This window comes from Pseudomonas sp. YuFO8 (assembly GCF_035065025.1).
Taxonomy (GTDB): Bacteria; Pseudomonadota; Gammaproteobacteria; order Pseudomonadales; family Pseudomonadaceae; genus Aquipseudomonas; species Aquipseudomonas putida_AE.
In genome coordinates this window covers 115,343-228,654 of the sequence record NZ_JAXDEQ010000001.1, presented here as the reverse complement: position 1 = coordinate 228,654, position 113,312 = coordinate 115,343, and the positions used below count along the sequence as shown (strand labels likewise).

Genomic DNA, 113,312 nt, shown 5'->3' with positions numbered 1-113,312 from the left:
CAGCCGCATCCATACCCTGCGGGAAACCGGCGAGTTGTCCCTGGCCGGCCAGGCGAGCATCGCGTTCGACTGGTCCCGCGATCTGCTGCTGCTCGACGAGAGCCTGCCCTACCATCCCAACGCCATGTCCCTGACCGCGTTTGGCGAGACTGGCGAACTGTTCGAGCAAACGTACTACTCGATCGGCGGCGGTTTCATCATCGAGGCGGCGGAAGCCGAATCCGGTGTGGCGCCTGCCAACGATGTGGTGTTGCCGTACGATTTCTCCAGCGCTGCCGAACTGCTAAAGCTTTGCAACCAGCACGGTCTGCGGGTTGGTGAGCTGATGATGGCCAACGAACGGGCCTGGCGCAGTGACGAAGAAATACGTCAGGGCTTGCTGCACATCTGGTCGGTGATGCGCGAATGTGTCGAGCAGGGGCTGGAGCACGAAGGCATCCTCCCTGGAGGCCTGAATGTGCCGCGACGCGCGGCGAAGTTGCACCGCAGCCTGTTGGAAATCGGCAAGCCGAACGTCATTACTTCGACCCTGTCGGCCATGGAATGGGTGAACCTGTTCGCCCTCGCCGTCAACGAAGAAAACGCCGCCGGCGGGCGCATGGTGACCGCGCCGACCAACGGCGCAGCGGGGATCATTCCGGCGGTGCTGCACTACTACATGAAGTTCAACCCTGATGCGTCGGACGATGACGTCGTGGCGTTCTTCCTGGGCGCGGCCGCCGTCGGCATTCTCTGCAAGAAAAACGCCTCGATCTCCGGCGCCGAAGTCGGCTGCCAGGGCGAGGTCGGCTCAGCCTGCGCCATGGCCGCCGCCGGTCTCGCAGAAGTGCTCGGCGCCACGCCGGAGCAATTGGAAAACGCCGCCGAGATCGGCCTGGAACACAACCTCGGCCTGACCTGCGACCCGGTCGGCGGGTTGGTGCAAGTGCCGTGCATCGAGCGCAATGCGATTGCTGCGGTCAAGGCCATCAACGCCACGCAGATGGCCCTGCGCGGCGACGGCAAACACTTCATTTCCCTGGATCGGGTGATCCGCACCATGCGCGACACCGGTGCCGACATGCACGACAAGTATAAAGAGACATCCCGTGGCGGCCTGGCGGTGAACTGGGTGGAATGCTGACCGGTTTGGTGGCATGCGGGCAGTCAGTGCCCTGAAAAGGGTAGGCGAAAACAAGGCGGACCACAGTGTCCGCCGTGTTTTTGCCCCCGTTTGTTGTCCGACAATCTTTCCGGCATGCCCCTTGCTACATCCCGCTTGGAACAATGATGGCGATTTGACGAGAAATGGCCGATGGTCCGGGTTTGCGAACCAACCCGATCATGGCCGGTCAACAACTGCACGTTCAATCAAGCGGTGACGCATCATGGACAACCCTTTTCAGCTCATTACCGATGCTTTTGCAGCGGATTATCAGATCAACCTGAGCATTCAGGGTCTGGACGGCAGCATCATGCTGACCCTCTCCAACAGTGGCCGCGTAGTAGCCAAACGCATGATCAGTGCCGAGCAACGCAACGATCCCCAACGCCTCAAACGCCTGGTACAAAGCATTCAGTTCGGCATTGCGATCGAACAGGGCCACAGCGCGGTGGCCATCCTCGAAGCCATGACCGATGACGGCACGCGCAGCCTGCCGCCACCCTCTGTGAAAAACCGTCCGCGCCCGTCCATCAGGCTCTAAAGTTCGCCCTTCTCCACTTCCGGATGTTCACCCGAGCCCGCACCCGTCTTACGGTGCGGATGCTCGATCTTCACCGACGGAAATTGCGAGGAGGCATAGCGCACCACCAGGATCGCAAACGCCAGCAGCAGAATCCCGCCGCACAGGTAAATGATCCCCAGATCCGGTGGACTGTGATGGGACACGTTGGAAATCAGCAGTCGCGTAAGCGCCGTGATCGCCACGTAGATCAGGAAACGCACTGGCATGTGGTTGGTCTTGAAGTAAATCCCGACCATCGCCCCCAGTTCCAGGTAGATGAACAGGAGCAGGATGTCATCGATCTTGATATCCCCCTTCTCGAGCATCCCGAGAAACTCCATCACCGCGGCCCACGCGGTCACCGCACCAATGGCGAACAGCGCCAGGTAGTGGAAGGTTTCGACGAACAGGTTGCCCAGCGACTCGGCCAGTTCATGCACGTTCTGCCGCAGCTTTTCGGCCCAGTTGATTTTCACGATGATGCTTCCTTAGGTCGACTCGACCGGATAATGCAGGTTGGACGTGACGGTTGTTCTGCATGCAGAAACAAGGCCACGACCATGATGGCGAGTCGCTGTTAACTGCGCTCCGTGGCGTTTGGTCGCAGCTACCCATACCTGAGGCCTGACAAATCCCGAAACCGGCCTACATTGAAAAGCCACTACCCAAACCCAAAGGATTCGCTTATCCTTAGCTGTATATAGATACAGTAGTCGAATCAGACTGACAAATGTGAAGGCATGTGAGGTGGTGAATGGCCGTCGAAGTGGTATACCGCAGCAGCCGAGATCTGGAGCGCTTGTTCATGGATAAAGCCGAAGCTGACCGTCATGACAAAATGCTCGAGCTGGCCGAATTGCTGGCTGAAGTGTTGCAAAAAGCCGTACCGTCCCTGACCGAACAGCAAGTGGAAGAAGCCGGGATCTACATGGCGAAGAACCGCGATGTGTTCGCCAAGGCATTCAAGAGCCAGCCGGACGCCTTGTCCGAACTGCTCACGGCGCCAGCGGAAGCTGCGCCGCAGGTTGAAGTGCCTGAAGTACCTGAAGTGGTTGAAGCTGCCGAACAAACGGCACCGGCCAAGCCTGCCAAGGCTGCAAAAGCAGCGAAGTCAACGTCGTAAAAATCAAAAGATCGCAGCCTTTGTAGGAGCTGCCGCAGGCTGCGATCTTTTTGGTCTTCTTATCGATACAACACTTTCTCCGCCAGCTCATCCGCCACTCGAGCCGGCGAACGTTTTTCCGCCTGGGCATGAGCGAAGACTTCAGTGAGTCGCGAGCTTATTTTCGACAAATGCGCGGTGATGGTCCCCAACTCTTCGCCACGATGCTTGAGCGAAACATAAATCAATCCACCGGCGTTGATCACGTAATCCGGCGCATACAGGATGCCTCGCCGTTCCAGCTGATCGGCGACGTCCAGATGGGTCAGTTGGTTGTTCGCCGAACCGGCCACCGCCGAGCAGCGTAGTTGCGTCACGCTGTGGCTGTTTAGCACCCCACCCAGGCCGCACGGCGCCAGAATGTCGCAAGGCGTGCTAAGCAATGCATCGTTGGCTATCGGGTGCGCACCGAGCTGCTCCATCGCCAGTTGGACCTTGCCGTGGTCGATGTCGCTGACCAGCAGCTCGGCACCGGCGGCGTGCAACTGTTCGGCCAGGGCAAAACCGACGTTGCCCAGGCCCTGGATGGCGACGCGCAGGCCTTCGAGATTATCGCTGCCCAGCCGGGCCATCGCCGTCGCGCGAATGCCGGTAAACACGCCCATCGCCGCGTGAGGGGCGGGGTCGCCGGCAGACGTGGTGCTGGTGACGTGTTGGGTCTGTTGGGCGATGCAATCCATGTCCGCCACCGAGGTGCCACTGTCGATGGCGGTGATGTAGCGCCCATCGAGCTGATTGATACAACGTCCGAAGGCTTCAAAGAGCGCAGCGCGATTGGCCACATGGACGGGGCGAATAATCACCGCCACGCCGCCGCCCTGGGCCAGCCCGGCCAGCGCCGCCTTATAGCTCATGCCTTGGGCAAGGCGCACCGCATCCTCGACCGCGGACTCGTCGCTGGGATAGGCAAGGTATCGACAGCCACCCAGGGCAGGCCCGAGACGGCTGTTATGAATGGCAATGACCGCCTTCAACCCGGTGGCCGGGTCGACGCTCAGATGCAGCGATTCAAGGCGAGTGCTTTGCATGAGAGCGAACATCGTAGGGCTCCCGAATCACTTCTTGTAGACGCCAGTATAGGCTTGCGCCCAAAAATTGCAGAAGCGCACCGGAATAAGCGAGGGCGCCAGACAAGCTTTAGGAAATAACCGCAATTGCGCCTGTGCGGTACTGGACGAAAGGCATAGACCGGTCTAAAACGAGGCATAGCCCGGAGATTGTGATGACGCCGCGCCAATCGTTTTTCGCCTGCTTGCAACGATCACCGCCTGCGCTGTTCGAGGCGGCGCTGTGGATTGCCGTCGAACATGACAACCAGGTGAACCCCGAGTCGGTATTGGCGCACTTCAAGGAGCTGCAACAGCGAATCAGTGGCGGCTTGCCAATGCTGCCGGTGAGCGAGTTGGCGCAACCCCTGCTCAGGCGCATGGTCGAGCTGGGGTTCGCCCAGGATGACTTCGCGCCCTTGCGACCGCAAGTGGCTTTACTCGACAAGGTCCTGGAGCGTCGCCGCGGGCAACCGCTGGCCCTGGGGCTGATCGCCCTGGAACTGGCCCGAGGCCTGGAGATTCCCCTGGTCGGCGTCAACTTCCCCGGGCATTTCCTGCTGCGGGTGCCAGGCGCCGATCATCTGCTCGACCCCTGCGGCGGCCGGCGCCTGTACCCCAACGATTGCCGGGAACTGCTGCACCGCCAGTACGGCCCGAACCTGAAACTCAACGCTGAGCACCTGCTCACCGCCGACCCCGCGCAAATGCTCCAGCGCCTGTCACGTAATTTGCGCCAGCTGCACCTTTCCCACGACGATTACATTGGCGCGCTGGTCGACGCCGAACGCGTGCTGGAACTGGGCAACGCCAGCGCATCCGACTACCTGGCCCGGGCCAGCCTCTACCAACGGCTGGACTGCCCGAATGCCGAACGCTTCGACCTGGAACATGCGCTGTTGCTCAGCGACGACCCGATCCAGCGGATTCGCCTGACTGAGCGGCTGGGGCACCTGCCGCCCAATTCCATCGTTCATTGAACATGCGGGTGTACCCGGCGCTGCGGTGTACCTGTCATACCGCGTCATCGTTCTTCGCCGGCAAGCCGGGCTCCTACAGGTACATGCGAGGCTTTATGGGGTGTCTGGCTGGTTAGCCGGATGCGCCTTGATGAACGCCGGATGCGCCGCCGCCAACCCCGCCACTCGACGAATCCGTGGATACGCCTCAAGGGCGATGTTGAAGCGCTCAGCCGCGTACAGCTGCGGGATCAGGTAGACATCCGCCAGACCTGGCTCAGGCCCGAAGCAGTAACCCTCCTCCCCAATCAATTGTTCCACGGTCGCGAGGCCTTGAGTGATCCAGTGCCCGATCCACTCCACCACCTGCGGTTCTTCGTGACCCAATTGGCGCAGCCGGTTGAGCACGCTGACGTTGTGCAGCGGATGCACATCGCAGCCAATCACCGCCGCCACGCCACGCTCACGGGCGCGGGCCGCGAGGTCCGTGGACAGCAGCGGCACCTGTGGATAACGTTCCTCCAGATACTCGATGATCGCCGGTGACTGGATCAGCAGGTCGCCTTCATCGGTGCGCAAGGCCGGCACTCGGCCTTGGGGATTGATGGCCAGATACGGCGGCTGCCGATGTTCGCCACCTGGCGGCGCGATCAGGTTGACCGGAAGGGCCTGGTAATCCAGGCCCTTCAACGCCAACGCAATCCGCACCCGATAGGACGAAGTCGAGCGGTAGTAGGTAAAGAGCTCCATGACCCGATCCTCTTAACGCGCCGACACGACTGTGCCACGACATTCGCCGAAACCGATGGAGGCAAAACCTTCGCGGCTGCAACGGCCACGCAAGATGATTTCGTCGCCGTCTTCAAGGAATTTGCGCACCTCGCCCGAGGCCAGTTCGATCGGTTTTTTACCGCCCTCGGTGATCTCCAGCAAGCTGCCGAACTGACCGTTTTCCGGCCCGGACAAGGTGCCCGAACCGAACAGGTCACCGGCCTGCAACTGGCAGCCGTTGACGCTGTGGTGCGCGACCATTTGCGCCACGGTCCAGTACATGTGTTTGGAGTTGCTCAGGGTCAGGCGATGGGCAGGCAGGTTCTGTTCGCGCATGGCTTCGGTCAGCAGCAGCACTTCCAGCTCGATGTCAAAAGCGCCGGCGGCTTGGTCGCGCTGGTCGAACAAGTACGGCAGCGGCTGCGGATCGCCTTCCGGGCGTGCAGGCTGGGCGCGGCGGAACGGCTCCAGCGCTTCGGCGGTGACGACCCAGGGTGAAATGCTGGTGATGAAGCTCTTCGACAGGAACGGCCCCAGCGGCTGGTATTCCCAGGCCTGGATGTCGCGCGCCGACCAGTCGTTGAGCAGGCAGAAACCGGCGATGTGATCGGCGGCGTCACCAATGGCGATGGAGTCGCCCATGTCGTTGCCCTGGCCGATCCAGATGCCCAGCTCCAGTTCATAGTCCAGGCGCACGCACGGGCCGAAGGTCGGCTCGGTCTGGCCGGCCGGCAGCGTCTGGCCTTTCGGACGGCGAACGTCGGTGCCCGACGGGCGAATGGTCGAGGCGCGGCCGTGGTAGCCGATGGGCACGTACTTGTAGTTCGGCAGCAACGGGTTGTCCGGGCGGAACAGTTTGCCGACGTTCTGCGCGTGCTCGATGCCGACGTAGAAGTCGGTGTAGTCGTTGATTTTCGCCGGCAGGTGCATGTCGCAATCCGCGGCCAGAGGCAGCAGTTTTGCGCCCTGGGCTTCGATCTTGCCGTGCAGGGTGCTGCCGTCCTTGAGCAGTTCGATCAAGCGTTCACGCAAGGCCACGCGAGCCTCGCGGCCCAGCTCGAAGAACGCATTCAACTGGCCGCCACGGGTGGCTTCGACCGCAACTTTTGCAGCGCCTTCGAACAGGCCGGCCTCGAGTGCCGCTTGCAGATCGAAGATATGGTCGCCGATGGCCACGCCACTGCGCGGCGCCGAACCTTTCACGCTGAACACGCCCAGCGGCAGGTTCTGCAGCGGGAAATCCGCATGATCGTTGGCCGAAGCAACCCAGCTGCGAGTGATGGAAGTTTGCGTCATGGGTTATCTCCGGGTCGGGTCGAAAGTGGCGGGCAGCGTGGCCCAGCAAGCATCGTAGTTGGTTTGCAGTTGCGGGCAATCGAGGGCATGGCGGCTCGGGCGCAACACCTGGCTGGTCTCGAACATGAAGGCCATGGTGTTGTCGATTTTCGCCGGTTTGAGGTCGGCGTTGACCGCCTTGGTGCAGGTCTCGCCGTCAGGCCCGTGGGCGCTCATGCAGCTGTGCAGCGACGCGCCGCCGGGCACGAAACCTTCGGCCTTGGCATCGTACTCGCCCTGGATCAGCCCCATGAACTCGTTCATCAGGTTGCGGTGGAACCACGGTGGACGGAAGGTGTTCTCGGCCACCATCCAGCGCGGCGGAAAAATCACGAAGTCGAGGTTGGCCAGGCCGTGGACGCTGGTCGGCGAGGTCAGCACCGTGAAGATCGACGGGTCCGGGTGATCGAAGCTGACCGTGCCGATGGTGTTGAAACGGCGCAGGTCATATTTGTACGGCACGTTGTTACCGTGCCAGGCAACCACGTTCAACGGCGAGTGATTGAGCTCGCAAGCCCACAACTGACCGAGGAATTTCTGCACCAGGGTCGTGGGTTGTTGCAGGTTTTCGTAGGCCGCCACCGGGGTCAGGAAGTCCCGCGAATTGGCCAGGCCGTTGCTGCCGATCGGCCCCAGGTCCGGCAGGCGCAATGGCGCGCCGTGGTTCTCGGCGATGTAGCCGCGCGCTTGCGGGTCGAGCAGTTCGACACGGAATTTCAACCCGCGAGGCAATACGGCAATTTCCAGCGGCGCCACTTCCAGCACACCCAGTTCGGTGGCGATGCGCAGACGGCCCTGTTGCGGCACCAGCAGCAGCTCGCCGTCGGCGTTGAAGAACACGCGCTCCATGGAGCGGTTGGCGCAGTACTGGTAGATGCTGATCCCCGCCGGTTTATCCGCGCCAGAGTTGGCCGCCATGCTCACCAGGCCGTCGATGAAATCGGTCGGCTCGTCTGGCATATCCAGCGCGTTCCAGCGCAGGCGATTGGGCGTCACTTCGCCCAACGGACCGCCGGCCAGTTGCCGATCGAGCTTGGCGAACGCCGGGTGATTGGCCGAAGGCTGAATGCGGTACATCCAGGTCCGCCGCGCTTCGCTGCGGGCCATGGTGAAGGCGGTGCCGGAGAACAGTTCGGTGTAGAGACCGTACGGCGCTTTTTGCGGGGAGTTCTGGCCGACGGGCAGTGCGCCGGGCAATGCCTCACTGCTGAATTCGTTGCCAAAGCCTGACTGATAGGCCAGCGCCTGGACGTTTGAATCGGAGTTCATGGAGCCTCCTGAACAGGGAGTCGGCAATGGCCCTTCACGCTATGACAGCGATCATGGCACGCCGGGGTTGTTTTTATCGTAATCTGATTACGCATAACGTAATTTGATTGGTATTGACCGTCAAGCTATAAAGACGCCCATTCGTCCCGGGATCCCTCCATGGAAAAGCCTGAAAGCAACGGTAAACAGAAAGTCCGCTCCGCCGAGGTGGGTACCGACATCCTCAAGGCGCTCGCCGAGCTGTCGCCCTCGACTTCGCTGTCGCGCCTGGCCGAGCACGTGCAAATGCCGGCGAGCAAGGTTCATCGCTATCTGCAGGCGCTGATCGCCAGTGGTTTTGCCGAACAGAATGCCGCGACCAACCATTACGGGCTCGGCCGCGAAGCGTTGCGCGTCGGTTTGGCGGCACTCAACAGTATGGACGTGCTGAAAGTCGCTGCCCTGCCATTGGCCGAACTGCGCGACGACTTGAACGAAACCTGTTTTGTCGCGGTGTGGGGCAACCAGGGCGCGACCGTGGTGCATATCGAACCGGCGGTGCGCGCGGTGACGGTGGTGACCCAATTGGGCTCGGTATTGCCGTTGCTCAGTTCATCGACCGGCCTGGTCTTCGGCGCCTACCTGCCCAAGCGCGAAACCGTCGAGTTGCGCGAGCAGGAACTGCAATCCGTCAGCGCCCATCCCCTCGGCGATGATCAGGCCTATGAAACGCTCTGCGGGCAGATCCGCGACCGCGGCTTGCATCATGTGCACGGCTTGTTGATGCCCGGCGTCGATGCCCTGTCCGCGCCAGTGTTCAACGCCGTCGGGCAGGTGGCTGCCGTGATGACCATTGTCGGCCCGGCCTCGTTGTTCCATGCCGACGAAAACGGCCCGGCGGCCCAGCGCTTGCTGGCGGCGACCCGGGCCGTCAGTTGGCGGATGGGGTATGAACCGTCCACCGTCATCGGCTAGCCGGATTACATCAAGATCGTTCGCTCGCTGGAATCAGGCTCGGCGAGCGACTGCTTCATCAGTTCGCTGACAACGGCCAGGTCCACCGTTGTGCCGGTGCACGCAGAGATTGCCCACATGCAGGTATTAACATTCCCGAGCTGTTTGGCAATGGCCTTCTGCGCCACCGAGAACCCCAATTTGCCGATGCGCATGGTGGCCAGTTCCATCATGCAATCGAGGTAACTTGAGAACAACTTCTCGTAGTCCCCTTCCTGATACGCCTTAGCCCCCTCAAACACCGCTTTCGTCATCACGACTGCACTCAATGCGAGTCCGATGGGTGCAAAAGGAATGCTGGCAATGGCGACCGCCGCGACGGCAGTATCGTAGATCAGCTTGCCGACGATCTCCCCAAGGCTGGTAGTCTTGGCATCAACGTCGTCAATGATTTGAGCGATTGCATCGGTGTAGCAACGGAAAAAATCGCGGACTCGACTATCGAACTGCAAATGAGGGATGTCCTCGATGCTGCTGCGCTTCACTTTCTCGAGGTATGCACCGACGACTTTCTGCTGCGTGTACTTGACTCGCTTGCTGTAATAACTGCCAAGGCCCGCCGTTTTTACCGATTTGGCAAACTCGGCCAAGGGTCTGAACGATCTGCAATCCGGTGCATAGGGGGTATACAGCAGATCCTCGGCGACGCCATTGCGCATGAGGCGGAAAATATAAACGCCGTCGACCTGGCGATCTTGCAGATAAAACGTGTAGACACCCTCGCGTTGAGGGGAATCAGGATCTTCAGAATCCGGACTTGCGCCAGGTTCCGCTTCGCGCAGCTGATCAATGAGCCGTTCGAGCTGCTCAAATTGTTGGTGTTCAAGATGACCTCTGAACAATTCTTCCAACGCTGATCGATGCATTTCATGTCGCCGCAGATCCAGGAAGACGTCGCGCTTCAAGGCATAACCCGGGGCGCCCTGATCCAGATAGTCGCGCCTCAACATGGCGATGTACTGCTCACCTGGGCGCAACGTTCTTGACCAGCCCGGCAAATACTCGATCAGCAGGTCGGAAACAGGCGGATGACCGGGAGATAGACGAATGGACGGGTAGATTCCGGGGTTGTGGGCCGGACCACTGGCTTCGGTAATGTGATGTTCCTCGATGATCATCCGGGACAAGGTCATCTCTTTCGAGGCATCAAGCCTTACCACAATCAGGTCAGGATCGATGTCGACTGTTTCGCCGTTTTGCGCCAGGACCTCCTCTGCACACTTCTTGATCAGCCCATGGGCGAATTCCTCGTAACTGATCAGCGCTGCCTCGCGGCTTGCAAGTCGGGTTAAACCTTTGAGCTCGGTGTTCAGCCGGGCATAACATTGGCGCTGGGCTGCGGTAGCCGAGCGATAGCCTGCGGGCACTACCGCGTCCATTTCTCCCCGCAGCCAATCGACATGCTGCATAACTGCCTTGTGCAATGCACCCTCTGCACTATTCGACCATGGGCTGCGCTGGATGCCACGCCACTGAGTCGGCAGGTCTTGTACGAGTCTCATGTACGCGTCGATGCTGGCGCGTTCACTGGCGAGGGTCTGGCGGCTCAGGTAACTGCGCCCTTCGGCTTGAGCGATCCAGTCAGCCAGATGGAAAGTCAACTGCCTGAAGCTCGGGAACTCATACCAGCTCCGGCCACCCGGACCCTGCGGAGCATAAAGTACACAAGGGCCTTCTTCACCCTGTGGCCCGCAATAGACAATCATCCCCTCGAAACCGCTTTTCGAATCAACGATCGAGAGTGCTCCCATGGAATAATGCTCGTCACCCTGCGTGGCAATAGCGACGATCTTCAGGCTATCGTCATTAATTTGTCTCTGCAGCTTCGCACTGAACGAACTCAGGGCTATACGACAACCCAAAAGAAGCTGTAGGGCCTGAAGCACGGCTTCATCCGCGTATTTCTTTTCGAATTTTTCCGCATAGAGCTTGCGCATGCTTGCGTCGAGCATCAGCTCCAGAAGATCTTCCTCATCCATGCCGGACGGCAGCGCCTCCCCTTCCAGTTTGATCTCCAGCGGGATTGCGGTGGATCCGTACAATCCGTTGAGCATGAATTCGGGAAGCGTTACGCGATTGCCCTGCACGACCTTTTGCTTGCCGACAAAGAATGTGTGGCGAGCGTTGACGAAAACATGTTCCGGCTCGAGAACTTCACCGGTGAGAATCCGTACAACTTCCTGCGCATAAAATCGGGCGAACGCCTTGAAGGATTTTGTTTCACCCAGCAGCTTGTCCAGCGCCTGTTCACTTTCTGTCAGGGACTGCTCGGCATCAAAGTAGTATTGGCGATCCTCCTCACTTGCACGCTGCAGCCAATCCGGCAGCTGTTGTGTTTGCCTGGTCGGGCGTAACACTTCTTCTTGAAGCCTGTACTTGGCCTCATTGGTTAATCCATTAATATTCATGCACTGTCCTTTTTGCATCCATCATTATGCAGTTTGTTACTGCGACTCCCAATCCTGTTCAAAACTCAAACTGAATGACTGTCACTACCGGGGCGATTCAAATTTTATAAACACTCCAGCCAGCGAAGTACACCCCGAAACTTGTGTGCATTCATGAACAGACAAAGTACCTGCCAATTCAAACATCAAGTAACAATACCCAATACTTTCGCCCTGGCCACGGCTTGCGTCCGGCGCTCCACACCCAACTTGCCGTTGATGCGTCGCGCGTGGGTCTTGACCGTATGCAAGGAAATGAACAACAGATCGGCAATCTGTTGATTGGAGTTGCCCTGCGCCACTAGCCGCAGAACCTGTATTTCACGTTGGCTCAAGCGGTTCTGGTCCGCACCCGGCGCCTGGGGATCATCGCGCGACTCGGTCAGGCCAATGGCTTGCGGCAGCTGCGCCTGGCGCAACTGCAGATCGCGCAGGGCCTGTTGCAGGTTGCACCGCTCGACCAGTGCCAGTCCTTGCGCCAGTGCTTGCCGGGCAGCGTCCGCATCGCCTGCAAGCCAGGCGACTTCAGCCAGCGCCAGATGCAATTGCCCTTGTAGCGCCGTCATCCCCCGCTGCCTGGCCCGTTGCAGTTGCCCTTCAAGCCGCTCCAGAGGCGTTTGCGCCTGCCCCAGGTAAACCTCGGTCAGGACCAGCAGGAATTCCAGGCCGTCAATCAGCTCCAGCGTGGCCGGAGGGGCCTGGCGTGCACAGGGGCCATGATAGTGACGCAACACCCGGGTCAGGGCCTGGTACGCCAGTTGCGGTCGCCCTTGTTGCAACCAGAAATGGATACTGGTGTGCAGCAAGACTCCGCGATACACGGTCTCGGGAATCCGCCGTTGCTGCATCAGCCGTTCGGCGTCGCGCAGCTGGTCGAATGCCTGGGCGTAATCGAGGCGATTCGCCGCCAGCTGGGCCAGCCCGAGGAAGCCATACAGCGCGCGTTTGTCCTGGCTGCGCAAGCAGATCTGCAGACCGGTCTCGAAGTACATGGCCGCCTGTTGCTCGCGGCCCAGGCTCAGGTTCAAGCGGCCGCGACGCAGGGCGATCCGCCCCAGCAAGGGTCCGGCATTGCCATGCTGGCTGCAGAGCAGGCCGTGCATGTGGGCGAGCAGGTCATCGGCCCTGCCGGACGCTCCGCGCTGCTCGAGCAATTGCGCGTGATCGAGCTCCAGCAAGCCTTCGAATACCAGTGAGCCTTGCGCCCGGGCGAGACACAACGCCTCCCGGCTGAGCGCCTGTGCGACGTCGAGTTCGCCCCGCAGCAAGGCCTGTTGGGTCAACCCGGACAGGCACATCAGCCGGGCAGGCCAACATTCGAGGTCGAGCTCGTCGAGCGCCTCGAGCAAGTGCGCCCGGGACGCATCCATGCGCCCCAACAAATGCAGGAGCCAACCCTGTTGAGCCTGCCAGCGTGCGATCAATTGCCGTTGCAGAAATGCCGACGGCTGGGGGCTGAATCGCGACAATTGTTCGATGCACTCGGCGGCCTGCTCGAAGCGCCCGGCGAACAACAAGGCCGCGGTGATCAAGCCGACCAGTTGCGGCGAGCCAAACAGCAACTCCTCGCCGCGTTGCTCGTGCAAACGCAGGAGCAAAACGACGGTCTGCTCTTCGAACAACTGCTCGAAACCGAAATGCTGCAACAGGCTGACGGCGACCTCGAACTCCTGCGCCAGCAAGGCCTGTTCAAACGCGGCCTTCCAGTCCTGCTCGGCGACGAACCACTGGCAGGCACGACGATGCCAGAAGCGTGCGGCCGGCCATTGTTCATCGCGCATCAAACGGCTCAGGGGAGCGAAGACCTGCAACCAGTCTGTGGAGTCTTGCCAGGGCTCGATGAAACAGCCCCGCTCCTGCAACGCACTCAGGTATTGCGCGCCCTCGCCAGCGCCGAACAGGTGATCGCTGAGCCGAGCGTTGAACCGTGGCAACTGCGCCAGCACCCGCCAGGCCTCGGCAAGCTCCGGCGCCAGATGGGCGAAGAGCTCATGCTCCAGGTAGTCGTGCAGGGTATCCGGTCGACCGTTCGGGGTGTCGTGGCGGGTCCAGTCGCATTTTTGCAGCAGCGCTATCCGCACCCCGGCGCACCAGCCACCACTGTTCCGGAAAATTCTCTCGGCACCTTTTGCGGCCAGGGCCGGCTCCAGGTGATGCAAGAGTTTTTCGATTTCATCCTGATTGAACGCCAGTGCGGCAGGCTCGGCATCGTACAGTTCGTCACCGAGCAGCAGCCGTGGCCAGTTGCATTGCGCACGTCGCCGCCCACTCAACCACCAGGTGATCATCGGGCTGCTGCCGGCCAGCAAGCGATCGAGCAACAGGTCCAGCGCCGGGTGAGGAACACGACAGTAGTCATCGATAAACAGCCAGGTTGCGGTCGGTAATCGAGCCAGGTACTCCAACAATACCGACTCATCCGCCGTTGCCAGTCCCAGCGCCTGCGCCAGGCGCTGGCAAAAGCCATCGACACTGAGCGCCTCCCCCGCCATTGGCAGCCAGCGGACCTGGCAGGTTGCAGGCGCATTGAGCATGCACTCGACGAGCAGCGCACTCTTGCCACTGCCGGCCGGCGCGCAGAGCAATTTCACCCGCGCCGTCGAGGCCAGCAACGGCTCGACCAGGCGCGCGCGATACAAGTGATGTGGAGACAATCGGGGCAGGTGTCCAGGACGGTCCAGACACGTCGTCATGGCAGTCATAGTGGTGCGCCTTTTTATTTTTGTGGCGCCACCCTAGCCCCCTGTCGAGCGCTTATTGAAGAAGTATTCAACACACTTATCGAGCCCTATAAAAAAGGTGACCACGAGGTCACCTTTTTGTGCAAACGCTGTAGGAAATCTACCTCACACCTGTACTCCGCAATGCTGCAGGCGTGTAGTCCCCGGCTTTGGCGGCGATGTTGAATTCGAAGCTGCGCTTCTCCTCGTTCTTCATCCCCAAGGCGATGTAACGACCGGCAATCAGGTCGTACAGCGCTTCAACGGTGTAGGCCGGGACCTGATGATCGTAGTAGAACTGCGCGTGCCCTTCAGCCACCCGCCAGAGCTGGCCACGACCGTCGTAATGATCGGCCAGGGCCACCTGCCAGGTGTCTTCGTCGATGTACATGTGACGCTTGGCATACACATGCCGCTCATTGGGCTTGACCGTGGCAACCACCTCCCAGACCCGATGCAGCTCATAGCGGGTCAAGTCCTGGTTGATGTGCCCGGCCTTGATCACATCGGTGTACTTCAGGTTAGGCGAGTCGAGCTTGTAGCTGTTGTAGGGGATGTACATTTCCTTCTTGCCGATCAGCTTCCAGTCATAGCGATCCGGCGCGCCGGAAAACATGTCGAAGTTGTCCGTGGTGCGCAACCCGTCGGACGAGGTGCCCACGCCGTCATAGGCCACTTGCGGTGCCCGGCGCACACGGCGCTGACCGGCGTTGTAGATCCAGGCCTTGCGGGGTTCCTGGACCTGGTCGAGGGTTTCGTGGACCAGCAGCACGTTGCCCGCCAGGCGCGCCGGCGCGGTGACTTCCTGCTTGAAATAGTTGAGGACGTTTTCATCGCTGCCTGGCTTCAGGTCTCCCAGCAGTGACGGCACCGCCACTTCGTCCTTGAAGCGGATGACCGTGAAATCACCATTGGACTGGGGCGTGGCCTGGGTGATGGTGCGACGCAGGTTGCCGCCGTGATAACGGGTGATGTGGTTCCAGATCACCTCGACCCCGTTCTTCGGAATCGGAAAGGCGTAGTAGCGATTGCCGGTGAAATTGGCCAGGCCGTTGCCGTCATTGGTCGGCGTCACATTCAGTGCGCTGCGCTTGGCCGCCTCGTAAACCTCCGGCGGCAGTGCCGCCGTGCGATGGCTCGGATAGACCGGTATTTTGTAGGTCTCGGGGTAGCGCTTGAACATTGCGACCTGGCCATCGGACAGCTTGTCCTTGTACTGGTCGACGTTCGCGGCGGTGATGATGAACAAGGGTTTTTCATTGGCGAACGGATCGGCCAAAAAGCCCTTGCTGTCCACCGCACCCGCATTCTTGGGAATACCACCGGTCCAGGCTGGAATCGTTCCGGCGGCATTGCCGGCCTTCTCGGCGCCCAGGGGCGTGAGGCTGGTGCCGAGCTTGTTGGCTTCTTCGGCCGATACCGCCGCCATCACGTTGACGGCCAGCAGGCTCAGGGCCAGGGCGGTGCCCAATTGCAGAATCATCTTGCGCATTGAATTCATCCTTTTTCAGCCAGGTCAGAAGTTCACGCCAAAGCTCAACGCGACAAAATCGCGGTCTTCGAGCACGTTGTAGTCACCGCCGAAGAAGTCGGTGTAACTGAGGCTTGCGGTGTAGGTGTTGCGGTAGTCCGCATCGACGCCGAGGCTGACCGCCTTGGCCCCTTCATTGAACAGCCCGTTGGGGCCGTAGCCGGCGACGTCGTGGGACCACGACAGGTTGGGACGGAAATTGATCCCGGCGATGACGTTGTTGTAATCGAGGATGGCGCGGGCGCGATAACCCCAGGAGGTCGACGTGACGAAACCATCGGTATCACCGCCGAAGCCGTATTGGCCGTACACCGAGTCGCGGCCGTAGCGCAACTTGCTGCGCGCCTCCAGGCCACCGACCCGGACCACGGCCGCTTCACCCACCAGGGTCAGGCGATCCGCGCCCGCGACCTGGTCGACGAAGTGCGTCAGGGTGCTCTGGACCTGGGTCACTTCCTTGCGCCGGTAGCCTTTGTTGTCGGCACCCGGTGAAGTCTGGATCGGCGACGCGGCGCCACCGGCAATCGGGTTGAGCATCGCCAGGGTCAGGTCGGTGCTGTTGATCTGCACGGGCAGGTTGGGGCGATAGCTGATCTCGCCGGTCCACGCCGTGCCGGTGGGCAAGGTAGTAGAGAAGCTCGCGCCATACAGGCGAATGTCTTCCGGGTATTCAAGGTAATACTGGCCGCGACCGAGCATTACGCTTTGCGCCAGGCCTGAGCCGCTACCGGGAGCGATACGGTTGGCGGCCGCGACAATTCCGGGAATGCTCGCCAGTGTGGACAGGCCGGCCGTCGTGGTACCGACGTTGGGCGTACGACTGTGGTAGTTCATGAAATACAGACCGTACTCGGTGTCATCCCCCAGCCAGCGCAGCGCAGTACCCCACTGCCCGGAATCCCGGGCATCGCGGTCTTGACCACGAGGAACGACCACGCCTTCGCGGGTGACCTCGAAACCCTGGCCAAACGCAGCGGCAATCGGCTGCAATGGCGCAATGGCCGGGCTGGCCACGGTGTAGCCCTTGTCACACCCATCGGCCACCACGTCGGTGCCGAAGAAGGTGCCGCAGTTATCGACGACGGTCTGGTCCCACTCCAGCTGATAGAAGCCTTCCACCGTCAACTTGTCCGTCAGGCCCTGGGAGGCGAACAGCATGTTGACCGGAATCAGGCCCTCCTTGATCTCTGCACCGGGACGGCGGAAAGCCGAGACGTCGACCGGGTTGATGCTGTTGATCGAGTTGCCGATGAAGGTGCTTTCGCCCCAACTGACCACCTGCTTGCCGGCGCGCACCGTGCCTGGCAGATCGGCGATGGAATAGTTGTGATAGACGAAGGCGTCGAGGATCTGCCCGCCGGACGACTTGGAGCCCTCTTTGCGATTGTGATCGCTGATCGGCTTGAACGGCCGGTCTTCGTCCTTCAATTCGAAGTCGTACCAGTACTTGCCACGGACGAACACGCCGGTGTCGCCGTACTTGAGTTCAAGGTCGTGAATACCCTTGAAGATCTTCGAGAAAGTTTCACCCTTGCTGAAATTCTGCCGCCCGTCATCACCCGTCGACGCCTGCCCGCTGCCACCGTTGACGATGCCGACCAGGGCATCATCGGCATCGCGCATGCCCCAGCTCGCACCGACCGACAGCGAAGAGTCGAACGTGCCCTCGATTTCGCCAATGTTGAATGAAAGCGCCTGCGCCTGGGCACAGCACCCCAAGGCCACCGCAACGGCCAGCGCCTGCGGTGTGAAGATGGCGCGCATTGTTGTTTTTGTCATGCGTCTTCCCCGGTGAGTGACAGAAGGCCACACCCTACTGCCGCACGCCGGGAGCGATAAGCGCACCAAGGAGGTATTCGTGGTGTCGCTCGAAAGGATGAATGGCTGCGTGGCACGGGGGATAACGCGGGGGCATAGACACACTGGATGTGAAGGCATCATTCAGAAACATGGTCTACGCTGCTGGCAGGCAGGACTGTTGCACCAACCGTAACGGTGCATCTCCGCGATCGCTATTTTTCCTTGGCCGGCAAAGACTTATTCTTGCCCTGCGCTTTCGGGAAAGCAGCCGCAAAGCGCCCTCGCGGTTCGCGACAGATTTCAGATGATTTGAACGTATCGAGTCATCACCCCGTGTACATCGACGTTGATTTGTAGCTCCTGGATCCAACGTCTTCTTTGGCCGCTGCGTTTGCAGCGGCCTTTTTTATGGGCGGTGGTTTGTGCGGAATTTCCCAACCACTAAAGTTAAAACGTACGTCCTACAAGAAATTTCCTATAACACTATAAGAAATAGCTTTTCACACAGAAAGATAATCCAGCATATATTCCTGCCGGATCGAAACCTCTCTCAATTTCCTCTGTAAAAGCCTACGCACTTCTCAGACCCCTTACTTGTCATTTAGCTGTAACTTTTTAGTGGCCAGACAAGACGGTTGGTAGCGTAACCGCGCCAACATGTTTGCATTCCAAACACGCGCCTACTAAAAGGATTTTAATATGCAAAGGCCACCAGCGCGCCCCAAGGACAAAAATTCAAGACCCGGCTTTCTTGAAATAGACACGCCGCTGGTAACAATCGGGGTAGCACCCGATCACTTTATTCCCCCTCCCCAATCGGGAACGCGTTTGCAAGCGGGACCTTTTGGACCTGGGGTATCAACTTATAATCAAAATCGTGGAACCGTAATAAACACCACTCGAGCGCTGGAACAGGAGTATCAAACCAGATCGGCTCAGCTACCGGCAACCCTGGAAGCAGAACTTACAGCGACCCGAAATGAAGGCCCCACGGACCCGGTGCCACCATTGCAATCAATCGCACGGGAATTAGGCGTACTGAGTCCCCCGCATGGAACAATGTTCATACTGCCACTTTGGAAGATTTCAAACTGAAAGATGATCCCTCACTGCTGTACACGCCGGAAGCGCTAGCCGCTGCGGAGAAACAAGATGAGCGTGACTATCAACGATTCCTGAAGGAGATATGGAAATGAGCGATATTCAACAAATCGTTAACAATGAATCCTTAGACGATATCGTTACAGTTTTCGCTCTAATTAAAGCTCACCCGCATTTAGACATGATGATATGTCGCTATAAGCCTGAAGCCATCCGGCACGGAGAACTTCGAATCTCCTATGCGCGACTGTTTGAAAAGGGTGTTTTAGTGAAGGGGGAAAAGGGACTATCAAACAAAGGGCCCAACTGGAAAGCCCCCCAGTTCGTCATAGAAAAACGCTACGTCGAGTAAAAAATCACACCCCAAGCCGCACCTTGCGGCTTGGGGTATCTAAACCCTTAAATCGAATACTTCTGCAAATTCCCCATCATTTCCTTCAGCGCCTCAATATTGTCCTTCGGATGCGCCGCGCCTTCGAAATCACAAATCTGCTGCCAGTGCGCCGCGACGTCTTCCGGGGAGAAACCGACCCGCGGATCGAACCCGGCGCCGAGGCTGCGTTCCCAGCGCACCTTGCCCATCCAGCCGCCGCCGACTTCGAACAGCCCGGAGGTTTCCTGGCAGTTCTCGCTGGCCAGGTACACCACCAGCGGGCTGACCAGTTCCGGCTTGAGTTGCTCGAACACTTGCGGCGGGATCAGGCCTTCGGTCATGCGGGTGCCGCCGGTGGGGGCGATGGCATTGACCAGGATGTTGTTCTTGCGGCCTTCGATGGCCAGGGTGCGGGTCAGGCCGTAGAGGCCGAGCTTGGCCATGCCGTAGTTGGACTGGCCGAAGTTGCCGTAAATGCCCGAGGTGGACGCGGTGAAGATGACCCGGCCATAGTTTTGCTCGCGCAGGTGCGGCCACGCGGCGCGGGTGACTTTGTAGGCGCCTTCGACGTGGACGCGATACACCAGGTCCCAGTCGCCATCCTCCATTTTGTGGAAGGTCTTGTCGCGCAGGATGCCGGCGTTATTGACCACCACGTCGACGCGACCGAAGACGTCAAGGGCGTGCTGGACGAGTTTGTCGCCGTCGGTGACCGAGTCGTGGTTGGCGACGGCGGTGCCGCCCGCCTCACGAATTTCGCTGACCACGCGGTCTGCCGCCGAGGCATTGGCGCCTTCGCCCTGGGTCGAGCCGCCGAGGTCGTTGACCAGCACCTTGGCGCCCTGTTTGGCGAACAGCAGTGCGTGCGCCCGTCCCAGGCCGCCACCCGCGCCGGTGATGATCACGACTTTATCTTCGAAACGCACAGACTCATTCATGGGGAACTCCAGCAGGCCAGGGACAATGGATTGGAGTGTCAGGCACGGCGTTGCCGGTCACAATGAATACGGGGGAGGCTGAATGGTGTGCGATAAGGTAGGGGGATGATGAACATGAACCCTGTAGGAGCGAGCTTGCTCGCGAAAAACCTGAGAGCACCGCGGGGTGTCAGGCTCCCCGCGTCATCGTTGACCTCCATCGCTGGCAAGCCAGCTCCTACAGGGGATCGGGTGTGGTCGCGAGGGGCGGTTTCCACAGGGCTACTAGGAGCAGGCCACCTTGAGCGGCATTGCGATCAACCGGTCGCGAAACGCCAGGTAGTGCTTGAGCACCTGGCATGGCGCTTCGATCTGTGGGTAATGACCAATGTCGCTGAGCAGGACCGCGTCCGCGTTGGGGATCAGTTCACGGTAGCGCGCCACCATGTGCGCACCGGAAATCGGATCGACCTCGCCATCGATCACCCGCAGCGGCACGTCGCCGCGCTGCATCGCCCCGACCCAACGCTCGCGTTGGACTCGCCGCTCGGGGATGTAGGCAATCAATTTGTGCATGACTCGTGGCCCGTGATTACTCTCAACGAGGCTCCAGAAATCATCCATCTGGCTCTCGCTGGGACGGGTCTGCGGGCCGAAGATCTGGCGGAAACTCTTCACCAGGCCATCGCGACTGAACGCACGGCCGATCATCCAACCCAGCGGGCTGAGCAGGAGTTTTTGCACCAGCACCGGGCGATGGGTTTCGGGGAATAGCCCGCCATTGAGGAACACGCAACTGGCGAGGTCGATGCCCGCTTCGTAGTGCCGGGCCAGCAGTTCCTGGGCCACGCTGTCGCCGTAGTCGTGGGCCAGCAGGTGCAGCGGTTGCTCGACGCCCAGGTGGGCCAGCAGCGCCTGTTGCAGGTCGGCCTGCTCCAGCAGGCTGTACTCGTGATTCAGCGGTTTGGCCGAATCGCCGAAACCGAGCATGTCACAGGCAATCACCCGATAACGCTGGGCCAAGGGTTGCCAAAGGTAATGCCAGTCCCAACTGGCGCTCGGGAAACCATGGATGAGCAACAGCGGCTCACCCTGCCCCGCCGTCCAGTAACGGATGGCGTGACCACGAAACAGGAAAGTCTGGCCGCGCTTGCGCCAGACACTCAGGGGGATCTCGGCAAGTTGCATTAGAGTTTATATCCCGGGTCGAGTTTATCGAGCTTGCGCAGCAGCGCCGGCCAGGCCAGCGCTCCGCCCATTCCTTGAGCACTTTTGGTGACACCGGCGATCATCGCCTTGGCCCCCGCGAGAATCTGCGGTTCGATGGCAATCAGTTCGGCGCCACCGTTCTGCGCCATGACCTGGATATCGCAGGCGCGCTGAAAGATAAACATCGCCAGGAAGGTGTCGGCGATGGTGCTGCCACAAGTCAGCAGACCGTGGTTGTGCAGCATCAGGAAATTGTTTTCACCGAGGTCGGCTTGCAGTCGCGCCTTTTCCTCGTGGTTGAGGGCAACGCCTTCATAGGCGTGATACGCCAGGCTGGACAGGACAAACAGCGACTGCTGGCTGATCGGGAGAATGCCCTGGCGCTGCGCCGACACCGCCACGCCCGAAGCCGTATGGGTGTGCAGAACGCACACGACATCGTGGCGAACCTCATGCACCGCGCTATGGATGGTGTACCCCGCCGGGTTGATCTCGTAAGGGCTGTCCATCAACTTGTTGCCGGCCTGATCGACCTTGACCAGGCTCGAGGCGGTAATTTCGTGAAACATCAGCCCATAGGGGTTGATCAGGAAGTCTTCGGTGCCGGGCACCTTGGCGGAGATGTGGGTGAAAATCAGATCATCCCAGCCATGCTGGGCGACCAGGCGGTAGCAGGCAGCGAGGTCGACGCGGGCCTGCCACTCGGCAGCGCTGACTTGGTCTTTGACGCTGGAAGCGGATTGGACGGGGGCTACGCTCACGAAAAGGAACCTCGGTTTTTATTATGGAGTGTTTCCAATGACTACCGAGTCTAGTCACCCTCCGAGGTTCGCGTAGTTGCATTGGCAGCCAGCTTGATGGCCGAGCGAGTCAGCGGTGTCGATCAGCCCCGCAGGGCGTCGACCAGTTCCGCCAGCCAAGGCTCGGCGTCCGTTTCCGGGGTCACGCTTTCACTGGCGTCCAGGCGCAGCATCGGCAGGACTTCGACAATGCCCAACTCACCGAATAGCTCGCGCATCAGCTCACCACCGCCGCAAAAGGTATCGCCATAGCTCGCATCGCCCAGGCCGATCACGGCCCCCGGCAAGCCTCGCCAGGCACTGGGCAGCAGGTCGCGAATCATCGAGTACAGGGGCTGCAGGTTGTCCGGCAGCTCGCCCATGCCGGTGGTCGACGTCACCGCCAGCAAGGCTTCGGGCGCGAAGGCCTGAAGATCGGCGAGGCTGGCACGGGGGTTGTGGAAGGTTTCGAAACCGGCGTCTTTCAAAATATTGGCGGCATGGCGGGCAACTTCTTCGGCCGTGCCGTACACCGAGCCGGAAATGATGGCGACTTTCATCAATCTGATCCTGAAGCTGAATAAAAGACCGGGATATTAACAGCACGGTCTGGATTGTTCTTTTAGAATCCCACAGACGACCAACAAGGAAGGGTTTTACCGATGATCAACGCGAAGCTGCTGCAGCTGGCGATCAATGCCTCCAACGACGGAATCGTGATTGCCGAAAAGGAAGGCGATCAGGACAAGATCCTGATCTACGTCAATCCGGCTTTCGAACGCCTGACCGGCTACACCAGCGAAGAAATCCTCTACCAGGATTGCCGCTTCCTGCAGTCAGGCGACCGCGACCAGGACGCCTTGCCGAAGATTCGTGACGCACTGGACAGTGAAGGCTCCTGCCGGGAAATCCTGCGCAACTACCGCAAGGATGGCACGCCGTTCTGGAACGAACTGTCGCTTTCGACGGTGAAAAGTCCGAGTGACGGGCAGGTTTATTTCATTGGCGTACAGAAGGACGTGACCATCCAGGTCAAGGCGCAGCAGCGAGTGGTGCAGCTTGAAGCTCAATTGGCCGAGGTCCAGGCCGAGCTTGATGCGCTCAAAGCGACGAACGGCAAAAACAAAACCGCGAATTAATTGTCATTAACTACAATCACCAGTGCCTCTGTAACTAAATTTTTCGAGCCCATCATGCAACGCGACGCGCTCCTCACCCAGGACGAGCTGGATTTTATCCAGACTATGCAACACAACCCGCAGCTGAATGTGCGGGATACGACGTCGAGCCTGCTGGTAAACGGTGGGTCGCAGATCCGTGACCTGCTCACGCGCTTGGCCGCGCATGAGCAGGTCACCCTGCAAGCCAATTTCGAAAACCAGCAAATGACCTTCCCCCTGCATTTGGTGGAAGACGAATTTCATGCCATGCACCTGCGCCTGGGCGTGCCGAGCATTTATGAAGGCGGGCCATCGGTCCGGCCATGGCGGCTGGTACTCGACGAACCGGTGGCGCTGGAAAACGCCAAGGGCCAACCCGGCACCCTGTGGGTGCACGAAGTATCGTTCAAAGGGGTGTTGCTGGAGATTCGCAACAAGACCAAGGCACCCAAGCATTTCGCCTTGTGGTTCAGCCCATCAGGTTATGAGCGGATCGCCTTGCGTGGCACGCTGGAAAAAGAAACCGAGCGGGGTTTCTTTGCCTACCAACTGAGCCAGAACGACTTGGATGAAACCGAGCGCCTGCGCCAGTTCATTCTGCAACAACATCGCTTGACCCATCCTACCCTGCACCTCTGAGCCCTGCCCTTCTGAACCCTGCCCCTCTGAACATCAGGTATCCAGGTTGCCCGCCAGAAACTGGTTGAGGCGCTGACGCATCACCGTTCCCTCATTTCCCAGGCATCCGATCGATGACCCGGCGAGGTTTTCCTGCGCCAGGTCGCACGCATCACCGGCCAGCAGCAAAGGGCAATCCAGGCTCATCGCCAGACGATTCAGGCGCCGGGGCAAGTCGGGGCTGGGGACGTGGTTGGAAAACAGCACCAGCGCCCGGGGCTTGATCCTTTCGCAGACCAAGGTAAGTTCGTCGAACGGTTGGCCGGTGGTCAGCACCCGCACCCCCATTTGATCGTTTGCGAGGAACAACGCGGCGATCAGCAATTCAAGCTCGCGACACTGGCCTGCCAAGGCGCTCACGATGACGCGCCTGGGGTGCCTGTCACGGATCAACAGCAGGCGCTGCACCACCCGTGAGCGCAGGAAACCATCGAGGAACAACCACTCGCTGGCCCGGCCAAACGTGTCCTGGCGCTGCAGCAATTGCCGCCACAGCGGAAGAAGGATGTCCTGGAAAACAACCGGCTGGGAGTAGCTGGAAAAAATCTGCCCATAGACCTGCTCCAGCCGGGCGTCGTCAAAAGCGCTGACGGCAGCCGCAAGCTGTTGCTGCCATTGTGCGTAATCGGCCTGCACCAGATTGTTGGGAATGATGTGGGCCAGTGCCTGTAACGGCGCTGCCTTGGCCAGGATCTTGCTGATCTTGCTGACCGCTACCCCGCGCTCGATCCAGTTGAGGATGCTGCGCACCCGCTCGATATCGGTCATCGAATACAGGCGGTGCCCGCTTTCGGTGCGAGTGGGCACGATCAGGCCATGCCGTCGCTCCCATGCGCGAAGCGTGACCGGGTTAACACCGGTAAGGCGCGCCACCTCGCGAATCGGAAAAAGCTCTTCCCGTTCCAGGGAGAGCGCCGGTGACACATCCAGGTCAACGTCGGTCAAGACAGGCATTTATCGGCCTACATCCATGTGTGGTTCAAATCCCATTGTACCTCCGCTGCACCTCTATGGTTCAAGGCATAGATTGTTACCGAGCCACTGACGTCGCGGGTAGAATCAGGAATAATTTTTGCTTGTCCCAAGATGCAGCCCACCACCCCGGCGCTGCGCCTGGCGAAACTCCTACCCGGAGCGACGCATTTGTTTACGGAGATACATGATGTCTACCTCCCCCGTCACGCTGATGGTGGCGCGCCGCGTCGCCGATGGGCGTTATCAGGACCTGATGGTCTGGTTGCGCGAAGGCGAACAACTGGCCACCGACTTCCCCGGTTACCTGGGCTCCGGCGTGCTCGCTCCGCCGCCCGACGATAACGAATTCCAGATCATCTTCCGCTTCGCCGACGAACCGACGCTGCACGCCTGGGAGCACTCGGCTTCGCGTACCGCCTGGCTGGCCCGTGGCAGCGATCTGTTCGCTCACCCGAAGGAACATCGGGTCAGTGGCATCGAAGGCTGGTTCGGTGCAGCGGGACAACGCCCGCCGCGCTGGAAACAGGCTGTCGCGATCTGGCTGGCGTTTTTTCCGGTGTCGCTGTTGTTCAATTTTGTACTTGGGCCGTTGCTGAGTGAGATGACGCTGTTGCCTCGCGTGCTGATCAGCACCCTGTGTCTGACGCCGTTGATGGTCTACTTCTTCATTCCGTTGTCGACCCGCTTGTTGGCCAGTTGGTTGAACAGCACATCTGCACGACCGTTGCCTGTTCGACCGTCCACCCAAAACCGCTGAAATAGGTAGACCGCCCGCGTCGCTGGTATAGTTTTGCTCTTACCGCGATGCGAGCCGTTCATGACCTCTACCGCAGCCCCCATTCTCATCACCGGTGCCGGCCAACGTGTCGGCCTGCATTGCGCGCAGCGCTTGCTCGAAGACGGTCATCGGGTGATTTTCAGTTACCGCAGTGAACGTCCCGGCGTGCAAACCTTGCGTGACCTGGGGGCGATCGGGCTGTTCGCGGACTTCTCCAGCGAAGCCGGGATCGTCTCCTTCATCAGTGAACTGAAAACCCATACCGACAGCCTGCGAGCGATAATCCACAACGCCTCCGAATGGCTGGCCGAAACACCGGACACCGATGCCACGGCATTCACCCGCATGTTCAGCGTGCACATGCTGGCGCCTTACCTGATCAACCTGCATTGCGCCGACCTGCTCGAACGCTCGAGCCCCGCCGACATCGTGCACATCAGCGATGACGTGACCCGCAAGGGCAGCAGCAAGCACATCGGCTACTGCGCCAGCAAAGCCGGGCTCGACAGCCTGACCCTGTCCTTCGCCGCCAAATATGCGCCCGGCATCAAGGTCAACGGAATCGCCCCCGCCCTGCTACTGTTCAATCCCGACGATGATGCGGCCTATCGCGCCAAGGCACTGGCCAAATCCGCGCTGGGCATCGAACCTGGCAGCGAAGTGATCTATCAGAGCCTGCGTTATCTGCTCGACAACCCTTATGTCACCGGCACCACCCTGACCGTCAACGGCGGAAGGCACATCAAATAAGTGTCCCTGAGGAACTTCCATGACGCTTTCCCTACCCCAGAACGGCCTGTCACAGAGCTATCGCGAGATCCTCATCGGGCTCGGAGAGAACCCAGATCGCGAAGGCCTGCGTGATACGCCGCTGCGCGCGGCCAAGGCCCTGCAGTACCTGTGTCATGGTTACGAGCAAAGTGTCGAGGAAATCATCAACGGCGCCTTGTTCGCGTCCGACAACGATGAAATGGTGATCGTCGACAACATCGAGCTGTATTCGCTGTGCGAACATCACATGCTGCCCTTCATCGGCAAGGCGCATGTGGCTTATATTCCAACGGGCAAGGTGCTGGGGCTGTCGAAGATTGCGCGGCTGGTGGACATGTTCGCCCGTCGCCTGCAGATCCAGGAAAACCTCACCCGGCAAATCGCCGACGCCGTGCAACAGGTGACCGGCGCGGCCGGCGTCGCCGTGGTCATCGAAGCGCAGCACATGTGCATGATGATGCGCGGCGTCGAAAAACAGAATTCGACCATGAACACCTCGGTGATGCTCGGCGCCTTTCGCGAGTCGAGCAACACCCGCCAGGAGTTCCTGCAATTGATTGGACGGAGCAAGTAGCAATGCCACAACTTCAACCAGGCATGGCGCGCATCCGGGTCAAGGACCTGTGCCTGCGCACCTACATCGGCATCAACGAGGATGAAATCCTCAACAAGCAGGATGTGCTGATCAACCTCACCATTCTGTACGCAGCCCAGGAAGCGGTGCGCGACAACGATATCGATCACGCGCTGAACTACCGCACCATCACCAAGGCGATCATCGCCCACGTGGAAGGCAATCGTTTTGCCCTGCTCGAACGCCTGACCCAGGAGTTGCTGGACCTGGTCATGGCCAACGAGTCGGTGCTGTACGCCGAAGTCGAAGTCGACAAGCCCCACGCCCTGCGATTCGCCGAGTCGGTGTCGATAACGCTTGCAGCGAGCCGCTAGCTTCAAGCTTCAAGCCGCAAGCTGTAAACTGCACCTCACCGCCAACCATCTTGCAGCTTGAAGCTTGCCGCTTGAAGCTGTCTCACAGAGCCCCCCATGACCGATCAAGAACGCCTTGAGCTCGAAGCCGCCGCCTTCCGCCGGCTGGTGGCCCACCTGGACAGCCGCAAGGATGTGCAGAACATCGACCTGATGAACCTTTCCGGTTTCTGCCGCAATTGCCTGTCGAAGTGGTACAAGGCCGCGGCCGACGAGCGCCAGATCGAGGTCAGCCTCGATGACGCCCGCGAAGTGGTCTACGGCATGCCGTACGCCGAGTGGAAAGCCCAATTTCAGCAAGAAGCCAGCGCCGAACAACAAGCGGCGTTCGCCAAAGGAAAACCCAATGAGTGATTTGAACACCCTGCGCGCCAGTCTCAAGAGCGGCGAACACGTCTTCGCCGACACCCTGGCATTCATTGCCGCCGGTTACGACTACCAGCCCCAGGCCTTCAACAATGGCGGCGTGGAAAACGCCGCCGGGCAGAACGAAGGCTCGTGCAAGACCCTGGGCCTGGCATTGCTGGAAGGCCTGAGCGATGACGAAGCACTGCTGGCGTTCGGCGAGCATTACCGTTCGGTGCTGGCGACGCCCGAGGGCAGCGATCATGGCAATATCCGGGCGTTGATGGTGCATGGCCTGGCCGGTGTGAAATTCACCCAGCAGCCCCTGACCCGCCGCTGATCCTTGTAGGAGCCGGCTTGCCGGCGAAGGCGTCCTGAGGGGTGATGCCAAATTCAAGGGCCCCTTCGCTGGCAAGCCAGCTCCTACAGGTTCTGCGTCTGTTTTTGGAATGTTCAACACATCCCGACTTTTAAGATTAACCCGCTCACTTTATTTCGTTTGCCCGCCACCGCTGCACGCGGCTTAGATAAAAGAAGCCTCCCTTCTTCCGAGCCGACTACCCATGCGCAGTGAAACCATCAGCCAGTCGATCAACATCGTTCACCCTGTCACCCTCAGCCACGGCAAAAACGCCGAGGTCTGGGACACCGATGGCAAGCGCTACATCGACTTCGTCGGCGGCATTGGCGTGCTGAACCTCGGCCATTGCCATCCGCGCATCGTCGATGCCATCCGCGAACAGGCCACACGGCTGACCCATTACGCCTTCAACGCCGCGCCCCATACGCCCTATATCGAACTGATGGACCGCCTCAGCGCCTTTATCCCGGTCGATTACCCGGTCAGCGGCATGCTCACCAACAGCGGCGCCGAAGCGGCGGAGAATGCGCTGAAGATCGTCCGTGGCGCGACCGGGCGTACGGCAGTGATAGCCTTCGATGGCGCTTTCCACGGCAGAACGCTGGCCACCCTCAACCTCAACGGCAAGGTGGCGCCCTACAAACAGAAAGTCGGGGTGTTGCCCGGGCCGGTGTATCACCTACCGTTCCCCAGCCGGGACAACGGCGTGACCTGTGCCGATGCCCTGAAAGCCATGGAGCGCCTGTTCAGCGTCGAGATCGATGTTGCGGACGTGGCCTGCTTCATCGTCGAGCCGGTGCAGGGCGAAGCGGGTTTCCTGGCCATGGATGTCGAGTTCGCCCAGGCATTGCGCAAGTTCTGCGACGAAAAAGGCATTGTGCTGATTGCCGATGAAATCCAGTCCGGCTTCGGCCGCACTGGCCAGCGCTTTGCATTCTCGCGACTGGGCATCGAACCGGACCTGATCCTGCTGGGCAAGAGCATCGCCGGCGGTGTGCCGCTGGGTGCGGTGGTCGGGCGCAAGGCGCTGCTGGATAACTTGCCCAAGGGCGGGCTCGGTGGCACCTATTCCGGCAACCCTATCGCTTGCGCTGCTGCGCTGGCGACCCTGGACGAAATGACTGACGCCAATCTGCAGGCCTGGGGTTCGCAACAGGAAGAAGCGATTGTCAGTCGCTACGAAAGCTGGCGCGATCGTAATCTGTCACCGTTCCTTGGCCGCCTGACCGGCGTTGGCGCGATGCGCGGCATTGAACTGGCCAACGCTGACGGCACACCGGCTTCAGCTCAGTTGACGCAACTGCTGGCCCTGGCGCGGGACGCCGGTTTATTGCTGATGCCCAGCGGCAAGTCGCGCCACATCATTCGCTTGCTGGCGCCATTGACCACCGAATCTTCGGTGCTGGAGGAAGGCCTGGACATCCTTGAGGCGTGCCTCACCAAACTGACCTGAACACAAAACCAATGTGGGAGCAGGCTTGCTCGCTCCCACAGGGGATAGCATTCAGGCATGAATTGCAGACAGAAAAAAACCGGCCGAAGCCGGTTTTTTTACCAACGCAGAATCAAGCGTTCTGCAGATTGTCCAGGTAACGCTCGGCATCCAGTGCCGCCATGCAACCGGCGCCAGCGGAGGTGATCGCCTGGCGGTAGACGTGGTCGGCCACGTCGCCGGCGGCGAAGATGCCTTCGAGGTTGGTCGCAGTGGCGTTGCCGTCACGGCCGCCGTGCACCACCAGGTAACCGTCTTTGAGCGTCAGCTGGCCTTCGAACAACGAAGTGTTCGGGGTGTGGCCGATGGCGATGAACACGCCGTCGACTTTGATCTCGTCGAAGCTGCCGTCGTTGTTCTTCAGGCGGGCACCGGTCACGCCCATGTTGTCGCCCAGGACTTCGTCCAGGTTCGCGTTCAACTTCAGGATGATCTTGCCTTCAGCCACGCGGGCATTGAGCTTGTCGATCAGGATCTTCTCGGCGCGGAAGGTTTCGCGACGGTGGATCAGGGTCACGGTGCTGGCGATGTTGGCCAGGTACAGTGCCTCTTCGACAGCGGTGTTGCCGCCACCGACCACGGCCACTGGCTTGTTGCGGTAGAAGAAACCGTCGCAGGTCGCGCAGGCCGAAACGCCTTTGCCCATGAATGCTTCTTCCGATGGCAGGCCCAGGTAACGAGCGCTGGCGCCGGTGGCGATGATCAGGGCGTCGCAGGTGTAGGTCGCGCTGTCGCCGGTCAGGGTGTACGGCTTGGCAGCGAAATCCACGGCATTGATGTGATCGAACACGATCTCGGTTTCAAAGCGCTCGGCGTGCTCGCGCATCCGCTCCATCAGCGCCGGGCCGGTCAGGCCATGGACGTCGCCCGGCCAGTTGTCGACTTCGGTGGTGGTGGTCAATTGACCGCCGGCCTGCATGCCGGTGATCAAGAGTGGCTTGAGGTTGGCACGGGCGGCATAGACGGCGGCGCTGTAACCGGCAGGGCCGGAACCGAGAATAATCACTCGCGAATGACGGACTTCAGACATGACCTGCTCCTGTTGACCGGCCCGGAATACCTGGCGCGGAACGCCGGATGACCGGCGGGAATAAAAAAGGACCATTGAAAGCACTTGGGGAAGGCTTGAACTCGACAGTCCTGTAAAAAGTTGGGTGCAGCGTATCGAGGGGGCGAAGATTAAGGAAATACCGTTTAACAATCCAGCTCATAGGTGGTCTCTATCCCTACTGAGTGATGATCGGGACGCCTTTGTTACAGTTAATGTCGATGTCGCTGTCGCGCTTTCGCCGGTCAGGCAAAGCCGGTAAGGTCGGCGCGTTTTCCTTTGTTCGGAGCACCCTATGCCCGCCCCTGTACTGTCCGGCCCGCAATACCTGCGTGAAGGCCTGAAACTGGTGCTCAGCCCCAGCCTGCGCCTTTTTGTATTACTGCCACTGGTGATCAACCTGGTGCTGTTCGTCGGATTGATCTATCTGGCCGGCCATCAGTTCAGCCTGTGGGTCGATACGCTGATGCCATCCCTGCCCGACTGGCTAAGCTTCCTCAACTATGTGCTGTGGCCGTTGTTCGTGGTGCTGGTGGTGTTGATGGTGTTCTTCACCTTCACCATGCTCGCCAACGTTATCGCCGCGCCGTTCAACGGCTTCCTGGCGGAAAAGGTCGAAGTGGTGGTGCGCGGCACGGACGACTTCCCGGCCTTCAGCTGGGGCGAGCTGATCGCCATGATCCCGCGCACCCTGGCCCGGGAAATGCGCAAGCTCGGTTACTTCCTGCCTCGGGCGCTGGGGCTGTTCATCCTGTCGTTCATCCCGGTGGTGAACATCATTGCGGCGCCGCTGTGGCTGCTGTTCGGGGTGTGGATGATGGCGATCCAGTACATCGACTACCCGGCGGACAACCACAAGCTCGGCTGGAACGAGATGCTCGCCTGGCTGCGCCAGAAGCGCTGGCAAAGCATGAGCTTTGGCGGGATCGTCTACCTGGTGCTGCTGATTCCGGTGGTGAATATCCTGATGATGCCGGCGGCCGTGGCCGGCGCGACCTTGTTCTGGGTGCGTGAGCGTGGGGCGGAGAATCTGGTGACCCAGCGCTGAGTCGGTCACAAATCCATCATCCTGTCGTCACAACGCCGACATGGCCTCAGGCCACACTGAGGTCATGACGACAGCTCTGCATATCACCCTGATCACCGAAACCTTCCCCCCGGAAATCAATGGCGTGGCCAACACCCTTGGGCGCCTGTGCGACGGTTTGCGCGCGCGTGGGCATCAGGTGGAACTGGTGCGACCTCGCCAGGGTTGCGATCAATCGGCGAGCAGCGACGATGAGTTGCTGCTGTGCCGAGGCTGGCCACTTCCGGGCTATCCCGGGCTGCAATGGGGGCAGTCGTCGATGCACAAGCTGCTGCGGCGCTGGAAGCGCCATCGCCCGGATGTGCTGTATATCGCCACCGAAGGACCGCTCGGCCTGTCGGCCTTGCGCGCCGCACGACGCCTGGGCATCTCGGTGGTCAGCGGCTTTCACACCAACTTCCAGCAGTACTCCAGCCAGTACGGCTTCAGCTTGCTGTCTCGCCTGCTGACCCACTATTTGCGCTGGTTCCACAATCGCTCGAACCTGACGCTGGTGCCCAGTGTCAGCCAGCGCATGGAGCTGGAACGTCGACATTTCGAGCGCCTGGCGTTGCTGTCCCGCGGGGTCGACAGCCAGTTGTTTCACCCGGCCAAACGCTTGAATGCGCTGCGAGATCAATGGGGGCTGGGGGAAAAAGACATCGCCGTCATCCATGTAGGACGGTTGGCTGCGGAGAAAAACCTCGGGTTGCTCAAACGCTGTTTCGACACGCTCAAGGCTACTTATCCACAGCGCACCTTGAAGCTGATTGTGGTGGGCGATGGCCCGCAGCGTCTGCAGATGGAAAGCGAATTACCGGAAGCGATTTTCTGTGGGGCACAACGAGGCGAAGCCCTGGCCAGTCATTATGCGTCGGGGGATGTGTTTGTGTTTCCGAGCCTGACCGAAACCTTCGGCAATGTAGTGCTTGAGGCGCTGGCCTCGGGGCTGGGGGTGGTGGCTTACGACCAGGCAGCAGCGGCGCAGCATATTCGCCATGGCTACAACGGTGTGCTGGCGATGCCGGGGGATGAGGAGGCGTTTTGCGATGCCGCGGTGTGGTTGCTGGAGAAGCGCGAAAACTTGCGTTGTCTGCGGCTCAATGCGCGCCAGCATGCGAGTCGCCAGGGTTGGGCGGCGATCATTGAACAGTTTGAGGGGCAGTTGCGAGGGGCTTGTGTTGGGGAGGTGGTGGTGCCGAATGCACCGACCTTGCCCTGAGCCTAGGGTGACATTGGGTCAGTCATCGCCAGCAGGCTGGCTCCCACAGGTTCTGTGTACACCACAGAAACCATGTGGGAGCCAGCCTGCTGGCGATGGGGCCCTTACGGACTCGACTTAAACCAGCGTCATCAACGCTTCACGGCTGAACGGCAGGATGTCTTCCTCACGACCGTCACGCACTTTCTGTGCCCAGTCCGGGTCCACCAACAGCGCACGCCCCACCGCCACCAGATCGAACTCGTCGTTATTCAGACGCTCCAGCAGTTTTTCCAGGCTGGCCGGCTGCGCCACCTTGTCGGTGTTGACCATGAACTGCAGGAACTCGCCATCCAGGCCAACGCTGCCCACGGTGATGGTCGGCTTGCCGGTGAGTTTGCGCGTCCAGCCTGCCAGGTTCAGTTCGGAACCGTCGAACTCCGGCTCCCAGAAACGGCGTGTCGAGCAGTGGAAAATATCCACGCCAGCGTCGGCCAAGGGCTTGAGGAAATCGCCCAAGGCCTCTGGCGTCTGCACCAGGCGCGCGGTGTAGTCCTGCTGCTTCCACTGGGAGAAGCGGAAGATGATCGGGAAGCCTTCGCCAACCGCGGCACGTACCGCCTGGATCAATTCGATGGCGAAACGCGAGCGGTTGGCCAGGCTGCCGCCGTATTCGTCGGAGCGCTGGTTGCTGCCTTCCCAGAAGAACTGGTCGACCAGGTAACCGTGGGCACCGTGGATTTCCACGCCATCCATGCCAATGCTCTGGGCATCCTTCGCCGCTTGGGCGAACGCGGCAATCACGTCCTGAATGTCCTGCTTGGTCATGCCGTGAACCACGACCTGGCCGTCCTTCACTTTTTCCGATGGACCGTAACCTGGCACGCTGGCGTCCGGCTCGGTGCCGATGCGACGCACGCTGCCGACATGCCACAGTTGCGGAACGATCTTGCCGCCCTCGGCGTGAACCGCATCGACGACTTTCTTCCAGCCGGCCAGGGCCGCTTCACCGTAGAAATGCGGAACGTTCGGGTAGCCGTTCGAAGCCTTATGCCCGACTGTGGTGCCTTCGGTGATGATCAAGCCCACGCCGGCGGCGGCGCGACGACGGTAGTACTCGATCACTTTGGAATTGGGTACGCCGCCCGGCGAAAACGAACGGGTCATCGGCGCCATGACCACACGGGTCGGCAGTTCGAGGGTGCCGAGGTGGAACGGTTTGAACAGGGCTTTAACGGGCATTTGGACGCTCCACGGAAGAATGACTTTATGACGGCGATAATATGGAGAGTCCGACGCCTTGAACAGCATTATTGATCAGCGTGATTAAGGGTCAGAAGGAGGGAACACTGTAGGAGCGAGCTTGCTCGCGATGAACCTGAGAACGCTGCGGGGTGTCAGGCTGGCAGCGTTATCGTTAACGACCATCGCGAGCAAGCTCGCTCCTACAGGGGGGGTATCAGGCCAGGGCTTTTTCGATCGCCTGAACCACACTCGGATCATCCGGCGCCGTACGTGGCGAGAACCGCGCCAGCACACGACCGTCTTTACCCAGCAGGAATTTCTCGAAGTTCCAGGTAATGTCGCCGGGGAACTCCGCGCCCTCGCCCGCCAGCAGCTTGTACAGCTGATGACGCTCGTGACCGTTGACTTCCAGCTTGCTGGACAACGGAAAGGTCACGCCATAGTTGAGGTTGCAGAAGTCCTTTATTTCCTGCTCGGTACCTGGTTCCTGCCCGGCAAACTGGTTGCACGGCAGGCCCAGCACGCTGAAACCCTTGCCTTTGTATTGCTGGTAGAGGTTTTCCAGCGCCGCGTACTGCGGGGTCAAGCCGCATTTGGAGGCCACGTTGACCACCAGCACGACGTGCCCCTTGAAAGGGGCCAGAGGGAGCGCCTGACCATCCAGGGCTGTCAAATTAAGTTCGTGAAAAGCACTCATGACGTACTCCAGATTCCCGTGTTCTTCTCGAAACAGCCACTTGGTGGTGTCGCCTGGAACAGCCGCAGACTAAAAAGGCGCCCTCGGGGCGCCTCTCCAGCTATCTGAGCTTAGCGCAGAAATCAGTGGTGATGGCCACCTTCGCCATGGACGTGACCATGGGCGATTTCTTCCTGGCTGGCATCACGGATGTTGATGATCTTGACCTGGAAGTTCAGGCGCTGACCAGCCAACGGGTGGTTGCCGTCTACGGTGACGTCGTCGCCGTCCAGATCGCGGATGGTCACGATCTGCATCTGGCCATCCGGAGCGGAAGCGTGGAACTGCATGCCCACTTCCAGCTCATCAACGCCTTCGAACATGCTGCGGCTCAGGGTGCTGACCAGTTCGGCAGCGTACTCGCCGTAGGCATCTTCCGGTTCAACGGCCACGGTCAGCTCGTCGCCGACTGCTTTGCCTTCCAGGGCTTTTTCCAGGCCCGGGATGATGTTGCCTGCGCCTTGCAGGTAGACCAGCGGCGCGCCGCCGGCTGAGCTGTCGATGACCTCACCAGCGTCGTTGGTCAGGGTATAGTCGATGGAGACAGCCTTATTGGCGGCGATCAGCATGGGGCGAGACCTTTTGCATAAGAATATTGAAAGACCCAGTTTAGCGAAGCAATCGCCCGAAAGCGAACACAACCCGGACAGACGGGATTCGACGATCACGGGCTTTCATCAGGATGAAGACGGCCACTGGGTGGTCGAGCTTTCCTGCGGCCACACCCAGCACCTGCGGCACCAGCCACCCTGGCAATCCCGGGCCTGGGTCCTGGACCCTGCGCAACGCCTTGAAAAAATAGGCCAGCGCTTTGACTGCGGTTGGTGCGCACAGGGCTCGGTTAGCGATAACCTTGGCGACTGAATTTCGGTAGATCGTCAGATATAGATGATCACCACTGCCATGCACCTCTAGAGAATCCGCATGCAAACTTTTTTTATCGCACCCACCGATTTTGGCGTGGGCCTGACCTCCATCAGCCTCGGGCTGGTACGCACCCTCGAGCGGGCCGGCCTCAAGGTCGGCTTTTTCAAGCCGATTGCCCAGCCCCATCCGGGCGACACCGGACCCGAGCGCTCCACCGAACTGGTGGCGCGCACCCACGGCCTGAAGCCGCCGCAACCCTTGGGCCTGGCCCATGTCGAGCGCATGCTTGGCGATGGCCAGCTCGATGAGCTGCTCGAAGAAATCATCACCCTTTATCAGCAGGCCGCCATCGGAAAGGACGTGTTGATCGTCGAGGGCATGGTCCCGACCCGCAGCGCCAGCTATGCCGCGCGGGTCAACCTGCACCTGGCCAAGAGCCTCGATGCCGAAGTGATCCTGGTTTCGGCACCGGAAAACGAAGTACTGACCGAACTGTCCGGTCGCGTCGAACTGCAGGCGCAATTGTTCGGCGGCCCCAAGGACCCGAAAGTCCTCGGCGTGATCCTCAACAAGGTCAAGACCGACGAAAGCATGGAAGCCTTCGCCGCACGCCTGAACGAACACTCGCCGCTGTTGCGCAGTGGCGACTTCCGTCTGCTTGGTTGCATCCCGTACCAGCCGGAGCTGAATGCGCCGCGCACGCGAGACGTGGCGGACCTGATGGGCGCCCAGGTGCTCAACGCCGGCGATTACGAAACCCGGCGCATGACCAAGATCATCATTTGCGCGCGCACCATGCGCAACACCGTGGAGCTGCTCAAGCCCGGCGTACTGGTGGTGACCCCCGGCGATCGTGACGACATCATCCTCGCCGTGAGCCTTGCGGCCATGAATGGCGTGCCCCTGGCCGGCCTGTTGCTGACCAGTGACACCCTGCCCGACCCTCGCATCATGGACTTGTGCCGTGGCGCCCTGCAGGCGGGCTTGCCGGTGTTGTCGGTGAGCACCGGGTCCTACGACACCGCCAACCAGCTCAATGGCCTGAACAAGGAAATCCCGATCGACGACCGCGAGCGCGCGGAGATCATCACCGATTTCGTCGCCAGCCACCTCGACGCCAACTGGCTGCACCAGCGCTGTGGCACGCCACGGGAGATGCGCCTGTCCCCAGCAGTGTTCCGTTACCAGTTGATCCAGCGCGCCCAGTCCGCCAACAAGCGCATCGTCCTGCCGGAAGGCAGCGAACCGCTGACCGTCCAGGCCGCCGCCATCTGCCAGGCCCGTGGCATTGCCCGGTGCGTGCTGCTGGCCAAACCGGCAGATGTGGAAGCCGTGGCCCGCGCCCAAGGCATCGAGCTGCCGCCAGGCCTGGAAATCCTCGACCCGGACCTGATCCGCGAGCGCTACATCGAGCCGATGGTGGCCCTGCGCAAAACCAAAAGCCTCAACGCACCGATGGCCGAGCAGCAGCTGGAAGACACCGTGGTGATCGGCACCATGATGCTGGCGCTCGATGAAGTGGACGGCCTGGTGTCCGGGGTCATTCACTCCACCGCCAATACCATTCGCCCGGCCCTGCAGCTGATCAAGACCGCGCCGGGCTGCACCCTGGTGTCGTCGGTGTTCTTCATGCTGTTTCCCGAAGAAGTGCTGGTCTACGGCGACTGCGTGATGAACCCGCACCCGAGCGCCAGCGAACTGGCCGAGATTGCCCTGCAAAGCGCCGACTCGGCGGCCGCGTTCGGCATCACCCCGCGGGTGGCGATGATCAGCTATTCCAGCGGTGAGTCGGCCAGCGGCGAGGAAGTCGAGAAGGTCCGCGAAGCGACATTGCTCGCCCATGAGCAGCAACACTCGCTGCTGATCGACGGTCCGTTGCAGTATGACGCCGCCGCCAACGAAACCGTGGCCCGGCAACTGGCGCCGAACAGCCAGGTGGCCGGTCGCGCCACGGTGTTCGTGTTCCCCGACCTGAACACCGGCAACACCACGCACAAAGCCGTGCAGCGCAGCGCCGACTGCGTCAGCCTCGGGCCGATGCTGCAAGGCCTGCGCAAACCGGTGAACGATTTGCCGCGCGGCGCGCAGGTCGACGACATCGTCTACACCATCGCCCTGACGGCGATTCAAGCTGCCAACCGACCTATGGATGTGTAAATGCTGGATTTCCTGCCCGCGTTCTTACGCGGAGTAATCGCCGCGCTGCTGTTGGCGTTGAACACGATTTTGCTGTGCTCGTTCCTGTTCTGTGTGGCGCTGTTCAAGGTGTTGCCGTTCGCGCTCACCCAACGCATTGCCCAATGGCTGATGAGCCATACCCATGAGGCCTGGATCAGCGTCAACAAGGGCTGGATGAACCTGGTCCGGCGCACCCGCTGGCACGTCAGCGGCCTGCAGGGCCTCGACTATCAGCACTCGTACCTGGTCACCAGCAACCACCAGAGCTGGGTCGACATCCTGGTGCTGCAATACGTGCTCAATCGGCGTATCCAGCCGCTGAAGTTCTTTCTCAAGCAAGAGCTGATCTGGGTACCGGTGATTGGCCTGGCGTGGTGGGCGCTGGGCTTTCCGTTCATGAAGCGTTACTCCAAGGCCTATCTGGAAAAGCACCCTGAGAAGAAAGGCAAGGACCTGGAAACCACGCGCAAGACCTGCGCGAAATTTCGTGACAACTCGGTGGGCATCTTCAATTTCGTCGAGGGCACGCGCTTCACCGAAGGCAAGCATGCCCAGCAGAAATCGCCGTTCCGTTATTTGCTCAAACCCAAGGCTGGTGGCATTGCGTTCGTGCTGGACGCCATGGGTGAGCAACTGGAATCCATCGTCAACGTGACCATCCACTACCCGGCCGGGCGTCCCGGTTTTTGGGATTTGTTGTGCGGGAATGTGACGGATGTGGTGGTGCACTTTGAGGAGCTGAAGATTCCGCCGCAGTTCATTGGCAAGAACTATGACCAGGATGGTGAGTATCGATTGCAGTTCCAAGGCTGGATCAACCAGTTGTGGGAAGACAAGGATGTGCTGCTGGGGCAGATGCACCACGAATATCCGAACCGACACTGATCTCCTGTGGGAGCTAGCCTGCTGGCGATAGCGGTTTCACATTCAGCAGATCTGTTGACTGATTCACCGTAATCGCCAGCAGGCTAGCTCCCACAGTTGACCGAGTAGGTCTCAATAAAAAACCCGCCGATGATCACTCATCGGCGGGTTTTTCATTTCTGGCTAAGGCTTAGATCGCGCCGCGTTTACGCAGCAGATCCAGCACTTGCTTCACGCCCTCTTCCAGCGACACGGACTGGGTGTCGATCACCAGGTCGGCATCCAGCGGCACGTCGTACGGGAAGGATTCGCCCGGGATGTTATCCCCGGCCGCCGCGTACAGGCCTTGCGGGTCACGCTCGGCGCAGACCGTCGGCGAAGCCTGGACGTAGACCGTCAGCAGACGTTCCTTGCCGATCAGTTCCCGCGCCTGTTCACGACCTTCGGCACTCGGTGCAACGAACGCCGCCAGGGTCAGCAGGCCGGCTTCGTTGAACTGACGCGCCACGTGCGCGGCACGACGCCAGTTCTCGGTGCGCCCGGCACGATCCTGTGGCAGACCTTTGTTCAGGTCGTGACGCAGGTTCTGGCCATCGAGCACGAACACCGCACGACCCAGGTCGAACAGCTTGCGCTCAACCGCATAGGCCAGGGTGCTCTTGCCAGCGCCCGACAAGCCGCTGAACAACACGGTGGCCGGTTGCTGGCCGAAGCGCTGGGCGCGTTCTTCGGTGGCAACGTGGGCCAGTTTGCCGTGGTGGGTGCTGGTGCCATGGGCCAACGGCTGGGCGACGATCATGCCGGCGCCGACGGTGCCGTTGGTCAGGCGGTCGATGATGATGAACGCGCCGGTGGTGCGGTTGCTGTCGTAACCGTCGAGGGCAATCGGCGCGTCGAGCGCGATCTTGACCTTGCCGATTTCGTTCAGCTGTAACGCGCTGGCCGGGCCTTCTTCCAGGGTGTTGACGTCGACCTTGTTGACGATGCTGGCGATGGAGCCCGGCACGTAGCTGGTGGCGCGCTTGATGTCGTATTTCTTGCCCGGCAGCATCGGCTCTTCGGCCATCCATACGAGCATGGCTTCGAAGCTGTCGGTCACCGGCGGCACGTTGTCGGCGTGAACCAACAGGTCGCCACGGGAGATGTCGATTTCGTCTTCCATGGTCAGGGTGACTGCCTGACCTGGACCTGCGTGTTCCAGCTCACCTTCGAAGGTGACGATGGATTTCACGCGGCTGCTCTTGCCCGACGGCAGCACCACGACTTCGTCGCCTTTCTTGACGATGCCGCTGGCCAGGGTGCCGGCGAAACCGCGGAAGTTCAGGTTCGGACGGTTGACGTACTGCACCGGGAAACGCAGGTCGGTGAAGTTGCGGTCGCCCGCCACTTCCACGGTCTCGAGGATTTCCATCAGCGACTGGCCGGTGTACCACGGCGAGCGCTCGGACTTGTTCACCACGTTGTCGCCCTTCAAGGCGGACATCGGCACGAAGTGCATGCTGGTCGGCTTGAGCTTAAGGCCTTCGGCGAACTGCAGGTAGTCGGCCTTGATCGACTCGAACACGCCCTGGTCGAAGTCCTTGAGGTCCATCTTGTTGATGGCGACGACGATGTGCTTGATGCCCAGCAACGAGGCGATGAAGCTGTGGCGGCGGGTCTGGGTCTGCACGCCGTAGCGGGCATCGACCAGGATGATCGCCAGGTCACAGGTGGAGGCACCGGTGGCCATGTTGCGGGTGTACTGCTCATGGCCGGGGGTGTCGGCGATGATGAATTTGCGCTTGGCGGTGGAGAAGTAGCGGTATGCGACATCAATGGTGATGCCTTGCTCGCGCTCGGCCTGCAGGCCATCGACCAGCAGCGCCAGGTCGATGTCTTCACCGGTGGTGCCGACTTTTTTCGAGTCGCGGGTAATCGCTTCCAGGTGATCTTCGTAGATCATCTTGGAGTCGTGCAGCAGGCGCCCGATCAGGGTGCTCTTGCCGTCGTCGACGTTACCGCAGGTCAAAAAGCGCAGCAGCTCTTTACGTTCGTGCTGGCCCAGGTAAGCGAGGATGTCCTCGCTGATCAAATCAGATGCGTGCGACATGACAACCCCTTAGAAATAACCCTGACGTTTTTTGTCTTCCATGGAGCCTGCGCCATCGTGGTCGATGACACGGCCCTGGCGCTCGGAAGTTCGCGTCAGGAGCATTTCCTGAATGATGTCCGTGAGGCTTTCGGCCTCGGACTCCACCGCGCCCGTCAACGGGTAGCAACCTAGGGTACGGAAACGCACTTTCTTTTTGACGATGCGGGCTTTGTCTTCATCGCTCAGGTGTTCGAGGATGCGCTCGTCGTCGATCATGATCAGGGTGCCGTTCTTCTCGATGACTTCACGCTCGGCGGCGAAGTACAGCGGGACGATCGGGATGCCTTCCAGGTAGATGTACTGCCAGATGTCCAGCTCGGTCCAGTTCGACAACGGGAATACGCGGATGGATTCACCCTTGTTAACCTTGCCGTTGTAGACGTTCCAAAGCTCCGGACGCTGGTTCTTCGGGTCCCAGCGGTGCTTGCTGTCGCGGAACGAGTACACGCGCTCCTTGGCACGGGATTTCTCTTCATCGCGACGGGCACCACCGAAGGCGGCGTCGAAACCATGCTTGTCCAGTGCCTGCTTCAGGCCCTCGGTCTTCATGATGTCGGTGTGCTTGGCGCTGCCGTGGGTGAACGGGTTGATGTTCTGCGCCACGCCATCCGGGTTGACGTGGGTGATCAGGTCCAGGCCCAGCTCGGCAACCATCTTGTCGCGGAAAGCGTACATCTCCTGGAATTTCCAGCGAGTGTCGACGTGCATCACCGGGAACGGCAGCTTGCCTGGGAAGAAGGCCTTGCGTGCCAGGTGCAGCATCACGGCGGAGTCTTTACCGATGGAGTACAGCATCACCGGGTTATCGAACTCGGCGGCCACCTCGCGGATGATGTGGATGCTTTCCGCCTCCAGCTGTTTCAGATGCGTCAGTTTGTCGACCATGGCTACTCACGAAATCTTTCTTATGAACGGCCAGCGGGCCGTGTTCGAGCGGGGAATCCTAGCACAGCGCCCCCTTCTAATGAGGACGCCAACTAGATCGAAAGAGCATATGAATATGCCCGCCCGTTTGGGCGCCGCGGACCTTTGTGGGAGCGGGCTTGCTCGCTCCCACATTTAGATCGGGTTGGGGCAATCGATGAAGATGTGCTCCAGGGCGAACCGTCGGGCCAGATAGTCACCCAGCGCCTGCACGCCATACCGCTCGGTGGCATGGTGACCGGCGGCGATGAAGCTGATGTCGTTCTCACGGGCACTGTGGAAGGTCTGCTCGGACGCTTCCCCGCTCAGGTACAGATCGACACCCGCCAGCACCGCCTGATCGATGTAGCCCTGACCGCCACCGGTGCACCAGCCGACCCGGCGTATCATGTTGCCGCCTTCGATCAGCAAAGGTTCGCGGCCCATCACCTCGCGCACGCGGCGGGCGAAGTCCCGGGGCGTCACGGGTTCGTTCAACGAACCGACCAGGCCGACGATCTTCAAATTGTCCGGGTCCAGCGGACCTTCGACAGTGATGTCCAGCTGCCGCGCCAACTGCACGTTGTTGCCAACGTCAGGGTGCAGGTCCAGCGGCAGGTGATAGGACAGCAGGCTGATATCGTGCTTGAGCAGCGTCTTCAGGCGGCGCTGCTTCATGCCGGTGATGCACGGGTTTTCGCCTTTCCAGAAGTAGCCGTGATGCACCAGCACCAGGTCGGCGTTGGCCTCCACCGCAGCATCGAGCAAGGCCTGGCTGGCGGTGACGCCGCTGACGATGCGCATCACCTGCGGCCGGCCCTCGACCTGCAGGCCGTTGGGGCAGTAATCGGCAATTTTCGAACTGCCGAGGTAACGGTCGGCTTCTTCGACCAGGGTGCTCAGGGCGACGGCCATAAAAGACTCCTAAATATCCCGTTCAGAGGCACGCGCGGCCTCGTATAATGCGCGTCATTATGAGCGGTCTCATACCGCCTGCAACTCTCTCAGGACGTGCTTAATGCTCAAGGCGCTGCGTTTTTCCGGCTGGCCGCTGTTGGCCGGCGTGCTTGTCGCTCTGTTAATCATCCAGCGTTACCCGCAGTGGGTCGGGCTTCCAAGCCTCGACGTCAACCTGCAACAAGCCCCGCAAACCACCAGTATGCAGCAAGGCCCAGTGTCCTATGCCGACGCGGTGACCACCGCCGCGCCGTCGGTGGTGAACCTGTACACCACCAAAGTCATCAACAAACCCAATCACCCGCTGTTCGAGGATCCGCAGTTTCGCCGTTTCTTCGGCGACAACTCGCCCAAGCAGAAACGCATGGAGTCGAGCCTCGGTTCCGGCGTGATCATGAGCCCGCAAGGCTACATCCTCACCAACAACCACGTGACCAGCGGTGCCGATCAGATCGTGGTGGCGCTCAAGGACGGTCGTGAAACCCTGGCACGGGTGATCGGCAGCGATCCGGAAACCGACCTGGCGGTCCTCAAGATCGACCTGAAGAACCTGCCGTCGATCACCGTCGGCCGCTCCGACAACATCCGCATCGGCGACGTGACCCTGGCCATCGGCAACCCGTTCGGCGTCGGCCAGACCGTGACCATGGGCATCATCAGCGCCACCGGGCGCAATCAGCTGGGCCTGAACAACTACGAAGATTTCATCCAGACCGACGCCGCGATCAACCCCGGCAACTCCGGCGGTGCGCTGGTGGACGCCAGCGGCAACCTGACCGGCATCAACACGGCGATTTTCTCCAAGTCCGGCGGCTCCCAGGGCATCGGCTTCGCGATTCCAGTGAAACTGGCCATGGAAGTGATGAAGTCGATCATCGAACACGGCCAGGTGATTCGCGGCTGGCTCGGTATCGAAGTGCAACCGTTGTCCCAGGAACTGGCGGAGTCGTTTGGCCTGTCGGGGCGCCCGGGCATCGTGGTCGCGGGGATTTTCCGTGACGGTCCGGCGCAAAAGGCCGGCCTGCAATTGGGCGATGTGATCCTCAGCATCGACGGCGAGCCGGCTGGCGATGGCCGTCGCTCGATGAATCAGGTGGCGCGGATCAAGCCGACCGACAAGGTCGCGATCCAGGTGATGCGCAATGGCAAGGAACTGAAGCTAACGGCTGAGATTGGCTTGCGTCCGCCGCCTGCGCCGGTCAAAGAGAAAGAAGAAAACTAAGCCGTATACAAAAACCAATGTGGGAGCGGGCTTGCTCGCGAAGGTGTGTCAGTCGACACCCATGTCGCTGACACAGCTTCGCGAGCAAGCCCGCTCCCACAGGGTTTATAGGTCGCCGAGGCCGTCGATCAGCGCCTGATTCTGCTCAGGTGTACCGATCGAGATCCGCAGGAACTGGGCAATCCGCTCCTGCTTGAAGTGCCGGACAATCACGCCTTGCTCGCGCAGTTTGGCCGCCAGGCCTGCTGCATCGTGCTGGGGGTGACGGGCGAAAATGAAGTTCGCCGCCGATGGCAGTACTTCAAAGCCCTTCGCTTTCAACTGTGCAACGACCTTCTCGCGACTCTCGATCACCAGGCGGCAAGTCTTGTCGAAGTACTCACGATCCTCGAACGCCGCCGCGGCCCCGACATTCGCCATCCGATCCAGCGGATAGGAGTTGAAGCTGTTCTTGATCCGCTCCAGCGCCTCGATCAGGTCCGGATGCCCCACCGCCAAGCCGACCCGCAGACCGGCCAGCGAGCGCGACTTGGACAGGGTCTGGGTCACCAGCAGGTTCGGATAACGATCCACCAGGCTGATCGCCGTCTCGCCGCCGAAATCGATGTAGGCCTCATCGACCACTACCACCGAATCCGGGCTGGCCTTGAGGATCTGCTCGATGGCATCGAGTGCCAACAGGCAACCGGTCGGTGCGTTCGGGTTGGGGAAGATGATCCCGCCGTTCGGTTTGGCGTAGTCCGCCGGGTTGATCTGGAACTGCTCGTCCAGCGGCACTGCATCGAACTGGATGCCGTACAACCCGCAGTAAACCGGGTAGAAGCTGTAGCTGATGTCCGGGAACAGCAACGGCTGATCGTGCTGCAGCAAGCCGTGGAAGATGTGCGCCAGGACTTCGTCGGAACCGTTGCCGAGAAACACCTGGTTGCTCTGCACGCCGTAGTACTGGGCCACGGCATTTTTCAGCCGATCGCTGTTCGGGTCCGGGTACAGGCGCAGGTTGTCGTTCAGTTCAGTCTGCATCGCAGCCAGGGCTTTGGGCGATGGACCGTACGGGTTTTCATTGGTGTTGAGCTTCACCAGTTTCGCCAGTTTTGGCTGTTCGCCCGGTACGTACGGCACCAGGTTCTTGACGAACGGGCTCCAGAATTTACTCATCTCAGTTCCCCTGCTTGTCGTCGATGATGCGATATTCGGCACTGCGGGCGTGGGCGGTCAGCGACTCGCCACGGGCCAGCACGGAAGCGGTTTTGCCCAGGTCGGACGCGCCCTGCTCCGAGCAAAAAATGATCGACGAACGCTTCTGGAAGTCGTACACACCCAGCGGCGACGAGAATCGCGCCGTGCCGGAAGTCGGCAACACATGGTTCGGGCCTGCGCAGTAGTCGCCCAGCGCTTCGCTGGTGTGACGGCCCATGAAGATGGCACCGGCATGGCGAATCTGCGGCAGCCAGGCTTGTGGATCGGCGACCGACAGCTCCAGGTGCTCCGGCGCGATGCGATTGGCCACTTCGATGGCTTGCTCCATGTCGCGCACCTTGATCAGCGCACCACGGCCGTTGATCGAGGTTTCGATGATCTGGGCGCGTTCCATGGTCGGCATCAGCTTGGCGATGCTCGCGGCAACCTGGTCGAGGAACTCGGCATCCGGGCTGACCAGGATCGCCTGGGCGTCTTCGTCGTGCTCGGCCTGGGAGAACAGGTCCATGGCGATCCAGTCCGGATCGGTCTTGCCGTCACACACCACGAGGATCTCCGACGGACCGGCGATCATGTCGATACCGACCTGGCCGAATACGTGGCGCTTGGCAGTGGCAACGTAGATGTTGCCCGGGCCGACCACTTTATCGACCATCGGCACGCTTTCGGTACCGTAGGCCAACGCGGCCACCGCCTGGGCACCCCCGATGGTGAATACACGGTCGACACCGGCGATGCAGGCGGCAGCCAGCACAAGCTCGTTGATCTCACCGCGAGGGGTCGGCACCACCATGACCACTTCGGTCACGCCGGCAACCTTGGCCGGAATCGCGTTCATCAGCACCGATGACGGGTAGGACGCCTTGCCACCCGGCACGTACAGGCCGGCGCGATCCAGCGGCGTGACCTTCTGGCCCAGCACGGTGCCATCGGCCTCGGTGTAGCTCCAGGAGTCCTGCTTCTGCTTTTCGTGATAGCTGCGTACCCGGGCCGCGGCTTTTTCCAGGGCTTCGCGCTGGGGCACGGTAATGCGCGTCAGTGCCAGTTCCAGACGCTCTCGCGGCAGGATCAGGTCCGCCATGGACTTCACGTCCAGGCCGTCGAACTGACGGGTGAAGTCCACCAGCGCCGCGTCACCGCGCTCGCGCACGGCCTTGATGATGTCCAGCACTCGCTGATTGACCGAGTCGTCAGACACACTTTCCCAGCTCAGCAGATGATCCAGATGATGCGCGAAATCCGGGTCAGCAGCGTTGAGTCGGCGAATTGCAGTCGGTGCGGTCATAGCGAGAGCCTCATAGGATTGGCAAAAAACTCAGGCGCCCTAACTTAGCAGTCGTTTCCGCTTGGGCACCTGAGAATTCTGGCTATGAGGCGGATAGACGGGCGCGACTCAAGGCCGCGCAGGTGAATCAGCCGCGGTGTCGAGACTCCACTGCCTTGCGCAGGGTGTCGATCAACGCCTGGATACGGGCGTGCTGCATTTTCATCGAAGCCTTGTTGACGATCAGTCGGGAGCTGATGGCCGCGATGAAATCCTGTGGCTCCAGGCCGTTGGCCCGCAGCGTGTTACCGGTGTCGACCACGTCGATGATCTTGTCGGCCAGGCCGATCAGCGGCGCCAGCTCCATCGAGCCGTAGAGCTTGATGATGTCGACCTGACGGCCTTGTTCGGCGTAGTAACGCTTGGCAACGTTGACGAACTTGGTGGCGATACGCAGGCGGCCCTTGGGCTCGACTGCGCCGACCTTGCCGGCGGTCATCAACTTGCACTGGGCAATCTGCAGGTCCAGCGGCTCGTACAGGCCCTGGCCGCCGTATTCCATCAGCACGTCTTTACCGGCGACACCGAGGTCGGCGGCACCATGCTCGACATAAGTCGGCACGTCGGTGGCACGCACGATCAACAGGCGTACATCTTCCTGGGTCGTGGGGATGATCAGCTTGCGGCTCTTGTCCGGATTCTCGGTCGGCACGATGCCCGCTTCAGCCAGAAGCGGCAGGGTGTCGTCAAGGATGCGGCCCTTGGACAGTGCGATGGTCAACATGGGAAACGTCAGTCCTTATCAAGGTACTCATGCCCGGTCGCAAATGGCGCCGGACATACATCGAGGGTGTAGACCACCCTCGACTTTGAACAATTCAACGGGCACTTCCCTGTGCCCATGCAGCAGGTACTAGCCCGGAACGCGGCGGATCTTGGCGCCAAGCATCTGCAGTTTCTCTTCGATGCACTCGTAACCACGGTCTATGTGGTAGATGCGGTCGATCAGGGTGTCGCCGTCGGCGATCAGCGCCGAGATCACCAGGCTGGCCGAGGCACGCAGGTCGGTGGCCATCACTGGCGCGCCCTTGAGCTTCTCGGTACCGGTAACGATGGCGGTGTTGCCTTCGACCTGGATCTTGGCGCCCATGCGGTGCAGTTCGTACACGTGCATGAAGCGGTTTTCGAAGATTGTCTCGATCACGGCGCCCGTGCCTTCGGCAATGGCGTTGAGGGAGATGAACTGCGCCTGCATGTCGGTCGGGAACGCCGGGTACGGAGCGGTGCGCACGTTGACGGCTTTAGGCCGCTTGCCGTGCATGTTCAGCTCGATCCAGTCTTCGCCGCAGGTGATTTCGGCACCGGCTTCGCGGAGTTTTTCCAGCACGGCTTCGAGGATGGTCGGATCGGTGTCCTTGACCTTCACACGCCCGCCGGTCACGGCCGCGGCCACCAGGTAGGTGCCGGTTTCGATACGGTCCGGCATCACCTTGTAGGTGGTGGTGTGCAGACGCTCGACGCCATCGATGGTGATGGTGTCGGTGCCAGCACCGGAAACCTTGGCACCCATGGCGTTCAGGAAGTTCGCCAGGTCGACCACTTCCGGCTCGCGCGCGGCGTTAGCCAGAACGCTGCGACCCTTGGCCAAAGCGGCCGCCATCATGATGTTTTCGGTACCGGTCACACTGACGGTGTCGAAGAAGAAGTGCGCGCCACGCAGACCGCCTTCAGGGGCCTTGGCCTTGATGTAGCCGCCTTCGACGTCGATGATCGCGCCCATGGCTTCCAGGCCACGGATGTGCAGGTCAACCGGACGCGAGCCGATGGCGCAACCGCCAGGCAGCGCGACTTCGGCTTCACCGAAGCGGGCAACCATCGGGCCCAGCACCAGGATCGACGCACGCATGGTTTTAACCAGTTCGTACGGTGCGATCAGGGTCTTGATGGTGCGCGGGTCGATTTCAACGGCCAGCTTCTCGTCGATCACCGGCTCGATGCCCATGCGACCGAACAACTCGATCATGGTGGTGATGTCGTGCAGGTGCGGCAGGTTGGCCACGGTCACGGGACCGTCGCACAGCAGGGTGGCAGCGAGAATCGGCAGTGCCGAGTTCTTTGCCCCGGAGATACGGATTTCGCCATCGAGACGAGCACCGCCAGTAATAATCAATTTATCCATAAGAATCTCGACGCCCTTGGGCTCAGGTGCGCTCGGCCCAGGCCGCGCTGCTGAAAAATTTCATAGTGACCGCATGGATGCTGCCATCGGTGATCCATGGGTTCAAATGGGCATAGATCTGCTGCTGACGCTTCACCGGGCTCAACGCCGCCAGTTCATCGCTAATCACGTTCAGCTGGAAATTGCAGCCTTCGCCCTCGACTTCTACATTCGTTCCGGGCAGCTTTCCTTCAAGAAAGCTCTTAACTTCGTTGGCCTGCATGCTCAACCTCAATCGGCGCCCTGTGCGCGCGGGTCGGACATCATACAAAAAAGCCCCGCGCCTGCGAACCCCGGGAAGCAGGACTCTGACGGGGGGCTTCCTTATAGATGCGGGTTAGGGATGCGCCAACAGCTCGGTCAGCTCACTGACCTGGGCTATTTCGCGCATATCTTCTGGCATCCCGCGGATGCTCAGCGCCTTGCCGGCCGCCTGGGCATCACGCATGAAACACAACAGCAACGACAGACCGACGCTGCTGGACTTCTCCACCGCTGAACAATCGACCACCACGGCCGCGGCCTTGCTGGAGTTAATCAGCGACTGCCCCTGCCGGCGCAGTTCCGGACCGGTTCGATAATCCAGCACACCGCTGAGCCGCAGCTCGCCGGCCTCGTCCATGCGGACCGCCGACTCACTCATTGGGTCTGTTTCTCGGTGGATTCCTTGGCCTTGGCGACTTCCCCTGCCCAACCATTGATGGTTTTGTCCAGGTCGTTGCCATTGCGCTGCATCGCATCAGCGAACTGATCACGGAACAGCTTGCCAATGTTGATGCCGTTGATGATGACGTTACGCAGCTTCCACTCGCCGCCGACCTTCTCCAGCGTGTAGGACACAGGATAGATCGCGCCGTTGCTGCCCTTGACCGTCATGCCGACGCTGGTACGTTCGCCCGACTCGTCCTTGGCAGGATCAACGGTGATGCCCTGGTTGTTGTACTCGAGCAGGGCATTGCCATAGAACTGGAACAGACCTTTCTTGAAGTTTTCTTCAAAGGTCTTCATTTGCGCAGGTGTGGCTTTGCGCGAGTACTTGACCGTCATGATGCTCTTGGAAATGCCCTCGGCATCCACCACCGGGCCGACAATGCTGTTGAGCGCCGCATAGAAGTCCTGCGGGTCCTGCTTGTATTTCTCTTTGTTGGCGGCCAGGTCGGCCAGCAACCGGTTGGTGGTGTCCTGGACCAGTTCGTGCGCGGAAGGCGCCGCCACGGCGTTAGCCACCAACGGCAAGGCCGCGAGCAAAACCAACAGGCCACGTCGCAAGGTAGAGATCATTCAAAAGCTCCTCATTTGGCGTCTTTGCTAACGGTATTGAGCAGGAATTTACCGATCAGGTCCTCGAGCACCAGCGACGACTGGGTGTCATGGATGGTCCCGCCATCCTTGAGCAGGGCTTCTTCCCCACCCACGCTGATACCGATGTACTTCTCGCCCAACAGGCCAGCGGTCAGGATAGATGCAGTGGAGTCTGCCGGTAGATTATCTACACGCTTCTCCAGCTGCATGGTCACCCGACCAGTGAAACTGTCGCGGTCCAGATCGATTGCCGTGACCTTGCCGATGGTCACACCGGCCATGGTCACCTTGGCTCTGACAGTCAATCCGGCGATATTGTCGAAATACGCATAAAGTTTATAGGTTTCGGTGTTCGGGCTCGGGGACAGGCCACTGACCCGCAACGCCAGCAACAGCAAAGCCAGGATGCCAGCCAGCAAGAAAAGGCCGACACCGATTTCCAGGGTGCGGTTTTGCATCAGAAATCTCCAAACATCAAGGCGGTCAGAATAAAGTCCAGGCCGAGCACAGCCAAAGAGGCATACACCACGGTCTTGGTAGTGGCACGACTGATCCCTTCTGAAGTGGGCTCACAGTCATAGCCTTGGAATACGGCGATCCAGGTCACGACAAAGGCAAAAACCATGCTTTTGATGATGCCGTTGAGCACATCGTCGGCAAACGTCACGCTGTTCTGCATGTTCGCCCAGTAGGAGCCGTCATAGACACCCAGCCAGTCGACGGCCACCCAGGAACCGCCCCAGATACCCACCACGCTGAAAATCATCGCCAGCACCGGCAAGGAAATGAAGCCGGCCCACAGGCGCGGGGCAATGATGTACTTGAGCGGGTCCACCCCGATCATTTCCAGGCTGGAGAGCTGTTCGGTGGACTTCATGTTGCCGATTTCCGCCGTCAGCGCCGAACCGGCACGCCCGGCGAACAGCAATGCGGTGACCACCGGCCCCAGTTCACGCAGCAGCGTCAGCGCCACCATCTGCCCCACCGCCTGCTCCGAACCGTAGCTGGACAGGATGTTGAAGCCCTGGAGCGCCAGCACCATGCCGATGAATATCCCGGAGACCACGATGATCACCAGGGACATCACCCCCACCGAATGCAGTTGCTTGACCAGCAGGCCAAACCCGCCACCGATACCGCCGCGTCCCAGCAGTGCATGAAACAGGAAAATCGAGGAGCGCCCGAACACCGCCAGCACATCGATGCCCGCGTGGCCGAACCGGCGCACCCTTTCCAACAGTGAAATCTTGCGCATCAACGCTTCCCCAGAAGATCTGCGCGGTAATCCGTCGCTGGAAAGTGATAGGCGACCGGACCGTCGGGCTCGCCTGTCATGAATTGACGGATACGCGGCTCGTCCGAGTTCATCAGTTCGTCGGGCGTGCCCTGCCCCAATACCTGGCCATCGCCGACCACATAGATGTAGTCGGCAATGCTGGCGGTTTCGGCCAGGTCATGGGACACCACGATACTGGTAATGCCCAGCGCATCGTTGAGCAAGCGGATCAGACGCACCAGCACGCCCATGGCAATGGGGTCCTGGCCGACAAAAGGCTCGTCATACATGAGAATCTGTGGATCGAGCGCAATCGCCCGCGCCAGTGCGACGCGACGTTTCATGCCGCCGGACAGCTCGTCGGGCATCAGGTCGATGGCGCCACGCAACCCCACGGCCTGCAATTTGAGCAGGACGATGTCGCGGATCATTTCTTCGGGCAGCCCGGTATGAACGCGCAACGGGAAGGCGACGTTCTCGAAGACATCGAGGTCGGTAAACAGTGCGCCACTCTGAAACAGCACACCCATGTGCTTGCGTGCATCGAACAGATCACTGCGCGACAACGTCGGCAGGTTCTGGCCATTGACCCAGACTTCGCCACTGGCAGGCCGCAACTGCGCGCCCATCAGGCGCAACAGCGTGGTCTTGCCACATCCGGAAGGCCCCATGATGCCGGTGACCTTGCCGCGCGGGATGCGGATATCAATGTTATTGAAAATGCTGCGCGTACCGCGCTTGAAGGTCAGTCCCTTCAGCTCGACCGCGTAGGCGTTATCGGCGCTCATCTAAACTCCTTGCGATGCAGCCTCACACTCGGACGCCTGGCTTCCTGACAAAAGCACACTACCTCCTGGGCGGGCCGAACTGGCGGCGAACTATATCACTGCAAGCGGCACGCGCCCAAGGCCAATGCCGGGCCATGTTCAGCAACATGACAGCCAGGAAGGCTCAATCCAGAGGGGATTAGGTAACAATGAATGACAATGGGCAACGAACTTGCGTGAGGGTTTGAACCATACCGGCTATAATCGCCGCCTTTTCATCAGGCTAAACATTTTCGAAATGAGCCAATCCAGCGACCTGATCAAGTCAGCACAACGCACCATCCGCCTCGAAGTGGAAGCCGTAAAAGGCTTGCTGCCCCGTATCGACGCGGATTTCGTGCGCGCCTGCGAAATGATTCTGGCCAGCAAAGGCCGTGTCGTCGTGGTCGGCATGGGCAAATCGGGGCATATCGGCAACAAGATCGCCGCGACCCTGGCCAGTACTGGCACCACGGCCTTTTTCGTTCACCCCGCCGAGGCCAGCCATGGCGACATGGGCATGATCACCCGCGACGACATCATCCTGGCGCTGTCGAATTCCGGCTCAACCAATGAAATCGTCACCCTGTTGCCACTGATCAAGCGCCTGGGCATCCAGTTGATCAGCATGACCGGCAAGCCCGACTCACCGCTGGCCAAGGCCGCCGAGGTCAACTTGAATGTGCATGTCGAGCATGAAGCCTGCCCGCTGAACCTCGCGCCCACCTCGTCGACGACCGCCGCGCTGGTCATGGGCGATGCCCTGGCCGTTGCACTGCTGGAAGCCCGAGGTTTTACCGCCGAGGATTTCGCCTTTTCCCACCCGGGCGGTGCATTGGGTCGTCGCCTGCTGCTGAAAGTCGAAAACGTCATGCACGCCGGGCAGGAGCTGCCGCAAGTACAACGCGGCACCCTGCTCAAGGATGCGCTGATGGAAATGACCCGCAAAGGCCTGGGCATGACCGTGGTGCTCGAGGCCGATGGCAAGCTGGCCGGGATCTTCACCGACGGCGATTTGCGACGCACGCTGGACCGCAGTATCGACATCCACAGCGCCACCATCGATCAGGTCATGACAGCCCACGGCAAGACGGCCCGCGCCGAAATGCTCGCCGCCGAGGCCCTGAAAATAATGGAAGATCACAAAATCAACGCGCTGGTCGTGGTCGACAGCGAAGATCGCCCGGTCGGCGCCTTGAACATGCACGACTTGCTGCGTGCGGGAGTAATGTAATGAGCGCTGACCTGCTGCAACGCGGCAAACAGATCAAGCTGGCGGTGTTCGATGTCGACGGCGTCCTGACCGACGGGCGCCTGTACTTCCTCGAAGACGGCAGCGAATTCAAGACCTTCAACACGCTCGACGGCCAGGGCATCAAGATGCTGACGGCGGCCGGCGTGCAAACCGCCATCATCAGCGGGCGAAAGACCCCGGTGGTCGAGCGACGGGCGAAGAACCTCGGCATCCCCCACCTGTATCAGGGCCGCGAGGACAAACTGGTGGTGCTCGACGAGCTTCTTGGCCAACTCGGCCTAAGCTATGAGCAGGTCGCCTACCTCGGTGACGATTTGCCGGACCTGCCAGTGATCCGCCGCGTCGGCCTGGGCATGGCCGTGGCCAATGCCGCCAGCTTCGTGCGCGAGCACGCTCACGGCATCACCCAGGCCCGAGGTGGCGAAGGTGCCGCCCGTGAATTCTGCGAATTGATCCTGCGCGCCCAAGGCCGTCTCGATGAGGCTAACGCCGCGTACCTGTGAGCCAGATAATGCTAAGTAAAAAGTTTCGCAACATACTGGTGTTCGGTAGCATCACGGCGATTTTCGCTGCGGTCGGCTACTGGAACATCAGCCCGGAACGCTTCCTCGACAAGCCGGTCGTGCAAGTCGATGAGAGTGCGATCGACTATTACGCCACCAACGCCCACAGCGTACAGTTCCTGCCGGACGGCAGGCTGCAGTACGAGATGACGTCGGACAAGGTCGAGCACCTCAAGGCCACCGAGGTGACGCTGCTGACAAACCCCGACCTGAACATGTTCCGCGGCACCGAGTTTCCGTGGCACGTGCAGAGCGAAAAAGGCGAGGTCAATCCCGACGGCACTGAGGTCGAGTTGATCGATTCGGTACGCATTACACGTTTTGACGAGAAAAATCGCAGGACGCTGATCACCACCACTCGCATGACCGTGTTCCCGCAGCAGCAATATGCGCAGACCGAGCGAGACGTTAGAATCGACGGCGCTGGCGGTGTATCGACTGGCAAGGGAATGAAGGCGTATTTGAAAGAAAGCAGGATACACCTGCTATCGAACGTAAGAGGACAGTATGAGGCTCGTTAAAACCCTCCCTATTTTGCTCAGTCTGGGCGCTGCACTGGGAAGCGTGAGCGCCTGGGCTCTGCCGGACGATCAACAGCAGCCTATTCGCATTCAGGCCGACGATGCCCAGCTGGACGACAAGCAAGGCATCGCCACGTACACCGGCGACGTCATCATCACCCAGGGCTCGATGAAGGTCACCGGCAACAAGGTGACCATGACCCGCGCGCCGAACGGCGACATCGACGTGGTGACCTCGGTGGGCAACCTGGCCTACTTCGAGCAAATGCAGACGGCTGGCGACTCCAAGCCGGTGCAGGGCTGGGGCGTGACCATCCAGTACCTCGCTCCGCAAAACCGCGTCGTGCTGATCGACAAGGCCAAAGTCATCGACAAGGACAACAACGTCACCCAAGGCGAGAAAATCGTCTATGACACCGAGAAGAAACTGGCCAGCGCCGGTCGCGCCACAGGCAGCAAGGTGACCGAGTCGCGTCCGCGCATCGACATGGTGATCCAGCCGAAAAAGAAAACCGACGAGCAAAAGGCCCCGTAATGGCAACTCTGAAAGCCCAGCACCTGGCCAAGAGCTACAAGAGCCGCCAGGTCGTGCGTGACGTCAGCCTGTCCATCGACAGCGGCCAGATCGTCGGCCTGCTCGGCCCCAACGGCGCCGGCAAGACCACCTGCTTCTACATGATCGTCGGCCTGGTACAGGCCGATCAGGGCCGCGTGCTGATCGATGACCTCGACGTCAGCCACCAGCCGATGCACGGTCGCGCCAAGGCGGGTATCGGCTATCTGCCACAGGAAGCGTCGATCTTCCGCAAACTGTCGGTGGCCGACAACATCATGGCCATCCTCGAGACCCGCAAGGAACTCGACAAGGCCGGCCGCCGCAAGGAACTGGAAAGCCTGCTGCAGGAATTCCACATCAGCCACATCCGCGACAACCTCGGCATGAGCCTGTCCGGCGGCGAACGCCGCCGCGTGGAAATCGCCCGGGCACTGGCCACCAACCCGAAATTCATCCTGCTCGACGAACCGTTCGCCGGCGTCGACCCGATTTCAGTGGGCGACATCAAGCAGATCATCCATCACCTCAAGGCCAAGGGCATCGGCGTGCTGATCACCGACCACAACGTCCGTGAAACCCTGGATATCTGCGAAACCGCCTACATCGTCAACGATGGCCAACTGATCGCCGAAGGTGACGCTGAAACCATCCTGGCCAATGACCTGGTCAAGGAAGTGTACCTGGGGCACGAATTCCGCCTGTAAGCGTCGAGGTGTCCGGCGGGTCGACCGAGCGCTCGGCGCAATAAAAAATCAACCTTTTTTTATTGTTACAGCGCTCTAGGCAAACGCCGCGGTTTCGGGCATATAATTTGCTTATGTTTGGCGCTCCGGCGCCCTGTAGTGGATGGCGCATGTGCGCCGGCGAATAAGGTGTTAAGCCCCTGCCATGAAACCATCGCTAGTCTTGAGAATGGGCCAGCAGCTGACGATGACACCGCAGCTGCAACAGGCCATCCGCCTGCTCCAATTGTCGACCCTGGACCTGCAACAGGAAATCCAGGAGGCCCTGGAGTCCAACCCGATGCTCGAGCGCCAGGAAGAAGGCGACGACTTCGACAATTCCGACCCGCTGGCCGACAACGCCGAACACAAGCCCAGTACCGACATCCAGGAACCCTCTTACCAGGAAACCGCCCCGACGGTCGATAACCTCGAGGAAGGCGACTGGAACGAGCGCATTCCTAACGAACTGCCGGTCGACACCGCCTGGGAAGACGTGTACCAGACCAGTGCCAGCAGCCTGCCGAGCAACGATGACGACGAGTGGGATTTCACCACCCGCACATCGGCGGGCGAGAGCCTGCAAAGCCACCTGCTGTGGCAATTGAACCTGGCCCCGATGTCCGACACCGATCGCCTGATCGCCGTGACCCTGATCGACTGCATCAACAACCAGGGTTATCTGGACGAGACGCTGGAGGAGATCCTCGAAGCCTTCGATCCGGAACTGGACATCGAACTGGACGAAATCGAAGCCGTCCTGCACCGCATCCAGCAATTCGAACCCGCCGGCATCGCTGCCCGCAACCTGGGCGAATGCCTGCTGCTGCAATTGCGCCAGCTACCCGCCAAGACGCCTTGGCTGGCCGAGGCCAAGCGCCTGGTCACCGACTACATCGACTTGCTCGGCAGCCGCGACTACAGTCAGCTGATGCGCCGCATGAAGCTCAAGGAAGATGAACTGCGCCAGGTGATCGAACTGGTGCAGAGCCTCAACCCGCGCCCTGGCTCGCAAATCGAGTCGACCGAAGCCGAATACGTGGTACCCGACGTGATCGTGCGCAAGGACAACGAGCGCTGGTTGGTGGAGTTGAACCAGGAGTCGGTGCCGCGCCTGCGGGTCAACGCCCAGTACGCAGGCTTCGTGCGCCGTGCCGACACCAGCGCCGACAACACCTTCATGCGCAATCAGCTGCAGGAAGCCCGCTGGTTCATCAAGAGCCTGCAGAGCCGCAACGAAACCCTGATGAAAGTGGCCACGCAGATTGTCGAGCATCAGCGCGGCTTCCTGGAGTACGGCGACGAGGCCATGAAACCGCTGGTGCTGCATGACATCGCCGAAGCGGTCGGCATGCACGAGTCGACGATTTCGCGGGTGACCACGCAGAAATTCATGCATACCCCTCGGGGCATCTATGAACTGAAATACTTTTTCTCCAGCCACGTCAGCACCTCCGAGGGCGGAGAATGCTCGTCCACGGCGATTCGCGCGATCATCAAAAAACTGGTGGCGGCGGAAAATCAGAAAAAGCCGTTGAGTGACAGCAAGATCGCTGGTTTACTGGAGGCACAAGGCATTCAGGTGGCTCGCCGCACCGTCGCCAAGTACCGCGAATCCCTCGGGATCGCGCCTTCGAGCGAACGCAAGCGGTTGATGTAGGGCCACGCCACAGCGTTCCAGTGGCAGATCATCTGGATCTGCCGCTTTATGCACTGGCAACGAAGGAGAAGCTGTATGCAAGTCAACATCAGTGGACACCAACTGGAAGTGACCGAACCTCTTCGCACCTACATCGGCGAAAAACTCGAACGATTGGAGCGACATTTCGACAAGATCACCAACGTGCAAGTCACGATGTGCGTCGAAAAGCTGAAGCAAAAAATCGAAGCCACGCTGCATATTCCCGGCAATGAGGTCGTCGCAAACGCGGAACATACTGATATGTACGCAGCTATCGACTTACTGACCGACAAGCTGGATAAACAACTCAAAAAGCATAAGGAAAAGACCCAGAGCCTCCTCCAGGGCGCTACGGGTCGTTAACACTCCCAACCCATGATCCGACTTGAAAGCATCCTGACCCCCGGCCGTTCCCTGGTGAACGTGCCGGGCGGCAGTAAAAAGAAAGCCCTCGAGCAAATTGCCAACCTGATCGCCCGGGAAGTGCCGGATCTGGAGATGCAAGATGTCTTCGAGGCTTTGATCGCCCGTGAAAAACTCGGTTCGACCGGTTTTGGCAACGGCATCGCCATTCCCCACTGTCGCCTGAAGGGCTGCACATCGCCCATCAGCGCCTTGATGCACCTCGACGCCCCTATCGATTTCGACGCCATCGATGGCGCCCCGGTTGACCTGTTGTTCGTGCTACTGGTCCCGGAAGCCGCTACCGATGCGCACCTGGAGCTTTTGCGCCAGATCGCCAGCATGCTCGACCGCAAGGAAGTGCGCGAAAAACTGCGCAGCGCCGCGAGCAATGAAGCCTTGTATCAGGTTGTCCTGGACGAGCAAAACGGTCACTAATCATGCGCTTGATCATCGTCAGCGGTCGTTCCGGCTCAGGTAAAAGTACCGCCCTCGACGTCCTCGAGGACAACGGCTACTACTGCATCGACAACCTGCCTGCCGGTTTGCTGCCCGAACTGGCCGAGCGCGCGCTGATTCACACCGAGCTGGCGCAACCGCTGGTTGCCGTATCCATCGATGCGCGCAACCTGCCAAGTCACCTGTCGCGTTTCCCCGAACTGCTGGCCGAAGTGCGCAGCCGCCACATCCAGTGCGATGTCCTGTACCTGGATGCCGACGAGGAAACCCTGCTCAAGCGTTTCTCGGAAACCCGCCGCCGTCACCCGCTGAGCAATGCCAATCGCTCACTGGCCGAGGCGATCAACGACGAGACCACCCTGCTCGGGCCGATTGCCGACCTGGCCGACCTCAAGCTCAACACCACCAGCCTGAACCTGTACCAACTGCGCGATACCATCAAGCTGCGCCTGCTGAACCAGCCGGAACCCGGCACGGCATTCCTCGTGGAGTCGTTCGGGTTCAAGCGTGGCATGCCGGTCGACGCCGACCTGGTATTCGATGTGCGCTGCCTGCCCAATCCTTACTGGAAGCCGGAACTGCGCGAGCAGTCCGGGCTCGACCAACCGGTGGCCGATTACCTGGCGGCGCAACCCGATGTCGAGGAGATGTTCCAGGACATTTCTACGTACCTGCTCAAATGGCTGCCACGCTTTGCCGCCAGCAACCGCGCCTATGTCACTATTGCCATTGGCTGCACCGGCGGCCATCACCGCTCCGTCTACCTGACTGAACGTCTTGGCCAGGTCCTGCAGCAATCCCTGAAGAACGTCCAGGTTCGCCACCGCGACCTCAGCTAAAGGATTCACACCGCGATGCCTGCTCTGGAAATCGAAATCATCAACAAGCTGGGCCTGCATGCCCGCGCTTCGGCAAAATTCGTTGGAATCGCCGGTCAATTCAAGGATTGCACGATCAGGGTAGGACGCACGCCAGAGACCACCGTCGACGGTAAAAGCATCATGGCGATGATGATGCTGGCCGCCGGCAAGGGCACCAGGATTTACCTGAGCACGGAAGGCGAGCAGGAACAGGAAGCGCTGGATGCGCTGGTGAAGTTGATCAACAACTACTTCGACGAAGGCGAATAAAGGTCAAGATCAAAAGATCGCAGCCTGCGGCAGCTCCTACATGGGATCGTGTTTACCTGTAGGAGATGCCGCAGGCTGCGATCTTTTTAGGCCAACGCCGTATCCATCACCATCATCAGGCAAAACCCGATCAGCAGCCCAAGGCTTGCCAATTTGTCGTGACCATTGCGGCGCGACTCGGGAATCACTTCGTGGGTGACCACCAACAGCATCGCCCCCGCCGCCAGCGCCAACCCCAAAGGCAACAACAGTTCGGCCAGGCTCACCAGCCATGCGCACAACAGCGCGAACACTGGCTCCACCAACCCTGAAGCAGCACCGATCAGGAAAGCCTTGAACCGCGACATCCCGGCTCCCGCCAGCACCAGCGCGATCACCAACCCCTCCGGCACATCCTGCAGGGCAATGCCCATCGCCAGGCTGTCGGCGTCAGGCATGCCGCCACCGGCCGACACGCCGACCGCCATGCCTTCGGGGATGTTATGGGCAATGATGGCAAACACGAACAGCCAGATCCGTGGCGCAATGACCGGATGCTCCACGGTGCCGACGAGCATTTGCGGTGAAGCACCCGAGACCTGGCAATCCACCAGGAACAGACCGAAGGCGCCGAGCAGGATGCCAAGACACATCAGGCCGCTGGCAGCCCACGGACTCATGCCCAGGTTTTCTGCCGCGGCAATGCCCGGCATGATCAGCGAAAACGCTGTCGCCGCGAGCATGACGCCAGCACCAAAGCCCAGCAGCGAATCGCTGAGTGCCTGGGGCATGCGCCGGATCACCAGCACCGGCACAGCCCCGAGCGCCGTGCCCAGGGCGCAGATCGCACCGCCCTGCAACGCCCGCGACAGCCGCGGTTCAAGGTCCAGCCAGGCCAGCCCATGTGCAACCAGCAAGCTCATGCCCGCCAGCAGTAACAGCGATCCGAATGCGTAACGAAACATTCGTCCACTTCCGATCGCCAGCGTTTCAGTGCCCATAATCAGCCTTGGGTTGTTTTTATAAAGGACTCAGGCCAGTGCCGCTTGATAGCGCGCCGCAACTTCCGGCCAATTGATCACGTTGTAGAACGCGCTGATGTATTCCGGACGGCAATTCTGATACCGCAGGTAATAGGCGTGTTCCCACACATCCAGGCCGAGGATCGGCGTATTGCCGTTCATCAACGGGCTGTCCTGGTTGCCGCTGCTTTCCACGACCAGGGTCTTTTGTGGGGTTACGCTCAGCCACGCCCAGCCACTGCCGAAACGGGTCAACGCCGCCTTGGTGAAAGCGTCCTTGAAACTGTCGAGGCCACCCAGCTGCTCATCGATCGCCTTGGCCAGCGCGCCTTCAGGCTTGCCGCCGCCGTGCGGCGCCATGACTTCCCAGAACAATGAATGGTTGGCGTGGCCTCCGCCCTGGTTGATCACTGCCGCACGGAGCTTCTCCGGCAGTTGCTGCACGGCGGCCACCAGCTTTTCCACTGGCCACTCGGCGAACTCGGTGCCCTCGACCGCAGCGTTGAGGTTGTTGATATAGGTCTGGTGGTGTTTGGTGTAGTGGATTTCCATGGTCTGCGCATCGATGTGCGGTTCCAGGGCGTCGTAGGCATACGGCAAGGCAGGCAGGGTAAAAGCCATGTTCAGTGGACTCCATGATGGTGAGGCGCAGGGCGATGCGACGGTGAGGCAGTCTCGATGTGCAGCAACCGATGGGTGCGTGGATATTCACCGTGCTCGCTGATGAAATTCAGCAGTTCGACGTAGGTCTTGTTGCTCTGGCGCAGCGCCGCTTCACGCAGCGCTGGCGTCAGTCGCGGGTCCTGCACGGTCTGTAGCAGGCGCTGGTGGATGGCGCACAGGTACTCGGCGCTCTCCTCCGGCTGGTTCAGGCGCAAATGCAGGTCCGCCAGGTTGTGATGGGAGATCACGCAGGCCGCCACCGCTTCATCGGCATTTGCCCAGCGCTCGAACAGCACCTGGGCCAGGGCCAATGCCTGCAAGTAAGCCTCGCGGGCATCGACCAGCTCGCCCAACATGAAACAGCGATTTGCCCTTTCGATCGTGCGTTTCCAGTGTTCCATGGTGAGCCTCCAAAGCGGTGGTGGTGGTTACACGCCGCCAGCGGTGAGTTTTTCCGGGTTGAGCAACGTTTCCAGCTGGCTACGCGGAAGTTCGGTGTGCTCCAGTGCGACATCGATCACCGGGCGGCCCTGCTGATAAGCCTTCTTGGCGATTTCAGCGGCTTTCTGGTAGCCAATGATCGGGTTGAGTGCCGTCACCAGGATCGGGTTGCGCGACAGCGCTTGCTTGATCCGGTCTTCGTTGACCTTGAAGCTGGCGATGGCCTTTTCCCCCAGCAGACGGCTGGAGTTGGCCAGCAATTCGATGCTGCCCAGCAGGTTCTGGGCGACGATGGGCAGCATCACGTTGAGCTCGAAATTGCCCGACTGACCGGCGACGGTGATCACCGTGTCGTTGCCGATTACCTGGGCGGCGACCATGGCGGTGGCCTCCGGGATCACCGGGTTGACCTTGCCGGGCATGATCGAAGACCCCGGCTGCAAGGCTTCGAGCTCTATCTCACCCAGGCCAGCCAGAGGACCGGAGTTCATCCAGCGCAGGTCGTTGGCGATTTTCATCAGCGACACCGCGGTCGCCTTGAGCTGGCCGGAAACGGCCACGGCGGTGTCCTGGGAGCCGATCAAGGCAAACAGATCCACGCCCGGCGTAAATTGCACCTGGGTCAGCTTGCTCAGTTGTTGGCTGAAGCGCGCAGCGAATTCGGGATGCGCATTGACCCCGGTACCCACTGCCGTACCGCCCTGGGCCAGGGATTGCAGGCTTGGCTGCAGGCCTTGCAAATGGCCGATGTTGGCCTTGAGTTGTTGCGCCCAACCATTGAGCACCTGGCTCATGCGCACCGGCATGGCATCCATCAGGTGGGTGCGCCCGGTCTTGACGTGGTGATGCACCTCTTGCGCCTTGCGTTCGATCACCTGAACCAGCCCGTTCAGGGCCGGCAACAACTGTTCGTGCAAGGCCAGCGCGGCACTGACGTGGATAGTGGTCGGGATGATGTCGTTGCTGCTCTGCCCGCAATTGACGTGATCGTTGGGGTTCACCGGCTCGCCGAGCAGGCGGCTGGCCAGGGTGGCGATCACTTCGTTGGCGTTCATGTTGGAGCTGGTGCCGGAACCGGTCTGGAACACATCCACCGGGAAGTGCTGCATGAAATCGCCTTCCAGCAAGCCTTGCGCAGCCTCGACGATGGCGATGCCCTGGGACTCGCTGATCTGCTTGAGCTCGATGTTGGCGCGCGCTGCCGCAGCCTTGGCCAGGATCAACGCGCGAATGAACTGCACCGGCATTGGCTTGCCGCTGATCGGGAAGTTATCCACTGCACGCTGAGTCTGTGCGCCATAGAGGGCGTCATGCGGGACCTGAAGCTCGCCCATGCTGTCGCGCTCAATACGTGTCTTGGTCATCTGAAAATCCTTGCACCAGTTCAGTTAAGGGAATCGAGGGTTGCAGCTCGCAGGTCGCCAGTTGCCAGGTGTAGCTCTGCCAGCGCTTGAGTCGGCATTTGCACAAGGCGAGGCGTTCGAGTTCGCGCAAAGGGCGCCAGGCCTGGTCGAGGCAGTAAGTGCGCCAGTGCCAGGGCAGCGCGACATCCGCAGCGGTGTCGAGCAGCAAACGGAAGGAGGTTTGGGCAATGGTCCAGGGCGAGGTTGCCGTGCAACAGGCCAGATACCGGCCTTCGGCCAGGTAATGATCGATCAGGCGCGGCTCGTCGGGATCCATCGCGCAACGGATCTGGCGACTCATCCAGCGCCAGCTTTCGAGGTAAGGCTGCTCGTGCAAGGCAGAACTCATGATCCGGGGCTCATTCGGTAATGAGATTTATTATTAGATGATAATGAGAACCAACACAAGCTCGATAGCGCACGTAGAACTCACTGTGGGAGCGGGCTTGCTCGCGAAGAGGCCTGCACATTCAACATCTTCGTTGACTGGCGTGCCGCCTTCGCGAGCAAGCCCGCTCCCACATGGGATCTGTGTAAGGCATATAAAAAAAGGCGCGCCACCTGAGGGGTGGCGCGCCTTTTTGTGTAACGGCGAGGCTTAGCTGCCCGCCACCGTCATCCGCTCGATCAACACCGAACCGGTGCGAATGTTACTGCGCAGCTCCAGGTCATTACCCACGGCAACGATCTGCTTGAACATGTCGCGCATGTTGCCGGCGATGGTTACTTCCTGGACCGCGAACTGGATTTCGCCGTTCTCGACCCAGTAACCCGCCGCGCCACGGGAGTAATCGCCGGTCACCATGTTCAGGCCCTGGCCCATCAGTTCGGTCACCAGCAGGCCGCGGCCCATGCGACGCAGCAACGCAGCCTGGTCCTCATCACCGTGGGTGACGAACAGGTTGTGCACGCCGCCCGCGTTGGCGGTGCTCGGCATGCCAAGCTTGCGGCCGGAGTAGGTGCCGAGGATGTAGGACACCAGCTCGCCCTTTTCGACGAACGGTTTGGCGTAGGTTGCCAGGCCATCGCCGTCAAATGCCGCACTGCCCATGGCCCGCATCAGGTGCGGACGCTCGTCGATGGTCAGCCATTCCGGGAACAGCTTCTGCCCCAGGGTACCTTCGAGGAACGACGATTTGCGATACAGGCTGCCGCCGGAAATCGCCGACAGGAAACTGCCGAACAAACCACCGGCCAGCTCCGCGGAAAACAGCACCGGCACTTCGCAGGTCGGCACCGGACGCGCGCCCAGACGGCTCGCCGCGCGCTGGGCAGCACGTTGACCGATGCTCACCGGATCGGCCAGCAGGTTGCCCTGGCGGTTCACGTCGTACCAGTAATCGCGCTGCATCTGGCCATCGGCCTCGGCGATCATGACGCAGCTCAAGCTATGCCGGGTCGACGCATAACCGCCAACAAACCCGTGGCTATTGCCATAGACACGGCAGCCCTGATGGGTACTCAGGGTCGTACCATCGGCGTTCTTGATCCGGCTGTCAGCAGCAAAGGCTGCAGCTTCACAGGCCAGAGCCTGCTCGATCGCCTGTTCCGGGGTGATATCCCATTGGTGGAACAGGTCGAAGTCCTGCACGTCCTTGGCCATCAGCGCGGCATCCGCCAGGCCCGAGGCTTCGTCTTCCGAGGTGTGTTTGGCAATCGCCAGGGCAGCGGCAACGGTTTCGCGAATCGCCTCAGGGCCACTGGCCGAGGTGCTGGCCGAGCCCTTGCGCTGACCGACGTACAGCGTGATGCCAAAACCCTGGTCGCGATTGAATTCGACGGTTTCGACTTCACGCTGACGAACCGTGGTCGACAGGCCTTGTTCCAGCGACACCGCCACTTCACAGGCACTGGCGCCCTGGCGCTTGGCTTCAGCGATGATCTGCTCGACCTGTTCTTGCAGTGCCGGCAACGCTTGTGGGCCGACGCTCTCAACTGCACTCATGCTGTTCTCCACTCAAATTCTGCTTTCGGTAACGGTCATCGAGCGACCGGGCCGGACAAGCGGCCCCCGACTGGTTATCATGGCGGCGTTTCTTTGCGGACGGCCACCATGGTTGATTCTTACGACGACTCCCTCGATACGGGAGAAAAAAGCAAATCCCAGGTTAAACGCGAGCTGCATGCTCTGGTTGACCTCGGCGAGCGCCTTACAACGCTCAAGCCTGACTTGCTGGCAAAACTGCCATTGACCGACGCCATGCGTCGGGCCCTGGCCGATGCGCCCAAGCACACCGCGAACATCGCGCGTAAACGGCACCTTCAGTTCATCGGCAAGCTGATGCGCGATCAGGACACTGACGCGATTCTGGTCTTGCTCGATCAACTCGATGCCTCCACTCGCCAGTACAACGAACGCTTCCATAACCTGGAACGTTGGCGCGATCGCCTGATCGCCGGCGACGATGCCGTACTGGAAAAATTCGTCGTCGACTACCCGGACGCGGACCGCCAGCAATTGCGTTCCCTGATCCGTCAGGCCCAGCACGAGGTTGCGCAAAACAAGCCTCCTGCTTCCAGCCGTAAAATCTTCAAGTACATCCGTGAGCTGGACGAGACTCAACGCGGTCTGCGTTAAGCCATCGCAACTCCTGTAGGAGCTGCCGAAGGCTGCGATCTTTTGATCTTCTAAAAAGCAAAAGATCGCAGCCTTCGGCAGCTCCTACAGGGGATGTATCAATCCCTATGCGCCCGTGCCACCCACGGTGATCGCATCAATCTTCAGCGTTGGCTGGCCGACACCCACCGGCACCGATTGCCCATCCTTGCCACACGTCCCCACGCCGCTGTCCAGTGCCAGGTCGTTACCGACCATCGACACCTTGCTCATGGCTTCAGGGCCGTTGCCGATCAACGTCGCGCCTTTGACCGGGGCGGTGATCTTGCCGTCCTCGATCAGGTACGCCTCGCTGGTGGAGAACACGAACTTGCCGCTGGTGATGTCCACCTGGCCACCGCCGAGGTTGGCGCAGTAGATGCCGCGTTTCACCGAGGCGATGATTTCTTCCGGATCGCTTTCGCCGGCCAGCATGTAGGTGTTGGTCATGCGTGGCATCGGCAGGTGCGCGTAGGATTCGCGACGACCGTTACCGGTGCGGGCCACGCCCATCAGGCGGGCGTTGAGCTTGTCCTGCATGTAGCCTTTGAGTACGCCGTTTTCGATCAGCGTGGTGCACTCGGTCGGCGTCCCTTCGTCGTCGACGCTCAAGGAGCCGCGACGCCCGGCCAGGGTGCCGTCATCGACAATGGTGCACAGCTTGGACGCAACCATTTCGCCCATGCGCCCGCTGTAGGCCGAACTGCCTTTGCGGTTGAAGTCGCCTTCCAGGCCGTGGCCGACCGCTTCGTGCAGCAACACGCCCGACCAGCCCGAACCCAGCACCACCGGCAAGGTACCGGCCGGCGCCGGGATGGCTTCCAGGTTGACCAAGGCCTGGCGCAGCGCCTCACGGGCATAGCTCATGGCCCGGTCTTCAGCGAGGAAATAACGGTAGTCGGTACGCCCGCCACCGCCGTGGCCACCGCGCTCGCGGCGGCCGTTCTGCTCGACGATCACGCTGACGTTGAAGCGCACCAGCGGCCGTACATCCGCCGCCAGGCCGCCGTCGGTGGACGCCACAAGGATCCGCTCCCAGACACCGGCCATGCTCACGGTGACCTGCTGGATGCGCGGATCGAGGGCTCGGGTGGCCGCATCGATGCGCTTGAGCAGATCGACTTTCTCGGCACGGGTCAGCACTTCCAGAGGATTGTCCGGCCCGTACAACTGCGCCACGTCCTGGCTGGTAAACGCTTGCACGGTGCCATTCTGCCCGGCTCGGGAGATCGACCGGGCAGCACGGGCCGCCGCGCCCAGGGCTTCCAGGGTGATGGCGTTGCTGTAGGCAAAACCGGTCTTCTCACCGGATTGCGCGCGCACGCCAACCCCTTGGTCGAGGTTGAAGCTGCCTTCCTTGACGATGCCGTCTTCCAGCGCCCAGGACTCGGAAATCTGCCCCTGGAAATACAGGTCGGCGGCATCGATGCCCGGGCCGGCCAGGTCGCCAAGCACACCTTGCAGGCTTTCGATCGTTACGCCACCCGGTGCCAGGAGGTGTTCACTGACTGAGGACAACAACTCGCTCATATGCTTTACGCCTTAAATTCATCGTTCTGAGGCAGGTCGCTGGGCGCCCTGCGAGAAAAAGCGCCGGTGACTGGACACCGGCATCCGCGCCCGGATGGACGCCTGTTCGCTGCTATCGCGTTCGGCCAGCAGCACGGCCTCGCCTTGATCCTGTTGTGCCAGTACCCGCCCCCAGGGGTCGACAATGGCCGCGTGCCCCCAGGTTTCCCTGGGCCCCGGATGCGTTCCACCCTGGGCGGCCGCGAGCACATAACACTGGGTTTCGATGGCTCGCGCACGAATCAGCACCTCCCAATGCGCCGCGCCGGTCACCGCGGTAAACGCCGATGGCACGGTAATCAACTCCGCCCCGGCAGCGCGTAATTCGCTATACAGCTCCGGGAAGCGCAGGTCATAACAGACCGTCAGGCCGACTCGCCCCACCGGTGTGTCCGCAACCACCACGCCACTGCCATAAGCATAGTCATCGGATTCGCGATAACGGCCGCGATTGTCCGCCACGTCCACGTCAAACAGGTGCAGCTTGTCGTAGCGCGCCACCGTCTCGCCGTGATCATTTACCAACAACGAGCAGGCATGCACCTTGGCCGTCGGTTGATCCACCGGCGGCAGCGGCAAGGTACCGGCCACTATCCATAACTTGAGGTCGCGGGCCGTCTGTTTCAACCACGGCAGGATCGGGCCTTCGCCCAGCGCCTCGGCGCGACCGATGTCGGCGACGTCGCGCCGGCCCATGGCGGCGAAGTTTTCCGGCAACACGGCCAGTTTCGCACCGCCGGCGGCCGCCTGTTCCAGCAATTGGCGCGCCCGGGCCAGATTGGCCGGCACTTCGCTTTGGCTGACCATTTGAATTACCGCTACAGACATGGCCTTTTCCTGTTCGGATATCAACGCAGGGGGGGTACGGCCATGCTACTCCATAGGCCAGGGCAGTGGTTTCTCAAAAAGCCTTGTCGAAGGTGATTTTCGGTTCTTTCCACGGCCCCTTGACCGTGTATTTCACGCTGGCAAAACGCGACACACGGTCACCGATCAACTTGTCGATCAGGAACAGCGCCCCGCCGATGGCCGGCGCGCCGACGATCAGTGCGGCAATGGGCAGGTTGTTGGTCACCGGCAAGGTCACCATCAATTTGGCATCGATCTGATCGGCCACCATGTTCAGGGTACCGTTGAGCTCGATGGTGCTCGACGGGCCCGTCAGGCGGATAGGTTCGCGGGTCACGTACACACCGTTGGTCGCCACCAGCAGGCCCTTGACCCGGTCATAGCTCAGGCCTTTGCCGAACAGGTCGGAAAAGTCCAGGCGCAAGCGGCGGCCAATCGAGTTGAAGTTGAGCAGGCCAAACACCCGCAACGCCTGGGCACTGCCTTCAACCTCGACAAACTGGCCTTCATTGAGCGATGCATCGAGGGTGCCGGAGAAGCGCTTGGTGGCCAGCCATGCCGGCGAGCCGGGCCAGCGGCCGTCGACATCCATGTGGAATTCCTGGCTGGTGACGCTCGGCGCAAAGCCCCAGCCCTTGAGCACATCCGCAAGATTCTTGCCGCTGATCCGCCCCTTGTACCAGCTGGTGCTGGCGCCCGGCGCACCTTCCCAGCCGCCGCTGCCTTGCAGGAGGATGCCCTTGAGGCCCATGTCCAGCGAGTTGAGCGCTATACCCTTGGCCGTCGGACGCACTTTCAGCGACCAGGCACCGACCAGGTCGTTGCCCTGGTACAGCTGGTTGATGGTGATATCCAGCGCCGGGATCTTTTTCGGGTCCACCGAGGCCAGGGGGTCCGGCGAGTTTTCATCGGCCAGCACCGTCGGGTCAGGTGCCGGCAGCCGCACGGTCTGCAGGTTGATCACCATCGGCGCGGCCTTGGCATCGGGGAGGCTGGCGTTGCCCTTGACCTGCTGGCTGTCGAGCTGCAAGGCCCAGGCGGACGGTTTGCGTGTCAGCTGCACCGCTGCCTGGTCCAACGTGGTGCCGAAAGCGCGGAGCTTGCCGACCTTGACGTCCAATCCACTGAGCAACTGCTTGGCATTACCGCCTGGGTCTTGCCCGGCATACTTGTTCATCAGGTCCTGCCACGGGCCGATATCCAGCTCCGACAGCGTGCCACGAATGCGCAGGCCCATTGTGTCGGGCAACACGGCATTGCCATTGCCGAGGAACAACTCGCCACGGCCGTTGGCAAAGTTGCTGGCCGGTGCAGCAAACGTGAAGTTCGCCAGTTCACCGTAGTTCACCCAGTAGCGCCGCTCCTCGCCTTGCAGGGTCATGCGGAATGAGGTGTCGCGCCCGGCATCCGGCGCCAGGCCAAAGGGCGCCGGCAGATCGACGGCCACACCCCTGAGATTGGAATTGACCAGCAACTGGCTATCGGCGCCATTGAGGGTCAGTTGCAATTGATAGGGGATCACGCCGCTCACCGGCAACGGCTGGGTCACGCTCAGCCAGTCCGTGAGTTTCTTCACTTCGACCTGCCCGGAAGCGGTGACCCGGGTGTTGAGCTTGCCCTCGCGACCCTCGGCGAAAATTTGCGCAGTCACCGGCTTGTCGAAGGCGCGCGCGCTGATGTTCTGCCCACTCAAGCCTTTGCTGCTGTCAAACCGGAAGTCACCTTTGAGCTGAGTCAGCTCAAGGGGCGGCTCGGGCAGTTTCAGGCGGGCCTTGGCCGTCTTGAAGTCGACCAGGATCTTCGGCTGCTCGCCCTTGGCCAGCGGAATATCCAGCTTGAGCTTGCCTTGCAGGTCGCCTTCGCCTTCCCAGCCAGCGAACGTTTCGGCCGTGCCAATCGGCGCTTCCTTGAGAATTTTCAGGCCATCGCCCAGCCCGCCAGCGAACGCGCCATCGAGAAACAGATGACTGTTCTGCCCGTCAGGCACGTGGGGAATATTGACGTAGATGTCGCGGACCTTGGTGTCGAGCAACTGCCCCTGGCTGGCCAGAACCCGCACGCCGCTGTCTTCTACGAACACATCACCGGTGACCTTGCTGACATGCGGCCAGCCAGGCTGAAACGCCAGTTCGGCATCGTGGACCTTGAAAAACAGGCTGATGCTGCGGGCCGTTTCCGCCGCGCCATGGTTCAACGAGCCCTGGTACTGGAAGAAACCCTCGTCCACCGCACCTTTGAGAATCGCCGTACGCAGCCATTCGTCCAGCGCCGGGCTGAGAACGGTCGGCAGGTATTTCGCGGTGTAGCGACCGTCGCCCTCCACCATGCCGACCCGCAGGTCCATGTAGTCTTCCTTCGTGTCATCGAAGAACAGGCGGATCAGGAAATCGCCGGCAATCTTGCCCTCTTCGCCCAACACCTTCAGGTACGGCGCGATCAGGGTGAAACTTTCCTTGTCGAGCTTCCAGGTCAAGGTGGCGTTGGCCTGGATGTATTGCCATGGCTTGGCGAAAATCGGGTCCAGGTGCAGCATGAAATCCTTGCTGTCCATGCGCAACTCGCCATGGCCAAGGTCCCCGCTGATGCTGCCCGAGACATTACGCGCCGCCGGCGCGCCGTGATACGCGTCAAAGCCGACCCGATCAAGGTTGGCCGCGAAGCTGAACCGGCTGTCGTCTGTGGCATTGGGTTTCACGTCGATCAGCACGTTGCGCAGTCCACCGGTGACCTTGAGCCCTTCGACCACCTTGGCAACACCTTCCGGCAAGGGCGCCAGGGCATTGAGCAGCGGTGTGAGCGGCGTCAGGTCGAGACGGTCGGCTTGCAGGTGCCAGAGATTCTGGGTGCTGTCCGCGGCCGTGGTCTGCTTCAATTGCAGGCGTGACTCCCAACGCGTTTCTGCAAGGTTCATGGCCAGGGAATCTACCGTGACCAGCATGCCCTCGGCGCTGCGCTGGAAATAACCGTTAAGCGCCAGGTTATTGATCTGGATCGGCTTGCGCTCGGCATAGGCACCCTTGAGTTGCGGGGCATTCAAACGGATGGCGGCACTTTGCAGGGCGCCCTTGCCCCAGGTAACCCACAGCTCGCCACCGGCCTTGATCTCAGAGAAATTCCAATTCTGGGTCAGGGTTTCCGGCAACCATTTCGCCCAGTCGCTTTGCGGCAGGCTCGCATAGGCTTCCACCTCGCCGTCCTTCCACTCGCTGGCGCGAATGCGGCTACGCAAACTCATGGCCATCGGCTGGCCATCGGGCAGGGTCAAGCGGGCATCGAGGCGCTGGCGGTAGGCGCCGGTTTTGAGACTCAAGCCGACGTACGTCAGGGTCAGCGGCGATTCCCCCCACGGCTGCAAAGTGACCTGGCTGTCGAGCACCGACAGCTGCTGGATCATTTGCATGCGATTGAGCAACTGCTCCGGGTCGAGGGGCTGATCGTCCTTTACCGGCAAACCTTCCAGCGCCCACTTGCCATCATCGCCTTGCTTGAGGCTGATCTTCAGGCCATTGAGTTCCAGATTGGCGATGCGCACATCGCGAGCCAGCAGACTGGCCCACAGGTCCGGGATCGCCCGCACCTGCTCCAGGTGCAAGGCGTTGGCACCCTCGCCCACCGTCACGTCGTGAGCGGACAAAACAGGCGCGAAGCCGCTCCAACTGCCTTTCAACTCACCGATTTGCAGGGGCATGCCCAAGGCTTCGCTGGCCTTGGTTTCGACTTCGGCACGGTACTCGGCTACCAACGGCGCCAGTTCCCGGCCAAGGCTGACGTACAACGCCATCAACACCAAAACCAACGCGCACAGGCCCAGACCCCAGCGGGTCAGTGCGGCCAATATGCGTGTCAGACGCTCCATGTCAGTTGGCTCCCATGGCAAAAGTCTTGCAGAAAGCTGAGGCCAGCCGTTCAGGAAAATTCAAGACGCAGCAGTTCAGAGCAGCACGACGTCGTATTGTTCCTGGGAATACATGGTTTCGACCTGGAACCTGATGGTGCGCCCGATGAACACCTCAAGTTCGGCGACGTTGCCCGACTCTTCATCGAGCAGGCGGTCGACGACTCTCTGGTTCGCTAATACACGATAGCCTTCCGCCTGATAGGCGCGAGCCTCACGGAGGATTTCGCGGAAGATTTCATAGCAAATGGTTTCCGGCGTTTTCAGCTTGCCGCGCCCCTGGCAACTCGTGCACGGCTCGCACAGGACCTGCTCGAGGCTTTCGCGGGTGCGCTTGCGGGTCATCTGCACCAGGCCCAACTCGGTGATGCCGATGATGTTGGTCTTGGCGTGGTCACGCTCCAGTTGCTTCTCCAGCGTGCGCAGCACCTGGCGCTGGTGCTCTTCGTCTTCCATGTCGATGAAGTCGATGATGATGATGCCACCCAGGTTACGCAGCCTCAGCTGGCGTGCAATGGCGGTCGCCGCTTCGAGGTTGGTCTTGAAGATGGTTTCTTCAAGGTTGCGATGCCCGACGAACGCCCCGGTGTTGACGTCGATGGTGCTCATGGCTTCCGCCGGGTCGACCACCAGGTATCCGCCGGACTTCAGCGGGACTTTGCGCTCAAGGGCCTTCTGGATTTCATCTTCGACGCCGTACAGGTCGAAAATCGGTCGCTCGCCCGGATAATGTTCCAGGCGATCGGCGATCTCCGGCATCAGTTCGGCGACGAACTGCGTGGTTTTCTGGAAGGTTTCCCGGGAATCGATGCGAATTTTCTCGATCTTCGGGCTCACCAGGTCCCGCAGCGTGCGTAGCGCCAGGCCAAGGTCTTCGTAAATAACGCTGGGGGCACTGATGGTCTTGATTTGCTCGCTGATCTGGTCCCACAACCGGCGCAGATAGCGGATGTCCATGAGGATCTCATCGGCGCCGGCGCCCTCGGCCGCCGTGCGCAGGATGAAACCGCCGGCTTCCTTGATGCCTTCCTTCGCCACGCAATCGGTCACCACTTGCTTGAGGCGATCACGTTCGGCTTCGTCTTCGATCTTCAGCGAAATACCGACGTGGGCGGTGCGCGGCATGTACACCAGGTAACGCGAAGGGATCGACAGCTGCGTCGTCAGGCGCGCGCCTTTGGAGCCGATCGGGTCCTTGGTGACTTGCACCACCAGGCTCTGGCCTTCGTGCACCAGCGCACTGATGCTCTCGACCGCCGGCCCTTCACGCAGGGAGATTTCCGACGCATGAATGAACGCGGCGCGGTCCAGGCCGATATCGACAAACGCCGCCTGCATGCCCGGCAATACCCGCACCACCTTGCCCTTGTAGATGTTGCCGACGATCCCGCGCTTTTGCGTGCGCTCGACATGAACTTCTTGCAGGACACCGTTTTCGACCACCGCCACGCGCGATTCCATCGGCGTGATGTTGATCAGGATCTCTTCACTCATGGCAGGGTCTCGTTCAGGCATGTTCACGATAATGGCCGGATACAACGCTTAGCGCGCGTTATGGGGTTGCCAACAGGGTATGCCGAAATGGCCGAGCAGTTCCGCGGTTTCGCACAACGGCAGTCCAACCACCGCCGAGTAACTTCCAGTGAGCCCGGCGACAAACACCGCGCCCAGTCCTTGAATACCGTATCCACCGGCCTTGTCCCGGGGTTCGCCACTGGCCCAGTAGGCGGTCGCTTCATCAGGGCTGATAGCCCGAAAGCGGACCTGGCTGATGACCACCCGAGACTCACAGCGCTCGCCGTCGAGCAGCGCAATCGCGGTCAGGACCTGATGCTCGCGCCCGGACAACATCTTCAGCATGGCGCACGCGTCGGCTTCATCAACTGGTTTGCCAAGAATTTTTCCGTCGAGCACCACGGCGGTGTCGGCACCGAGCACGCAGCACGAGGCTGCAGGCGAGATCGCGCCGCGTCCGGCCTCGGCCTTGCCGCGCGCCAGGCGCTCGACATAGGCCGACGGGCTTTCATGGGTCAAAGGGGTTTCATCGATGTCCGCACTGACGGCGGTGAATGGCACGCCGATCTGCGTGAGCAACTCACGCCGACGCGGTGAGCCAGAGGCGAGGTACAGCTGTTTCATCAAGACCTCTCCCTGTCTGAATGCCGAGGCGAATTAATTGATTTTGTAGCGTCGACGCAATCCGCGCAAACCGAAGCTGATCCAGGGCCAGAGCAACGCGCTGACCAGTGCCGGCAATACCAGCGCCAGGGTCGGTTGACGGTTGCCGGTCAGGGCGCTGAGCCAGAGTTGTACCAGCTGGGCCAGGCCGAAGATCACCAGGATCACCAGGCTCTGTTGCCACATCGGGAACATGCGCAGGCGTTGTTGCAGCGCCAGCACCAGGTAGGTGATGAGCGTCAGGATCAACGCATTCTGGCCCAGCAGCGTGCCGTACAGCACATCCTCCGCCAGGCCCAGGCACCACGCGGTGACCATCCCGACTTTCTGCGGCAGCGCCAGCGCCCAGAACGCCAGCAGCAAGGCCAGCCACAGGGGTCGCAGGATCTCCATGAATTGCGGCAGCGGCGATACGCTGAGCAACATGCCGACGGCGAATGTCAGCCAGACGATCCAGCCGTTTCGGGAAGCAGTAACACCAACCATTATTCTCGTCCCCTGGTGGTAGCCGGCGCGGAGACAGGCGGTTTGGCCGCAGGCTTGGCGGCGGCGGGTTGCGCCGCCGGTGGCTTGGCGGGTGCAGTCGCGGCGGCAGGCTTGGCCGGGGTGGTGGCAGCAGTCGGGGCGGCTGGAGCAGCGGGAGCGGCAACAGCCGCCGGAACAATCGCCGGCCTCGGCACAGTCGCCGGAATGATCGGCCCACCACCCTGCGCATCCAGGCTTTCCTGGGCCTGGGCAGCGTCGTTGGCGCGCTCTTCGGCGGTGCGGGTGTCGCTGAACACCAGCAGCAGGTAACGGCTGCGGTTCAAGGCGGCAGTCGGTACGGCGCGAACGATGGCGAACGGCTGGCCGGAATCGTGGATCACTTCCTTGACCGTCGCCACCGGGTAACCGGCCGGGAAACGCTGGCCGAGGCCGGAGCTGACCAGCAGGTCGCCTTCCTTGATATCGGCGGTATCGGCCACATGACGCAGCTCCAGGCGCTCCGGGTTGCCAGTGCCGCTGGCAATGGCGCGCAGGCCGTTGCGGTTGACCTGCACCGGAATACTGTGGGTGGAATCGGTCAGCAGCAGGACCCGGGACGTGTAGGGCATCAACTCGACCACCTGGCCCATCAGGCCACGGGCATCGAGTACCGGCTGACCGAGCACCACGCCGTCGCGCTCACCCTTGTTGATGATGATGCGATGGGTGAACGGGTTGGGGTCCATGCCGATCAGTTCGGCCACTTCGACCTTTTCGTTGACCAGTGCCGAAGAGTTGAGCAACTCGCGCAGCCGAACGTTCTGCTCGGTGAGGGAGGCAAGTTTTTGCATGCGCCCCTGCAACAGCAGGTTTTCGCTCTTGAGTTTTTCGTTTTCGGCGACGAGCTCGGTGCGGCTGCCAAACTGGCTGGCCACACCCTGCCATAGCCGCTGCGGCAGGTCGGTGATCCAGTAAGACTGCATCAGCACCAGCGACATCTGGCTACGCACTGGCTTGAACAGTGTGAAGCGGGCATCGACCACCATCAGCGCGACCGACAGCACGACCAGCACCAACAAGCGCACGCCCAGTGAGGGACCCTTGGTGAAAAGCGGTTTAATAAGCCGCTCCTCCCAGGCAAATGTTCTCTTTATTCATACGGCATCAAACCGGCCTGGATGCAGACGACAGAAGATAAACGCGAACAGGCAGCACTGCAAAGTGCCGCCTGCGCGCTCAACAGCATAGAGGCGATCCGGCATTTATTCGCTGGAGAGCAGGTCCATGGTGTGTTTATCCATCATTTCCAATGCACGGCCACCGCCGCGAGCAACGCAGGTCAACGGGTCTTCGGCGACGATCACCGGCAGGCCGGTTTCCTGGGCCAGCAACTTGTCGAGGTCACGCAGCAAGGCGCCACCACCGGTCAGCACCAGGCCACGCTCGGCGATGTCGGAGGCCAGTTCCGGCGGCGATTGCTCCAGGGCGCTTTTCACGGCCTGGACGATGGTCGCCAGCGACTCTTGCAGCGCTTCGAGCACTTCGTTGGAGTTCAGGGTGAATGCCCGTGGAACGCCTTCGGCCAGGTTGCGGCCACGAACGTCGACTTCGCGAACTTCGCCGCCCGGGTAGGCGGTACCGATTTCCTGCTTGATGCGCTCGGCCGTCGATTCACCGATCAGGCTGCCGTAGTTGCGGCGCACGTAGGTGATGATCGCTTCGTCGAAGCGGTCGCCGCCAACGCGTACGGATTCGGCATAGACCACACCGTTCAGGGAGATCAGCGCGATTTCGGTGGTACCACCACCGATATCCACGACCATCGAACCGCGGGCTTCTTCAACCGGCAGGCCGGCACCGATCGCGGCAGCCATCGGCTCTTCGATCAGGAATACTTCACGGGCACCGGCACCGAGTGCCGATTCACGGATGGCGCGACGCTCAACCTGGGTGGATTTGCACGGAACGCAGATCAACACACGAGGGCTGGGCTGCAGGAAGCTGTTTTCATGAACCTTGTTGATAAAGTACTGCAGCATCTTTTCGCAGACGCTGAAGTCGGCGATCACGCCGTCTTTCATCGGACGAATGGCAGCAATGTTGCCCGGCGTACGGCCCAACATGCGCTTCGCTTCGGTGCCGACAGCAACGACACTTTTCTGGTTACCGTGCGTCCGAATGGCCACAACCGATGGCTCATTCAGGACGATACCGCGCTCACGCACGTAAATAAGGGTGTTGGCAGTGCCCAGGTCAATGGAAAGATCGCTGGAAAACATGCCACGCAGTTTCTTGAACATGGGAAAGGGACCCTAGGCAACGCGTGGGTAAAAAAGTGCGGCAAACTCTAACAACGACAGGGATTTTGGGCAAGGCGCCAATATGTTAAATTGACCGCTTTTATGTGCACCAAACCCCACAATCGCGGCCATATGACCGTAGAAGTGCGGTAGTGTTCCGACAATCTAACACACGGACGCCGTCCGTTTTGTTTTCCACTGGAGAATCCCAATGGCGCTTGAACGCTCCGACGTGGAAAAAATCGCTCATCTGGCCTGTCTGGGCCTCAATGATGCCGATCTTCCACACATCACTTCGGCCCTCAACAGCATTCTCGGGCTGGTCGACGAAATGCAGGCAGTCGATACCGACGGTATCGAACCGCTGGCCCACCCTCTGGAAGCCAGCCAGCGCCTGCGTGCGGACGTCGTGACCGAGACCAATCACCGCGAGGCCTACCAGTCCATCGCACCAGCGGTCGAAAACGGCCTGTACCTGGTTCCGAAAGTCATCGACTAAAGGGAAAGAGCCTGCAATGCATCAATTGACTCTGGCCGAGATCGCCCGCGGACTCGCCGATAAAAAGTTTTCCTCCGAAGAGCTGACCAAACTCCTGCTGGCGCGCATCGCCCAGCTCGACCCGCAGCTCAACAGTTTCATCAGCCTCACCGAAGACCTGGCGCTCACGCAGGCGAAAGCCGCTGACGCACGCCGGGCCAACGGTGAGAGCGGCGCCCTGCTCGGCGCGCCGATCGCCCACAAGGACCTGTTCTGCACCCAGGGCATCCGCACCAGCTGTGGCTCGAAGATGCTCGACAACTTCAAGGCGCCGTACGACGCCACCGTTGTCGCCAAGCTGGCCGCTGCCGGGGCCGTGACCCTGGGCAAGACCAACATGGACGAATTCGCCATGGGTTCGGCCAACGAGTCGAGCTACTACGGCGCGGTGAAAAACCCGTGGAACCTGGAACACGTGCCCGGCGGTTCGTCCGGTGGCTCGGCCGCTGCGGTGGCCGCTCGTCTGTTGCCAGCCGCTACCGGTACCGACACCGGTGGCTCCATTCGTCAGCCCGCTGCGCTGACCAACCTGACGGGCCTGAAACCGACGTACGGTCGTGTTTCGCGCTGGGGCATGATCGCTTACGCCTCCAGCCTCGATCAGGGCGGTCCGTTGGCGCGCACGGCCGAAGACTGCGCAATATTGTTGCAAGGTATGGCCGGCTTCGATCCGAACGACTCCACCAGCATCGACGAGCCCGTGCCGGACTACAGCGCCAGCCTCAACGGTTCGCTGCAAGGCCTGCGCATCGGCGTGCCTAAAGAGTATTTCAGCGCCGGTCTCGACCCGCGCATCGCCGAGCTGATCCACAACAGCGTCAAGGAGCTGGAAAAGCTCGGTGCCGTGGTCAAGGAAATCAGCCTGCCGAACATGCAGCACGCGATCCCTGCGTACTACGTGATCGCCCCGGCGGAAGCCTCGTCCAACCTGTCGCGTTTCGACGGCGTGCGTTTCGGCTACCGCTGCGAAAACCCGGTCAACCTGATCGACCTGTACAAGCGCTCCCGTGGCGAAGGCTTCGGCCCGGAAGTGCAGCGCCGGATCATGGTCGGTGCCTACGCGCTGTCCGCCGGTTACTACGACGCCTACTACCTGAAGGCGCAGAAGATCCGTCGCCTGATCAAGAACGACTTCATGGCCGCCTTCAACGAGGTCGACATCATCCTCGGCCCAACCACGCCGAACCCGGCCTGGAAGCTCGGCGCCAAGAACAGTGATCCGGTCGCTGCCTACCTGGAAGACGTCTACACCATCACCGCCAACCTCGCCGGCCTGCCAGGCCTGTCGATGCCGGCCGGTTTTGTCGACGGCCTGCCGGTCGGCGTGCAACTGCTCGCTCCGTATTTCCAGGAAGGTCGCCTGTTGAACGTTGCCCACCAGTATCAGTTGAACACTGACTGGCACACCCGCACCCCAACCGGCTTCTGAGGAGACACACATGCAATGGGAAGTCGTGATCGGGCTGGAGATTCACACCCAGCTCACCACCCGGTCGAAAATCTTTTCCGGTAGTTCCACCACCTTCGGTTCCGAGCCGAACACCCAGGCCAGCCTGATCGACCTGGGCATGCCCGGCGTGTTGCCGGTGCTGAACCAGGAAGCGGTGCGCATGGCGGTGATGTTCGGTCTGGCGATTGACGCCGAGATCGGCCAGCACAACGTGTTCGCCCGCAAAAACTACTTCTACCCTGACCTGCCCAAGGGCTACCAGATCAGCCAGATGGAACTGCCGATCGTCGGCAAGGGCCACCTGGACATCGCCCTTGAGGACGGCACGGTCAAACGCGTCGGCATCACCCGCGCGCACCTGGAAGAAGACGCCGGCAAGAGCCTGCACGAAGAATTCAGCGGCGCCAGCGGCATCGACCTGAACCGTGCCGGCACTCCGCTGCTGGAAATCGTTTCCGAGCCGGACATGCGCAGCGCCAAGGAAGCCGTGGCCTACGTCAAGGCGATCCACGCACTGGTGCGCTACCTGGGCATCTGCGACGGCAACATGGCCGAAGGCTCGCTGCGTTGCGACTGCAACGTGTCGATCCGCCCGAAAGGCCAGGTCGAGTTCGGTACCCGCTGCGAGATCAAGAACGTCAACTCGTTCCGTTTCATCGAGAAGGCGATCAACAGCGAAATCCAGCGTCAGATCGAGCTGATCGAAGACGGCGGCAAGGTGATCCAGCAGACTCGCCTGTACGACCCGAACAAGGACGAGACCCGTCCGATGCGCAGCAAAGAGGAAGCCAACGACTACCGTTACTTCCCCGATCCGGACTTGTTGCCGGTGGTCATCGAAAACACCTTCCTCGATGACGTGCGCGCCACCCTGCCGGAATTGCCACCGCAGAAACGCGAGCGTTTCCAGGAGCAGTTCGGCCTGTCGGTGTACGACGCCAGCGTGCTGGCCACCAGCCGCGAGCAGGCCGACTACTTCGAGAAGGTCGCGAGCATCGGCGGCGACGCCAAGCTGGCGGCCAACTGGGTGATGGTCGAGTTGGGCAGCCTGCTCAACAAGCAAGGCCTGGACATCGATCAGTCGCCGGTTTCCGCCGAGCAACTGGGCGGCATGTTGCAGCGCATCAAGGACAACACCATCTCCGGCAAGATCGCCAAGGTGGTGTTCGAAGCCATGGCCAACGGCGAAGGCAGCGCGGACGAGATCATCGACAAGCGCGGCTTGAAGCAAGTGACCGACACCGGCGCCATTTCGGCGGTGCTGGACGAAATGCTCGCGGCCAACGCCGAGCAGGTCGAGCAATACCGCGCGGCGGACGAAGCCAAGCGCGGCAAGATGTTCGGCTTCTTCGTCGGCCAGGCCATGAAAGCCTCCAAAGGCAAGGCCAACCCGCAACAGGTGAACGAATTGCTTAAAAGCAAGCTCGAAGGCTGATGCAAATGGAGCCAGCCTTCAAATCTGGCTCCACTCCTTGTGGGAGCCAGCCTGCTGGCGATAGCGGTCTGACATTCAACTTATCCGTGTCTGACACTCCGCAATCGCCAGCAGGCTGGCTCCCACATTTGTTTTTGGGAAACCTTCAATGAATCGTCTGCTCAGCCTTTGCGCCCTCCTGTCTCTACTCGCCGGTTGCGCCAGCAACGACGTTGTCGACCCCCACGGCTACGACAAAACCGGCGTTGCCTCGTACTACGGCGCCAAACACCAAGGCAAACGCACCGCCAGTGGCGAGCGTTTCAACAAGAATTCCCTGACCGCCGCCCATCGCCAGCTACCCTTCGGTACACGGGTGAAGGTCACCAACCTGAACAACGACAGATCCTGCGTGGTACGCATCAACGACCGTGGCCCGCATACCCGTGGCCGCCTGATCGACCTGTCCCATGAAGCCGCCGAGCGCCTGGGCATGCTCAAGAGCGGCACCGCGCGGGTTCGCGTGCAAGCCCTCGACTGACCGACGGAGCCCCGACCATTTTCGGACTAGCCGATTTACCCCTGATCAGCGTGATCGAATTGCTCAGCGGGCTGGTGCTGCTGATTGCCGGCGCCGAACTGATGGTGCGCGCTGCGGTGCGCCTGGCGGCACGCCTGCATGTACGCCCGCTGATCATCGGCCTGACCATCGTCGCCCTTGGCAGCAGCGCACCGCAGATGGCGGTCAGCCTGCAAGCCACCCTGGCACATAACGCCGACATTGCCGTCGGCAGCGTGATCGGCAGCAGCATCTTCAACATCCTCGTGACCCTCGGGCTCTCCGCCCTGATCATACCGTTGCGGGTTTCCCGGCAACTGGTGCGCCTGGACATCCCGCTGATGATCGGCGCCAGCCTGCTGGTGTTCTTCCTGGCGTGGAATGAAGAGCTGACCCGTACCGACGGCGTCATGCTGCTGGTGGCACTGTTGTTGTACCTGGCCTTGTTGCTGCGCCAGTCGCGACATTCGGTGCGCCCGGTGTCGACTCATGGCCATACAGGGGAAGCGCCATGGTTCACCAGCCTGCTGATGATCGTCGCCGGCCTTGCGATGCTGGTGTACGCCGGGCATCTGCTGCTGGGTGCGGCGGTCGCGGTCGCCACCGACCTGGGGCTGTCGGAGCGGATCATCGGCCTGACCATCGTCGCCGTCGGCACCTCACTCCCGGAGCTGGCCACTTCCCTGATCGCCGCCTTGCGCGGTGAACGGGAAATTGCCGTGGGCAACGTGATCGGCAGCAATCTGTTCAACCTCCTGGGCGTGCTTGGCTTGACGGCGCTGATCGCGCCGTCGCCCTTGTCGGTATCGCCTAACGCGCTGGAATTCGACCTGCCGGTGATGCTCGGCGTCGCGGCGTTGTGCCTGCCGGTATTTTATTCCGGTTACCGGGTGACCCGCGCCGAAGGCCTGCTGTTTCTGGGCCTGTACCTGGCCTACGGCCTGCACGTGGTGTCGTTCACCACCGGCATGCCGCTGGCCGGCAAGCTTGAACACCTGATGCTGTTTTTTGTCCTGCCGCCACTGTTGGCGTTCCTGTTGTTCACGTCACTGCGCGCCTGGCGTCGCCAACACCACAAGAGGGAATTGCCATGACCGAGAATAAAAAATCCGGCGTCGAAGTACGTCGCCAAGTGATGGGCGACAGCTTCGTCGACCGCGCCCTGGGCAACGCCACCGAGTTCACCCAGCCGCTGCAGGACTTCGTCAACGAACATGCCTGGGGCGGGGTGTGGAATCGCGAAGGCCTGCCGTTGAAAACCCGCAGCCTGATCACCCTGGCCGCGTTGACCGCGCTGAAGTGCCCGCAGGAATTGAAAGGTCATGTGCGCGGCGCGCTGAACAACGGCTGCACCGTGGAGGAGATTCGCGAGGCACTGCTGCACTGCGCGGTGTATGCCGGCGTGCCGGCGGCCATCGATGCGTTTCGCGCGGCGCAGGAAGTGATCGAGCAATATCAGTAACCCCCCCTACCTGTTAAAACCTCGTTCGAGGGGACGGTGATTGATTTCGCCGTCCCGTCGAATGCATTCGACCGCCAGAACTCCAAGCCTACTTATATAAGTCACTTTCCATTACATATATCCAGAAAAACAACACCTACAAAATAACTTCCAATATCGATGACACGAAGACAATATTTTCCCGCGGCAAAAAAATTTCGCGATAACAATCATAAAATAAATTGAAACAAGCGAGACTAGTCCAATGCGATCCACACTTCGTGTCATTTTACCAAACATGTTATTAACTCTTGGATTGGCAAGCTTCACGGCACAAGCCGAAACGCTGGTCGACAAATGCTCTTCCCCCAACGACTTCAGCGAAATACTGAACTGCTATAAAAATCAGGAAGCCTCCAAACCATTACTCTACGTAGCAAAAGGCACCCAGGTCTTTCCTGGCGTAGAGAAGCGCAGCTTTGACCTGTCATCTCAACAGTGGTCGCCTGAAGGACTGGTCAGCCCGGAACAATGGAAACATAGTGTCGACATTTATATCCCACACAATGCCCTTCATGGACAGGCACTACTGGTGGCGAACAACGGAACCAACATACCCGCCGGCAACAAGGCTAAATCTGAACCTACAGATTTCACTCAAGCCATGGCCCTGGAAGTTGCACGCCAAACCAATACAATCGTCATCTCGCTCAGCAACATCCCCAATCAATATCTCACTTACGCCGATGACGGAGTTCCCCGCACAGAAGACTCAAGCGTCGCCCATAGTTGGAAATTATTTCTCGAAAGTCCTGAAACGCGCCCTTACATGTCTGCTCATGTTCCGATGATGGCGTCTCTGGTCAAGGCGATGGACCTTGCCCAGAAAGAACTGAAGCCATGGAACGTTGAACGATTTATTGCCAGTGGAGTGTCGAAACGCGCCTGGGCAGCCTGGCTGGCCGCTATTGCCGATGAGCGCGTCAACGCCGTCGTGCCATTTGTCATTGATGGACTCGGCACAGCCAAAGTGTTCGAACATACCTTTCAAACCTATGGCAAAAACTGGCCGCTGGCCTTCTATGACTATTACAGCGAAGGGGTGCTCCGTCTGCGCCACACCGAAAACTTCGAGAAACTGCTGAAAATCGTCGACCCCCTGGCTTATCTGGACAGTGCCTATGCCGAGCGATTGGCCATTGCGAAATACATCGTCAACGCCAGCAGTGACGACTTTTTCACCCCTGACAATTCGGATATCTATTTCGATCGACTGCCTGGGCCGAAGAGCCTGCGGGTTGCCCCCAATTCCAGCCACAACGGCATCCGGCAATTCGTTGAAAGCTCACTGATTCCTGTGGTCAACCGGTGGCAGCAAGATCGCCCGTTACCCTCCGTGACGACAAGCGCAACAACCCATGGAACGGGCAAAGCCGTTTCGCTGCACTTTACCGAGGCGCCGGTTCAGGTGACTCAATGGACGGCCGTGAACCCGACGGCGCGAGACTTCCGGGATGCTTGCGGAGTTCGTTATCAGCCACGGCATGTCACCCCTTCCACCCCATTGCATGCACAGGTACAGATAGAAACACCCGAACAGGGCTGGACAGCAACATTTGTCGAGGCGACCTTCGCCGATGGTTTTGTCGTCACCACACCGGTACAGGTCCTGCCTGATCGCTACCCGACCGCAGCACCTCCAGAGACCGGGCCACTGTGCAAAACCCTGCCCGAGATGGCCAGCCGCTAGATCCACCCACCCCACTGCAACAAAAAGATCCCGATGTTGGTGGTCACCGCCGCCATCAGCGTGGTGATCACGATGATCGCCGCCGCCAGTTCATGATTGCCATTGGCTGCCCGGGCCATGACAAAACTGGCGGCGGCGGTCGGGCTGCCGAAGTACAGGAACAGAATGCCCAGCTCCGCACCACGAAAACCCCAGAGCCACGCGCCGAGCGTCGCCAGGATCGGCAGGCCGAGCATTTTCACCAGGCTTGAACTGAGCGCCATAGAGCCGCTTTTGCGCATGGCCGCCAGCGACAGCGTGCCGCCAATGCAGATCAACGCCAGCGGCAAGGTGGTTTGTGCCAGGTACTGGCCGGAGGTCTCCAGCCAGCCCGGCAGGCTGATCTTGAAATAGGCAAAGGGCGCCGCGGCAATTACGCTGATGATCAGCGGATTGACCATCACGCTTTTGCAGATGCTCCACGGATCGGACTTGATCACCGGGCTGTAGACCGCCAGCACGATGGTCGACAGCGTGTTGTAGAACAGGATCACCAGCGCCGCCAGGATCGCCCCCAGGGAAATCCCGTAGTCGCCATACATGCTCGCGGCCAGTGCCAGGCCGATCACGCCGTTATTACCGCGAAACGCACCCTGGGTATAAATCCCCCGGTCTTCGCGCGGGCACCTGAAGATCGCCCAGCCCCAGGCAATGGCGAAGCACACCAAGGTGGCGAGGGAGAAGTAGATCAGCAGTGCCGGTTGCAACGCGGCATGCAGATCGGCATGCAGGATGCCCAGGAACAGCAGCGCCGGCATGGTGACGTTGAACACCAGGGACGAGGCGGTATGGATGAAGTTGTCGTTGATCCAGTCGATGCGCTTGAGCAACACCCCGAGAAACAGCATGGCGAACACCGGTGCGGTGATGTTCAGGGTTTCGAGGAAAATTGCCAGCATGCCGGTGGGAACCTAGATGGTGTCGTTAGTTGGCTAATGATAAGCCACCAGGGACAATGGCGTCTGGTAGATCGCTATCGCCAGCAGGCTGGCTCCCACAGGGGATCTTCTTTGTTGCACAAAATGTGCAATCACCGAAGATCACTGTGGGAGCCAGCCTGCTGGCGATGAACGATAACGCGGTATCAGGTAATCGGCGCCGGGTTGAACAAGGTGATGTCGTTATGCAGCTTGTGCTTTTCAGCCCAGGTCTGCTGTTTGCCGCTGGCCACATCCAGGTAGTAGTGGAACAACTCCCAGCCAAGCTCCTCAATGGACGCGCGCCCGGTGGCAATGCGCCCGGCGTCGATGTCGATCAGGTCCGGCCAGCGCTGCGCCAGTTCGGTCCGGGTCGACACTTTCACCACCGGTGCCATGGCCAGTCCATAAGGCGTACCGCGCCCCGTGGTGAACACATGCAGGTTCATCCCCGCCGCCAGTTGCAACGTACCGCAGACAAAGTCACTGGCCGGGGTCGCGCAGAAGATCAGGCCTTTTTCCTTGAACCGCTCGCCAGGGCCGAGAACACCCGTGATAGCACTGCTGCCGGACTTGACGATCGAGCCCAGGGACTTCTCGACAATGTTCGACAACCCGCCCTTCTTGTTACCCGGCGTGGTGTTGGCGCTGCGGTCCGCCTCACCCTTGGCCAGATAACGGTCGTACCAATCCATTTCCCGCACCAGCTCCTGCGCGACGCCCTCGGTTTTCGCGCGGGAGGTCAGCAGGTAGATCGCGTCGCGCACTTCGGTCACTTCGGAGAACATCACCGTCGCACCGGCACGCAGCAACAGGTCCGAGGCATAACCCAGGGCCGGGTTGGCGGTGATCCCGGAAAACGCATCACTGCCGCCACACTGCATGCCGAGGATCAGCTCCGACGCCGGCACGGTTTCCCGGCGGCGCTGGTCGAGCTTCTTCAGGCGGGCTTCAGCCAGTTCCATGATCTGCTCGATCATCTCGGTAAAACCGTGGCTGGAATCCTGCAGGCGATACAGCCACGGCTCACTCAAGTTCACCGAGGCATCGTCCTCGTGCATCACCTGCCCGGCCTGCAATTTCTCGCAGCCCAGGCTGATCACCAGGGCTTCGCCGCCCAGGTTCGGGTTGCGCGCCAGGTTGCGCACGGTGCGGATCGGGATGTACGCGTCGGTGGCGGTGATTGCCACCCCACAGCCGTAGCTGTGGGTCAGCGCCACCACGTCATCGACGTGCGGGTACTTGGGCAGCAACTCGTCCTTGATGCGCTTGACCGCATGATCCAGCACACCCGTCACGCACTGCACCGTGGTGGTGATACCCAGGATGTTGCGCGTGCCGACCGTACCGTCGGCGTTGCGATAACCCTCGAACGTATAACCTTCCAGCGGTGCCTGCGCGGCCGGCACTTCGGTGGACAGCGGCAGGCTGTCCAGCGGCGGCGCAGTCGGCATGCGCAGTTGATCTTCCTTGACCCAACTGCCACGGGGAATCGGCTGCAGGGCGTAGCCGATGACCTGGCCGTAGCGAATCACCTGGCCACCCTCGGGAATGTCTTCAAGGGTGACCTTGTGGCTCTGTGGCACGAAGTCCACGGTGACCAGGCCATCCGGGAACTCGGTACCGGCCGGTACACCCTGGTCATTGACCACGATCACCACGTTGTCCCGCTCGTGCAGGCGGATGTAACGCGGCGAGTCGGAATGTTCAATCAACTGCATGACGCCGCTCCTCAGGAATGCGCTTGAGACAATTTACCGGATGCTTCAGGACCGTTTACCGGCGGCTCCTTGAGCACCACTCGCTTGATCGGACCGACGATGACCAGATAGCTGAACACCGCGACCAGTGCGTTGCAACCGACAAACACCAACGCCCACTTGAACGAACCGGTGGAGCTGATGATGTAACCGATGACGATTGGCGTGGTGATCGAGGCCAGGTTACCGAAGGTGTTGAACAGGCCACCGCTCAAACCGGCGATCTGCTTCGGAGAAGTATCGGACACCACGGCCCAACCCAATGCACCCACGCCTTTGCCGAAGAACGCCAGGGCCATGAAGCCCACGACCATCCATTCAACGTCCACGTAGTTGCAGGCGACGATGCTGCTGGACACCAGCAGGCCGGCGATGATCGGCGCCTTGCGGGCGAAGGTCAGGGAATGGCCCTTGCGCAGCAGATAGTCGGAAATCACCCCGCCGAGCACACCGCCGATGAAGCCGCAGATCGCCGGCAATGAGGCGATGAAACCAGCCTTGAGGATGGTCATGCCGCGCTCCTGCACCAGGTACACCGGGAACCAGGTCAGGAAGAAGTAGGTGATGCCGTTGATGCAGTATTGGCCCAGGTACACGCCGAGCATCATGCGGTTGGTCAGCAGCTGACGGATGTAGTCCCACTTCGGACCATCGCCCTTTTTGCCTTTGCCTTTGTCCTGGTCCATGTCGACCATGCCGCCGTTGTCGGCGATGTGCTTGAACTCGGCGTCATTGATCATCGGGTGCTGGCGTGGGCTGTAGATCACTTTCAGCCAGATGCCCGAAAAGATGATGCCGATCACGCCCATTACGATGAACACGTGCTGCCAGCCGAAGCTGTAGACGATCCAGCCCATCAGTGGCGCGAACAACACGGTGGCGAAGTATTGCGCCGAGTTGAAGATTGCCGAAGCGGTGCCGCGTTCAGCCGTCGGGAACCAGGCCGCGACGATGCGTGCGTTGCCGGGGAAGGATGGCGCTTCGGCCAGGCCCACCAGGAAGCGCAGCATGAACAGCGCGACCACCGCCGTGGACATGCCGAACTCGCCGACATAACCCTGCAACACGGTGAACAGCGACCAGGTGAAGATGCTCAGTGCATAGATTTTTTTCGAACCGAAACGGTCCAGCAGCCAGCCACCGGGAATTTGCCCGGCCACGTAGGCCCAACCGAATGCGGAGAAGATGTAGCCGAGGGTGACTGCGTCGATGCCGAGATCTTTCTGCAGGCTGGAGCCGGCGATGGCGATGGTGGCGCGGTCGGCGTAGTTGATCGTGGTCACCAGAAACAGCATGAGCAGGATCAGATAGCGGACGTGAGTCGGCTTCTTGGTCGATTGCATGTAGATGTACTCCCACTGATTATTTTTATGCGGGGTGAATCTTTGGTTCACCCTGTAGGAGCTGACGAGTGAAACGAGGCTGCGATCTTTTGATCTTTAAAAGCAAAGATCGCAGCCTGCGGCAGCTCCTACAGGGGTATTGCGGTGTATCAGGAGCCGACGTAGGACGTTTTTACGACCGTGTAGAACTCTTGCGCATAGCGACCTTGCTCACGTGATCCATAGGATGAACCTTTACGTCCACCGAACGGAACGTGGTAATCCACGCCGGCGGTCGGCAGGTTGACCATCACCATCCCGGCCTGGGAGTGGCGCTTGAAGTGGTTGGCGTATTTCAACGAAGTCGTGGCGATGCCCGCGGACAAGCCGAATTCGGTGTCGTTGGCCATGGCCAGTGCGGCTTCGTAATCGGCCACGCGAACGATGTTGGCCACAGGGCCGAAGATCTCTTCGCGGCTGATGCGCATCGACGCTTCGCTGTCGGCAAACAGCGTTGGCGCGAGGAAGTAGCCCTCGGTGTCGCAGGTCACCAGACCACCGCCGCTGACCAGGCGCGCACCTTCGGACTGGCCGATGTCGATGTATTTCATGTCCTGTTCGAGCTGGGCTTGCGAGACCACCGGACCGATGTCGGTGCCGGCTTTCAACGCGTGGCCGACCTTGATCGACTTCATGCGCTCGGCCATGGCTTCGACGAACTGGTCGTGGATCCCGGCGGTGACGATAAAGCGGCTCGATGCCGTGCAACGCTGGCCGGTGGAGTAGAACGCGCTCTGCACCGACAGCTCGACCGCTTGCTTGAGGTCGGCGTCGTCGAGAATGATCTGCGGGTTCTTGCCGCCCATTTCCAGCTGTACTTTGGCCTGGCGCGACACGCAGCTGACGGCGATCTGCCGACCGACGCCCACGGAACCGGTGAAGCTGATGCCATCGACTTTAGGGCTGTGCACCAGTGCATCGCCAACCACACGACCGCTGCCCATCACCAGGTTGAACACACCGGCCGGGAAGCCCGCACGGGAGATGATTTCAGCCAGGGCCCAGGCACAACCCGGCACCAGGTCGGCAGGCTTGAGTACCACGCAGTTACCATAGGCCAGGGCCGGGGCGATTTTCCACGCAGGGATGGCAATCGGGAAGTTCCACGGGGTGATCAGACCGACCACGCCCAGGGCTTCGCGGGTGACTTCCACGTTGACGCCAGGACGCACTGACGGCAGGTAGTCGCCGGACAGGCGCAGGCATTCACCGGCGAAGAACTTGAAGATGTTGCCGGCGCGGGTCACTTCGCCGATGGCTTCGGGCAGGGTCTTGCCCTCTTCCCGGGCCAGCAGGGTGCCGAGCTCTTCGCGACGGGCGAGGATTTCAGTGCCGACTTTATCCAGCGAGTCGTGACGCGCCTGGATACCGGACGTGGACCATGCCGGGAACGCGGCACGGGCAGCGTCGATGGCGGCGTTGACCTGGGCCAGGTCAGCCTTGGCGTAATCGCCGATGGCATCGGTCAGTTCGGACGGGTTGATGTTGGCCGAGTAATCGCCACCGGCAACCCATTCGCCATTGATGTAGTTATCGAAACGCTTTGCATCTGCCACTTTAAGATCTCCTCACGCAAAAGGCCGCTGATCGCTCAGCGGCCTTACTAAATCGGATGTATTACTGCGCACCCTGCTTGTCGATCAGCGCGGCGAGCATTTCGTACTCTTCGCCGGTCAGGTCGGTCAGCGGCGCACGCACAGGACCTGCGTCGTAGCCGGCAATTTTTGCCCCGGCCTTGACAATGCTCACTGCGTAACCGGCCTTGCGGTTACGGATGTCCAGGTACGGCAAGAAGAAGTCATCGATGATCTTGCCGACGGTGGCGTGATCTTCGCGAGCGATCGCGTGGTAGAAATCCATCGCGGTTTTCGGGATGAAGTTGAACACCGCCGAGGAGTAGACCGGCACGCCCAGCGCCTTGTAGGCCGCGGCGTAGACTTCGGCGGTCGGCAGGCCACCCAGGTAGCTGAAGCGATCACCGAGGCGGCGACGGATCGACACCATCAACTCGATATCACCCAGGCCATCCTTGTAGCCGATCAGGTTCGGACAGCGCTCAGCCAGACGTTCCAGCAGCGACGCGTTCAGGCGGCAGACGTTACGGTTGTAGACCACCACGCCGATGTTGACCGACTTGCACACGGCTTCAACGTGGGCGGCGACGCCGTCCTGGCTGGCTTCGGTCAGGTAGTGCGGCAGCAGCAACAGGCCTTTGGCGCCAAGACGCTCGGCTTCCTGTGCGTACTCGATAGCCTGGCGGGTCGAACCGCCGACGCCGGCGAGGATTGGCACGCTGGTGGCGCAGGTGTCGACGGCAGTCTTGATGATTTCCGAATATTCGCTGGCCGCCAGGGAGAAGAACTCACCGGTGCCGCCTGCGGCGAACAGAGCCGAGGCGCCGTATGGGGCCAGCCATTCCAGACGCTTGATGTAGCCAGCGCGGTTGAAATCGCCCTGGGCATTGAAATCGGTGACCGGGAAAGACAGCAGACCGGAAGAGAGGATGGACTTCAGTTCTTGTGGATTCATTATTCGAACACCCTGGGTAGCGACGTTTGTGTGTGAGAAAACCGTTCAGCCTGCGCCGAAGTTGTAGGTCATCGTACAACTTAAAAAATAACCGTCAACTGCATTTCATCGCTGCGGGTGAAAATTGTTCGACAAAAAGAGCGCCAGCTCAGTTTTTCAAAGGCTGCAGCGATAGGGAAAGCGGAGAGGAATGTGGCGTCTAGCGGGTTCGTAGGAGATACGTTGTCGGAAGATTAGCCCAGACAACCGAAAGATCTGTGGGATGGCCGCTGGCCCTATCGCCAGCAGGCTGGCTCCCACATTGGAACGCGTACTCCTGTGGGAGCCAGCCTGCTGGCGATAGCGATAACCCAGACGATGGATGACACGAGGTAGATCGCTTACCCGCGCTGCGCCTCAGCCTCTTCATGGGCATGACGCAACCGCTCGCGGCTGTTGGTCAGGTGCAGGCGCATGGCGGCGCGCGCCGCGTCGGAGTCCTGGCGGGCGATGGCGTCGTAGATCTCTTCGTGCTCGCGGCTCAGGCGATTCATGTAGTGCTGCTGATCGTCATGGGCCAGGCGCGCGGAGTTCAGGCGGGTACGCGGAATGATGCTGGTACCCAAGTGGGTCATGATGTCGGTGAAGTAGCGGTTGCCGGTTGCCAGGGCAATCTGCAGGTGGAACTGGAAGTCCGAGGCCACGGCATCGCTGGCGTGGGAAACACTTTCGTTCAGCGCATCCAGTGCCGCGCGCATCAGCGCCAACTGCTCGGGGCTGCGGCGTTGCGCGGCGAGGCCGGCGGATTCCACTTCAAGGCTGATGCGCAGTTCCAGAATCGCCAGCACGTCACGCAGGGTGACCACAGTCGCCGGGTCGATGCGAAAACCGCTCGGGCTCGGGGTGTCGAGCACGAAGGTGCCGATGCCGTGACGGGTTTCCACCTGCCCGGCCGCCTGCAAACGGGAAATCGCTTCACGCACCACGGTGCGGCTGACGCCATGGGCATCCATGATCGCCGACTCGGTGGGCAACTTGTCGCCACGCTTGAGGTGACCGTCGCGGATCTGCTCGGACAGCACCGTCACCAGTTCCTGAGCGAGGCTGCGGCGCTTGCGAGGGAGGCGTGGTGCGGCGTTCGGGTTTTCCATGGTGAACATCTGTCTCGAAAAATTCGGCTGCTGAAACCGCATCATAGCGCAACACGGTTGTACGATCACCCATCAGGCGGTCACGGCCTGGTCCACCAAATGCCCGTTCTCGATACGAACGTGCCGTGGGTGGAAACGCTTGAGGCTGCTGCGATGGCCGACGCTGACGATACTCAGGCCCGGCAACTCATCGATCAGTGCCTGGTACAGCGACGCCTCGTCTTCTTCATCCATCGCCGAAGTCGCTTCGTCCATGTACAGCCATTGCGGTGCATAAAGCAGTGCACGGGCGAAGGCCAGGCGTTGCTGCTCGCCCGGCGACAGCATGCGCTGCCAGTGATTGGCTTCGTCGAGTCGCGCCACCAGATGCGGCAAACGGCACGTTTCCAGAACGTGCACGTAGCGCTCGTTGGGGTAGGTATCGCCGGCCTGTGGATAACTCAGCGCTTCGCGCAGCGTGCCAATCGGCAAGTAAGGCTTTTGCGGCAGGAACAGATAGCGCGCCGCCGGCAGCCGGATACTGCCATGCCCCGCTGGCCACAGGTGCCCCATCGCCCGCAGCAAGGTCGACTTGCCGCTGCCGGAACGGCCGCTGAGCATGACGCGCTCGCCCTCCTCCACAGTCATGTCGGCACTGGTCAACAGGTGGCGACCGTCGGCCAGGTCGAGGCCGAGGTTGTGCACCTTCAAGGCCGAGCCCGCGTTCTGCACGTCAATGGCTGGCGCCCGTTGCTCGTTGTCGGTCATGGCCTGACGGAAGCTGAGCAGACGATCGCAGGTGGCGCGCCATGAGGCGAGGCTCTGGTACGCGGTGATGAACCAACTGAAGCTGTCCTGGACATTGCCGAACGCCGAGCTGATCTGCATCAGCTCACCCAGTTCGATCTTGCCGGAGAGATAACGTGGCGCGGCCACCATGAACGGGAAGATGATGGCGGCCTGCTCGTAGCCGGAAGTGAAGAAGGTCAGGCGCTTGGACACCTTCATGATGTCCCAGAAGTTGTGCCAGACCATCGAGAAACGCTGGGTCAGGCGGCGGTTCTCATTGGGCTCGCCGTTGTACAGCGCGATGCTTTCGGCATTTTCGCGAATCCGCACCATGGAGAAACGCAGGTCGGCTTCGAAGCGTTGTTGCCGGTTGTTCAGGCCGATCAGGCGGCGACCGATCAAATGCGTCAGCCAGCTACCCACCACGGCGTAGACCAGTACGCACCAGAACATGTAGCCGGGAATGGTCACCCCGAATACCTCGATGCTCCCTGACACACCCCAGAGGATGATCGAGAACGACACCAGGCTGACGACATTGCGCAACAGCCCAACGCCCAGGCTCAAGGTGTCGGAGGTGAAATTGTTGAGGTCTTCGGAAATGCGCTGGTCCGGGTTATCGGTGTAGCCGCCCTGCTCCAGCTGGTAGTAATTCTTGTTGCCCAGCCAGCGGGCGAAATGTTTTTCGGTGAGCCAGGCCCGCCAGCGAATCGTCAGCATCTGCGTCAGGTAGAGCCGGTACACCGCACCGACGATCGCCACCGCCGCAATCGCGCAGAAATACAGGATCAGCCGCCAGAACGCTTCCTCGTCCTTTTGCTGCAGGGCGTTGTAGAAATCCTTGTACCAGGTGTTGAACCACACCGAGATGCCCACGCTCATCAGCGACAACGCAATCACGGCGATCAGCAATGTCCAGGCCTTGACCTTTTCTTCGCTCTGCCAGTAAGGCGTGATCATCGCCCAGACTTTTCGAAAAAACTGCCCGCGCACAGCATCATTGACCGCGGAATATTCAGCGTTCTGATTCATGGATAAGGCTCGATAAGAAAAAATACATGCACGAACCGATCATAGATGATCGGTTCGGTTTGTCGCGAGGAGCGGCCCGCATTCGTTCAGCGTTGGTTCAGCGTCGAACGGGACGCTTCTGCAGTTTGCGCTGCAGCGTGCGGCGGTGCATGCCCAGGGCGCGGGCGGTGGCGGAGATGTTGCCTTCGTGCTCGGTCAACACGCGCTGGATGTGTTCCCACTGCAGGCGGTCCACGGACATCGGGTTTTCCGGCACCAGGCTGTCGAGGTCGGCGTGTTCGGACAGCAGCGCCGCCAGCACGTCGTCGGCGTCGGCCGGCTTGCACAGGTAGTTGCAGGCGCCGCGCTTGATCGCCTCTACGGCCGTGGCGATGCTCGAATAACCGGTGAGGATCACCACGCGCATTTCCGGGTCCATTTCCAGCAACTTGGGCAGCAGCACCAGGCCCGAGTCGCCATCCATTTTCAGGTCCAGCGCGGCATAGTCCGGCAGATCGGCCTGGGCGATGGTCAGCCCTTCTTCGGCGGAACCGGCGGTGCTGACGCGAAAGCCACGGCGGGCCATGGCGCGGGCCATCACCCGGGTAAAGGTCGCGTCGTCGTCGACCAGCAGCAAATGCGGCAGTTCTTCGCCTTCAACTTGGATTTCGTCACTCATGTTCGTCTCCTCGGGCGCCATGGGGCAGGCGCAGCTCGGTGAGCGTGCCGCCTTCCTCATGACTGTAGAGTTTCACTGAGCCGCCGGCGCGTGTCACGCTGGCCTTGCTCAAAAACAGGCCCAGGCCGAAACCTTTGCCCTTGGTGGTAAAAAATGGCTTGCCGATCTGCTCGGCGATGGCCAGCGGCACGCCCGCACCGTGGTCGCGGATGCTGATGGTCAAGTCTTCGGCATTCCAGTCCAGGGTCACTTGCAGCCCTTCGGGACAGGCATCCGCCGCGTTGTTGAGTAAATTGAGCAACGCCTGGGTCAGGTCCGGCGGTGGTGCCATGCGCGGCACCGAGCCCTGGCCCAGGCGCTGGAAGCGATAACTGGCTTCCGGACGCATCAGGTGCCAGCGATTGAGCGCTTCGTCGAGCCAGTCGGTGACGTCCTGCATCTGCACGGCCAGCCGGCGATTGGCCTCCGCCGCCCGAACCAGCTGCTGCAAGGTCTCTTTGCACAACTTGACCTGATCCTGCAGCACTTTCAGGTCATCCTGCAGCATCGGGTCAGGATGATCCTGTTGCATCTCCTTGAGCAACACGCTCATGGTCGCCAGCGGCGTGCCCAGTTCATGGGCAGCGCCCGCCGCCTGGGTGGCGACGGCCAGCAGCTGCTGGTCGCGCAGGCCTTCTTCCCGGCGAATGGCCCGCAGCTCTTCCTGGCGACGCAGCTCTTCGGCCATGCGCGCGGCAAAGAACGTGATCACTGCCGCCGCCAGCGCGAAGCTCAACCACATCCCGTACACCTGCAGGTTTTCCCGGGCAATCGGGAAGGTTTGCAGCGGGTAGAAGCGCGCCAGCAGCAAGGTGTACATGGTCAGGGCGATACCCGACAAAATCACCGAATAACGCCATGGCAAGGTCACGGCTGCGATGGTCAGCGGCACCAGGTAATAAGAAACGAACGGGTTGGTCGAGCCGCCCGAGAAATACAGCAGCGCACTGTGGATAAACAGGTCGCAGGCCAGTTGCACCGCGTATTCGAGCTCGGTGACCGGCCAGGTGGTGCGCAGCCGGATGGCCGTGAAAGCACACAGCAACATCGAGCAGCCGAGGGTCGCGGCCAATTGGAACCAGGGCAGTGGCAGCAGCTCGAACCAGTAGGCCAGGCCCACGGAACCAGCTTGAGCGGCCAATACCAGGGTGCGGATGAACGTCAGCCGCCAGAGATTCTGGCGTGTGGCGGAAGTGATTTGAACGGGGGCGAGCATGAGCTCTCCTGATGAGCGCTCCAGGCGGATCGACGGGAGTATAACCAAGCGCGGGGGCTGGCAGGCGAAAGTGCGGCAAACGGCCACACTCCCACACTCAAACGCATACCCCTGCAGGAGCGTGGCTTGCCCGCGATTGGCTGCGAAGCAGCCACCTGCAATCGTCTGTATAAAAGTTGTAAGTGCGCGAACCGGATCATCAAAGCTAGAGTCTGATGGTTTCACGCAGGCACGCACCAACAACCTGCGCACCCACCCAGGAGCCTTCATGCACACATTCCGCCGCAGCGCCGCCCTCCTCGCCCTGAGTGCCGGCACCCTCGCCGCCCTCCCGGCCATGGCCGCCGACGAGCTTCACTACAACCAGATTTCCCTGCGCGCCGAAGTCAGCCAGGAAGTGGCTCGCGACCTGATGATCGTGACCCTCTACACCGAAGATCAGAACACCGACCCGGCCAAACTCGCCGCGGACGTCAGCACCACCATGAACAAGGCCCTGGCCCAGGCCAAGCAAGTGAAGGACATCACCCTGCGCCAGGGCAGCCGCAACAGCTACCCGATCTACGACGCCAAGGGCCAGAAAATCACCGGCTGGCGTGAGCGTGCCGAACTGCGTCTGGAAAGCCCGGACTTCGCGGCCCTGTCCAAGCTGACCGGTGAACTGCTCGGCGACCTGAAAATGGGCGGCATGGATTTCGCCATCGCCACCCCCACCCGCAAGGCCAGCGAAGATGCCTTGCTGAAGGAGGCCGTGACGGCCTTCAAGGCCCGCGCCCAACTGGCCACTGACGCCCTGGGCGGCAAGGGTTACAAAATCGTCAACCTGAACTTCAACAGCAATGGCTACCCGCAACCGTACATGCGCGCACCGATGATGATGAAAGCCGCCAGCATGGACGCCGCTCCGGTGACCCCGGAAGTGGAAGCCGGCACCAGCCAGGTCAGCATGACGGCCGATGGCTCGATTGAAGTGCTGATGCCTTGATTCGATAACTGAATACAAAAAACGGCGATCACTCAGGTGACCGCCGTTTTTTTTCGAATTCAAACTGCAGGAGCTGCCGCAGGCTGCGATCTTTTGATCTTGTTCTATGCTCTCAAAGACATTTCAGCGGCGATCGCAAAGATCGCAGCCTGCGGCCGCTCCTACAGAGATGTCGTACAAATTGGAATGAAAAGTTGCACCTTGTACAACTCGCAACCCGCGACCAATACCAGTGCAACGATAACCACTCCCATTAAGCCCCACACCCCTCTCAAGGACTGGGTATAAATAGGTAACACCCCGCCCCACCCACGGGCAGCCTAAGGCTTTAACGCACCATAAAGGTGCGCCAGTTGCACTACAAAAACACCGCGCAAACGTTCAAATGCGCCAGGTTTTATACTAATGCGACATTAAGGTACGTTCGTGCCACTGTTTAATGCCTGTAGTCGCTCTGGATCTTGCATTGGGTATGGCCCCTGCATAAGTATCCGCAGGCACGACTCACGAGGTCGTCCTCAAAATCAAAAAATGACAACAAATCATGAGGCCACCATGCTTAAACAAGCGGTCATTCCGTTTTTATTAGGTGCCAGCTTGCTAGCTAGCGCACCGTTCGCCCAAGCTGCGACTAACCTGGTGTTCTGCTCCGAAGGGAGCCCGGCCGGTTTCGATCCAGGTCAATACACCACCGGAACCGACTTCGACGCCTCTGCCGAAACCATGTTCAACCGCCTGACCCAGTTCGAGCGCGGCGGAACCGCCGTCATTCCTGGCCTGGCGACCAGCTGGGACGTCTCCGATGACGGCCTGACCTACACCTTCCACCTGCGCGAAGGCGTCAAGTTCCACACCACCCCGTATTTCAAGCCGACTCGTGAGTTCAACGCGGACGACGTGCTGTTCACCTTCAATCGCATGATTAACAAGGATGACCCGTTCCGCAAAGCGTACCCGACCGAATTCCCGTACTTCACCGACATGGGGATGGACACCAACATCACCAAGATCGATAAAGTCGACGACAAAACCGTCAAGTTCACCCTGAAAGACGTCGATGCCGCGTTCATCCAGAACATGGCCATGAGCTTCGCCTCGATCCAGTCCGCCGAGTACGCCGCCCAGCTGCTCAAAGAAGGCAAGGCCGCTGACATCAACCAGAAGCCGGTCGGCACTGGTCCGTTCGTGTTCAAGAGCTACCAGAAAGACTCCAACATCCGCTACACCGGGAACAAGGACTACTGGAAGCCGGACGACGTCAAGATCGACAACCTGATCTTCGCCATCACCACCGACCCGTCGGTACGCATCCAGAAGCTGAAGAAAAACGAGTGCCAGGTCACCCTGTTCCCTCGTCCAGCCGACCTGAAAGCGCTGCGCGAAGACAAGACCCTGAAACTGCCTGACCAGGCTGGTTTCAACCTGGGTTACATCGCCTACAACGTGATGGACAAGGTCAAGGGCAGCAACGAGCCAAACCCGTTGGCCCAACTGAAAGTGCGTCAGGCACTGGACATGGCCGTCAACAAGCAACAGATCATCGACTCCGTGTACCAGGGCGCCGGCCAACTGGCTGTCAACGCCATGCCGCCGACCCAGTGGTCCTACGACACCACCATCAAGGATGCGCCGTACAACCCTGAGAAAGCCAAGGAGCTGCTCAAGGAAGCCGGTGTGAAAGAAGGCACCGAAATCGTTCTGTGGGCGATGCCGGTCCAGCGTCCATACAACCCGAACGCCAAGCTGATGGCAGAAATGCTGCAGTCCGACTGGGCGAAGGTCGGCCTCAAGGTCAAGATCCAGAGCTACGAGTGGGGCGAGTACATCAAGCGCTCCAAAGGTGGCGAGAACCAGGCGATGCTGATTGGCTGGAGCGGTGACAATGGTGATCCCGACAACTGGCTGAACGTGCTGTTCGGCTGCGACTCGCTGGAAGGCAACAACTTCTCCAAGTGGTGCGACAAGAAGTTCGACGACATCGTCAAACAAGCCAAGCGTACTTCGGACCAGGGCAAGCGCACCGAACTGTACAAACAGGCGCAACACGTCCTCAAAGATGCTGTTCCAATGACACCTATCGCTCACTCGACGGTGTTCCAACCCATGCGCGCCAATGTGCAGGACTTCAAGATCAGCCCGTTTGGCTTGAACTCCTTCTACGGCGTCAGCGTCAGCAAATAAGGTTCGGTAACGGCGACGTTTCTTGACGTCGCCGTTACGTTATCGACCGAGAAAGCAGGAATCCGCCCACCTCCAAATCGCGTGCTGCCTACAGCAGTGCATTAGGACGCGTCGCCTTTTCCTACGAGTCTTTAGGACTCTTCGTATTTACTGCCGGACCCACGGTTCATACCGTCGGGATTCGACCAGTTCATGCGTGGGTCATCGGTTTTGCTGCACGTCATGGATTGAGACCGATGAGGCCTCCCTTTACCCGGAGTTCTCATTGTCAAACACTGAACAAGAGAGAGCGTCATGCGCCATACCTTGGTTTTATCCGCATTGCTGGGCGCGGGCCTGTTGGCCGCCACGTCCATGAGCCAGGCTGCCTCCAATAGCCTGGTGTTCTGTTCCGAAGGCAGCCCCGCCGGCTTCGACACCGCGCAATACACCACCGCGACCGATAACGACGCCGCCGAACCGCTGTACAACCGCCTGGCCGAGTTCGAAAAAGGCTCGACCAATGTCGTACCGGGCCTGGCCACGAGTTGGGATATTTCCGAGGACGGCCTCAAGTACACTTTTCACCTGCGTCCCGGGGTGAAATTTCACACGACCAAGTACTTCACGCCGACCCGCGACTTCAACGCTGACGACGTGCTGTTCACCTTCAATCGCATGCTCGATCCGCAGCAACCGTTCCGTAAGGCCTATCCGACCGAATTCCCCTATTTCAACGGGATGAGCCTGAACAAGAATATCGCCAAGGTCGAAAAGACCGGGCCGCTGACCGTGGTCATGACGCTCAACAGCGTGGATGCCGCGTTCATCCAGAACATCGCCATGAGCTTCGCCGCGATTCTCTCCGCCGAGTACGCCGACAAGCTGCTCGCGGAAGGCAAGCCGAGCGACATCAACCAGAAGCCGATCGGCACCGGGCCGTTCGTGTTCAAGAGCTACCAGAAAGACTCAAACATCCGTTACACCGGCAACAAGCAATACTGGGCCCCTGACCGGGTCAAGCTCGACAATCTGATTTTCGCCATCAACACCGACGCCTCGGTGCGCGTGCAGAAGCTCAAGGCCAACGAGTGCCAGGTCACCCTGCACCCGCGCCCCGCCGACGTGACTGCGCTGAAAAACGACCCCGCGCTGCAGTTGATCGAAAAGCCCGGCTTCAACCTGGGTTACATCGCCTACAACGTACGGCACAAGCCCTTCGACCAGCTCGAAGTGCGCCAGGCGCTGGACATGGCGGTGAACAAGCAAAGCATTCTCAACGCCGTTTACCAGGGTGCGGGGCAACTGGCGGTCAACGCCATGCCGCCGACCCAATGGTCCTACGACGACAGTATCCAGGACGCCGCCTACAACCCGGAAAAAGCCAAGGAACTGCTCAAGGCTGCCGGCGTCAAGGAAGGCACCGAAATCACCCTGTGGGCCATGCCCGTACAGCGCCCCTACAACCCCAACGCCAAGTTGATGGCCGAGATGCTCCAGGCTGACTGGGCGAAGATCGGCCTCAAGGTCAAGATCGTCAGCTACGAATGGGGCGAGTACATCAAGCGCACCAAGAATGGCGAGCACGATATCAGCCTGATCGGCTGGACCGGCGACAACGGTGACCCGGACAACTGGCTCGGCACGCTGTACAGCTGCGACGCCATTGGCGGCAACAACTACTCCATGTGGTGTGATCCGGCTTACGACAAGCTGATCAAGCAGGCCAAGGTCGTGACCGACCGCGACCAGCGCACCGTGCTCTACAAACAGGCGCAGCAGTACCTCAAGCAGCAGGTACCGATCACGCCGGTCGCCCACTCGACGGTCAACCAGCCGTTGAGCGCCAAAGTCGAAGGGTTCAAGGTCAGCCCCTTCGGTCGCAACGTGTTCTCGGGTGTCGGCATCGAAAAATAAAACCGTGTAGCTGAAAACGCTGGGGGCGCATTGCGCCTCCACGCAAGCGTATTGCCGTCATTCGCCATTCTGGTCCACAGCAAACGTTTGCGATGTGTGCAAGTGTTCCAAAGCAAATAGCCGGATCACCAAAAAAGACCGGCATTAATAATAGAAAGTAAGGAGCTTCACCCATGAAACTGAGCAGCACTGCGATACTGGCCCTGGCCATCAGCAGCGTAACCGCCACGGCATACGCTGAAACCCAAAGCCAGGCGTATACCCCGGTGACCCTGAATGAAAAAAGCGCCCAGAGCGAAGCCACCGGCTTCCTCGAAGGCCAGTCGATCAGCGGCACGACCCGTAACTGGTACGCCAACGAACAACTGAAACGTGGGGCCAAATTTTCCTACAAGAAAGACGGCGTTTCGACCCCGACTGACCGCCGTATCAACTGGGTTCAAGGCACGATCGTCAAGTACAACTCGGGCTTCACCGAAGGTGCCCTCGGTTTCAGCACTGAAGTCGCGGCCTACAACGCCATCGCCCTGGACCAGGACCGCAAGGACCTGGCGTCCAACAACGGTGGCGCACCGGGCACTCGCCCAGGCGCGGGCAACAACCGTACCCTGACCGAAGAAGGCGGCGACGCCGTTGGCCAGTGGAGCAAGCTGGGCCTGGCCAACGTCAAGGCGCGTATTTCCAACACCACCCTGACTGCCGGTCGCCAGAACTTCAGCAGCCCGATGGTCGACGTCATCGGTAACCGTGCGCTGCCTTCGAGCTTCCAGGGTGTGGCGATCCACAGTGAAGAGCTGAACAACCTGCAATTCGACCTGGCCACCTTCGATCGCAACTCTCCGCGTACCGAAGAAAGCCAGCGCAAGTTCCGCACCGAATACGCCAACGGCATCGTTGAAACCGATCACGTCTACACCGGCGGCATCACCTACACCCCGTTCGCCAGCCTGACCACCAGCCTCTGGGCCACCCAGGCCGAAGACATCTGGAACCAGTACTACTTCGGCGCCACCCACGTACTGGGTGACAGCCAGGTCCTGAGCCTGACCACCGGCCTGAACTACTACAAGACCCAGGAAGAAGGCAAAGCACTGATCGGCGACATCGACAACGACACCTACTCCCTGTCGTTCGGCCTGACCCACCAGGCGCACACCCTGACCTTCTCGTACCAGGAAGTGAACGGTAACGAGTACTTCGACTACCTGCACGAAACCAACGGCATCTACCTGGCCAACTCCCTGCTGTCGGACTTCAACGGCCCGAACGAGAAGTCCTTCCAGATCGCCTACGGCCTGAACATGGCCGAGTACGGCGTGCCCGGCCTGAAGTTCAACATCTACCAGGCACGTGGCTGGGGCATCGACGGTACCCACTACACCGGCAACAAGGGCGTGGCGGACAAGGGCTACGACGGTATCCAGTCGCAAGACGGCGAACACCACTACGAATACGGCATCGGTGCAACCTACGCCGTGCAGAGCGGTCCGTTCAAGGCCACCACTATCCGTGGCACCTACACCGCTCACCGCGCCAGTGAAAACCAGGCTGATGGCAGCATCAACGAGTTCCGTCTGGTGACCACGGTTCCGTTCAACATCCTGTAAATGCACCCGCCGGATGGCTGATTCAGCGACGAATCAGCCGTCCGACTATTGTCCTTAAACCGATTGCAGAGGGTTCTTGATGAAAATGCTTCCCCTACGCGCGGCCATCGCGGCCGCCTTGCTGAGCGTCGCGGTGGGTGTATCGGCCAAGCCGCTGGTCGTCTGTACCGAAAACAGCCCCGAAGGCTTCGACATGGTCCAGTACACGACTGCAGTCACAGCCGATGCGGCGGCCGAAACCATCTTCAATCGCCTGGCGGACTTCAAACCAGGGACCACCGAGGTGATTCCGGCCCTGGCCGAATCCTGGGACATCAGTGAAGACGGCCTGACCTACACCTTCCACTTGCGCAAAGGCGTCAAGTTCCACACCACCGACTACTTCAAGCCGACCCGCGACATGAATGCCGACGACGTGGTCTGGAGCTTCCAGCGCCAGCTGGACCCGAACCATCCGTGGCACAAGCTCTCGAGCGTCGGTTTCCCGTACTTTGAAAGCATGGGCTTCAAAGAGCTGCTCAAGAGCGTCGAGAAGGTCGACGACAACACGGTCAAGTTCACCCTGACCCGCCGCGAAGCGCCGTTCCTGGCCGACATCGCCATGGCGTTCTCCTCGATCTACCCTGCCGAGTACGCCGACCAGTTGCTCAAGGCCAACAAGACCGGCGACCTCAACAGCAAACCGATCGGCACCGGGCCGTTCGTCTTCCAGCGCTACAACAAGGACGCCCAGGTTCGCTTCAAGGCCAACCCGGACTACTTCCGTGGCAAGCCGCCGGCCGATTCGCTGATCCTGGCCATCGCCACCGACAACAACGTGCGCCTGCAGAAGCTCAAGGCCAACGAATGCCAGGTCGCGCTGTATCCGAAGCCGGATGACATTCCGAGCATCAAGAAAGACTCGAACCTGAAGGTCGAGGAAATGAACGCGATGACCGTCGCCTACATCGCCATCAACACCACGCACAAGTACTTGAGCGATGCGCGCGTGCGCAAGGCCATCGACATCGCGTTCGACAAGGAAGCCGCGGTCAACGCGCTGTTCGGCAAGGGCAATGCCACCGTGGCGGTCAACCCGTACCCGGACACCCTGCTGGGCTACAACCACACGCTGAAAAACCCGACCCGCGACCTGGACAAGGCGCGCGCCCTGCTCAAGGAAGCCGGCGTACCGGAAGGCACCACCTTCACCCTGTTCACCCGCAACGGTGGCGGCGCAACCAACCCGAACCCGATGCTTGCCGCGCAGATGATGCAGGCCGACCTGGCCAAGGTCGGGATCAAGATCGACATCCGCGTAATGGAATGGGGCGAGATGCTCAAGCGCGCGAAAAACGGCGAGCACGACATGGTTTCCGCCGGATGGGCGGGCGATAACGGCGACCCGGATAACTTCCTGACGCCTATGCTCAGTTGCGAGGCCGCGAAGAACGGCGAAAACTACGCTCGCTGGTGCAATGAAAAATTCCAGGCCCTGCTTGACCAGGCCCGTGAAAAAACCGACCCGGCCGAGCGTGCAGCGCTGTACGAACAGGCTCAGGTTATCTTTAACCAGGACCAGCCATGGATCAGCCTCGCACACACTAGAATGTTTACCGCAATGCGCAACAACGTAGAGGGCTACCAGATTAGCCCGCTCACCACCAATAACTTCGCCACCACCCAGGTGAAGTAGATAAGAAACTCCCGGCATTGCCGCACCCTGGCATGCCGGGCACGCCTAACCGGCTGATGAGGTACACCTTACGATGTTTAGTTTTATTGCCCGCCGACTGGGGTTACTGATCCCCACGTTCTTCGGCATCACCTTGCTGACATTCGCGTTGATTCGCATGATCCCTGGCGACCCCGTGGAAGTCATGATGGGCGAACGCAGAGTCGACCCGGAAATGCACGCTCAGGCAATGGAACGCCTAGGTCTGAACAAACCCCTGTATGCCCAGTACCTGGATTACATCGGCAAACTGGCCCACGGCGATCTCGGGGAATCCCTGCGTACCCGTGAAAGCGTCTGGAACGAGTTCACCTCCCTCTTCCCTGCGACCCTGGAACTGTCCATGGCCGCCCTGCTGTTCGCCGGCATCCTGGGCCTGCTGGCCGGGGTGATCGCGGCCCTCAAGCGAGGGTCCCTGTTCGACCATGGGGTGATGGGCATCTCCCTGGCGGGCTACTCGATGCCGATCTTCTGGTGGGGTCTGATCCTGATCATGTTCTTCTCGGTGTCCCTGGGCTGGACCCCGGTGTCCGGGCGGATCGACCTGCTCTATGACATCGAGCCGCGCACCGGCTTCATGCTGATCGATACGCTGCTGGCCGATGACGTCGGCGCGTTCTTCGATGCCCTGCATCACCTGATCCTGCCGGCCATCGTGCTGGGCACCATCCCGCTGGCGGTGATCGCGCGCATGACCCGTTCGTCGATGCTCGAAGTGCTGCGTGAAGACTACATCCGTACCGCCCGCGCCAAAGGCCTGTCGCCGTCGCGCGTGGTGTTCGTGCACGGCCTGCGCAACGCGCTGATTCCGGTGCTGACCGTGGTCGGCCTGCAAGTCGGCACACTGCTGGCCGGTGCGGTCCTGACCGAGACCATCTTCTCCTGGCCGGGCATCGGCAAATGGCTGATCGAAGCCATTGGCGCCCGTGACTACCCCGTCGTACAAAACGGCATCCTGTTAATCGCCTGCCTGGTGATTCTGGTCAACTTCGTAGTGGACATCCTCTACGGCTTTGCCAACCCACGCATCCGTCATCAGCGCTGAGGTCAATACCATGAGCACTCCAACATCCTCAGTAGCCACCGCCGCTTCCGCCGTGGATCAAAGCCTGCTGTACCCGTCTCCATACAAGGAATTCTGGCAAGCGTTTTCCAGGAACAAAGGTGCCGTTGCCGGCCTGATGTTCATGCTGCTGGTGATTTTCTGCGCCATCTTCGCCCCGTGGGTTGCCCCCCATGACCCGAGCGAGCAGTACCGCGACTTCCTGCTCACCCCGCCAGCCTGGCTGGAAGGCGGGCAGATCCAGTTCCTGCTGGGGACCGATGAACTGGGTCGCGACCTGCTGTCGCGCCTGATCCAGGGTTCGCGCCTGTCGCTGCTGATCGGCTTGTCGTCGGTGGTGATGTCGCTGATACCGGGGATCCTGCTGGGCCTGTTCGCCGGTTTCTTCCCGAAAGCCGTCGGCCCGACCATCATGCGCCTGATGGACATCATGCTGGCCCTGCCGTCCCTGCTGCTGGCCGTGGCGATCGTCGCCATCCTCGGCCCTGGCCTGATCAACACCGTGATCGCCATCGCCGTGGTGTCCCTGCCGTCCTACGTTCGTTTGACCCGCGCCGCGGTGATGGGTGAACTGAACCGCGACTACGTGACCGCCGCGCGCCTGGCCGGTGCCGGCCTGCCACGCCTGATGTTCGTCACCGTGCTGCCCAACTGCATGGCGCCGCTGATCGTCCAGGCCACCCTGAGCTTCTCCTCGGCGATTCTCGATGCCGCCGCACTGGGCTTCCTCGGCCTTGGCGTTCAGCCGCCAACCCCTGAGTGGGGCACCATGCTGGCCTCGGCTCGCGACTACATCGAACGCGCCTGGTGGGTAGTCAGTCTGCCTGGTTTGACCATTTTGCTCAGCGTGCTGGCAATCAACTTGATGGGTGACGGCCTGCGCGACGCGCTGGACCCGAAACTCAAGAACGCCGCCTGAGGAGATTCCAATGTCACTGTTAGAAATCAAGAATCTCAACGTTCGCTTCGGCGACAAGAACGCCACGCCCGTGGTCGATGGCCTCGACCTGAAAGTGGACAAGGGCGAAGTGCTGGCCATCGTTGGCGAGTCTGGTTCGGGTAAATCCGTGACCATGATGGCGCTGATGGGCCTGATCGAGCATCCCGGCATCGTCACCGCCGACTCGCTCAGCTTCGACGGCAAGGACATGCTCAAGCTCAGCAACCGTCAGCGTCGGCAGATCGTCGGCAAGGACCTGTCGATGGTCTTCCAGGACCCGATGACCGCGCTGAACCCGAGCTACACCGTCGGTTTCCAGATCGAAGAAGTGCTGCGCCTGCACCTGAAAATGTCCGGCAAGGCCGCGCGCAAGCGCGCCATCGAGTTGCTGGAAAAAGTAGAAATCCCGGGCGCGGCCAGCCGCATGGACGCCTACCCGCACCAACTGTCCGGTGGCATGAGCCAGCGCGTTGCGATCGCCATGGCGATTGCCGGCGAGCCGAAACTGCTGATCGCCGACGAACCGACCACCGCGCTGGACGTAACGATCCAGGCGCAGATCATGGACCTGCTGCTGGCGTTGCAGAAAGAGCAGAACATGGGCCTGGTGCTGATCACCCACGACCTCGCGGTCGTGGCCGAAACCGCCCAGCGCGTGTGCGTAATGTACGCCGGCCAGGCTGTCGAAGTTGGCCAGGTGCCGCAACTGTTCGATATCCCGGCGCACCCGTACAGTGAAGCGCTGCTCAAGGCGATTCCGGAACACAGCCTGGGCGCCTCGCGCCTGTCGACCCTGCCGGGCATCGTCCCCGGTCGCTACGACCGTCCGCAGGGCTGCCTGCTGTCGCCGCGCTGCCCGTACGTGCAGGACAACTGCCGTGTGCAGCGTCCGGCCCTTGACCCGAAAAGCAACAGCCTCGCCCGCTGCTTCTACCCGCTGAACCAGGAGGTGGCGTAATGGCCGTCGTACTTACCGCCCGCGACCTGACCCGTCACTACGAAGTGTCCCGTGGCCTGTTCAAGGGTCACGCTACCGTGCGCGCCCTCAACGGGGTGTCGTTCGAACTGGAAGCCGGCAAGACCCTCGCTGTCGTGGGTGAGTCGGGCTGTGGCAAGTCCACCCTGGCCCGTGCCCTCACCCTGATCGAGGAGCCGTCCTCCGGCTCCCTGAAAATCGCCGGCCAGGAAGTCGCCGGTGCCGACAAGGCCCAGCGCAAGCAACTGCGCAAAGACGTGCAGATGGTGTTCCAGAGCCCATACGCCTCGTTGAACCCACGGCAGAAAATCGGTGATCAGCTGGCAGAGCCCTTGCTGATCAACACCAACCTGTCGGCCACCGAACGTCGCGAGAAAGTCCAGGCGATGATGAAGCAGGTGGGCTTGCGTCCCGAGCACTACCAGCGCTATCCGCACATGTTCTCCGGCGGTCAGCGTCAGCGGATCGCCCTGGCCCGCGCCATGATGCTGCAACCGAAAGTGCTGGTGGCGGACGAACCGACCTCGGCGCTGGACGTGTCGATCCAGGCGCAGGTGCTCAACCTGTTCATGGACCTGCAGCAAGAGTTCAACACCGCCTACGTGTTCATCTCCCACAACCTGGCGGTGGTGCGTCACGTCGCCGACCACGTGATGGTGATGTACCTCGGCCGCCCGGTGGAAATGGGGCCCAAGGAAGACATCTACACCCGTCCCCTGCACCCGTACACCCAGGCGCTGTTGTCGGCCACGCCGACCATCCACCCGGACCCGGACAAACCGAAAATCAAGATCGTCGGCGAGTTGCCCAACCCGCTGAACCCGCCCGCCGGCTGCGCTTTCCACAAGCGCTGCCCTTACGCCACCGAGCGTTGCAGCACTGAAGAGCCGGCCTTGCGCCTGCTCGACAGTCGCCAGGTGGCTTGCCATTACGCCGAGCAATTCCTCGACGGCGCGGCGTAAATAACGCCTCGGTCACTGAGGCGCTTTAATCAGGCAAACCCCTTCTCTTTCGATTGCCATCAATCGAGGGAGGAGGGGTTTTTCTTTTGTTTGCACAAGTGCACTGTCTTTTCTGACAGTTACGCACGCCCAGCCGTTTTGTTTGAATCCCGTCGGAGAGTCACGCGACACAAGGCGTAGACCCGGAAACATTCAAACGACAGGGACAGGTGCAAGCATCATGGAAATTCAAACAACAATCGAAAACGCTGGTCAGCTAGACCCGGGATTTGGTGATTTTGGCCAGATCCGCCCCGACTTTCTGGCCGGCTCGGTCATGGCCGTTGTGTTATCGGCTGAAGGTGCCCTGACCTACGCTACCCAGCAGGGAAAGGGTTTCACTCTGTACCGCACCGATTTTGACGGTATCAAGGACACGAACTTTGGTCATGACGGCAACACCGGTGAGTGGCAGTTTGTCAGCGGTAAACAGGCAACGCCGGTGCGCTTGCTACTGCAGGACGATCGCAAGATCCTTGTGATCGGCGAGACCCGGGAACCCGACGGTATCCGCCGGGCAGCACTGAGACGCTTTAATGCCAACGGCAGCCCTGACCTGGTCTTTGGCAGTGTCGTTGTTCCTGTGGCACAGCATGATTATTCCCAAGTGGAGTTGATCGACGGTTGTCTGCAGGGTGATGGAAAAGTGCTTGTGTCGTTCACTTATTACATCAGTGAATCCCAAGGGTCACTGCTGGTGCGCCTGCACGGTAATGGTGAACTCGATACCGGTTTCGGCACGAGGGGTTTTATCGAGATCGAAAACGGGGATGACTTCATCCGTGTTAACAGCGTTGTGATTCAAGGCGGAAAAATAGTTGTTGGCGGGACCACCTTATCCGGTCAGCTCTTTCTTGCACGTTATGATCTGCAAGGGAAGATCGATAGCCAATTTGGTGTCGATGGGTTTGCTTTCTTCGCAATATCGGATGGCTCACTCAGAATGCGTCAACTCATCGCACAGGCTGATGGCAAGCTGGTGTGTGCTGGCGGTCTGCTGGATACCATCGGCATGGTGATGAGATTTACCGCAGACGGTCACCCCGACAAGGAGTGGAATGGCGGGCGTCCGGTATTGACCGACACCGGTCCTGAAACATTCTGGAGATCCTTGGCCCAGCAGCCGGATGGCAAGATTGTCGTGGTCGGTCACAATCGGGCACTGCATATCATCGCTGGCAGGTTGTTGCACAATGGAGAGCATGACACCCGCTTCGGCCGGTCCGGGTCCGGGTGGGTTTCCTTTGGTCCTTCAGGAGGGTTGGCGTGGGATGTGAAGGTCCAGAGCGCTGCTCGAATTATCGTTGGCGCCGAGGCGTTCATCGACTTCGGTCATCACGGGCCAGTGGTCTACGGGCTTCAAGCCTGAGCCCAGAACTCCTGTAGGAGCGAGCTTGCTCGCGATGCACTCAAATACGCCGCGTTCTTCCTGAAAGCACGTGTCATCGTTGACGTCCATCGCGAGCAAGCTCGCTCCTACAGGGGGGTTGTTTTGTCTGCCATTTACGTCTGGCTATCGCCTTCGTCCGAATCGTCGGAGTCCGGTTCATCGGTGGTCGAGTCATCATCGTTGTCGGCACCACCCTGCCCCTTGTCGCCCGGTTCCGATTCGGACTTGGCGATCATCAGCTCACCGTGGGTCCCCTGCCCGCTCGACGCCTGGGTTTCATGATCCTCGCACTCGGCCCAGACCGCCGAACTGCCGAGGGCCAGCATCACCAACACCTTCAACAGCAACACAACGCGTAGCAACCTGTTCATAGCCGAGTCCATCCTTTCGTAGAGTGCCTGTCTGGCGCTGATTAAATCTAGTCGCGATCAGCCTCGTTCTCCATAATAGGACGCTAACGCTTAAGGGAAATTGCCCGTAATTGGCAGACTGGTTTTGAATAATAGTTATGCCGAAAAGATCAAAAGATCGCAGCCTTCGGCAGCTCCTACACGGATCAATGTAGGAGCTGCCGGAGGCTGCGATCTTTTGATTGTAAAAAAGGCGAAGCCAGAAAGCTTCGCCTTTGCTGTAGCGCTTAGTGATGCTCGCGCGTCGCGCGGAATTTCACGTCCGGCCAGCGCTCTTCCATCAGGGCCAGGTTGACCCGGGTAGGCGCGAGGTAGGTCAGGTGACCGCCGCCGTCCAGTGCCAGGTTTTCCACGGCCTTGTTGGAGAATTCCTCAAGCTTCTTCTTGTCGCTGCATTCGATCCAGCGCGCGGAATAAACGGTGATTGGCTCGTAGGAGCACTCGACCTTGTATTCCTCCTTCAGGCGGCTGGCGACCACGTCGAACTGCAGCACACCGACGGCGCCGAGGATGATGTCGTTGCTGCGTTCCGGGAAGAACACCTGGGTCGCGCCTTCTTCGGCCAGCTGTTGCAGGCCCTGGCGCAGTTGCTTGGATTTCAGCGGGTCCTTCAGGCGTACGCGGCGGAACAGTTCCGGCGCGAAGTGCGGGATGCCGGTGAAGCCCAGGACTTCGCCTTCGCTGAAGGTGTCGCCGATCTGGATGGTGCCGTGGTTGTGCAGGCCGATGATGTCCCCGGCAAACGCTTCTTCCAGTTGCTCACGCTCGGAGGAGAAGAAGGTCAGCGCGTCGCCGATGCGCACGTCCTTGCCGGTGCGCACGTGGCGCATCTTCATGCCTTTTTCGTACTTGCCGGAGCAGATGCGCATGAAGGCGATACGGTCGCGGTGTTTCGGGTCCATGTTCGCCTGGATCTTGAAGATGAAGCCCGAGAACTTCTCTTCCACCGGCTCCACGGTGCGCTCGTTGGCCACCCGGGCCAGTGGGCGCGGCGCCCAGTCAACGACGGCGTCGAGTACGTGGTCGACACCGAAGTTGCCCAGTGCGGTACCGAAGAACACCGGGGTCAGCTGGCCATCGAGGAATTCCTGCTGGTTGAATTCGTGGCAGGCACCCTGCACCAGCTCCAGTTGCTCGATGAAACGCTCGTACTCGTCACCCAGGTGGGCGCGGGCTTCATCGGAATCGAGCTTCTCGATGATCTTGGTTTCGGTACGTTCGTGGCCGTGACCGGCGGTGTAGACGATGATGTAGTCGTCGGCGAGGTGATACACGCCTTTAAAATCACGGTAGCAGCCGATCGGCCAGGTGATCGGCGCGGCCTTGATCTTGAGGACCGCTTCGATTTCGTCGAGCAGTTCGATCGGGTCGCGGATGTCACGGTCGAGTTTGTTGATGAAGCTGACGATCGGCGTGTCACGCAGACGGCAGACGTCCATCAGGGCGATGGTCCGTGGCTCAACGCCCTTACCGCCGTCGAGGACCATCAAGGCCGAGTCCACTGCCGTCAGGGTGCGGTAGGTATCTTCGGAGAAGTCTTCGTGGCCCGGGGTGTCGAGCAGGTTGATCATGTGCTCGCGATACGGGAACTGCATGACCGACGTGGTAATGGAAATACCCCGTTGTTTTTCCATTTCCATCCAGTCGGAGGTGGCATGGCGGTCGGATTTACGAGATTTCACCGTACCGGCTACCGCAATCGCCTTGCCCATCAGCAAGAGCTTCTCGGTGATGGTGGTCTTACCGGCATCGGGGTGGGAAATAATGGCGAAAGTGCGGCGTTTCGCGACTTCGGCGGCCTGTTTGGTCATGGGAAATCGCCTGGCAGGTGATTCAAAAAAGGGCGCAGATTATAGCCCAAGTTGAGTCAATAACCGAACCGTTGAGCACATCAGGGGTGGCCAAATGCTGCCGTAGATGGGAACCTTTTAAAGCACGGAGACGTCCACTCCCCCGTAACGACCACTCGTCGGGGGCCTGAAACACCCGCATTTCAGCCTGACGAGGCTGTGCTCATGGCTCGATAGCCGTGCGCCGACCCTCTGTAGGAGCGAGCTTGCTCGCGAAAAACGTCCAGACAACGCGTACATTCAGGTACCCAGCGTTATCGTTGACGCCCATCGCGAGCAAGCTCGCTCCTACAGTGGAAAGCGCTCGGCATGAGCTGCATCTCGCGATCACTTTTTCGGCAGCCAGGAATGGCGTTGCCACACGGGGAAGTGTTCGCCGACTGAAAAAAAGGAGTCCGCCTGTGGCTATTCGCTATGGCAAAGGGCTGATAGGAGGCGCGCTGGTAATCGCCCTTCTGGCCCTGCTGATCCACTGGATCGGCATCAACACGATCGAACACTACCGCGACGATTTGTTGTTTTACCTGCAAGCTCATCTGATTCTCGTCCTCGCTTCCATGCTGGCCGCCCTCGTTGTGGGCATCCCCGCCGGCATCTTCCTCAGCCGCCCGAGCATGGTGGGTCGCGCCGAGCGCTTCATGCAGCTCTTCAACATCGGCAACACCGTGCCGCCTCTCGCCGTACTGGCCATCGCCCTGGGCATCCTCGGCATCGGCAGCGGCCCCGCGATCTTCGCCCTGTTCCTCGCTTCACTGTTGCCCATCGTGCGCAACACCTACGAAGGCCTGAAAAACGTCCAGGGTTCGCTCAAGGAAGCCGCCGTCGGCATCGGCATGACCCCGTCTCAAGTGCTGTGGCGGGTCGAACTGCCAAATGCCGTGCCGATCATCATCGGTGGCGTGCGCGTGGCGCTGGCGATCAACGTGGGTACCGCGCCACTGGCGTTCCTGATCGGCGCCAACAGCCTGGGCAGCCTGATCTTCCCCGGCATCGCCCTGAACAACCAGCCGCAACTGCTGCTGGGCGCGGCCTGCACCGCCCTGCTGGCGTTGCTGCTCGATGGCCTGGTGACAATCGCCAGCCGTCTCTGGCTCGAACGCGGTTTGCGCCCGTCTTAAGCCTCGGCAAAGGAATCATCATGAAGACTTCAAGCTTTTTACTGGGCTGCGTCCTGCTGTTCGCAGGATTTGCCCAAGCCGCGGAAAAACCGTTGATCCGCATCGGCGCCCGGGTGTTCACCGAACAGACGCTGCTGGCGGAGATCACCTCCCAGTACCTGCGCACCAAGGGTTATGACGTGCAGGTGACCGGCGGCCTGGGCAGCAATCTGGCCCGCAGCGCACACGAAAGCGGGCAGCTGGACATGCTTTGGGAATACACCGGCGTGTCGCTGGTGGCCTACAACCATGTGACGGAAAAACTCGACAGCGAACAGTCCTACGCCCGGGTGAAAGAACTCGACGGGAAAAAAGGCCTGGTCTGGCTGACCCCGTCGAAATTCAGCAACACCTATGCCCTCGCCCTGCCGAAAAACGTCGCGGATAAATACCCGCAGATCCACAGCATCAGCGATCTGAACAAGGTGCTGCGCGATGAAGCCAGGACCAACAATCTGGTGGCGCTGGACACCGAGTTCGCCAACCGTTCCGACGGTCTGGACGGCATGGTCAAGCTGTACGACATGAGCCTGACCCGCAAGAACATCCGCCAGATGGACGCCGGCCTGGTCTACACCGCCCTGCGCAACGGTCAAGTATTCGCCGGTCTGGTCTACACCACCGACGGTCGCTTGAACGCCTTCAAGCTCAAGCTGCTGGAAGACGACAAGCACTACTTCCCCGACTACACCGCCGCGCCCGTGGTGCGCCAGGCCTACCTC

The 113,312-nt window shown here is 60.5% G+C and carries 106 protein-coding genes and 3 pseudogenes (2 of these 109 running past the window's edge); 51 read left to right on the top strand and 58 right to left on the bottom strand.

Going from position 1 to position 113,312, the window contains the following annotated elements; genetic code table 11:
- On the top strand, nucleotides 1-1,123 hold the 3' portion of the coding sequence (locus SOP95_RS01045; RefSeq protein ID WP_274073964.1) for an L-serine ammonia-lyase. The gene continues 254 nt to the left of window position 1, outside the view; only the last 1,123 of its 1,377 coding nucleotides appear in the window; the start codon falls outside the window, past its left edge; its stop codon occupies nucleotides 1,121-1,123.
- 244 nt (nucleotides 1,124-1,367) lie between these two features.
- On the top strand, nucleotides 1,368-1,685 hold the full coding sequence (locus SOP95_RS01040) for a DUF3509 domain-containing protein (RefSeq protein ID WP_274073965.1): 318 nt from the start codon (nucleotides 1,368-1,370) through the stop codon (nucleotides 1,683-1,685).
- Here the strand turns inward: SOP95_RS01040 and SOP95_RS01035 are convergent.
- A complete protein-coding gene (locus tag SOP95_RS01035) occupies nucleotides 1,682-2,182 on the bottom strand; it encodes a phosphate-starvation-inducible protein PsiE (protein ID WP_274073966.1) in 501 nt (166 codons plus the stop codon). The genes SOP95_RS01040 and SOP95_RS01035 overlap by 4 nt on opposite strands.
- A gap of 278 nt (nucleotides 2,183-2,460) precedes the next feature.
- Between SOP95_RS01035 and SOP95_RS01030 the strand changes: the two are divergent.
- Nucleotides 2,461-2,700 (top strand): annotated as a pseudogene (locus SOP95_RS01030) (YebG family protein); the annotation flags it as partial.
- Between the two features lie 188 nt (nucleotides 2,701-2,888).
- Here SOP95_RS01030 and SOP95_RS01025 read toward each other — a convergent pair.
- Entirely contained in the window at nucleotides 2,889-3,908 is a 1,020-nt protein-coding gene (locus tag SOP95_RS01025) for a Glu/Leu/Phe/Val dehydrogenase family protein (protein ID WP_008054432.1), read from the bottom strand.
- 182 nt (nucleotides 3,909-4,090) lie between these two features.
- Between SOP95_RS01025 and SOP95_RS01020 the strand changes: the two genes are divergently transcribed.
- Complete coding sequence (locus SOP95_RS01020; RefSeq protein ID WP_274073967.1) at nucleotides 4,091-4,894, top strand: SirB1 family protein; 804 nt, start codon at nucleotides 4,091-4,093, stop codon at nucleotides 4,892-4,894.
- Between the two features lie 93 nt (nucleotides 4,895-4,987).
- Here SOP95_RS01020 and maiA read toward each other — a convergent pair whose 3' ends face one another.
- The 3 genes from maiA to hmgA are packed head-to-tail and all read right to left on the bottom strand — an operon-like array spanning nucleotide 4,988 to nucleotide 8,248.
- Nucleotides 4,988-5,623, bottom strand: coding sequence for a maleylacetoacetate isomerase (gene maiA, locus SOP95_RS01015; RefSeq protein ID WP_323605595.1), 636 nt, complete (start codon nucleotides 5,621-5,623; stop codon nucleotides 4,988-4,990).
- Nucleotides 5,624-5,635: 12 nt separating this feature from the next.
- Nucleotides 5,636-6,940 (bottom strand): fumarylacetoacetase, encoded by a 1,305-nt coding sequence (gene fahA / locus SOP95_RS01010; protein ID WP_323605593.1) that lies wholly within the window; start codon nucleotides 6,938-6,940, stop codon nucleotides 5,636-5,638.
- A 3-nt stretch (nucleotides 6,941-6,943) separates the two neighbouring features.
- Nucleotides 6,944-8,248, bottom strand: coding sequence for a homogentisate 1,2-dioxygenase (gene hmgA / locus SOP95_RS01005; RefSeq protein ID WP_274073970.1), 1,305 nt, complete (start codon nucleotides 8,246-8,248; stop codon nucleotides 6,944-6,946).
- Nucleotides 8,249-8,407: 159 nt separating this feature from the next.
- On the opposite strand from hmgA, the gene SOP95_RS01000 reads away from it, so the two are divergent.
- Nucleotides 8,408-9,202 (top strand): IclR family transcriptional regulator, encoded by a 795-nt coding sequence (locus SOP95_RS01000; RefSeq protein WP_274073971.1) that lies wholly within the window; start codon nucleotides 8,408-8,410, stop codon nucleotides 9,200-9,202.
- Nucleotides 9,203-9,207: 5 nt separating this feature from the next.
- On the opposite strand, the gene SOP95_RS00995 is transcribed toward SOP95_RS01000, so the two are convergent.
- The 4 genes from SOP95_RS00995 to SOP95_RS00980 all read right to left on the bottom strand — a co-directional run bounded on the left by SOP95_RS00995 (nucleotide 9,208) and on the right by SOP95_RS00980 (nucleotide 17,718).
- Nucleotides 9,208-11,649, bottom strand: coding sequence for a dermonecrotic toxin domain-containing protein (locus SOP95_RS00995; protein ID WP_323605592.1), 2,442 nt, complete (start codon nucleotides 11,647-11,649; stop codon nucleotides 9,208-9,210).
- 185 nt (nucleotides 11,650-11,834) lie between these two features.
- Complete coding sequence (locus SOP95_RS00990) at nucleotides 11,835-14,390, bottom strand: helix-turn-helix transcriptional regulator (protein WP_323605591.1); 2,556 nt, start codon at nucleotides 14,388-14,390, stop codon at nucleotides 11,835-11,837.
- Between the two features lie 139 nt (nucleotides 14,391-14,529).
- Nucleotides 14,530-15,900, bottom strand: coding sequence for a DUF1329 domain-containing protein (locus SOP95_RS00985; RefSeq protein ID WP_274073974.1), 1,371 nt, complete (start codon nucleotides 15,898-15,900; stop codon nucleotides 14,530-14,532).
- Between the two features lie 24 nt (nucleotides 15,901-15,924).
- The gene (locus SOP95_RS00980) at nucleotides 15,925-17,718 is read right to left on the bottom strand and encodes a DUF1302 domain-containing protein (RefSeq protein ID WP_274073975.1); all 1,794 of its coding nucleotides are present in this window, start codon (nucleotides 17,716-17,718) and stop codon (nucleotides 15,925-15,927) included.
- A gap of 1,213 nt (nucleotides 17,719-18,931) precedes the next feature.
- Between SOP95_RS00980 and SOP95_RS00975 the strand changes: the two genes are divergently transcribed.
- Nucleotides 18,932-19,192, top strand: a complete 261-nt coding sequence (locus SOP95_RS00975; RefSeq protein ID WP_323605589.1) for a hypothetical protein — start codon at nucleotides 18,932-18,934, stop codon at nucleotides 19,190-19,192.
- A 47-nt stretch (nucleotides 19,193-19,239) separates the two neighbouring features.
- Here SOP95_RS00975 and SOP95_RS00970 read toward each other — a convergent pair whose 3' ends face one another.
- The 5 genes and pseudogenes from SOP95_RS00970 to SOP95_RS00950 all read right to left on the bottom strand — a co-directional run bounded on the left by SOP95_RS00970 (nucleotide 19,240) and on the right by SOP95_RS00950 (nucleotide 22,678).
- Nucleotides 19,240-20,151, bottom strand: a complete 912-nt coding sequence (locus SOP95_RS00970; protein WP_323605588.1) for an SDR family oxidoreductase — start codon at nucleotides 20,149-20,151, stop codon at nucleotides 19,240-19,242.
- 95 nt (nucleotides 20,152-20,246) lie between these two features.
- Nucleotides 20,247-20,351: pseudogene (locus SOP95_RS00965) on the bottom strand (outer membrane lipoprotein carrier protein LolA); the annotation flags it as partial.
- Between the two features lie 64 nt (nucleotides 20,352-20,415).
- Entirely contained in the window at nucleotides 20,416-21,318 is a 903-nt protein-coding gene (locus SOP95_RS00960) for an alpha/beta fold hydrolase (RefSeq protein WP_274073979.1), read from the bottom strand.
- Complete coding sequence (locus tag SOP95_RS00955; protein ID WP_274073980.1) at nucleotides 21,318-22,100, bottom strand: class II aldolase/adducin family protein; 783 nt, start codon at nucleotides 22,098-22,100, stop codon at nucleotides 21,318-21,320. Before SOP95_RS00955 ends, SOP95_RS00960 begins: the two co-directional genes overlap by 1 nt.
- Before the next feature lie 122 nt (nucleotides 22,101-22,222).
- Nucleotides 22,223-22,678 (bottom strand): flavodoxin, encoded by a 456-nt coding sequence (locus tag SOP95_RS00950; protein WP_323605585.1) that lies wholly within the window; start codon nucleotides 22,676-22,678, stop codon nucleotides 22,223-22,225.
- 102 nt (nucleotides 22,679-22,780) lie between these two features.
- Between SOP95_RS00950 and SOP95_RS00945 the strand changes: the two genes are divergently transcribed.
- On the top strand, nucleotides 22,781-23,257 hold the full coding sequence (locus SOP95_RS00945; protein ID WP_274073982.1) for a PAS domain-containing protein: 477 nt from the start codon (nucleotides 22,781-22,783) through the stop codon (nucleotides 23,255-23,257).
- A 54-nt stretch (nucleotides 23,258-23,311) separates the two neighbouring features.
- Nucleotides 23,312-23,917: a hypothetical protein gene (locus SOP95_RS00940; RefSeq protein WP_323605583.1), complete on the top strand. Its 606-nt coding sequence runs from the start codon at nucleotides 23,312-23,314 to the stop codon at nucleotides 23,915-23,917.
- A 33-nt stretch (nucleotides 23,918-23,950) separates the two neighbouring features.
- On the opposite strand, the gene SOP95_RS00935 is transcribed toward SOP95_RS00940, so the two are convergent.
- Complete coding sequence (locus tag SOP95_RS00935) at nucleotides 23,951-24,910, bottom strand: MerR family transcriptional regulator (RefSeq protein WP_274073984.1); 960 nt, start codon at nucleotides 24,908-24,910, stop codon at nucleotides 23,951-23,953.
- Nucleotides 24,911-25,118: 208 nt separating this feature from the next.
- Here SOP95_RS00935 and SOP95_RS00930 point away from each other — a divergent pair, with 208 nt between their 5' ends.
- The 7 genes from SOP95_RS00930 (at nucleotide 25,119) to SOP95_RS00900 (ending at nucleotide 29,626) form a co-directional block, all read left to right on the top strand.
- Entirely contained in the window at nucleotides 25,119-25,688 is a 570-nt protein-coding gene (locus tag SOP95_RS00930; RefSeq protein ID WP_323605582.1) for an antibiotic biosynthesis monooxygenase, read from the top strand.
- A 60-nt stretch (nucleotides 25,689-25,748) separates the two neighbouring features.
- Complete coding sequence (gene folM, locus SOP95_RS00925) at nucleotides 25,749-26,459, top strand: dihydromonapterin reductase (RefSeq protein WP_323605580.1); 711 nt, start codon at nucleotides 25,749-25,751, stop codon at nucleotides 26,457-26,459.
- A 19-nt stretch (nucleotides 26,460-26,478) separates the two neighbouring features.
- Nucleotides 26,479-27,054 carry a GTP cyclohydrolase I FolE gene (gene folE / locus SOP95_RS00920; protein ID WP_323605578.1) on the top strand — a complete coding sequence of 192 codons (576 nt, stop codon included), beginning with the start codon at nucleotides 26,479-26,481 and terminating at the stop codon, nucleotides 27,052-27,054.
- A 2-nt stretch (nucleotides 27,055-27,056) separates the two neighbouring features.
- Entirely contained in the window at nucleotides 27,057-27,428 is a 372-nt protein-coding gene (gene folX / locus SOP95_RS00915; protein WP_008054404.1) for a dihydroneopterin triphosphate 2'-epimerase, read from the top strand.
- Between the two features lie 96 nt (nucleotides 27,429-27,524).
- A complete protein-coding gene (locus SOP95_RS00910) occupies nucleotides 27,525-27,821 on the top strand; it encodes a DUF1244 domain-containing protein (RefSeq protein ID WP_272604657.1) in 297 nt (98 codons plus the stop codon).
- Nucleotides 27,814-28,152, top strand: a complete 339-nt coding sequence (locus SOP95_RS00905; RefSeq protein ID WP_323605575.1) for a HopJ type III effector protein — start codon at nucleotides 27,814-27,816, stop codon at nucleotides 28,150-28,152. The genes SOP95_RS00910 and SOP95_RS00905 overlap by 8 nt, the downstream gene beginning before the upstream one ends.
- 223 nt (nucleotides 28,153-28,375) lie before the next feature.
- A complete protein-coding gene (locus SOP95_RS00900) occupies nucleotides 28,376-29,626 on the top strand; it encodes a 2-aminoadipate transaminase (RefSeq protein ID WP_323605574.1) in 1,251 nt (416 codons plus the stop codon).
- Nucleotides 29,627-29,738: 112 nt separating this feature from the next.
- Here SOP95_RS00900 and trxB read toward each other — a convergent pair whose 3' ends face one another.
- Entirely contained in the window at nucleotides 29,739-30,695 is a 957-nt protein-coding gene (trxB, locus tag SOP95_RS00895) for a thioredoxin-disulfide reductase (protein ID WP_274073990.1), read from the bottom strand.
- Nucleotides 30,696-31,008: 313 nt separating this feature from the next.
- Here trxB and cysZ point away from each other — a divergent pair, with 313 nt between their 5' ends.
- On the top strand, nucleotides 31,009-31,761 hold the full coding sequence (gene cysZ, locus SOP95_RS00890; RefSeq protein ID WP_323605572.1) for a sulfate transporter CysZ: 753 nt from the start codon (nucleotides 31,009-31,011) through the stop codon (nucleotides 31,759-31,761).
- A 40-nt stretch (nucleotides 31,762-31,801) separates the two neighbouring features.
- Entirely contained in the window at nucleotides 31,802-33,001 is a 1,200-nt protein-coding gene (locus SOP95_RS00885; protein WP_274073992.1) for a glycosyltransferase family 4 protein, read from the top strand.
- 117 nt (nucleotides 33,002-33,118) lie between these two features.
- Here the strand turns inward: SOP95_RS00885 and SOP95_RS00880 are convergent, their stop codons facing one another.
- From SOP95_RS00880 to SOP95_RS00865, 4 genes and pseudogenes are all read right to left on the bottom strand, one after another.
- On the bottom strand, nucleotides 33,119-34,222 hold the full coding sequence (locus SOP95_RS00880) for an NADH:flavin oxidoreductase (protein WP_274073993.1): 1,104 nt from the start codon (nucleotides 34,220-34,222) through the stop codon (nucleotides 33,119-33,121).
- A gap of 102 nt (nucleotides 34,223-34,324) precedes the next feature.
- Nucleotides 34,325-34,408: pseudogene (locus SOP95_RS00875) on the bottom strand (YqgE/AlgH family protein); the annotation flags it as partial.
- 31 nt (nucleotides 34,409-34,439) lie between these two features.
- Nucleotides 34,440-34,922 carry a glutathione peroxidase gene (locus SOP95_RS00870; RefSeq protein ID WP_274073994.1) on the bottom strand — a complete coding sequence of 161 codons (483 nt, stop codon included), beginning with the start codon at nucleotides 34,920-34,922 and terminating at the stop codon, nucleotides 34,440-34,442.
- Nucleotides 34,923-35,044: 122 nt separating this feature from the next.
- Nucleotides 35,045-35,530, bottom strand: coding sequence for an FKBP-type peptidyl-prolyl cis-trans isomerase (locus SOP95_RS00865; protein WP_008054392.1), 486 nt, complete (start codon nucleotides 35,528-35,530; stop codon nucleotides 35,045-35,047).
- On the opposite strand from SOP95_RS00865, the gene SOP95_RS00860 reads away from it, so the two are divergent.
- From SOP95_RS00860 to SOP95_RS00850, 3 genes are read left to right on the top strand one after another with little or no spacing between them, the layout of a single operon-like run.
- On the top strand, nucleotides 35,499-35,825 hold the full coding sequence (locus SOP95_RS00860) for a DUF3565 domain-containing protein (protein WP_274073995.1): 327 nt from the start codon (nucleotides 35,499-35,501) through the stop codon (nucleotides 35,823-35,825). The two genes, SOP95_RS00865 and SOP95_RS00860, sit on opposite strands and share 32 nt — an antisense overlap.
- A gap of 60 nt (nucleotides 35,826-35,885) precedes the next feature.
- Nucleotides 35,886-37,985: a phosphate acetyltransferase gene (pta, locus tag SOP95_RS00855; RefSeq protein WP_323605568.1), complete on the top strand. Its 2,100-nt coding sequence runs from the start codon at nucleotides 35,886-35,888 to the stop codon at nucleotides 37,983-37,985.
- Nucleotides 37,986-38,891 (top strand): acyltransferase, encoded by a 906-nt coding sequence (locus tag SOP95_RS00850; protein WP_323605566.1) that lies wholly within the window; start codon nucleotides 37,986-37,988, stop codon nucleotides 38,889-38,891.
- Nucleotides 38,892-39,060: 169 nt separating this feature from the next.
- Here SOP95_RS00850 and cysN read toward each other — a convergent pair whose 3' ends face one another.
- From cysN to SOP95_RS00835, 3 genes are all read right to left on the bottom strand, one after another.
- Nucleotides 39,061-40,959, bottom strand: a complete 1,899-nt coding sequence (gene cysN, locus SOP95_RS00845) for a sulfate adenylyltransferase subunit CysN (RefSeq protein ID WP_274073997.1) — start codon at nucleotides 40,957-40,959, stop codon at nucleotides 39,061-39,063.
- 9 nt (nucleotides 40,960-40,968) lie between these two features.
- Nucleotides 40,969-41,886: a sulfate adenylyltransferase subunit CysD gene (gene cysD / locus SOP95_RS00840; RefSeq protein WP_007970286.1), complete on the bottom strand. Its 918-nt coding sequence runs from the start codon at nucleotides 41,884-41,886 to the stop codon at nucleotides 40,969-40,971.
- Between the two features lie 174 nt (nucleotides 41,887-42,060).
- Entirely contained in the window at nucleotides 42,061-42,819 is a 759-nt protein-coding gene (locus tag SOP95_RS00835; protein WP_274073998.1) for a Nif3-like dinuclear metal center hexameric protein, read from the bottom strand.
- Between the two features lie 103 nt (nucleotides 42,820-42,922).
- On the opposite strand from SOP95_RS00835, the gene algW reads away from it, so the two are divergent.
- Nucleotides 42,923-44,083: a Do family serine endopeptidase AlgW gene (gene algW, locus SOP95_RS00830; RefSeq protein WP_323605561.1), complete on the top strand. Its 1,161-nt coding sequence runs from the start codon at nucleotides 42,923-42,925 to the stop codon at nucleotides 44,081-44,083.
- 105 nt (nucleotides 44,084-44,188) lie between these two features.
- Here the strand turns inward: algW and hisC are convergent, their stop codons facing one another.
- The 10 genes from hisC to SOP95_RS00780 form a co-directional block, all read right to left on the bottom strand.
- Nucleotides 44,189-45,241: a histidinol-phosphate transaminase gene (hisC, locus tag SOP95_RS00825; protein WP_323605559.1), complete on the bottom strand. Its 1,053-nt coding sequence runs from the start codon at nucleotides 45,239-45,241 to the stop codon at nucleotides 44,189-44,191.
- A gap of 1 nt (nucleotide 45,242) precedes the next feature.
- Nucleotides 45,243-46,568 (bottom strand): histidinol dehydrogenase, encoded by a 1,326-nt coding sequence (gene hisD, locus SOP95_RS00820; RefSeq protein ID WP_274074001.1) that lies wholly within the window; start codon nucleotides 46,566-46,568, stop codon nucleotides 45,243-45,245.
- A gap of 127 nt (nucleotides 46,569-46,695) precedes the next feature.
- Nucleotides 46,696-47,331 (bottom strand): ATP phosphoribosyltransferase, encoded by a 636-nt coding sequence (hisG, locus tag SOP95_RS00815; RefSeq protein ID WP_008018703.1) that lies wholly within the window; start codon nucleotides 47,329-47,331, stop codon nucleotides 46,696-46,698.
- 129 nt (nucleotides 47,332-47,460) lie between these two features.
- A complete protein-coding gene (gene murA, locus SOP95_RS00810) occupies nucleotides 47,461-48,726 on the bottom strand; it encodes a UDP-N-acetylglucosamine 1-carboxyvinyltransferase (protein ID WP_046820542.1) in 1,266 nt (421 codons plus the stop codon).
- Nucleotides 48,727-48,748: 22 nt separating this feature from the next.
- The gene (locus SOP95_RS00805; RefSeq protein ID WP_274074003.1) at nucleotides 48,749-48,988 is read right to left on the bottom strand and encodes a BolA family protein; all 240 of its coding nucleotides are present in this window, start codon (nucleotides 48,986-48,988) and stop codon (nucleotides 48,749-48,751) included.
- Between the two features lie 114 nt (nucleotides 48,989-49,102).
- Nucleotides 49,103-49,408 carry an STAS domain-containing protein gene (locus SOP95_RS00800; protein ID WP_274074004.1) on the bottom strand — a complete coding sequence of 102 codons (306 nt, stop codon included), beginning with the start codon at nucleotides 49,406-49,408 and terminating at the stop codon, nucleotides 49,103-49,105.
- Nucleotides 49,405-50,046 (bottom strand): MlaC/ttg2D family ABC transporter substrate-binding protein, encoded by a 642-nt coding sequence (locus SOP95_RS00795; protein WP_274074005.1) that lies wholly within the window; start codon nucleotides 50,044-50,046, stop codon nucleotides 49,405-49,407. Before SOP95_RS00795 ends, SOP95_RS00800 begins: the two co-directional genes overlap by 4 nt.
- A gap of 11 nt (nucleotides 50,047-50,057) precedes the next feature.
- Nucleotides 50,058-50,525 (bottom strand): outer membrane lipid asymmetry maintenance protein MlaD, encoded by a 468-nt coding sequence (mlaD, locus tag SOP95_RS00790; RefSeq protein WP_034147091.1) that lies wholly within the window; start codon nucleotides 50,523-50,525, stop codon nucleotides 50,058-50,060.
- Nucleotides 50,525-51,322 (bottom strand): lipid asymmetry maintenance ABC transporter permease subunit MlaE, encoded by a 798-nt coding sequence (mlaE, locus tag SOP95_RS00785; RefSeq protein ID WP_274074006.1) that lies wholly within the window; start codon nucleotides 51,320-51,322, stop codon nucleotides 50,525-50,527. Before mlaE ends, mlaD begins: the two co-directional genes overlap by 1 nt.
- Nucleotides 51,322-52,131 (bottom strand): ATP-binding cassette domain-containing protein, encoded by an 810-nt coding sequence (locus tag SOP95_RS00780; RefSeq protein ID WP_323605555.1) that lies wholly within the window; start codon nucleotides 52,129-52,131, stop codon nucleotides 51,322-51,324. Before SOP95_RS00780 ends, mlaE begins: the two co-directional genes overlap by 1 nt.
- A gap of 277 nt (nucleotides 52,132-52,408) precedes the next feature.
- On the opposite strand from SOP95_RS00780, the gene SOP95_RS00775 reads away from it, so the two are divergent.
- The 10 genes from SOP95_RS00775 (at nucleotide 52,409) to SOP95_RS00730 (ending at nucleotide 59,438) form a co-directional block, all read left to right on the top strand.
- On the top strand, nucleotides 52,409-53,383 hold the full coding sequence (locus SOP95_RS00775; RefSeq protein WP_323605554.1) for a KpsF/GutQ family sugar-phosphate isomerase: 975 nt from the start codon (nucleotides 52,409-52,411) through the stop codon (nucleotides 53,381-53,383).
- Complete coding sequence (locus tag SOP95_RS00770) at nucleotides 53,383-53,907, top strand: KdsC family phosphatase (protein WP_323605553.1); 525 nt, start codon at nucleotides 53,383-53,385, stop codon at nucleotides 53,905-53,907. Before SOP95_RS00775 ends, SOP95_RS00770 begins: the two co-directional genes overlap by 1 nt.
- Before the next feature lie 8 nt (nucleotides 53,908-53,915).
- Complete coding sequence (lptC, locus tag SOP95_RS00765; RefSeq protein ID WP_274074010.1) at nucleotides 53,916-54,488, top strand: LPS export ABC transporter periplasmic protein LptC; 573 nt, start codon at nucleotides 53,916-53,918, stop codon at nucleotides 54,486-54,488.
- Nucleotides 54,475-55,023, top strand: a complete 549-nt coding sequence (gene lptA / locus SOP95_RS00760) for a lipopolysaccharide transport periplasmic protein LptA (RefSeq protein ID WP_323605551.1) — start codon at nucleotides 54,475-54,477, stop codon at nucleotides 55,021-55,023. The genes lptC and lptA overlap by 14 nt, the downstream gene beginning before the upstream one ends.
- Nucleotides 55,023-55,748: an LPS export ABC transporter ATP-binding protein gene (gene lptB, locus SOP95_RS00755; RefSeq protein WP_008054366.1), complete on the top strand. Its 726-nt coding sequence runs from the start codon at nucleotides 55,023-55,025 to the stop codon at nucleotides 55,746-55,748. The genes lptA and lptB overlap by 1 nt, the downstream gene beginning before the upstream one ends.
- Before the next feature lie 184 nt (nucleotides 55,749-55,932).
- Nucleotides 55,933-57,426, top strand: a complete 1,494-nt coding sequence (locus SOP95_RS00750; RefSeq protein WP_274074012.1) for an RNA polymerase factor sigma-54 — start codon at nucleotides 55,933-55,935, stop codon at nucleotides 57,424-57,426.
- Between the two features lie 75 nt (nucleotides 57,427-57,501).
- A complete protein-coding gene (gene hpf / locus SOP95_RS00745; protein ID WP_274074013.1) occupies nucleotides 57,502-57,810 on the top strand; it encodes a ribosome hibernation-promoting factor, HPF/YfiA family in 309 nt (102 codons plus the stop codon).
- Between the two features lie 12 nt (nucleotides 57,811-57,822).
- On the top strand, nucleotides 57,823-58,287 hold the full coding sequence (ptsN, locus tag SOP95_RS00740; RefSeq protein WP_274074014.1) for a PTS IIA-like nitrogen regulatory protein PtsN: 465 nt from the start codon (nucleotides 57,823-57,825) through the stop codon (nucleotides 58,285-58,287).
- 2 nt (nucleotides 58,288-58,289) lie between these two features.
- Nucleotides 58,290-59,147, top strand: a complete 858-nt coding sequence (rapZ, locus tag SOP95_RS00735; protein WP_083348227.1) for an RNase adapter RapZ — start codon at nucleotides 58,290-58,292, stop codon at nucleotides 59,145-59,147.
- Between the two features lie 15 nt (nucleotides 59,148-59,162).
- On the top strand, nucleotides 59,163-59,438 hold the full coding sequence (locus tag SOP95_RS00730) for an HPr family phosphocarrier protein (RefSeq protein WP_046820553.1): 276 nt from the start codon (nucleotides 59,163-59,165) through the stop codon (nucleotides 59,436-59,438).
- An 86-nt stretch (nucleotides 59,439-59,524) separates the two neighbouring features.
- Here the strand turns inward: SOP95_RS00730 and SOP95_RS00725 are convergent, their stop codons facing one another.
- From SOP95_RS00725 to pmbA, 6 genes are all read right to left on the bottom strand, one after another.
- A complete protein-coding gene (locus tag SOP95_RS00725) occupies nucleotides 59,525-60,418 on the bottom strand; it encodes a ZIP family metal transporter (RefSeq protein WP_274074015.1) in 894 nt (297 codons plus the stop codon).
- A gap of 30 nt (nucleotides 60,419-60,448) precedes the next feature.
- Nucleotides 60,449-61,060, bottom strand: coding sequence for a superoxide dismutase (locus SOP95_RS00720; RefSeq protein WP_323605547.1), 612 nt, complete (start codon nucleotides 61,058-61,060; stop codon nucleotides 60,449-60,451).
- A 2-nt stretch (nucleotides 61,061-61,062) separates the two neighbouring features.
- Nucleotides 61,063-61,503: a hypothetical protein gene (locus tag SOP95_RS00715; protein ID WP_274074016.1), complete on the bottom strand. Its 441-nt coding sequence runs from the start codon at nucleotides 61,501-61,503 to the stop codon at nucleotides 61,063-61,065.
- A 27-nt stretch (nucleotides 61,504-61,530) separates the two neighbouring features.
- Nucleotides 61,531-62,907: a class II fumarate hydratase gene (locus SOP95_RS00710; protein WP_323605545.1), complete on the bottom strand. Its 1,377-nt coding sequence runs from the start codon at nucleotides 62,905-62,907 to the stop codon at nucleotides 61,531-61,533.
- Entirely contained in the window at nucleotides 62,888-63,295 is a 408-nt protein-coding gene (locus tag SOP95_RS00705; protein ID WP_046820558.1) for a hypothetical protein, read from the bottom strand. The genes SOP95_RS00710 and SOP95_RS00705 overlap by 20 nt, the downstream gene beginning before the upstream one ends.
- A 249-nt stretch (nucleotides 63,296-63,544) precedes the next feature.
- Nucleotides 63,545-64,891 (bottom strand): metalloprotease PmbA, encoded by a 1,347-nt coding sequence (gene pmbA, locus SOP95_RS00700; protein ID WP_046820559.1) that lies wholly within the window; start codon nucleotides 64,889-64,891, stop codon nucleotides 63,545-63,547.
- A gap of 108 nt (nucleotides 64,892-64,999) precedes the next feature.
- Between pmbA and yjgA the strand changes: the two genes are divergently transcribed.
- Complete coding sequence (gene yjgA / locus SOP95_RS00695) at nucleotides 65,000-65,524, top strand: ribosome biogenesis factor YjgA (RefSeq protein ID WP_034148278.1); 525 nt, start codon at nucleotides 65,000-65,002, stop codon at nucleotides 65,522-65,524.
- A 105-nt stretch (nucleotides 65,525-65,629) separates the two neighbouring features.
- On the opposite strand, the gene tldD is transcribed toward yjgA, so the two are convergent.
- From tldD to mreB, 8 genes are all read right to left on the bottom strand, one after another.
- On the bottom strand, nucleotides 65,630-67,072 hold the full coding sequence (gene tldD / locus SOP95_RS00690) for a metalloprotease TldD (RefSeq protein WP_274074018.1): 1,443 nt from the start codon (nucleotides 67,070-67,072) through the stop codon (nucleotides 65,630-65,632).
- Between the two features lie 18 nt (nucleotides 67,073-67,090).
- Complete coding sequence (locus tag SOP95_RS00685; protein WP_323605543.1) at nucleotides 67,091-67,939, bottom strand: carbon-nitrogen hydrolase family protein; 849 nt, start codon at nucleotides 67,937-67,939, stop codon at nucleotides 67,091-67,093.
- A gap of 73 nt (nucleotides 67,940-68,012) precedes the next feature.
- Complete coding sequence (locus tag SOP95_RS00680) at nucleotides 68,013-71,816, bottom strand: YhdP family protein (RefSeq protein WP_323605541.1); 3,804 nt, start codon at nucleotides 71,814-71,816, stop codon at nucleotides 68,013-68,015.
- 75 nt (nucleotides 71,817-71,891) lie between these two features.
- Nucleotides 71,892-73,349, bottom strand: a complete 1,458-nt coding sequence (gene rng, locus SOP95_RS00675) for a ribonuclease G (RefSeq protein WP_020796631.1) — start codon at nucleotides 73,347-73,349, stop codon at nucleotides 71,892-71,894.
- A 48-nt stretch (nucleotides 73,350-73,397) separates the two neighbouring features.
- The gene (locus tag SOP95_RS00670; RefSeq protein WP_274074020.1) at nucleotides 73,398-73,994 is read right to left on the bottom strand and encodes a Maf family protein; all 597 of its coding nucleotides are present in this window, start codon (nucleotides 73,992-73,994) and stop codon (nucleotides 73,398-73,400) included.
- A gap of 33 nt (nucleotides 73,995-74,027) precedes the next feature.
- Entirely contained in the window at nucleotides 74,028-74,519 is a 492-nt protein-coding gene (gene mreD / locus SOP95_RS00665) for a rod shape-determining protein MreD (RefSeq protein ID WP_323605540.1), read from the bottom strand.
- A complete protein-coding gene (mreC, locus tag SOP95_RS00660) occupies nucleotides 74,519-75,619 on the bottom strand; it encodes a rod shape-determining protein MreC (protein ID WP_323605737.1) in 1,101 nt (366 codons plus the stop codon). Before mreC ends, mreD begins: the two co-directional genes overlap by 1 nt.
- Nucleotides 75,620-75,760: 141 nt before the next feature.
- Nucleotides 75,761-76,798, bottom strand: coding sequence for a rod shape-determining protein MreB (mreB, locus tag SOP95_RS00655; RefSeq protein WP_002555108.1), 1,038 nt, complete (start codon nucleotides 76,796-76,798; stop codon nucleotides 75,761-75,763).
- A 211-nt stretch (nucleotides 76,799-77,009) separates the two neighbouring features.
- Between mreB and gatC the strand changes: the two genes are divergently transcribed.
- The 7 genes from gatC to SOP95_RS00620 all read left to right on the top strand — a co-directional run bounded on the left by gatC (nucleotide 77,010) and on the right by SOP95_RS00620 (nucleotide 83,950).
- Nucleotides 77,010-77,297 (top strand): Asp-tRNA(Asn)/Glu-tRNA(Gln) amidotransferase subunit GatC, encoded by a 288-nt coding sequence (gatC, locus tag SOP95_RS00650; protein WP_003221657.1) that lies wholly within the window; start codon nucleotides 77,010-77,012, stop codon nucleotides 77,295-77,297.
- A gap of 16 nt (nucleotides 77,298-77,313) precedes the next feature.
- Nucleotides 77,314-78,765: an Asp-tRNA(Asn)/Glu-tRNA(Gln) amidotransferase subunit GatA gene (gene gatA / locus SOP95_RS00645; protein ID WP_323605538.1), complete on the top strand. Its 1,452-nt coding sequence runs from the start codon at nucleotides 77,314-77,316 to the stop codon at nucleotides 78,763-78,765.
- 10 nt (nucleotides 78,766-78,775) lie between these two features.
- On the top strand, nucleotides 78,776-80,221 hold the full coding sequence (gene gatB / locus SOP95_RS00640; RefSeq protein ID WP_274074023.1) for an Asp-tRNA(Asn)/Glu-tRNA(Gln) amidotransferase subunit GatB: 1,446 nt from the start codon (nucleotides 78,776-78,778) through the stop codon (nucleotides 80,219-80,221).
- A 148-nt stretch (nucleotides 80,222-80,369) separates the two neighbouring features.
- Complete coding sequence (locus SOP95_RS00635) at nucleotides 80,370-80,741, top strand: septal ring lytic transglycosylase RlpA family protein (protein WP_323605535.1); 372 nt, start codon at nucleotides 80,370-80,372, stop codon at nucleotides 80,739-80,741.
- A gap of 50 nt (nucleotides 80,742-80,791) precedes the next feature.
- A complete protein-coding gene (locus tag SOP95_RS00630; protein ID WP_323605533.1) occupies nucleotides 80,792-81,853 on the top strand; it encodes a calcium/sodium antiporter in 1,062 nt (353 codons plus the stop codon).
- Nucleotides 81,850-82,221 (top strand): carboxymuconolactone decarboxylase family protein, encoded by a 372-nt coding sequence (locus SOP95_RS00625; protein ID WP_274074026.1) that lies wholly within the window; start codon nucleotides 81,850-81,852, stop codon nucleotides 82,219-82,221. The genes SOP95_RS00630 and SOP95_RS00625 overlap by 4 nt, the downstream gene beginning before the upstream one ends.
- Before the next feature lie 244 nt (nucleotides 82,222-82,465).
- On the top strand, nucleotides 82,466-83,950 hold the full coding sequence (locus tag SOP95_RS00620; protein WP_323605531.1) for a PhoPQ-activated pathogenicity-related family protein: 1,485 nt from the start codon (nucleotides 82,466-82,468) through the stop codon (nucleotides 83,948-83,950).
- Here the strand turns inward: SOP95_RS00620 and SOP95_RS00615 are convergent.
- The 9 genes from SOP95_RS00615 to SOP95_RS00575 form a co-directional block, all read right to left on the bottom strand.
- Nucleotides 83,947-84,888, bottom strand: a complete 942-nt coding sequence (locus tag SOP95_RS00615; protein ID WP_323605529.1) for an AEC family transporter — start codon at nucleotides 84,886-84,888, stop codon at nucleotides 83,947-83,949. The two genes, SOP95_RS00620 and SOP95_RS00615, sit on opposite strands and share 4 nt — an antisense overlap.
- Nucleotides 84,889-85,073: 185 nt before the next feature.
- On the bottom strand, nucleotides 85,074-86,627 hold the full coding sequence (gene garD, locus SOP95_RS00610; protein WP_323605527.1) for a galactarate dehydratase: 1,554 nt from the start codon (nucleotides 86,625-86,627) through the stop codon (nucleotides 85,074-85,076).
- A gap of 11 nt (nucleotides 86,628-86,638) precedes the next feature.
- On the bottom strand, nucleotides 86,639-88,009 hold the full coding sequence (locus tag SOP95_RS00605; RefSeq protein WP_323605525.1) for an MFS transporter: 1,371 nt from the start codon (nucleotides 88,007-88,009) through the stop codon (nucleotides 86,639-86,641).
- 149 nt (nucleotides 88,010-88,158) lie between these two features.
- Nucleotides 88,159-89,604 (bottom strand): aldehyde dehydrogenase family protein, encoded by a 1,446-nt coding sequence (locus SOP95_RS00600; RefSeq protein WP_274074031.1) that lies wholly within the window; start codon nucleotides 89,602-89,604, stop codon nucleotides 88,159-88,161.
- 61 nt (nucleotides 89,605-89,665) lie between these two features.
- Nucleotides 89,666-90,577 (bottom strand): 5-dehydro-4-deoxyglucarate dehydratase, encoded by a 912-nt coding sequence (kdgD, locus tag SOP95_RS00595; RefSeq protein ID WP_323605524.1) that lies wholly within the window; start codon nucleotides 90,575-90,577, stop codon nucleotides 89,666-89,668.
- A 380-nt stretch (nucleotides 90,578-90,957) separates the two neighbouring features.
- Complete coding sequence (locus SOP95_RS00590; protein ID WP_274074032.1) at nucleotides 90,958-91,707, bottom strand: FadR/GntR family transcriptional regulator; 750 nt, start codon at nucleotides 91,705-91,707, stop codon at nucleotides 90,958-90,960.
- A gap of 72 nt (nucleotides 91,708-91,779) precedes the next feature.
- A complete protein-coding gene (locus tag SOP95_RS00585) occupies nucleotides 91,780-93,507 on the bottom strand; it encodes an ABC transporter ATP-binding protein/permease (protein ID WP_323605523.1) in 1,728 nt (575 codons plus the stop codon).
- A gap of 97 nt (nucleotides 93,508-93,604) precedes the next feature.
- Nucleotides 93,605-94,165: a response regulator transcription factor gene (locus SOP95_RS00580; protein ID WP_008057484.1), complete on the bottom strand. Its 561-nt coding sequence runs from the start codon at nucleotides 94,163-94,165 to the stop codon at nucleotides 93,605-93,607.
- Nucleotides 94,158-95,420 carry an ATP-binding protein gene (locus SOP95_RS00575; protein WP_274074034.1) on the bottom strand — a complete coding sequence of 421 codons (1,263 nt, stop codon included), beginning with the start codon at nucleotides 95,418-95,420 and terminating at the stop codon, nucleotides 94,158-94,160. Before SOP95_RS00575 ends, SOP95_RS00580 begins: the two co-directional genes overlap by 8 nt.
- Nucleotides 95,421-95,688: 268 nt before the next feature.
- Here SOP95_RS00575 and SOP95_RS00570 point away from each other — a divergent pair, with 268 nt between their 5' ends.
- From SOP95_RS00570 to SOP95_RS00525, 10 genes are all read left to right on the top strand, one after another.
- Entirely contained in the window at nucleotides 95,689-96,405 is a 717-nt protein-coding gene (locus tag SOP95_RS00570; protein ID WP_274074035.1) for an SIMPL domain-containing protein, read from the top strand.
- Nucleotides 96,406-96,960: 555 nt separating this feature from the next.
- Complete coding sequence (locus tag SOP95_RS00565; RefSeq protein ID WP_212625801.1) at nucleotides 96,961-98,586, top strand: ABC transporter substrate-binding protein; 1,626 nt, start codon at nucleotides 96,961-96,963, stop codon at nucleotides 98,584-98,586.
- 294 nt (nucleotides 98,587-98,880) lie between these two features.
- Nucleotides 98,881-100,482 (top strand): ABC transporter substrate-binding protein, encoded by a 1,602-nt coding sequence (locus SOP95_RS00560; RefSeq protein ID WP_274074036.1) that lies wholly within the window; start codon nucleotides 98,881-98,883, stop codon nucleotides 100,480-100,482.
- A gap of 173 nt (nucleotides 100,483-100,655) precedes the next feature.
- Nucleotides 100,656-102,089 (top strand): OprD family porin, encoded by a 1,434-nt coding sequence (locus tag SOP95_RS00555; protein ID WP_274074037.1) that lies wholly within the window; start codon nucleotides 100,656-100,658, stop codon nucleotides 102,087-102,089.
- A gap of 79 nt (nucleotides 102,090-102,168) precedes the next feature.
- On the top strand, nucleotides 102,169-103,764 hold the full coding sequence (locus SOP95_RS00550; protein WP_323605517.1) for an ABC transporter substrate-binding protein: 1,596 nt from the start codon (nucleotides 102,169-102,171) through the stop codon (nucleotides 103,762-103,764).
- Nucleotides 103,765-103,837: 73 nt separating this feature from the next.
- Nucleotides 103,838-104,848 (top strand): ABC transporter permease subunit, encoded by a 1,011-nt coding sequence (locus tag SOP95_RS00545; protein WP_274074039.1) that lies wholly within the window; start codon nucleotides 103,838-103,840, stop codon nucleotides 104,846-104,848.
- Between the two features lie 10 nt (nucleotides 104,849-104,858).
- A complete protein-coding gene (locus SOP95_RS00540; RefSeq protein ID WP_323605515.1) occupies nucleotides 104,859-105,785 on the top strand; it encodes an ABC transporter permease subunit in 927 nt (308 codons plus the stop codon).
- 10 nt (nucleotides 105,786-105,795) lie between these two features.
- Nucleotides 105,796-106,764 (top strand): ABC transporter ATP-binding protein, encoded by a 969-nt coding sequence (locus SOP95_RS00535; RefSeq protein ID WP_274074041.1) that lies wholly within the window; start codon nucleotides 105,796-105,798, stop codon nucleotides 106,762-106,764.
- Nucleotides 106,764-107,744, top strand: a complete 981-nt coding sequence (locus SOP95_RS00530; protein WP_323605513.1) for a peptide ABC transporter ATP-binding protein — start codon at nucleotides 106,764-106,766, stop codon at nucleotides 107,742-107,744. The genes SOP95_RS00535 and SOP95_RS00530 overlap by 1 nt, the downstream gene beginning before the upstream one ends.
- A 220-nt stretch (nucleotides 107,745-107,964) precedes the next feature.
- A complete protein-coding gene (locus SOP95_RS00525; protein ID WP_323605511.1) occupies nucleotides 107,965-109,152 on the top strand; it encodes a hypothetical protein in 1,188 nt (395 codons plus the stop codon).
- 134 nt (nucleotides 109,153-109,286) lie between these two features.
- Here the strand turns inward: SOP95_RS00525 and SOP95_RS00520 are convergent, their stop codons facing one another.
- Nucleotides 109,287-109,544: a hypothetical protein gene (locus tag SOP95_RS00520; RefSeq protein ID WP_323605509.1), complete on the bottom strand. Its 258-nt coding sequence runs from the start codon at nucleotides 109,542-109,544 to the stop codon at nucleotides 109,287-109,289.
- A gap of 266 nt (nucleotides 109,545-109,810) precedes the next feature.
- On the bottom strand, nucleotides 109,811-111,394 hold the full coding sequence (locus SOP95_RS00515) for a peptide chain release factor 3 (RefSeq protein WP_060541686.1): 1,584 nt from the start codon (nucleotides 111,392-111,394) through the stop codon (nucleotides 109,811-109,813).
- Between the two features lie 440 nt (nucleotides 111,395-111,834).
- Between SOP95_RS00515 and SOP95_RS00510 the strand changes: the two genes are divergently transcribed.
- Together SOP95_RS00510 and SOP95_RS00505 are read left to right on the top strand one after the other, a co-directional pair.
- Nucleotides 111,835-112,551 (top strand): ABC transporter permease, encoded by a 717-nt coding sequence (locus SOP95_RS00510; protein WP_323605508.1) that lies wholly within the window; start codon nucleotides 111,835-111,837, stop codon nucleotides 112,549-112,551.
- 20 nt (nucleotides 112,552-112,571) lie between these two features.
- Nucleotides 112,572-113,312 carry the 5' portion of a glycine betaine ABC transporter substrate-binding protein gene (locus tag SOP95_RS00505; protein ID WP_274074046.1) on the top strand. 153 nt of this gene lie beyond the right edge of the window, so 741 of the gene's 894 nt are visible here — the first part of the coding sequence; the start codon lies at nucleotides 112,572-112,574; its stop codon lies beyond the right edge, outside the window.

Bases quoted from the DNA above. Each gene is read 5' to 3' on its own strand.
- SOP95_RS01040 (WP_274073965.1), top strand. From the start codon at position 1,368: ATGGACAACCCTTTTCAGCTCATTACCGATGCTTTTGCAGCGGATTAT.
- SOP95_RS01025 (WP_008054432.1), bottom strand. From the start codon at position 3,908: ATGTTCGCTCTCATGCAAAGCACTCGCCTTGAATCGCTGCATCTGAGC.
- SOP95_RS01020 (WP_274073967.1), top strand. From the start codon at position 4,091: ATGACGCCGCGCCAATCGTTTTTCGCCTGCTTGCAACGATCACCGCCT.
- maiA (WP_323605595.1), bottom strand. From the start codon at position 5,623: ATGGAGCTCTTTACCTACTACCGCTCGACTTCGTCCTATCGGGTGCGG.
- fahA (WP_323605593.1), bottom strand. From the start codon at position 6,940: ATGACGCAAACTTCCATCACTCGCAGCTGGGTTGCTTCGGCCAACGAT.
- hmgA (WP_274073970.1), bottom strand. From the start codon at position 8,248: ATGAACTCCGATTCAAACGTCCAGGCGCTGGCCTATCAGTCAGGCTTT.
- SOP95_RS01000 (WP_274073971.1), top strand. From the start codon at position 8,408: ATGGAAAAGCCTGAAAGCAACGGTAAACAGAAAGTCCGCTCCGCCGAG.
- SOP95_RS00995 (WP_323605592.1), bottom strand. From the start codon at position 11,649: ATGAATATTAATGGATTAACCAATGAGGCCAAGTACAGGCTTCAAGAA.
- SOP95_RS00990 (WP_323605591.1), bottom strand. From the start codon at position 14,390: ATGACTGCCATGACGACGTGTCTGGACCGTCCTGGACACCTGCCCCGA.
- SOP95_RS00985 (WP_274073974.1), bottom strand. From the start codon at position 15,900: ATGCGCAAGATGATTCTGCAATTGGGCACCGCCCTGGCCCTGAGCCTG.
- SOP95_RS00980 (WP_274073975.1), bottom strand. From the start codon at position 17,718: ATGACAAAAACAACAATGCGCGCCATCTTCACACCGCAGGCGCTGGCC.
- SOP95_RS00975 (WP_323605589.1), top strand. From the start codon at position 18,932: ATGAGCGATATTCAACAAATCGTTAACAATGAATCCTTAGACGATATC.
- SOP95_RS00970 (WP_323605588.1), bottom strand. From the start codon at position 20,151: ATGAATGAGTCTGTGCGTTTCGAAGATAAAGTCGTGATCATCACCGGC.
- SOP95_RS00960 (WP_274073979.1), bottom strand. From the start codon at position 21,318: ATGCAACTTGCCGAGATCCCCCTGAGTGTCTGGCGCAAGCGCGGCCAG.
- SOP95_RS00950 (WP_323605585.1), bottom strand. From the start codon at position 22,678: ATGAAAGTCGCCATCATTTCCGGCTCGGTGTACGGCACGGCCGAAGAA.
- SOP95_RS00945 (WP_274073982.1), top strand. From the start codon at position 22,781: ATGATCAACGCGAAGCTGCTGCAGCTGGCGATCAATGCCTCCAACGAC.
- SOP95_RS00940 (WP_323605583.1), top strand. From the start codon at position 23,312: ATGCAACGCGACGCGCTCCTCACCCAGGACGAGCTGGATTTTATCCAG.
- SOP95_RS00935 (WP_274073984.1), bottom strand. From the start codon at position 24,910: ATGCCTGTCTTGACCGACGTTGACCTGGATGTGTCACCGGCGCTCTCC.
- SOP95_RS00930 (WP_323605582.1), top strand. From the start codon at position 25,119: ATGTCTACCTCCCCCGTCACGCTGATGGTGGCGCGCCGCGTCGCCGAT.
- folM (WP_323605580.1), top strand. From the start codon at position 25,749: ATGACCTCTACCGCAGCCCCCATTCTCATCACCGGTGCCGGCCAACGT.
- folE (WP_323605578.1), top strand. From the start codon at position 26,479: ATGACGCTTTCCCTACCCCAGAACGGCCTGTCACAGAGCTATCGCGAG.
- folX (WP_008054404.1), top strand. From the start codon at position 27,057: ATGCCACAACTTCAACCAGGCATGGCGCGCATCCGGGTCAAGGACCTG.
- SOP95_RS00910 (WP_272604657.1), top strand. From the start codon at position 27,525: ATGACCGATCAAGAACGCCTTGAGCTCGAAGCCGCCGCCTTCCGCCGG.
- SOP95_RS00905 (WP_323605575.1), top strand. From the start codon at position 27,814: ATGAGTGATTTGAACACCCTGCGCGCCAGTCTCAAGAGCGGCGAACAC.
- SOP95_RS00900 (WP_323605574.1), top strand. From the start codon at position 28,376: ATGCGCAGTGAAACCATCAGCCAGTCGATCAACATCGTTCACCCTGTC.
- trxB (WP_274073990.1), bottom strand. From the start codon at position 30,695: ATGTCTGAAGTCCGTCATTCGCGAGTGATTATTCTCGGTTCCGGCCCT.
- cysZ (WP_323605572.1), top strand. From the start codon at position 31,009: ATGCCCGCCCCTGTACTGTCCGGCCCGCAATACCTGCGTGAAGGCCTG.
- SOP95_RS00885 (WP_274073992.1), top strand. From the start codon at position 31,802: ATGGCCTCAGGCCACACTGAGGTCATGACGACAGCTCTGCATATCACC.
- SOP95_RS00880 (WP_274073993.1), bottom strand. From the start codon at position 34,222: ATGCCCGTTAAAGCCCTGTTCAAACCGTTCCACCTCGGCACCCTCGAA.
- SOP95_RS00870 (WP_274073994.1), bottom strand. From the start codon at position 34,922: ATGAGTGCTTTTCACGAACTTAATTTGACAGCCCTGGATGGTCAGGCG.
- SOP95_RS00860 (WP_274073995.1), top strand. From the start codon at position 35,499: ATGGAGACAGCCTTATTGGCGGCGATCAGCATGGGGCGAGACCTTTTG.
- SOP95_RS00865 (WP_008054392.1), bottom strand. From the start codon at position 35,530: ATGCTGATCGCCGCCAATAAGGCTGTCTCCATCGACTATACCCTGACC.
- pta (WP_323605568.1), top strand. From the start codon at position 35,886: ATGCAAACTTTTTTTATCGCACCCACCGATTTTGGCGTGGGCCTGACC.
- SOP95_RS00850 (WP_323605566.1), top strand. From the start codon at position 37,986: ATGCTGGATTTCCTGCCCGCGTTCTTACGCGGAGTAATCGCCGCGCTG.
- cysN (WP_274073997.1), bottom strand. From the start codon at position 40,959: ATGTCGCACGCATCTGATTTGATCAGCGAGGACATCCTCGCTTACCTG.
- cysD (WP_007970286.1), bottom strand. From the start codon at position 41,886: ATGGTCGACAAACTGACGCATCTGAAACAGCTGGAGGCGGAAAGCATC.
- SOP95_RS00835 (WP_274073998.1), bottom strand. From the start codon at position 42,819: ATGGCCGTCGCCCTGAGCACCCTGGTCGAAGAAGCCGACCGTTACCTC.
- algW (WP_323605561.1), top strand. From the start codon at position 42,923: ATGCTCAAGGCGCTGCGTTTTTCCGGCTGGCCGCTGTTGGCCGGCGTG.
- hisC (WP_323605559.1), bottom strand. From the start codon at position 45,241: ATGAGTAAATTCTGGAGCCCGTTCGTCAAGAACCTGGTGCCGTACGTA.
- hisD (WP_274074001.1), bottom strand. From the start codon at position 46,568: ATGACCGCACCGACTGCAATTCGCCGACTCAACGCTGCTGACCCGGAT.
- hisG (WP_008018703.1), bottom strand. From the start codon at position 47,331: ATGTTGACCATCGCACTGTCCAAGGGCCGCATCCTTGACGACACCCTG.
- murA (WP_046820542.1), bottom strand. From the start codon at position 48,726: ATGGATAAATTGATTATTACTGGCGGTGCTCGTCTCGATGGCGAAATC.
- SOP95_RS00805 (WP_274074003.1), bottom strand. From the start codon at position 48,988: ATGCAGGCCAACGAAGTTAAGAGCTTTCTTGAAGGAAAGCTGCCCGGA.
- SOP95_RS00800 (WP_274074004.1), bottom strand. From the start codon at position 49,408: ATGAGTGAGTCGGCGGTCCGCATGGACGAGGCCGGCGAGCTGCGGCTC.
- SOP95_RS00795 (WP_274074005.1), bottom strand. From the start codon at position 50,046: ATGATCTCTACCTTGCGACGTGGCCTGTTGGTTTTGCTCGCGGCCTTG.
- mlaD (WP_034147091.1), bottom strand. From the start codon at position 50,525: ATGCAAAACCGCACCCTGGAAATCGGTGTCGGCCTTTTCTTGCTGGCT.
- mlaE (WP_274074006.1), bottom strand. From the start codon at position 51,322: ATGCGCAAGATTTCACTGTTGGAAAGGGTGCGCCGGTTCGGCCACGCG.
- SOP95_RS00780 (WP_323605555.1), bottom strand. From the start codon at position 52,131: ATGAGCGCCGATAACGCCTACGCGGTCGAGCTGAAGGGACTGACCTTC.
- SOP95_RS00775 (WP_323605554.1), top strand. From the start codon at position 52,409: ATGAGCCAATCCAGCGACCTGATCAAGTCAGCACAACGCACCATCCGC.
- SOP95_RS00770 (WP_323605553.1), top strand. From the start codon at position 53,383: ATGAGCGCTGACCTGCTGCAACGCGGCAAACAGATCAAGCTGGCGGTG.
- lptC (WP_274074010.1), top strand. From the start codon at position 53,916: ATGCTAAGTAAAAAGTTTCGCAACATACTGGTGTTCGGTAGCATCACG.
- lptA (WP_323605551.1), top strand. From the start codon at position 54,475: ATGAGGCTCGTTAAAACCCTCCCTATTTTGCTCAGTCTGGGCGCTGCA.
- lptB (WP_008054366.1), top strand. From the start codon at position 55,023: ATGGCAACTCTGAAAGCCCAGCACCTGGCCAAGAGCTACAAGAGCCGC.
- SOP95_RS00750 (WP_274074012.1), top strand. From the start codon at position 55,933: ATGAAACCATCGCTAGTCTTGAGAATGGGCCAGCAGCTGACGATGACA.
- hpf (WP_274074013.1), top strand. From the start codon at position 57,502: ATGCAAGTCAACATCAGTGGACACCAACTGGAAGTGACCGAACCTCTT.
- ptsN (WP_274074014.1), top strand. From the start codon at position 57,823: ATGATCCGACTTGAAAGCATCCTGACCCCCGGCCGTTCCCTGGTGAAC.
- rapZ (WP_083348227.1), top strand. From the start codon at position 58,290: ATGCGCTTGATCATCGTCAGCGGTCGTTCCGGCTCAGGTAAAAGTACC.
- SOP95_RS00730 (WP_046820553.1), top strand. From the start codon at position 59,163: ATGCCTGCTCTGGAAATCGAAATCATCAACAAGCTGGGCCTGCATGCC.
- SOP95_RS00725 (WP_274074015.1), bottom strand. From the start codon at position 60,418: ATGGGCACTGAAACGCTGGCGATCGGAAGTGGACGAATGTTTCGTTAC.
- SOP95_RS00720 (WP_323605547.1), bottom strand. From the start codon at position 61,060: ATGGCTTTTACCCTGCCTGCCTTGCCGTATGCCTACGACGCCCTGGAA.
- SOP95_RS00715 (WP_274074016.1), bottom strand. From the start codon at position 61,503: ATGGAACACTGGAAACGCACGATCGAAAGGGCAAATCGCTGTTTCATG.
- SOP95_RS00710 (WP_323605545.1), bottom strand. From the start codon at position 62,907: ATGACCAAGACACGTATTGAGCGCGACAGCATGGGCGAGCTTCAGGTC.
- SOP95_RS00705 (WP_046820558.1), bottom strand. From the start codon at position 63,295: ATGAGTTCTGCCTTGCACGAGCAGCCTTACCTCGAAAGCTGGCGCTGG.
- pmbA (WP_046820559.1), bottom strand. From the start codon at position 64,891: ATGAGTGCAGTTGAGAGCGTCGGCCCACAAGCGTTGCCGGCACTGCAA.
- yjgA (WP_034148278.1), top strand. From the start codon at position 65,000: ATGGTTGATTCTTACGACGACTCCCTCGATACGGGAGAAAAAAGCAAA.
- tldD (WP_274074018.1), bottom strand. From the start codon at position 67,072: ATGAGCGAGTTGTTGTCCTCAGTCAGTGAACACCTCCTGGCACCGGGT.
- SOP95_RS00685 (WP_323605543.1), bottom strand. From the start codon at position 67,939: ATGTCTGTAGCGGTAATTCAAATGGTCAGCCAAAGCGAAGTGCCGGCC.
- SOP95_RS00680 (WP_323605541.1), bottom strand. From the start codon at position 71,816: ATGGAGCGTCTGACACGCATATTGGCCGCACTGACCCGCTGGGGTCTG.
- rng (WP_020796631.1), bottom strand. From the start codon at position 73,349: ATGAGTGAAGAGATCCTGATCAACATCACGCCGATGGAATCGCGCGTG.
- SOP95_RS00670 (WP_274074020.1), bottom strand. From the start codon at position 73,994: ATGAAACAGCTGTACCTCGCCTCTGGCTCACCGCGTCGGCGTGAGTTG.
- mreD (WP_323605540.1), bottom strand. From the start codon at position 74,519: ATGGTTGGTGTTACTGCTTCCCGAAACGGCTGGATCGTCTGGCTGACA.
- mreB (WP_002555108.1), bottom strand. From the start codon at position 76,798: ATGTTCAAGAAACTGCGTGGCATGTTTTCCAGCGATCTTTCCATTGAC.
- gatC (WP_003221657.1), top strand. From the start codon at position 77,010: ATGGCGCTTGAACGCTCCGACGTGGAAAAAATCGCTCATCTGGCCTGT.
- gatA (WP_323605538.1), top strand. From the start codon at position 77,314: ATGCATCAATTGACTCTGGCCGAGATCGCCCGCGGACTCGCCGATAAA.
- gatB (WP_274074023.1), top strand. From the start codon at position 78,776: ATGCAATGGGAAGTCGTGATCGGGCTGGAGATTCACACCCAGCTCACC.
- SOP95_RS00635 (WP_323605535.1), top strand. From the start codon at position 80,370: ATGAATCGTCTGCTCAGCCTTTGCGCCCTCCTGTCTCTACTCGCCGGT.
- SOP95_RS00625 (WP_274074026.1), top strand. From the start codon at position 81,850: ATGACCGAGAATAAAAAATCCGGCGTCGAAGTACGTCGCCAAGTGATG.
- SOP95_RS00620 (WP_323605531.1), top strand. From the start codon at position 82,466: ATGCGATCCACACTTCGTGTCATTTTACCAAACATGTTATTAACTCTT.
- SOP95_RS00615 (WP_323605529.1), bottom strand. From the start codon at position 84,888: ATGCTGGCAATTTTCCTCGAAACCCTGAACATCACCGCACCGGTGTTC.
- garD (WP_323605527.1), bottom strand. From the start codon at position 86,627: ATGCAGTTGATTGAACATTCCGACTCGCCGCGTTACATCCGCCTGCAC.
- SOP95_RS00605 (WP_323605525.1), bottom strand. From the start codon at position 88,009: ATGCAATCGACCAAGAAGCCGACTCACGTCCGCTATCTGATCCTGCTC.
- kdgD (WP_323605524.1), bottom strand. From the start codon at position 90,577: ATGAATCCACAAGAACTGAAGTCCATCCTCTCTTCCGGTCTGCTGTCT.
- SOP95_RS00590 (WP_274074032.1), bottom strand. From the start codon at position 91,707: ATGGAAAACCCGAACGCCGCACCACGCCTCCCTCGCAAGCGCCGCAGC.
- SOP95_RS00585 (WP_323605523.1), bottom strand. From the start codon at position 93,507: ATGAATCAGAACGCTGAATATTCCGCGGTCAATGATGCTGTGCGCGGG.
- SOP95_RS00580 (WP_008057484.1), bottom strand. From the start codon at position 94,165: ATGAGTGACGAAATCCAAGTTGAAGGCGAAGAACTGCCGCATTTGCTG.
- SOP95_RS00575 (WP_274074034.1), bottom strand. From the start codon at position 95,420: ATGCTCGCCCCCGTTCAAATCACTTCCGCCACACGCCAGAATCTCTGG.
- SOP95_RS00570 (WP_274074035.1), top strand. From the start codon at position 95,689: ATGCACACATTCCGCCGCAGCGCCGCCCTCCTCGCCCTGAGTGCCGGC.
- SOP95_RS00565 (WP_212625801.1), top strand. From the start codon at position 96,961: ATGCTTAAACAAGCGGTCATTCCGTTTTTATTAGGTGCCAGCTTGCTA.
- SOP95_RS00560 (WP_274074036.1), top strand. From the start codon at position 98,881: ATGCGCCATACCTTGGTTTTATCCGCATTGCTGGGCGCGGGCCTGTTG.
- SOP95_RS00555 (WP_274074037.1), top strand. From the start codon at position 100,656: ATGAAACTGAGCAGCACTGCGATACTGGCCCTGGCCATCAGCAGCGTA.
- SOP95_RS00550 (WP_323605517.1), top strand. From the start codon at position 102,169: ATGAAAATGCTTCCCCTACGCGCGGCCATCGCGGCCGCCTTGCTGAGC.
- SOP95_RS00545 (WP_274074039.1), top strand. From the start codon at position 103,838: ATGTTTAGTTTTATTGCCCGCCGACTGGGGTTACTGATCCCCACGTTC.
- SOP95_RS00540 (WP_323605515.1), top strand. From the start codon at position 104,859: ATGAGCACTCCAACATCCTCAGTAGCCACCGCCGCTTCCGCCGTGGAT.
- SOP95_RS00535 (WP_274074041.1), top strand. From the start codon at position 105,796: ATGTCACTGTTAGAAATCAAGAATCTCAACGTTCGCTTCGGCGACAAG.
- SOP95_RS00530 (WP_323605513.1), top strand. From the start codon at position 106,764: ATGGCCGTCGTACTTACCGCCCGCGACCTGACCCGTCACTACGAAGTG.
- SOP95_RS00525 (WP_323605511.1), top strand. From the start codon at position 107,965: ATGGAAATTCAAACAACAATCGAAAACGCTGGTCAGCTAGACCCGGGA.
- SOP95_RS00520 (WP_323605509.1), bottom strand. From the start codon at position 109,544: ATGAACAGGTTGCTACGCGTTGTGTTGCTGTTGAAGGTGTTGGTGATG.
- SOP95_RS00515 (WP_060541686.1), bottom strand. From the start codon at position 111,394: ATGACCAAACAGGCCGCCGAAGTCGCGAAACGCCGCACTTTCGCCATT.